The organism is Mongoliimonas terrestris (assembly GCF_001927285.1).
GTDB classification, from domain to species: Bacteria; Pseudomonadota; Alphaproteobacteria; order Rhizobiales; family Pleomorphomonadaceae; genus Chthonobacter; species Chthonobacter terrestris.
On record NZ_MSIG01000001.1, the window covers coordinates 284,258 to 397,655 of the forward strand.

96 protein-coding genes and 3 tRNA genes (2 of these 99 cut by a window edge) are annotated in these 113,398 nt (G+C 71.6%); 59 read left to right on the forward strand and 40 right to left on the reverse strand.

Annotated elements, in window-relative coordinates; genetic code table 11:
- The 4 genes from BUQ68_RS01155 to BUQ68_RS01170 form a co-directional block, all read left to right on the forward strand.
- Positions 1–1,526, forward strand: partial view of an ABC transporter substrate-binding protein gene (locus BUQ68_RS01155; protein WP_075214337.1) — the 3' portion only. Its footprint begins 88 nt before the window's first position; the window shows 1,526 of its 1,614 coding nt (coding positions 89–1,614); its start codon lies beyond the left edge, outside the window; its stop codon occupies positions 1,524–1,526.
- A 135-nt stretch (positions 1,527–1,661) separates the two neighbouring features.
- On the forward strand, positions 1,662–2,675 hold the full coding sequence (locus tag BUQ68_RS01160) for an ABC transporter permease (protein ID WP_075214098.1): 1,014 nt from the start codon (positions 1,662–1,664) through the stop codon (positions 2,673–2,675).
- Positions 2,672–3,601: an ABC transporter permease gene (locus BUQ68_RS01165; protein WP_075214099.1), complete on the forward strand. Its 930-nt coding sequence runs from the start codon at positions 2,672–2,674 to the stop codon at positions 3,599–3,601. Before BUQ68_RS01160 ends, BUQ68_RS01165 begins: the two co-directional genes overlap by 4 nt.
- An 11-nt stretch (positions 3,602–3,612) precedes the next feature.
- Positions 3,613–5,292, forward strand: coding sequence for a dipeptide ABC transporter ATP-binding protein (locus BUQ68_RS01170; protein ID WP_075214100.1), 1,680 nt, complete (start codon positions 3,613–3,615; stop codon positions 5,290–5,292).
- A 78-nt stretch (positions 5,293–5,370) separates the two neighbouring features.
- Here BUQ68_RS01170 and BUQ68_RS01175 read toward each other — a convergent pair whose 3' ends face one another.
- The 4 genes from BUQ68_RS01175 to BUQ68_RS01190 all read right to left on the reverse strand — a co-directional run bounded on the left by BUQ68_RS01175 (position 5,371) and on the right by BUQ68_RS01190 (position 9,208).
- Positions 5,371–7,647: a xanthine dehydrogenase family protein molybdopterin-binding subunit gene (locus BUQ68_RS01175; RefSeq protein WP_075214101.1), complete on the reverse strand. Its 2,277-nt coding sequence runs from the start codon at positions 7,645–7,647 to the stop codon at positions 5,371–5,373.
- 103 nt (positions 7,648–7,750) lie between these two features.
- Positions 7,751–8,206 carry a (2Fe-2S)-binding protein gene (locus tag BUQ68_RS01180; protein ID WP_075214102.1) on the reverse strand — a complete coding sequence of 152 codons (456 nt, stop codon included), beginning with the start codon at positions 8,204–8,206 and terminating at the stop codon, positions 7,751–7,753.
- A gap of 84 nt (positions 8,207–8,290) precedes the next feature.
- The gene (locus BUQ68_RS01185) at positions 8,291–8,704 is read right to left on the reverse strand and encodes a hypothetical protein (RefSeq protein WP_075214103.1); all 414 of its coding nucleotides are present in this window, start codon (positions 8,702–8,704) and stop codon (positions 8,291–8,293) included.
- Positions 8,705–8,995: 291 nt separating this feature from the next.
- Positions 8,996–9,208: a hypothetical protein gene (locus BUQ68_RS01190; RefSeq protein WP_139315118.1), complete on the reverse strand. Its 213-nt coding sequence runs from the start codon at positions 9,206–9,208 to the stop codon at positions 8,996–8,998.
- Between the two features lie 574 nt (positions 9,209–9,782).
- Between BUQ68_RS01190 and rplU the strand changes: the two genes are divergently transcribed.
- The 6 genes from rplU to proB all read left to right on the forward strand — a co-directional run bounded on the left by rplU (position 9,783) and on the right by proB (position 14,435).
- On the forward strand, positions 9,783–10,097 hold the full coding sequence (gene rplU, locus BUQ68_RS01195; protein WP_075214105.1) for a 50S ribosomal protein L21: 315 nt from the start codon (positions 9,783–9,785) through the stop codon (positions 10,095–10,097).
- 131 nt (positions 10,098–10,228) lie between these two features.
- Positions 10,229–10,498 (forward strand): 50S ribosomal protein L27, encoded by a 270-nt coding sequence (gene rpmA, locus BUQ68_RS01200; RefSeq protein WP_075214106.1) that lies wholly within the window; start codon positions 10,229–10,231, stop codon positions 10,496–10,498.
- A gap of 132 nt (positions 10,499–10,630) precedes the next feature.
- Positions 10,631–11,287, forward strand: coding sequence for a GNAT family N-acetyltransferase (locus BUQ68_RS01205; RefSeq protein ID WP_083656068.1), 657 nt, complete (start codon positions 10,631–10,633; stop codon positions 11,285–11,287).
- A 136-nt stretch (positions 11,288–11,423) separates the two neighbouring features.
- On the forward strand, positions 11,424–12,047 hold the full coding sequence (locus tag BUQ68_RS01210; RefSeq protein WP_075214107.1) for a GNAT family N-acetyltransferase: 624 nt from the start codon (positions 11,424–11,426) through the stop codon (positions 12,045–12,047).
- Between the two features lie 118 nt (positions 12,048–12,165).
- The gene (gene obgE, locus BUQ68_RS01215; RefSeq protein ID WP_075214108.1) at positions 12,166–13,209 is read left to right on the forward strand and encodes a GTPase ObgE; all 1,044 of its coding nucleotides are present in this window, start codon (positions 12,166–12,168) and stop codon (positions 13,207–13,209) included.
- Between the two features lie 101 nt (positions 13,210–13,310).
- A complete protein-coding gene (gene proB / locus BUQ68_RS01220) occupies positions 13,311–14,435 on the forward strand; it encodes a glutamate 5-kinase (RefSeq protein WP_075214109.1) in 1,125 nt (374 codons plus the stop codon).
- Here the strand turns inward: proB and BUQ68_RS01225 are convergent.
- Together BUQ68_RS01225 and BUQ68_RS01230 are read right to left on the reverse strand one after the other, a co-directional pair.
- On the reverse strand, positions 14,419–15,378 hold the full coding sequence (locus BUQ68_RS01225; RefSeq protein ID WP_075214110.1) for a LytTR family DNA-binding domain-containing protein: 960 nt from the start codon (positions 15,376–15,378) through the stop codon (positions 14,419–14,421). The two genes, proB and BUQ68_RS01225, sit on opposite strands and share 17 nt — an antisense overlap.
- A complete protein-coding gene (locus tag BUQ68_RS01230; protein ID WP_139315119.1) occupies positions 15,375–16,214 on the reverse strand; it encodes a hypothetical protein in 840 nt (279 codons plus the stop codon). The genes BUQ68_RS01225 and BUQ68_RS01230 overlap by 4 nt, the downstream gene beginning before the upstream one ends.
- Positions 16,215–16,485: 271 nt before the next feature.
- Here BUQ68_RS01230 and BUQ68_RS01235 point away from each other — a divergent pair, with 271 nt between their 5' ends.
- The 11 genes from BUQ68_RS01235 to BUQ68_RS01285 all read left to right on the forward strand — a co-directional run bounded on the left by BUQ68_RS01235 (position 16,486) and on the right by BUQ68_RS01285 (position 26,898).
- A complete protein-coding gene (locus BUQ68_RS01235; RefSeq protein ID WP_075214112.1) occupies positions 16,486–17,763 on the forward strand; it encodes a glutamate-5-semialdehyde dehydrogenase in 1,278 nt (425 codons plus the stop codon).
- A gap of 8 nt (positions 17,764–17,771) precedes the next feature.
- A complete protein-coding gene (locus BUQ68_RS01240; protein WP_083656071.1) occupies positions 17,772–18,467 on the forward strand; it encodes a nicotinate-nucleotide adenylyltransferase in 696 nt (231 codons plus the stop codon).
- Positions 18,468–18,652: 185 nt separating this feature from the next.
- Positions 18,653–19,084 carry a ribosome silencing factor gene (gene rsfS / locus BUQ68_RS01245; protein ID WP_075214113.1) on the forward strand — a complete coding sequence of 144 codons (432 nt, stop codon included), beginning with the start codon at positions 18,653–18,655 and terminating at the stop codon, positions 19,082–19,084.
- 157 nt (positions 19,085–19,241) lie between these two features.
- Positions 19,242–19,724 (forward strand): 23S rRNA (pseudouridine(1915)-N(3))-methyltransferase RlmH, encoded by a 483-nt coding sequence (gene rlmH / locus BUQ68_RS01250; RefSeq protein ID WP_075214114.1) that lies wholly within the window; start codon positions 19,242–19,244, stop codon positions 19,722–19,724.
- Positions 19,725–19,828: 104 nt separating this feature from the next.
- Positions 19,829–21,298 (forward strand): murein hydrolase activator EnvC family protein, encoded by a 1,470-nt coding sequence (locus BUQ68_RS01255; protein WP_083656073.1) that lies wholly within the window; start codon positions 19,829–19,831, stop codon positions 21,296–21,298.
- Entirely contained in the window at positions 21,295–22,635 is a 1,341-nt protein-coding gene (locus BUQ68_RS01260; protein ID WP_175577705.1) for a S41 family peptidase, read from the forward strand. The genes BUQ68_RS01255 and BUQ68_RS01260 overlap by 4 nt, the downstream gene beginning before the upstream one ends.
- Before the next feature lie 327 nt (positions 22,636–22,962).
- A complete protein-coding gene (locus BUQ68_RS01265; RefSeq protein WP_075214115.1) occupies positions 22,963–24,111 on the forward strand; it encodes a divergent polysaccharide deacetylase family protein in 1,149 nt (382 codons plus the stop codon).
- Between the two features lie 85 nt (positions 24,112–24,196).
- On the forward strand, positions 24,197–24,697 hold the full coding sequence (locus tag BUQ68_RS01270; protein ID WP_075214116.1) for an RNA pyrophosphohydrolase: 501 nt from the start codon (positions 24,197–24,199) through the stop codon (positions 24,695–24,697).
- A 79-nt stretch (positions 24,698–24,776) separates the two neighbouring features.
- A complete protein-coding gene (locus tag BUQ68_RS01275) occupies positions 24,777–25,331 on the forward strand; it encodes an RNA pyrophosphohydrolase (protein ID WP_075214117.1) in 555 nt (184 codons plus the stop codon).
- Entirely contained in the window at positions 25,331–25,735 is a 405-nt protein-coding gene (locus tag BUQ68_RS01280) for a hypothetical protein (protein ID WP_075214118.1), read from the forward strand. Before BUQ68_RS01275 ends, BUQ68_RS01280 begins: the two co-directional genes overlap by 1 nt.
- A 224-nt stretch (positions 25,736–25,959) precedes the next feature.
- Positions 25,960–26,898: a hypothetical protein gene (locus tag BUQ68_RS01285; RefSeq protein WP_139315120.1), complete on the forward strand. Its 939-nt coding sequence runs from the start codon at positions 25,960–25,962 to the stop codon at positions 26,896–26,898.
- 116 nt (positions 26,899–27,014) lie between these two features.
- On the opposite strand, the gene BUQ68_RS01290 is transcribed toward BUQ68_RS01285, so the two are convergent.
- From BUQ68_RS01290 to BUQ68_RS01315, 6 genes are all read right to left on the reverse strand, one after another.
- Positions 27,015–27,416, reverse strand: a complete 402-nt coding sequence (locus tag BUQ68_RS01290; protein WP_075214120.1) for a F0F1 ATP synthase subunit epsilon — start codon at positions 27,414–27,416, stop codon at positions 27,015–27,017.
- Between the two features lie 118 nt (positions 27,417–27,534).
- Positions 27,535–28,974: a F0F1 ATP synthase subunit beta gene (atpD, locus tag BUQ68_RS01295; protein ID WP_075214121.1), complete on the reverse strand. Its 1,440-nt coding sequence runs from the start codon at positions 28,972–28,974 to the stop codon at positions 27,535–27,537.
- A gap of 32 nt (positions 28,975–29,006) precedes the next feature.
- Positions 29,007–29,885: a F0F1 ATP synthase subunit gamma gene (locus BUQ68_RS01300; RefSeq protein WP_075214122.1), complete on the reverse strand. Its 879-nt coding sequence runs from the start codon at positions 29,883–29,885 to the stop codon at positions 29,007–29,009.
- A 97-nt stretch (positions 29,886–29,982) separates the two neighbouring features.
- Entirely contained in the window at positions 29,983–31,512 is a 1,530-nt protein-coding gene (gene atpA / locus BUQ68_RS01305; protein ID WP_075214123.1) for a F0F1 ATP synthase subunit alpha, read from the reverse strand.
- On the reverse strand, positions 31,512–32,072 hold the full coding sequence (locus BUQ68_RS01310; protein WP_075214124.1) for a F0F1 ATP synthase subunit delta: 561 nt from the start codon (positions 32,070–32,072) through the stop codon (positions 31,512–31,514). The genes atpA and BUQ68_RS01310 overlap by 1 nt, the downstream gene beginning before the upstream one ends.
- A 285-nt stretch (positions 32,073–32,357) precedes the next feature.
- A complete protein-coding gene (locus BUQ68_RS01315; RefSeq protein WP_083656075.1) occupies positions 32,358–34,610 on the reverse strand; it encodes a primosomal protein N' in 2,253 nt (750 codons plus the stop codon).
- A 211-nt stretch (positions 34,611–34,821) separates the two neighbouring features.
- Here BUQ68_RS01315 and pdxY point away from each other — a divergent pair, with 211 nt between their 5' ends.
- The 5 genes from pdxY (at position 34,822) to BUQ68_RS01340 (ending at position 39,733) form a co-directional block, all read left to right on the forward strand.
- Complete coding sequence (pdxY, locus tag BUQ68_RS01320) at positions 34,822–35,709, forward strand: pyridoxal kinase (RefSeq protein ID WP_075214125.1); 888 nt, start codon at positions 34,822–34,824, stop codon at positions 35,707–35,709.
- Complete coding sequence (locus tag BUQ68_RS01325; protein ID WP_075214126.1) at positions 35,706–36,434, forward strand: DUF429 domain-containing protein; 729 nt, start codon at positions 35,706–35,708, stop codon at positions 36,432–36,434. The genes pdxY and BUQ68_RS01325 overlap by 4 nt, the downstream gene beginning before the upstream one ends.
- 103 nt (positions 36,435–36,537) lie before the next feature.
- The gene (locus BUQ68_RS01330) at positions 36,538–37,245 is read left to right on the forward strand and encodes a carbonic anhydrase (protein WP_075214127.1); all 708 of its coding nucleotides are present in this window, start codon (positions 36,538–36,540) and stop codon (positions 37,243–37,245) included.
- Between the two features lie 252 nt (positions 37,246–37,497).
- Positions 37,498–38,610 (forward strand): 3-isopropylmalate dehydrogenase, encoded by a 1,113-nt coding sequence (gene leuB, locus BUQ68_RS01335; RefSeq protein ID WP_075214128.1) that lies wholly within the window; start codon positions 37,498–37,500, stop codon positions 38,608–38,610.
- Between the two features lie 283 nt (positions 38,611–38,893).
- Positions 38,894–39,733 carry an exodeoxyribonuclease III gene (locus BUQ68_RS01340; protein WP_075214129.1) on the forward strand — a complete coding sequence of 280 codons (840 nt, stop codon included), beginning with the start codon at positions 38,894–38,896 and terminating at the stop codon, positions 39,731–39,733.
- Between the two features lie 361 nt (positions 39,734–40,094).
- Here BUQ68_RS01340 and BUQ68_RS01345 read toward each other — a convergent pair whose 3' ends face one another.
- Both BUQ68_RS01345 and BUQ68_RS01350 read right to left on the reverse strand, forming a co-directional pair.
- On the reverse strand, positions 40,095–40,562 hold the full coding sequence (locus tag BUQ68_RS01345) for a cyclic nucleotide-binding domain-containing protein (RefSeq protein ID WP_075214130.1): 468 nt from the start codon (positions 40,560–40,562) through the stop codon (positions 40,095–40,097).
- 58 nt (positions 40,563–40,620) lie between these two features.
- Positions 40,621–41,304, reverse strand: a complete 684-nt coding sequence (locus BUQ68_RS01350) for a response regulator transcription factor (RefSeq protein WP_075214131.1) — start codon at positions 41,302–41,304, stop codon at positions 40,621–40,623.
- Between the two features lie 122 nt (positions 41,305–41,426).
- On the opposite strand from BUQ68_RS01350, the gene BUQ68_RS01355 reads away from it, so the two are divergent.
- Entirely contained in the window at positions 41,427–42,008 is a 582-nt protein-coding gene (locus tag BUQ68_RS01355) for a L,D-transpeptidase family protein (protein WP_083656077.1), read from the forward strand.
- Positions 42,009–42,031: 23 nt separating this feature from the next.
- On the opposite strand, the gene BUQ68_RS01360 is transcribed toward BUQ68_RS01355, so the two are convergent.
- Positions 42,032–43,273 carry a ubiquinone biosynthesis hydroxylase gene (locus BUQ68_RS01360; protein WP_075214344.1) on the reverse strand — a complete coding sequence of 414 codons (1,242 nt, stop codon included), beginning with the start codon at positions 43,271–43,273 and terminating at the stop codon, positions 42,032–42,034.
- A gap of 302 nt (positions 43,274–43,575) precedes the next feature.
- On the opposite strand from BUQ68_RS01360, the gene tesB reads away from it, so the two are divergent.
- The 7 genes from tesB (at position 43,576) to BUQ68_RS01395 (ending at position 52,645) form a co-directional block, all read left to right on the forward strand.
- Positions 43,576–44,433, forward strand: coding sequence for an acyl-CoA thioesterase II (gene tesB, locus BUQ68_RS01365; protein WP_075214132.1), 858 nt, complete (start codon positions 43,576–43,578; stop codon positions 44,431–44,433).
- A 299-nt stretch (positions 44,434–44,732) separates the two neighbouring features.
- The gene (locus tag BUQ68_RS01370) at positions 44,733–45,071 is read left to right on the forward strand and encodes a P-II family nitrogen regulator (RefSeq protein ID WP_075214133.1); all 339 of its coding nucleotides are present in this window, start codon (positions 44,733–44,735) and stop codon (positions 45,069–45,071) included.
- 51 nt (positions 45,072–45,122) lie between these two features.
- Positions 45,123–46,529 (forward strand): ammonium transporter, encoded by a 1,407-nt coding sequence (locus BUQ68_RS01375; RefSeq protein ID WP_075214134.1) that lies wholly within the window; start codon positions 45,123–45,125, stop codon positions 46,527–46,529.
- 477 nt (positions 46,530–47,006) lie between these two features.
- Positions 47,007–47,345, forward strand: coding sequence for a P-II family nitrogen regulator (locus BUQ68_RS01380; RefSeq protein ID WP_075214135.1), 339 nt, complete (start codon positions 47,007–47,009; stop codon positions 47,343–47,345).
- Positions 47,346–47,615: 270 nt separating this feature from the next.
- Entirely contained in the window at positions 47,616–48,809 is a 1,194-nt protein-coding gene (locus BUQ68_RS01385; RefSeq protein WP_075214136.1) for an aminotransferase class I/II-fold pyridoxal phosphate-dependent enzyme, read from the forward strand.
- A complete protein-coding gene (locus BUQ68_RS01390) occupies positions 48,806–51,712 on the forward strand; it encodes an FtsK/SpoIIIE family DNA translocase (RefSeq protein ID WP_245293127.1) in 2,907 nt (968 codons plus the stop codon). Before BUQ68_RS01385 ends, BUQ68_RS01390 begins: the two co-directional genes overlap by 4 nt.
- Positions 51,713–52,000: 288 nt before the next feature.
- Positions 52,001–52,645 (forward strand): LolA family protein, encoded by a 645-nt coding sequence (locus BUQ68_RS01395; protein ID WP_075214137.1) that lies wholly within the window; start codon positions 52,001–52,003, stop codon positions 52,643–52,645.
- Between the two features lie 123 nt (positions 52,646–52,768).
- Here the strand turns inward: BUQ68_RS01395 and BUQ68_RS01400 are convergent, their stop codons facing one another.
- Positions 52,769–54,544 (reverse strand): sensor histidine kinase, encoded by a 1,776-nt coding sequence (locus BUQ68_RS01400; RefSeq protein WP_139315121.1) that lies wholly within the window; start codon positions 54,542–54,544, stop codon positions 52,769–52,771.
- 240 nt (positions 54,545–54,784) lie between these two features.
- Here BUQ68_RS01400 and treZ point away from each other — a divergent pair, with 240 nt between their 5' ends.
- Both treZ and BUQ68_RS01410 read left to right on the forward strand, forming a co-directional pair.
- Positions 54,785–56,611, forward strand: coding sequence for a malto-oligosyltrehalose trehalohydrolase (treZ, locus tag BUQ68_RS01405; RefSeq protein WP_075214139.1), 1,827 nt, complete (start codon positions 54,785–54,787; stop codon positions 56,609–56,611).
- Between the two features lie 108 nt (positions 56,612–56,719).
- Positions 56,720–58,321: an alpha-amylase family glycosyl hydrolase gene (locus BUQ68_RS01410; RefSeq protein ID WP_075214140.1), complete on the forward strand. Its 1,602-nt coding sequence runs from the start codon at positions 56,720–56,722 to the stop codon at positions 58,319–58,321.
- Positions 58,322–58,391: 70 nt separating this feature from the next.
- Here BUQ68_RS01410 and BUQ68_RS01415 read toward each other — a convergent pair whose 3' ends face one another.
- On the reverse strand, positions 58,392–58,919 hold the full coding sequence (locus tag BUQ68_RS01415) for a hypothetical protein (RefSeq protein ID WP_075214141.1): 528 nt from the start codon (positions 58,917–58,919) through the stop codon (positions 58,392–58,394).
- A gap of 636 nt (positions 58,920–59,555) precedes the next feature.
- Between BUQ68_RS01415 and BUQ68_RS01420 the strand changes: the two genes are divergently transcribed.
- Positions 59,556–61,760 carry an EAL domain-containing response regulator gene (locus tag BUQ68_RS01420; RefSeq protein WP_075214142.1) on the forward strand — a complete coding sequence of 735 codons (2,205 nt, stop codon included), beginning with the start codon at positions 59,556–59,558 and terminating at the stop codon, positions 61,758–61,760.
- A complete protein-coding gene (locus tag BUQ68_RS01425) occupies positions 61,757–63,937 on the forward strand; it encodes an ATP-binding protein (RefSeq protein WP_075214143.1) in 2,181 nt (726 codons plus the stop codon). Before BUQ68_RS01420 ends, BUQ68_RS01425 begins: the two co-directional genes overlap by 4 nt.
- A 123-nt stretch (positions 63,938–64,060) precedes the next feature.
- On the opposite strand, the gene BUQ68_RS01430 is transcribed toward BUQ68_RS01425, so the two are convergent.
- On the reverse strand, positions 64,061–65,185 hold the full coding sequence (locus BUQ68_RS01430) for a crotonase/enoyl-CoA hydratase family protein (protein WP_083656079.1): 1,125 nt from the start codon (positions 65,183–65,185) through the stop codon (positions 64,061–64,063).
- Between the two features lie 482 nt (positions 65,186–65,667).
- On the opposite strand from BUQ68_RS01430, the gene BUQ68_RS01435 reads away from it, so the two are divergent.
- A complete protein-coding gene (locus BUQ68_RS01435; protein ID WP_075214144.1) occupies positions 65,668–69,009 on the forward strand; it encodes an error-prone DNA polymerase in 3,342 nt (1,113 codons plus the stop codon).
- Positions 69,010–69,060: 51 nt separating this feature from the next.
- Here the strand turns inward: BUQ68_RS01435 and BUQ68_RS01440 are convergent, their stop codons facing one another.
- On the reverse strand, positions 69,061–69,267 hold the full coding sequence (locus tag BUQ68_RS01440; RefSeq protein ID WP_075214145.1) for a YegP family protein: 207 nt from the start codon (positions 69,265–69,267) through the stop codon (positions 69,061–69,063).
- A 293-nt stretch (positions 69,268–69,560) separates the two neighbouring features.
- Here BUQ68_RS01440 and BUQ68_RS01445 point away from each other — a divergent pair, with 293 nt between their 5' ends.
- A complete protein-coding gene (locus BUQ68_RS01445) occupies positions 69,561–70,145 on the forward strand; it encodes a septation protein A (protein WP_095407250.1) in 585 nt (194 codons plus the stop codon).
- Between the two features lie 290 nt (positions 70,146–70,435).
- On the opposite strand, the gene BUQ68_RS01450 is transcribed toward BUQ68_RS01445, so the two are convergent.
- The 3 genes from BUQ68_RS01450 to BUQ68_RS24415 form a co-directional block, all read right to left on the reverse strand.
- A complete protein-coding gene (locus tag BUQ68_RS01450; RefSeq protein ID WP_075214147.1) occupies positions 70,436–70,903 on the reverse strand; it encodes a GNAT family protein in 468 nt (155 codons plus the stop codon).
- Between the two features lie 219 nt (positions 70,904–71,122).
- Complete coding sequence (gene leuC, locus BUQ68_RS01455) at positions 71,123–72,532, reverse strand: 3-isopropylmalate dehydratase large subunit (protein WP_075214148.1); 1,410 nt, start codon at positions 72,530–72,532, stop codon at positions 71,123–71,125.
- 105 nt (positions 72,533–72,637) lie between these two features.
- Positions 72,638–72,766, reverse strand: coding sequence for a hypothetical protein (locus BUQ68_RS24415; protein ID WP_280949691.1), 129 nt, complete (start codon positions 72,764–72,766; stop codon positions 72,638–72,640).
- Positions 72,767–72,853: 87 nt separating this feature from the next.
- Between BUQ68_RS24415 and BUQ68_RS01460 the strand changes: the two genes are divergently transcribed.
- Positions 72,854–73,219 (forward strand): Uma2 family endonuclease, encoded by a 366-nt coding sequence (locus BUQ68_RS01460; protein WP_083656081.1) that lies wholly within the window; start codon positions 72,854–72,856, stop codon positions 73,217–73,219.
- Between the two features lie 6 nt (positions 73,220–73,225).
- Positions 73,226–73,423, forward strand: coding sequence for a hypothetical protein (locus BUQ68_RS01465; protein WP_075214150.1), 198 nt, complete (start codon positions 73,226–73,228; stop codon positions 73,421–73,423).
- Here the strand turns inward: BUQ68_RS01465 and BUQ68_RS01470 are convergent.
- The 8 genes from BUQ68_RS01470 to BUQ68_RS01505 all read right to left on the reverse strand — a co-directional run bounded on the left by BUQ68_RS01470 (position 73,420) and on the right by BUQ68_RS01505 (position 80,311).
- Positions 73,420–74,262: a class I SAM-dependent methyltransferase gene (locus tag BUQ68_RS01470; RefSeq protein ID WP_075214151.1), complete on the reverse strand. Its 843-nt coding sequence runs from the start codon at positions 74,260–74,262 to the stop codon at positions 73,420–73,422. The two genes, BUQ68_RS01465 and BUQ68_RS01470, sit on opposite strands and share 4 nt — an antisense overlap.
- 109 nt (positions 74,263–74,371) lie before the next feature.
- Positions 74,372–74,803 (reverse strand): 50S ribosomal protein L19, encoded by a 432-nt coding sequence (rplS, locus tag BUQ68_RS01475; RefSeq protein ID WP_075214152.1) that lies wholly within the window; start codon positions 74,801–74,803, stop codon positions 74,372–74,374.
- A gap of 211 nt (positions 74,804–75,014) precedes the next feature.
- Positions 75,015–75,746, reverse strand: coding sequence for a tRNA (guanosine(37)-N1)-methyltransferase TrmD (gene trmD, locus BUQ68_RS01480; RefSeq protein WP_075214153.1), 732 nt, complete (start codon positions 75,744–75,746; stop codon positions 75,015–75,017).
- On the reverse strand, positions 75,743–76,318 hold the full coding sequence (gene rimM, locus BUQ68_RS01485) for a ribosome maturation factor RimM (protein ID WP_245293128.1): 576 nt from the start codon (positions 76,316–76,318) through the stop codon (positions 75,743–75,745). Before rimM ends, trmD begins: the two co-directional genes overlap by 4 nt.
- A complete protein-coding gene (locus BUQ68_RS01490) occupies positions 76,315–76,905 on the reverse strand; it encodes an NYN domain-containing protein (protein WP_075214155.1) in 591 nt (196 codons plus the stop codon). Before BUQ68_RS01490 ends, rimM begins: the two co-directional genes overlap by 4 nt.
- Before the next feature lie 110 nt (positions 76,906–77,015).
- The gene (gene rpsP / locus BUQ68_RS01495; RefSeq protein WP_075214156.1) at positions 77,016–77,372 is read right to left on the reverse strand and encodes a 30S ribosomal protein S16; all 357 of its coding nucleotides are present in this window, start codon (positions 77,370–77,372) and stop codon (positions 77,016–77,018) included.
- A gap of 89 nt (positions 77,373–77,461) precedes the next feature.
- Positions 77,462–79,009: a signal recognition particle protein gene (gene ffh / locus BUQ68_RS01500; protein WP_075214157.1), complete on the reverse strand. Its 1,548-nt coding sequence runs from the start codon at positions 79,007–79,009 to the stop codon at positions 77,462–77,464.
- Between the two features lie 249 nt (positions 79,010–79,258).
- Positions 79,259–80,311 carry a helix-turn-helix transcriptional regulator gene (locus BUQ68_RS01505; RefSeq protein ID WP_075214158.1) on the reverse strand — a complete coding sequence of 351 codons (1,053 nt, stop codon included), beginning with the start codon at positions 80,309–80,311 and terminating at the stop codon, positions 79,259–79,261.
- Positions 80,312–80,709: 398 nt separating this feature from the next.
- Between BUQ68_RS01505 and BUQ68_RS01510 the strand changes: the two genes are divergently transcribed.
- From BUQ68_RS01510 to BUQ68_RS01540, 7 genes are all read left to right on the forward strand, one after another.
- A complete protein-coding gene (locus tag BUQ68_RS01510) occupies positions 80,710–81,810 on the forward strand; it encodes a helix-turn-helix transcriptional regulator (protein ID WP_075214159.1) in 1,101 nt (366 codons plus the stop codon).
- Between the two features lie 162 nt (positions 81,811–81,972).
- A complete protein-coding gene (gene dapF / locus BUQ68_RS01515; RefSeq protein WP_075214160.1) occupies positions 81,973–82,833 on the forward strand; it encodes a diaminopimelate epimerase in 861 nt (286 codons plus the stop codon).
- 123 nt (positions 82,834–82,956) lie between these two features.
- A complete protein-coding gene (mtaB, locus tag BUQ68_RS01520) occupies positions 82,957–84,213 on the forward strand; it encodes a tRNA (N(6)-L-threonylcarbamoyladenosine(37)-C(2))-methylthiotransferase MtaB (protein WP_075214161.1) in 1,257 nt (418 codons plus the stop codon).
- 106 nt (positions 84,214–84,319) lie between these two features.
- Positions 84,320–85,615 carry a signal recognition particle-docking protein FtsY gene (gene ftsY / locus BUQ68_RS01525; protein ID WP_075214162.1) on the forward strand — a complete coding sequence of 432 codons (1,296 nt, stop codon included), beginning with the start codon at positions 84,320–84,322 and terminating at the stop codon, positions 85,613–85,615.
- Positions 85,616–85,783: 168 nt separating this feature from the next.
- Positions 85,784–89,095 carry a transglutaminase family protein gene (locus BUQ68_RS01530; RefSeq protein WP_075214163.1) on the forward strand — a complete coding sequence of 1,104 codons (3,312 nt, stop codon included), beginning with the start codon at positions 85,784–85,786 and terminating at the stop codon, positions 89,093–89,095.
- A 193-nt stretch (positions 89,096–89,288) separates the two neighbouring features.
- Positions 89,289–91,823, forward strand: a complete 2,535-nt coding sequence (locus tag BUQ68_RS01535) for a circularly permuted type 2 ATP-grasp protein (protein ID WP_095407252.1) — start codon at positions 89,289–89,291, stop codon at positions 91,821–91,823.
- 71 nt (positions 91,824–91,894) lie between these two features.
- Complete coding sequence (locus BUQ68_RS01540; RefSeq protein WP_075214164.1) at positions 91,895–92,899, forward strand: transglutaminase family protein; 1,005 nt, start codon at positions 91,895–91,897, stop codon at positions 92,897–92,899.
- A 42-nt stretch (positions 92,900–92,941) separates the two neighbouring features.
- Here the strand turns inward: BUQ68_RS01540 and BUQ68_RS01545 are convergent, their stop codons facing one another.
- Together BUQ68_RS01545 and tsaD are read right to left on the reverse strand one after the other, a co-directional pair.
- On the reverse strand, positions 92,942–93,922 hold the full coding sequence (locus BUQ68_RS01545) for an NAD(P)H-dependent glycerol-3-phosphate dehydrogenase (protein WP_075214165.1): 981 nt from the start codon (positions 93,920–93,922) through the stop codon (positions 92,942–92,944).
- 131 nt (positions 93,923–94,053) lie between these two features.
- The gene (tsaD, locus tag BUQ68_RS01550; RefSeq protein ID WP_075214166.1) at positions 94,054–95,199 is read right to left on the reverse strand and encodes a tRNA (adenosine(37)-N6)-threonylcarbamoyltransferase complex transferase subunit TsaD; all 1,146 of its coding nucleotides are present in this window, start codon (positions 95,197–95,199) and stop codon (positions 94,054–94,056) included.
- 120 nt (positions 95,200–95,319) lie between these two features.
- Here tsaD and hemC point away from each other — a divergent pair, with 120 nt between their 5' ends.
- The 6 genes from hemC (at position 95,320) to BUQ68_RS01580 (ending at position 102,760) form a co-directional block, all read left to right on the forward strand.
- Positions 95,320–96,261 (forward strand): hydroxymethylbilane synthase, encoded by a 942-nt coding sequence (gene hemC, locus BUQ68_RS01555; RefSeq protein WP_075214167.1) that lies wholly within the window; start codon positions 95,320–95,322, stop codon positions 96,259–96,261.
- A gap of 6 nt (positions 96,262–96,267) precedes the next feature.
- Positions 96,268–99,123 carry a uroporphyrinogen-III synthase gene (locus tag BUQ68_RS01560; protein ID WP_075214168.1) on the forward strand — a complete coding sequence of 952 codons (2,856 nt, stop codon included), beginning with the start codon at positions 96,268–96,270 and terminating at the stop codon, positions 99,121–99,123.
- Positions 99,124–99,142: 19 nt separating this feature from the next.
- A complete protein-coding gene (locus BUQ68_RS01565; RefSeq protein WP_075214169.1) occupies positions 99,143–100,948 on the forward strand; it encodes a heme biosynthesis protein HemY in 1,806 nt (601 codons plus the stop codon).
- A gap of 154 nt (positions 100,949–101,102) precedes the next feature.
- Positions 101,103–101,178, forward strand: a tRNA-Thr gene (locus tag BUQ68_RS01570).
- Positions 101,179–101,446: 268 nt separating this feature from the next.
- Positions 101,447–101,905 (forward strand): tellurite resistance TerB family protein, encoded by a 459-nt coding sequence (locus BUQ68_RS01575; protein ID WP_075214170.1) that lies wholly within the window; start codon positions 101,447–101,449, stop codon positions 101,903–101,905.
- Positions 101,906–101,992: 87 nt separating this feature from the next.
- Positions 101,993–102,760, forward strand: a complete 768-nt coding sequence (locus BUQ68_RS01580; RefSeq protein WP_075214348.1) for a glutamine amidotransferase — start codon at positions 101,993–101,995, stop codon at positions 102,758–102,760.
- A 421-nt stretch (positions 102,761–103,181) separates the two neighbouring features.
- Here the strand turns inward: BUQ68_RS01580 and BUQ68_RS01585 are convergent.
- Positions 103,182–103,257: transfer RNA gene (locus BUQ68_RS01585), tRNA-Ala, on the reverse strand.
- Between the two features lie 170 nt (positions 103,258–103,427).
- Between BUQ68_RS01585 and BUQ68_RS01590 the strand changes: the two genes are divergently transcribed.
- Complete coding sequence (locus tag BUQ68_RS01590) at positions 103,428–103,721, forward strand: YggT family protein (protein WP_075214171.1); 294 nt, start codon at positions 103,428–103,430, stop codon at positions 103,719–103,721.
- The gene (locus BUQ68_RS01595; RefSeq protein WP_075214349.1) at positions 103,718–104,059 is read left to right on the forward strand and encodes a DUF167 family protein; all 342 of its coding nucleotides are present in this window, start codon (positions 103,718–103,720) and stop codon (positions 104,057–104,059) included. The genes BUQ68_RS01590 and BUQ68_RS01595 overlap by 4 nt, the downstream gene beginning before the upstream one ends.
- Positions 104,060–104,171: 112 nt before the next feature.
- Here BUQ68_RS01595 and BUQ68_RS01600 read toward each other — a convergent pair whose 3' ends face one another.
- The 4 genes from BUQ68_RS01600 to BUQ68_RS01615 all read right to left on the reverse strand — a co-directional run bounded on the left by BUQ68_RS01600 (position 104,172) and on the right by BUQ68_RS01615 (position 106,903).
- Positions 104,172–104,387 carry a Trm112 family protein gene (locus tag BUQ68_RS01600; protein WP_075214172.1) on the reverse strand — a complete coding sequence of 72 codons (216 nt, stop codon included), beginning with the start codon at positions 104,385–104,387 and terminating at the stop codon, positions 104,172–104,174.
- 11 nt (positions 104,388–104,398) lie between these two features.
- Positions 104,399–105,079: an LON peptidase substrate-binding domain-containing protein gene (locus tag BUQ68_RS01605; protein ID WP_342586973.1), complete on the reverse strand. Its 681-nt coding sequence runs from the start codon at positions 105,077–105,079 to the stop codon at positions 104,399–104,401.
- 204 nt (positions 105,080–105,283) lie between these two features.
- Positions 105,284–106,222, reverse strand: coding sequence for a thioredoxin (gene trxA, locus BUQ68_RS01610; RefSeq protein WP_083656085.1), 939 nt, complete (start codon positions 106,220–106,222; stop codon positions 105,284–105,286).
- A 171-nt stretch (positions 106,223–106,393) separates the two neighbouring features.
- Entirely contained in the window at positions 106,394–106,903 is a 510-nt protein-coding gene (locus BUQ68_RS01615; RefSeq protein WP_075214173.1) for a prolyl-tRNA synthetase associated domain-containing protein, read from the reverse strand.
- Between the two features lie 230 nt (positions 106,904–107,133).
- Here BUQ68_RS01615 and BUQ68_RS01620 point away from each other — a divergent pair.
- Positions 107,134–107,208, forward strand: a tRNA-Gly gene (locus tag BUQ68_RS01620).
- A gap of 126 nt (positions 107,209–107,334) precedes the next feature.
- On the opposite strand, the gene BUQ68_RS01625 is transcribed toward BUQ68_RS01620, so the two are convergent.
- The 3 genes from BUQ68_RS01625 to BUQ68_RS22725 form a co-directional block, all read right to left on the reverse strand.
- Positions 107,335–108,648, reverse strand: coding sequence for an NtaA/DmoA family FMN-dependent monooxygenase (locus BUQ68_RS01625; protein ID WP_075214174.1), 1,314 nt, complete (start codon positions 108,646–108,648; stop codon positions 107,335–107,337).
- Between the two features lie 168 nt (positions 108,649–108,816).
- Positions 108,817–110,490, reverse strand: coding sequence for a methyl-accepting chemotaxis protein (locus BUQ68_RS01630; RefSeq protein WP_075214175.1), 1,674 nt, complete (start codon positions 110,488–110,490; stop codon positions 108,817–108,819).
- A gap of 227 nt (positions 110,491–110,717) precedes the next feature.
- Positions 110,718–111,839: a LacI family DNA-binding transcriptional regulator gene (locus tag BUQ68_RS22725; protein ID WP_095407254.1), complete on the reverse strand. Its 1,122-nt coding sequence runs from the start codon at positions 111,837–111,839 to the stop codon at positions 110,718–110,720.
- Positions 111,840–112,414: 575 nt separating this feature from the next.
- On the opposite strand from BUQ68_RS22725, the gene BUQ68_RS01645 reads away from it, so the two are divergent.
- Positions 112,415–113,398: the 5' portion of an ABC transporter substrate-binding protein gene (locus tag BUQ68_RS01645; RefSeq protein ID WP_075214176.1), read on the forward strand. 246 nt of this gene lie beyond the right edge of the window; 984 of the gene's 1,230 nt are visible here — the first part of the coding sequence; its start codon is at positions 112,415–112,417; the stop codon falls past the right edge of the window.

Below are 113,398 nucleotides of genomic sequence, written 5' to 3' on the forward strand. Positions count from 1 at the left end.
CGCGGAGCGAAACGCTGCTCTTCGTGTCGGAGAACGGCCCCAACAACCTGGACATCCATGGCGTCGGCACCAACCGGCCGGGCTACGAGGCGTCGTGGAACTGCTACGACCGGCTGATGTCCTACGGGGTCAAGACCCTGCCGGACGGCTCGCTCAGCTATGACAAGGACACCCTGGTCCCCGAGATGGCGACCGAGTGGACCGTGGCGGCCGACGCCATCACCTTCAAGCTCCGCCAGGACGCCGTCTTCCACGACGGCACGCCGGTGACCGCCCACGACGTGAAATGGTCGTTCGACCGCGCCGTCACCGTCGGCGGTTTCCCGACCTTCCAGATGAAGGCGGGCTCGCTGATGGAGCCGGGCCAGTTCGAGGTGGTCGACGACTTCACCTTCAAGGTGAAGATCCTGCGCCCGGACAGCCTGCTGATGCCGGACCTCGCGGTGATCGTGCCGGCCATCTTCAATTCCAAGCTGGTCAAGGCCAACGCCACCGAGGCGGATCCGTGGGGCCTGGAATACACCAAGAACACCCCGGCCGGGTCGGGCGCCTTCAAGGTGGAGAAGTGGACCCCCGGCACCGAGGTGGTCTACGTGCGCAACGAAGACTGGAAGTGCGGGCCGCTGCCGCAGCTGAAGAAGGTGATCTGGCGCACCATCCCGTCGGCCGGCAACCGGCGCGCGCTGATCGAGCGCGGCGACGTGGACCTGTCCTTCGACCTGCCCGCCAAGGACGTGCTGGAGATGGCCAAGGCCGGCAAGGTGAAGGTGGCGTCGACGCCGATCAGCAACGGCATGTGGTCGGTGGAGCTGAACGTCACGCAGCCGCCGTTCGACAACAAGCTGGTGCGCCAGGCGATCGCCTACGCGCTGCCCTACGGCAAGATCATGGACGCGGTGATGTACGGCCGCGCCAAGCCGCTCTACGGCGCGGCCTCCAACGTCGCCGACAGCATGGAGTGGCCGCGCCCGACCGCCTACACCACCGACGTGGAGAAGGCCAAGGCGCTGCTCGCCGAGGCCGGCTACGCGGACGGCTTCGAGACGGTGATCTCGTTCGACCTCGGGCAGGCGCTGATCAGCGAGCCGACCGCCGTCCTGGTCCAGGAGAGCCTGGCGGCGATCGGCATCCGGTCCACCATCAACAAGGTGCCGGGCGCCAACTGGCGCGGCGAGATCGCCAAGAAGACCATGCCCTTCATGATCAACTTCTTCTCCGGCTGGCTCGACTATCCGGAATACTTCTTCTTCTGGTGCTACCACGGCCAGAACGCCGTCTTCAACACGATGAGCTACCAGAACCCCGACCTCGACGCGATCATCGATGCGGCCCGGGCGGCGGCGGCGGCCGGCGACACCGCCACTTACGAGACGAAGATCAAGGAGATGATCACCCTCGGCTACGAGGAGGTGCCGCGCATCCCCCTGTTCCAGCCGTCGCTGGAGGTGGCCATGCAGCCGACGATCGACGGCTACACCTACTGGTTCCATCGCCAGCTCGACTATCGCGGCCTGAAGAAGGCCTGATCCGAAGCCTAGAGCGCTCATCGATCAAGTCATGCACCTTGATCGGAGACTGCTCTCGAGGAGGGCGCCCGGCGCCCTCCTCGAGCCCGTGCATCCGCCCGCCGCCCGTCCCTTTCCGATCGAAGGCTTCCGCCGATGCTGCGCCATCTCGGCCAGAGGCTGCTGACCACCATCCCGACCCTCGTCGGCGTGGTCGTCGTCACCTTCCTGCTCACCCGCATCCTGCCCGGCGACCCCGCCGCCTTCTTCGCCGGCCCGACCGCCGACCCGGCCGCCGTGGAGCAGATCCGCGTCACGCTCGGCCTCGACAAGTCGCTGCCGGAGCAGTTCGTCGCCTATGTGGGCGACCTCCTCGTCGGCGATCTCGGCGTCGCGCTCTCCACCGGCCAGCCGGTGGTCGCCGAGATCGCCGCCCGGCTGCCGGCGTCGGCGGAGCTGACCCTCTTCGGGCTCATCCTCTCGGTCGCCGTCGCCGTGCCGCTCGGCATCCTGGCGGCCGTCCGCCAGGGCTCCTGGATCGACCATCTCTGCCGGCTCCTGACCACCGCCGGCGTGTCGCTGCCGGTCTTCTTCACCGGCCTCCTCTTTGTCTACGTCTTCTACTTCCTGCTCGGGGTGGCGCCGGCGCCGCTCGGGCGCATCGACCTCTTCGCAAGCCCCCCGCCGCACGTGACCGGCTTCTACCTGATCGACAGCCTGATCGCCGGCGACCTGGAGACCTTCCGGGCGAGCTTCGCCCAGCTCATCCTCCCCGGCATCACCCTGGCGCTGTTCGCCCTGGCGCCCATCGCCCGGATGACGCGCGCGTCCATGCTCTCGGTGCTCTCGTCGGAGTTCATCCGCACGGCGCGGGCGAGCGGCCTTGCGCCCGGCACGGTGATCGTCCGCTACGCCTTCCGCAACGCCATGCTGCCGGTGATCACCACCCTCGGCATGGTGTTCTCCTTCCTCCTCGGCGCCAACGTGCTGGTGGAAAAGGTGTTCGCCTGGCCGGGCATCGGCTCGTTCGCCGTGGAGGCGCTGATCCAGTCGGACTATGCGCCGGTGCAGGGCTTCGTCCTCACCATGGCGATCCTCTACGTCCTCCTCAACCTCCTGATCGACCTTCTCTACGGCCTGATCGACCCGCGCATGAGGATCGAAGGATGAAGACCCTCGACACCGCATCGGATACGACCGGCGCCGCATCCAGCCTGCCGGCGGCTGCGCCGCGCCAGCGCCCGTCGGGCTTCAAGGCCGGGCTCTCCCACCTCGGCCACGTGGCCGGCGAGAACCCGGTGACCGGCTTCGCCTTCGCGCTCTTCGCCCTCATCGTGTTGACGGCGCTGTTCGGCCCGATGCTGGCGCCCTACGACCCGCTCGCCACCGACACGGCGGCGGCCCTGCAGCCCCCGTCGGCGCTGCACTGGTTCGGAACCGACCAGGTCGGCCGGGACATCTTCAGCCGGGTGCTGGTGGCAACAAGGCTCGACCTCACCATCGCGGTCGCCTCGGTGGCGCTCGTCTTCGTCATGGGCGGGCTCGTCGGCATCGCGGCCGGCTACTACGGCGGCTGGACCGACCGGATCGTCGGACGCATCAGCGACACCATCATGGCCTTCCCGCTGTTCGTGCTCGCCATGGGCATCGTGGCGGCCCTCGGCAACACGGTGACCAACATCGTCATAGCCACCGCCATCGTGAACTTCCCGCTCTACCAGCGGATCGCCCGGGCGGAGGCGAACGTGCGCCGCAACGCCGGCTTCGTGCAGGCCGCCCGGCTCACCGGCAACAGCGAGGCGCGGATCCTTTTGACGCAGATCCTGCCCAACATCATGCCCATCATGATGGTGCAGATGTCGCTGACCATGGGCTACGCCATCCTCAACGCCGCCGGCCTCTCCTTCATCGGCCTCGGCGTCACCCCGCCCACCGCCGAGTGGGGCATCATGGTGGCCGAGGGCGCGGCCTTCATCATCTCCGGCGAATGGTGGATCGCCCTCTTCCCGGGCCTTGCGCTGATGATCGCCGTCTTCTGCTTCAACCTCGTCGGCGACGGTCTGCGCGACCTCATCGATCCCCAGCGGCGCACCTGAGGACCCGGCCCATGTCCACGCTCCTCGACGTCAAGGACCTCACGGTCGAATTCGCCACCCGCCGCGGCACCGTGGAGGCGGTGCGGCAGGTGTCGCTCAAGATCGCCAAGGGCGAGACGGTCGGCATCGTCGGCGAGTCCGGCTCCGGCAAGTCGGTCACCTCCTACGCGGTGATGCGCATCCTCGACCGGGCCGGCCGGATCGCCGCCGGCACGGTCACCTACGGCGGCGTCGACCTCTCGGCGGCCGGCGAGCGGCAGATGCGGGAGATCCGCGGGCGGGAGATCTCCATGATCTTCCAGAACCCGCGGCTCGCCCTCAATCCGATCCGCAAGGTCGGCGTGCAACTGGAGGACGTGCTGCGCACCCACGCCCTCGCCGGCACCGACGACGCCCGCGACAAGGCGCTGGATCTTCTTCGTCAGGTACGCATCGCCCGGCCGGAGGAGCGCTACCACGCCTATCCGTTCGAGCTCTCCGGCGGCATGTGCCAGCGCATCGTCTTCGCCCTCGCTCTTGCCTGCCGGCCGCAGCTCCTGATCGCCGACGAACCGACCACGGGCCTCGACGTGACGACGCAGAAGGCCGTGATGGACCTCGTGGTCGACCTGACCCGCGAGCGCGGCATGTCGACCGTCCTCATCACCCACGACCTCGGCCTTGCGGCCACCTATTGCGACCGGGTTGTGGTGATGCAGAAGGGCGAGGTGGTGGAGGAGGCGGCCTCGGCGGCCATCTTCAAGGCGCCGGCCCATCCCTACACCCGCAAGCTGATGCGGGCGACGCCGCGGCCCGGCATCGGCCTGCGCGATCTCCTGCCGGAGGCGCCCGCCGGCACGCCGACGCGGCCGCCGGCGCCCGCCGCGGGCGACGTGCTCCTCAAGGTGGAGGGCCTCGTCAAGACCTACCCGCGCCAGGGCGGCAACCCGCTCGCCCGCCTTCTCGGCCGGGGCGGCGCCGCGCCCGAGCCGTTCCGGGCGGTGGACGGCCTCAGCCTGGAGATCCGGCGCGGCGAGAGCCTCGGCCTCGTCGGCGAATCCGGCTGCGGCAAGTCCACCACGTCGATGATGATCATGCGCCTGCTCGACCCGACGGCGGGCAAAATCACCCTCGGCGGCGACGACATCGGCGCCATCCCGGCCAAGGCCTTCGCCCGCACGGCGCACCGGCGGCGGGTGCAGATGGTGTTCCAGGACCCGACCGACAGCCTCAACCCGCGCTTCACCGCCGAGCGGGCCATCGCCGACCCGATCCTGCGCCTGGAGGGCGGGCTCGACCGGGACGCGGTCCGGGCGCGCTGCGAGAGCCTCGCCACCCAGGTGGGCCTGCCGCTCGACCTCCTGGACCGCTTCCCGCACCAGCTCTCCGGCGGCCAGAAGGCCCGCGTCGGCATCGCCCGGGCGATCGCGCTCCGCCCCGACCTGGTGATCCTCGACGAGCCGACGGCGGCACTCGACGTCTCCGTCCAGGCGGTGGTGCTCAACCTTCTCGACGACCTGAAGGCCGAGCTCGGCATGAGCTATCTCTTCGTCAGCCACGATCTCCACGTGGTCCGGCTGCTCTGCGACCGGGTGATGGTGATGCGCGCCGGTCAGGTGGTGGAGGAAGGCACCGCCGCGGCGGTGCTGGAGGATCCCCAGGCCGCCTATACCCGCGAGCTGATCGCCGCCATTCCGCATCCGCCGGTCTGACGACGGGCACGGGCTTCCACCGGGCACCCCGCCGCCGCAACGGGCGGCGGGGGCTGGTTGGCGCGATGGCCGCTTGCCTCAGGCCGGGACCTTGCCGCGGGTCACCGGCGCGCGGGTGTCGCGCTCGGTGAGGTCCACCTCGCCGAGCGGCAGCTTGCGGATCCGCCGGCCGGTGGCGGCGAAGACGGCGTTGACGAGGGCGGGCGCCGCCGACACCGTGCCGGTCTCGCCGATGCCGCCCGGGTCCTCCTCGCTCTCGATCAGGTGCACCTCGATGGGCGGGGTCTCGTTGATGCGCATCTGGGTGTAGGTGTCGAAGTTGGTCTGCTCGACGGCGCCGTTCTGGAACGAGATGCCGTTGTAGAGCGCCGCCGACAGGCCGAAGATGAGGCCGCCCTCTACCTGCGCCTTCACGGTGTCCGGGTTGATCACGTGGCCGCAGTCGACCGCCGCCACCACCCGGTTCAGCCGGATCGCCCCGTCGTCGCCGACCGCCACCTCCACGACCGCCGCGACGAAGCTGCCGAAGGCGCCGTGCAGCGAGACGCCCCGCCCGGTGCCGGGCGGTAGGGATTCGCCCCAGTTGGCGCGGGTGGCGGCGAGGCGGAGGGCGGCGGCGGCGCGCGGCTTCTCCTTCAGGAGCGCCATCCGGTAGTCGACCGGGTCCTCGCCGGCGGCGGCGGCGAGTTCGTCCATGAAGCTCTCCACCACGAAGACGTTGTGGGTCGGCCCGACGCCCCGCCACCAGGTGACCGGCAGCGGCGGGTCCTTGCGCACCCAGTCCACCAGGAGGTTGGGGAAGGCGTAGGGCGTGTCCGCCGCCCCCTCGATGGCGTCGCTGTCGATGGTGCCTTCCGGCAGGCCGTCCGGCAGGTAGGCGCCGAGCACGGACCCGCCGGTGATGCGGTCCATGAAGGCGACCGGCCGGCCCGCCTCGTCGAGGCCGGCGGAGATCCGGTCGTAGTAGGCCGGACGGTAGAGGTCCTGGGTGATGTCCTCCTCGCGCGACCAGACGATCTTCACCGGATAGCGCAGCTGCTTTCCGATCAGCGCCGCCTGCTCGATGCTGTCGGCCACCAGCCGGCGGCCGAAGCCGCCGCCGAGGAGATGGTTGTGCAGGCGCACCTTCTCCGGCGCCATGCCGAGCCGGGCCGCGGCGACCTTTTGGGCCGCCGTCGGCACCTGGGTGCCGACCCAGATGTCGCAGCCCTCGTCGGTGACGTGGATGGTGGTGTTGATCGGCTCCAGCGCCGCGTGGGCGAGGAAGGGCAGCTCGTAGACCGCCTCCACCGTCCGCGCCGCGCCCGCCATGGCGGCCTCGGGGTCGCCCTCGCGCCGGCCGAGGATGGGCGTGCCGGTTTCCGAGGCGGTCTTCAGGTCGGCGAAGAGGGTGGCGGTGTCGAGGGCGGCGTTCTCTCCGGGATCCCACTCGACCTGGAGCGCCTTGAGACCGGTGAGCGCCGCAAAATAGTGATCGCCGACGACCGCGACCGCGTTTTCGAGCCGCACCACGTCGACCACGCCGGGCACCGCCCGGGCTTGGCTGTCGTCCACGCTCTTCAGCGTGCCGCCGCGTGTCGGCGAGGCCATCACGGTGGCGACCTTCATGCCGTCCACCTTCACGTCGATGCCGAACACCGCCGTGCCGTTGACCTTGGAGCCGGATTCCACCCGGTGCGCGGGGGTGCCGATCAGGCGCCACTCGGCCTTCGGCTTCAGCGGCACGTCCTGTGGCACCGGCTGGCGCGACGCGTCCTCGACGATCTCCCCATAGGCGAGGCTGCGGCCGCTCGCCGGGTCGATGACCCGGCCCCGCTCGGCCCGGAGGGTCTCGGCCGCCACCTGCAGGCGCTCGGCCGCCGCTTTGATCAGCATCATCCGGGCGGCGGCGCCGGCCTGGCGGAGCGGCACGAAGGCACCCCGGATGGACGTGGACCCGCCGGTGGTCTGCGACTGCAGGATGGGCTGGCGATAGAGTTCCTCGTTCGGCGGTGCCGCCAGGACCGTCACCTGGTCGAGCCCGACTTCCAGCTCCTCGGCGATCAGCATGGCCTCCGCCGTGTAGATGCCCTGGCCCATCTCCACGTTGGGCGCGATGATCTGGATGGCGCCGTCGGTGCCGATGCGGATGAAGCCGCCGGGCGCGAAGCCCCGGAAGGCGTCGCCGGTGTCGATGGTGCCGTCGCCGATGGCCCTGAGACTGGGCTCCTCGCCGGCCGCGTGCGCCTTGCGGCGACCGAACGCCAGGAAGGCCAGCATCATGCCGCCGCCCGTGAGCGCCTGACGGCGCGAGATGGCCGCGCTCCGGACCGGGTCCAGGAGCGCGAAGGTGGGGGTGGTCTTCTCGGTGGTCATGCGCGGGAAACCTTCTCTTGCCTGGCTCGTGACGCTCGGATGCGGCCGACCTTCAGGGGCGCGTCGGCCGGACCGGCCGGCGCCCGTGCGGGCTTGCCGGGTGTCACGCTTCGGCGGCGGACTTGATGGCGGCGCGGATGCGCGGGTAGGTGCCGCAGCGGCAGATGTTGCCCGCCATGGCGTCGTCGATGTCCGCGTCGGTCGGCTTCGGCGTCGCCCGGAGGAGGGCCGTCGCCTGCATGATCTGGCCGGACTGGCAGTAGCCGCACTGGACGACTTCGAGGTCGAGCCAGGCGTTCTGGATCTTCTCCCCTTCCGGGCTGCCGCCGACCGCCTCGATGGTGGTGATCTCCGCGCTCCCCACGGTGCCGATCGGGGTGACGCACGACCGGATCGCCTCCCCGTCGAGATGGACCGTGCAGGCGCCGCACTGGGCGATGCCGCAGCCGAACTTGGTGCCGGTCAGGCCGACCACGTCGCGGAGCACCCAGAGGAGCGGCATGTCCTCCGGAACGTCCACCTGGCGCGCCGTTCCGTTGATCTTGAGGTCGAACTTCATCGTGTGCGGTCCTTCGTCAGGGCGTGTCGGGCTGGCGGGACGGATCCGGCCGGCGGCGGCGGCGCCGGCCGGTTCAGGAAAGGGTCAGCGGGGCAGGATGAGGGCGCAGTCGCCGTCCGCCCCGGCGGCTGCGGTGGACCCGTCGGCGGACTGCCAGGCGGAGGAGCTCGCGGTGTCGTCGAGCGTCTCGGCCGCGACGCCGGCCCCGGCGCCTGGCGCGGCGACGGTGCCGCCGGCGAGGTCGGGAGACGGGTTGGCGACCGGGGAGTCGGCGAGATGGTCCTGCGCGGTCGCGCCGAGATCCGGCCGTTCGCCTGCGGTCGCCCCGGTGGCGGGGCTCACCACGCGGCACGGTTCGCTCGGCGCCGTGCCGGCGGCGGCCGGCTGGCCGGGCGCCCCTTGCGTGGTGGGCGCGGCGGACGTTTCTGCGAACGCGGCGCCGGGGCCGAGGAGAAGGATGGCGACGGCCGCCACCGCGAAGGGAGCACCTGCGGACATGACAAAATCCCGAAAAAATGTGGGCCGCGCGGCAAGGGCGGCCGGGCGGCGCCGGCGTGCCGCGGGCGATCGCGCCGGACGGCCTGGACCTCAGCCAAACACGCCACCGGCGGCTCCGTTCCATCGGGCCTGGGTCTCTGACGTCGGGAAAAGTCGGCGCGGACGCGCCGCGGAAGGCGCGCCTCCCGGCGGGGGCGTCAGCCGATCGGCGGCGGCGAGCCACGGTGACGGGCGGTCACGCGCCGGACGGCGGGGATCCATCAACCCGCCGTCGGGCAGGCGGCGAGCCGCTCAGTGGACCGTGTCGGAGGTGTTGACGGGACGGGCGATCGGCACGTCCACGATCTTGCGCCCGCTTTCGACCCCGCGGGCCGAGGCCTTCACCGCGTGCAGGAGAAAGGCCGCAAAGACGAAGGGCAAGACCACGGCAAGGAACATCAACCCGAGCGTCAGGCGGGCGGTGACGACGACCATTGTCATCGGAATGACGAACAATTGCGTCACGACGCACGTTCCTTCCCAGCCCGCCCGGGAGAGCCCGGAGAAGCCATCGTGACCGGTACGGCCGGTCCTATCATGGCGGGTCTTGCATGTTATGACCACTCTTGCCGACCCCAGACAAGGCCCCTCGTCCGCAATCGCCGTTATTTAGGTGAACGGACGGTGCAGCGACGCGTCGAGACAGGGCCGGAGTCGCTTTTCCGCCACAGGGGCCGCCGGGACGGGGCGGGACGTCCGTGTGGCGCGTTGACTTGGCGCCGATCGTGCGTGTACAACCCTGCCCTCGTGGGAAAAGGCCCGAACACGGCCTTGTCCTCGCAGTCCGAGGCTCTCGGAGATCTTCCCCGCCAGCGCGGCCCCCGCATTCGGGACGGCGTTGAACGGGAAGCGGGCGCCCGGCGGTTCACCGCCGGTCTGAGCAGATCGCCAACAAGATCCGCCTTTTGCCCCTCCTGCCAAGTCCGCGCCTCCGTTTGACGGCGGTGCGGCGCCACAGGGCGCGTCGATACCCACGGGGATGACCGAAAGCCGGGCCCTGACCCGGCCAATAAACCAATGAAGAAGGACTGGTTCGACCATGTTCGCAGTGATCAAGACCGGCGGCAAGCAGTACAAGGTCGCCGAGAACGACGTTCTGAAGATCGAGAAGCTGGAGGCCGAGGCCGGCTCCACGATCACCTTCGGCGAGGTGCTGATGGTGTCGGGCGAGGCCGGGGTCAATGTGGGCGCGCCCGTCGTGGCCGGCGCCAGCGTGACCGCCGAGGTGGTCGAGCAGACCCGCGGCCCGAAGGTGATCTCGTTCAAGAAGCGTCGCCGGCAGAATTCCAAGCGCAAGCGCGGCCATCGTCAGCTGCTGACGGTGGTCCGGATCACCGGCATCACCGCCGCCTGATTTCGCTTCGCAACCGGGTGCGGCCGTCAGCGGCCGCGTCCGACCCACACCGGATCCCAACGCGCCCCCCCCGCGTTCCCGAGCCGAGACGGCTCCGCACGGCGGGCGCAAACAGACTGAAGGAGTGACCCATGGCTCACAAGAAAGCTGGCGGCTCGTCCCGCAACGGCCGCGACTCGGCCGGCCGACGCCTCGGCGTGAAGAAGTTTGGCGGCGAAGCCGTCGTACCGGGCAACATCATTTTGCGCCAACGCGGCACGAAGTGGCATCCGGGCCAGAATGTCGGCCTCGGCGTCGATCACACGATCTTCGCGCTTACCGAAGGCAAGGTGTCCTTCGCCACCAAGTCGAACGGCCGCGTGTACGTGTCCGTTCTCCCGATGACGGCAGCCGCAGAGTAAGCCGGATGGTCTACAGCGGCCTGCCGGCGTCCCACGGACCCGGCGGAACGCTCCGAATGTGTCGAGAGCTCCGCGAGGGGAGGTGGGCCGCCACCTCCCCTTTCTGCATCTTTCGACACGAAGGACCAGACCATGTCCAGACCCGACGACAGCGGACGTGACGACCGAGAGAGCATAGTCGGCGAGGCCGGCGAACGGGCGCTCGTCCGCCCCTTCCATGGCCTCGTGATCGAGACCCGCCGGCTGGTCCTCCGGGCCCCGACGGCGATCGACGCGCCGGCGATCGCCGAGATCGCCGACAACCCGCATATCGCCCAGAACCTGACCAGCCTGCCGCACCCCTACCGGACCGACGACGCCATCGCCTGGGCGGGCGACGCGACGGAGGACGGCGAGCAGAAGCACCTGATCTGCCTGAAGCGCGCCGACGGCCGGCACACGCCGGTGGGCGCCATCAGCCTGGACCACCGGCGGGGCGCGCGGCTGCCGACGCTCGGCTACTGGATTGGCGAGGCCTGGTGGGACCGGGGCTTTGCCACCGAGGCGGCCCACGCGGTGATCGACTATGCCTTCCTGCACCAGGGGCACGCGCGGCTGTCGGTGTCCTGCCGGGTGACCAACAACGCCTCCCGCCGGGTGATCGAGAAATGCGGCTTCCAGATGGTGGCCCAGGAGCTCGGCCACTCCACCTTCTTCCAGGCGGTGGTGCCGGTGGACCGGTTCCAGCTGGACCGGCGCACCTGGGACAGCCTGAGGCGCTGGGAACCGCTCCGGCTGGCGGCCGTCTGACGGAAGATCGGCGGGAGCGACGTATCGGACGCGCGTTTTGGCTTTCGCCCGAAAGGTTTTTGGCGTCATGATGAAGGAAAGAAGCGGCCGGCGCCTGCCCTGGCGCAGGCCGCCCGCCGGCGGGAGGACGGCAGGCATGGACATCGGGAGCCTGAGCGGGTTCAACCTGCGCCGGCGCGGCGCCCTTCAGCCCACCCTCCGGACGCCGCGGCTCGCGCTGCGACCCGTCATGCGCGACGATGCGGCCGTGTTCGCGCGCCACCTGTCGGACCTGGAGGTCACGCGCTGGCTGGCCCGGGTGCCGCATCCCTATCGGCTGGCCGACGCCCTGGCGTTCACCGACCACGTGCGCCACGCGTCCCTCGTCGGGTCGGCCGTGACGCTGGCCTTGGTGCCCGAGCCGGCCCTTCGGCCGGATCCGGCCGCCGGCGGCGATGCCGAGGCGGTCGGGGTGGTGGCCCTGCACGGGCTCGACGGTACGCCGGAGTTCGGCTACTGGCTTGCCAAACCCTACTGGGGCCAGGGCCTGATGACCGAGGCGGTGGCGGCCGCGCTCGCCTGGATCCACGGCACGCTGCAGGTCCGCACGGTCACGAGCGGCGCCTTCGTCGGCAACGAGGCCTCGCTTGCCATCCAGGCCCGGTTCGGCTTCCGGACCGTCGGCCGCAGCCGGCGGGAGTGCCAGGCCCTCGGCCGCGACCTGGAGCATATCGACACCCGGCTCGACTGGGCGGCCTACCGGGCCGCCGTCGGGCCCTGAAGCGTTCGGCGATGCCGGGCGCGGACTTGAAACCCGCGGCCCGACGGCCGGATGTGAAACCCGCGGCATCGCCGCCTGGAACGAAGAGCGGCCCACGGGGCCGGCAGAGACGACAGACATGAAATTCCTGGACCAGGCGAAGGTCTACGTGCGATCCGGCGACGGCGGTGCCGGCGCGGTGTCCTTCCGCCGCGAGAAATTCATCGAGTTCGGCGGCCCGGACGGCGGCGACGGCGGCCGCGGCGGCGACGTGTGGGTGGAGTGCGTCGACGGCCTCAACACCCTCATCGACTATCGCTACGCCCAGCACTTCAAGGCCAAGACCGGCGTCCACGGCATGGGCCGCAACCGCCACGGCGCCAAGGGCGGCGACGTGACGCTGAAGGTGCCGAAGGGCACCGAGATCCTGGAGGAGGACGGCGAGACGCTGATCGCGGACCTGACCGAGGTCGGCGAGCGCCTGCTGCTCGCCAAGGGCGGCAACGGCGGCTTCGGCAACGCCTACTTCAAGACGTCGAGCAACCAGGCGCCGCGCCGCGCCAACCCGGGCCTGCCGGGCGAGGAGCGCTGGATCTGGCTGCGCCTGAAGCTGATCGCCGACGCCGGGCTGGTCGGGCTGCCGAACGCCGGCAAGTCCACCTTCCTCGCCCGCACCACATCGGCCAAGCCGAAGATCGCGGACTATCCGTTCACCACGCTCCACCCCGGCCTCGGGGTCGTGCGGGTCGGCAACCGCGAATTCGTGCTCGCCGACATCCCCGGCCTGATCGAGGGTGCCCACGAAGGCACCGGCCTCGGCGACCGCTTCCTCGGCCACGTGGAGCGCTGCGGCGTGCTCCTCCACCTGATCGACGCCACCGGCGACGATGTGGCGGAGGCCTATCGGGTGGTGCGCGGCGAGCTGGAGGCCTACGGCAACGGCCTCGACGAGAAGCCGGAGATCGTCGCCCTCTCCAAGGTGGACGCGCTTTCGCCGGATCTCCTCAAGGGCCGGATCAAGGCGCTGAAGAAGGCGATCGGCCGGGAGCCGATGACCCTCTCCGCCGCCAGCGGCGAAGGGGTGGACGACGCGCTCCGGGTGATCTGGCGTACCGTCGACAAGGGCCGGCGCGCGGTCGACGACATGTCGCCGGTCGGCAAGGCGGAGACCTGGGAGCCATGACGGCGGCAGCGGGGACGACGGCAACGGGGACGGCGGTGGCGGAGACGGCATGGGTGGACGGGCCCGCCGACGCGGCCGGGGCCATCGGATCGAGCGCCCCGATGGGCGGCGCGCTCGCGCCCTATCGCCGGGTGGTGGTGAAGATCGGCTCCGCCCTCCTGGTGGAGGGCCGGTCCGGCGTCCTGAAGCGGGCCTGGATGGAGAGCATCGCCGACGACGTGGCGCGGCTCGCCGCGGGCGGGGCGGACGTGCTGCTCGTCTCCTCCGGCGCCATCGCCATGGGCCGCGGCGTGCTCGGCCTGCCGAAGGGCAAGCTGAAGCTGGAGGAGAGCCAGGCGGCGGCCGCGGTCGGCCAGATCGCGCTCGCGCGCGCCTGGAGCGAGGTTCTGGCGGCGCGCGGGCTGACCGCCGGGCAGGTCCTCCTCACCCTCGGCGACACGGAGGAGCGGCGGCGCTATCTCAACGCCCGCGCCACCATCGGCACCCTCTTGAAGATGAAGGCGGTGCCGGTCATCAACGAGAACGACACGGTGGCCACCACCGAGATCCGCTATGGCGACAACGACCGGCTGGGCGCCCGGGTGGCCGCCATGATGGGCGCCGACCTCCTCGTGCTCCTCTCCGACATCGACGGGCTCTACACCGCCCCCCCAGCCCTCGACCCCGAGGCGCGGCACCTGCCGGTGGTGGACCGCATCACCCCGGAGATCGAGGCGATGGCCGGAGCGGCCGGATCGGAGCTCTCCCGCGGCGGCATGAAGACCAAGATCGAGGCCGGCAAGATCGCCACCGTGGCCGGCACCCGCATGATCATCGCCTCGGGCAAGATCGACGGGCCGCTGTCGGCGGTCGACGGCGGCGGGCCGCACACGCTCTTCCTCGCCGAGGCCAATCCGGTGACGGCCCGCAAGGCCTGGATCGCCGGCCACCTGGAGCCGCGCGGCACGGTCGCGGTCGACGACGGCGCGGTCCGGGCGCTCCGGTCCGGCAAGAGCCTGCTGCCGGCCGGCGTGACGCGGATCACCGGCCGGTTCGAGCGTGGCGACGCCGTCCGGGTGCTGGACGCCGCCGGGCTGGAGATCGCGCGCGGCCTCGTCGCCTATGACGCGGCTGACGCCGAGCGGATCCGCGGCCGCAACTCCTCGGCCATCGAGGAGATCCTCGGCGTTCCCGGCCGCAGCGAGATGATCCACCGCGACGATCTGGTGCTCACGGGCGAGGGCTGATCGGCGCCGGTTTGCCACCATCGGGGGCCGCGCCGACACGTTCGGCGGCGGCCAGCGCGTCCGGGTCCGCCGGCTTACTTGACGGCTTCGTCGCCTGTCTCATCGCCTGCCTCAGGGCGGATCGGCGGCTTCGGCTGACCGGAAGGTTCGGCCCGTCGATCATTGTGCACACCGTCCGGCCGTCGCGGGTGACGACCGCGTCCACGTGATCGAGCGAGATCCAGTGCGAGCGGTGCACCTGGATGCCGTTGGCGTGGGACAAGAGATCCAGCGCCCGGCCGAAAGGGAAGAGGATCAGCGTGTTTCCACGCGTCGTGTAGACCCTGAGATAGTGGAGTTCGGCGGAGAGCGCGATGATCTCCCACCCGAGCCGCCGCGGGATCCTGGCCCGGAACGCGGCGACGTCGTCGGAGGCGGCAAGCCCGTCCGGTCGGTCGTCGGCATCTGTGGGTCGGGTTGCCGCGACCGTCATGAGGCTCGGCGCGTTGATGAGCCCCCAAACGAGGACGAAGGGAACGACGAGCACGGCGAACTCCGCCCCGGCCCGCACGACGATGGGCAGGGCCACCGGATCGACGGAGCCGGCCGCCCCGAACAGGCGGTCGATCAGAAGTGCCAGCGGCGTGAAGACGAGCGATCCGACGACCGCCGTCAGCGTGGTCTGCGCGAGGCCCGGCAGCGCGCCGATCCGGCGCACCCGCGCGAGCCGGACCTGGACGAAGGCCAAGAGCGCCAGCGCCGGGACCACATGGGCGGCCCAGAACACCATGGCGTTCAGCGTGCCGAGCCCGTCGGAAGCGCTCGGGCCGATCCAGGTCAGCGCCAGCGTCAAGCCGGCGCAGTGGAGCGCGAGGCGCAGGCCCCAGCCGATCCGTGCCGGCTCCGGGGTCCCGTCCGCGGGGCGCGTGTCGCCGCCGGGTCCTGCGGGCGCGATGCCGGTCATGCGCTGATCAGGGGGACGCCCTGGAGGGCCTGGAGAAACACGAGGACGGTGAGGATCGCGTAAAGGACGGCGACGATCCACGTGGTCCGGGCCGGCAGGGCGAAGCGGTCGACCAGGATGCCGGCGACCGGCAGGACCTGCATCGCGTGGAGCGCCAGGAAGTGGGCAGGCCTCAGATCGCCGACCTCCATGGACCGGCCGAGGACGGGAACGCGCGGCCCGCCCTCGGTAGGCACGCCGATGTAGCGCCCGTCGTTGCCGGCCAGCTCGCCGGCGACCCAGCTCGTGAGCACGACGGTGAGGCCGAACCCGAGGCCGAGGCCGAGGCGAAGGCCCGGCGCAAACCGCGCGCCCCGGTCGAGCCAACCGGCGATACCCACGACGGCGATCGCCACCATCAAAATCGTCGCCCCGAGCCCCATCAGGCCGTACATCATCTCATGGAAGGCGGACGAACCGTTGAAGTGGGACGCCTCCTGGCGGGCGGCCTGCGCGGCGATATAGGCCATCTCGAAGGCAAAGGCGGCGGCCGATCCGGCTGCGGCGAGAAGGAGGACGAGGCCGGTGCGGACCGGCTGCGACAGGCGCTCCGTCACGAGCGCCAAGGTGGCGAAGAGAAGGGCGAAGGACACGGCGAACTTGAACGGCTTCAGCCAGATCGCCTCGGCGCCGATCCGCCGATCGTCGAGGACGAGCATGCCGAAGATCAGCACGGTCATGCCGACCGCCGCGACCGTCATCCGCCAGAACCACGACGCCGTGTCCTGGCCGGTGGAAAGGCCGATGGGACCGGCGGCCATCCTGATGCCCTCGATTCCCTGTTGGATCCTGCTCATCCGACGTCTCCTTCGGTCGTGGAGGGCCGATCACCGCATGGTCGGGGCCGCCTCGCCAGCCGATCTGCACGAAACGACAGGCGGTCCGCACGAACGGCCATGCCGGCCGGCGTCGCCGGGCGTGCGGTACCAAGCGCAGGGATACGGACTTGCCGCCCGGCCGGATCCTGCGGGCTCGACATCCGGGCCGTTTCCGTGGAAGTGTCCCGCCTCGCGCGGATCCCGACGCCGACAACCGAATTGCCGCTCCGGGCGGCCGAGTGACTTCATCATGCTGCACACAGCCGATCCCGACATCCCCGCCCTGATGGCCGACATCGGCCGGCGCGCCCGTGCGGCCGCCCGCCGGCTTGCGATCGCCACGGGCGCGGAGAAGAGCGCCGCGCTTGCCGCCATGGCGGCCTCCGTGCGCGGCCATGTGGCCGAGATTCTTGCCGCCAACGCCATCGACGTGGCAGCCATGAAGGCCAACGGCCAGACGGCCGCCTTCCTGGACCGCGGCACGCTCAACGAGGCGCGCGTCGGCGCCATCGCCGACGCCCTGGAGGCGATCGCCGGCCTGCCGAATCCGGTCGGCCGGGTGCTCGCCGCCTGGACGCGGCCGAACGGCCTTGCCATCGAGCGAGTGGCGACGCCGCTCGGTGTGATCGGCATCATCTTCGAGAGCCGGCCGAACGTGACGGCTGACGCTGGGGCGCTGGCGCTGATGGCCGGCAACGCGGCGATTCTGCGCTGCGGGTCGGACAGTTTCGCCTCGTCCACGGCGCTCCTCACCGCCATGCAGGACGGCCTTGCGGCCGCCGGCCTGCCGGAGGACGCCATCCAGCTCGTGCCGACAAAGGACCGGGCCGCCGTCGGCGCCATGCTGACCGGGCTCGACGGGGCGATCGACGTGATCGTGCCGCGCGGCGGCAAGAGCCTCGTCGCCCGGGTGCAGGCGGAGGCGCGCGTGCCGGTGTTCGCCCACTTGGAGGGGATCTGCCATCTCTACGTGGACAAGGCGGCGGACCTTGAGATGGCGGTCGCCATCGCGGTCAACGCCAAGATGCGGCGGACCGGCATCTGCGGCTCGGCCGAGACCCTGCTGGTGGACCGCGCGGTCGCCTCGACCCACCTGGTGCCCATCCTCGACGCCCTCGCCGCCGCCGGATGCGCCATCCGCGGCAGCGACGCGGTCAGGGCGCTCTGGCCCGCCGCGACGGCCGCCACCGAGACCGACTGGTCGACCGAATACCTGGACGCCATCCTGTCGGTGCGGCTCGTCGACGGGGTGGACGCGGCGATCGAGCACATCGAGACCCATGGCTCGCACCACACCGAATCGATCGTGACCGACGATGCCGAGACGGCCGAGCGCTTCATGAACCGGATCGACAGCGCCATCGTGATGCACAACGCCTCAACCCAGTTCGCCGACGGCGGCGAGTTCGGCATGGGGGCCGAGATCGGGATCGCCACCGGCAAGATGCACGCCCGGGGGCCGGTCGGCGTGGAGCAGCTGACGAGCTTCAAGTACCGGGTGCGCGGTACGGGCCAGCTGCGCCCGTGAGCGGACGCATGTCCGCCCGTCCGCGCATGCCGGCGACCGTGCCGGGCATGGCGATCGGCCTCTTCGGCGGCTCGTTCGACCCGCCCCATGCCGGGCACCGGCACGCCAGCCTGACCGCGCTCCGCCGCCTGGGGCTCGACCGGATCTGGTGGCTGGTGACGCCCGGCAACCCGCTGAAGGACACCGGCCGGCTGCCGACGATCACCGCCCGCATGGCCGAGGCCGCCCGGCTCGCCGACCATCCGCAGGTGGCGGTGACCGACCTGGAGGCGCGCCTCGGCACCCGCTACACGGTCGACCTCGTGGAAAAGCTGGTGCGGATCCGGCCGGATCTCCGCTTCGTGCTGCTCATCGGGGCGGACAACTGGGCCACTTTCCACCGCTGGGGCGGCTGGCGCCGCATCGCCGCGCTGATGCCGATCGCCGTGGTGGACCGGCCCGGCACCACACTGAAGGCCCTTTCGTCGCCGGCGGCCAAGGCCTTCGCGGGCGCCCGCCTGCCGGAGCGGCGGGCCTCCGCGCTCGCCGGATCGAGCCCGCCGGCCTGGGTGTTCCTGACCGGGCACCGGGTGCCGCTCTCCTCCACCTTGCTCCGGCGCGCCCGCGCCCGCACGTCCACCAGCCGGCCAGCCGGCGCGGCGGGCAAGGATGCCCCGGCGCCCGCCGACGGCCTTGCGACGGGTGCGCGTGGAGCCCTGTCTTGAAATTTTCTTGGTTCAACCCCTATTCTATGGCTTGTGCGATCGGGATCGCACAAGGGTCGCGGCACGGGTCCGGGACTTCACCGGATTCCGACCGTGCCATGTGGCGATGTGCCACCTGTGGCTAGGTCCATGACACACCGTCGTTCGACTTGGTTCGACACGATCGAAAGGTACACCCCCTGAGCATGACACTCTCTTCCGAGGGCGCGGGGCTCCGCGCGCCTCAGGCTCCGGCGTTGACCGCCTCTCCGGCGGCAGCGCCGACCGACGGAACCCCGGCCGGTCTTCTCGAAACGGTTCTGGCCAGTCTCGAGAACGCCAAGGCGGAAGAACTGGTGGCGATCGACATCGTCGGCAAGTCGCCCATCGCGGACCACATGGTGGTCTGCTCCGGTCGATCGCACCGGCACGTCGGCGCCATCGCCGACCATCTCCTCAAGGACATCAAGGACGCCGGCTTCGGCACGGCCTCGGTGGAAGGCATGACGGCCTGCGACTGGGTGCTGATCGACACCGGCGACGTGATCGTCCACGTGTTCCGCCCGGAGGTCCGCCAGTTCTACAATCTGGAAAAGATGTGGGCGGCGGACGCGACCCCGGTGCGCATCCACGGCTGAGGATCGGCCCGAACCGGTGCCGGACCGCCCCCCGGGCGGCCTCGGTCCGGCGCGTGCGGTGTGACGCGTGCGGTGTGACGCGCGCGGTTCGGCGCGCGGTTCGGCAATGGGCGGCGACCATCGGTGATGGCCGCCGACGAAAGGTGACCCGAGGCTCATGCGCATCGCCATCCATGCGGTCGGCCGGCTGAAGGCCGGGCCGGAGCGCGACCTCGCGGACCGCTATCTGGACCGGGCGGGCAAGAGCGGCCGCGCCCTCGGCGTCTCGGCCGTCACCGTCCGGGAGGTCGCGGAAAGCCGCGCCGCGCGCGCCGACGCCCGCAAGGACGAGGAGGCGGCGGCCCTCCTCGCCGACCTGCCGGACGGCGCGCTGGTTCTCGCCTTCGACGAACGCGGGGAGGCGATCGACAGCGGGCGCTTCGCCGCCCTCCTCGACGGCGCCCGCGGACGGGCGGTGCCGGCGGCGGTCTTCCTGATCGGCGGGGCGGACGGGCACGGACCGGCGGCGCTCGCCCGGGCCGACCACCGGATCGCCTTCGGCCGCCTCACAGTTCCGCACCAGATCGTCCGCATTCTCGCCGCGGAGCAGATCTATAGAGCGCTCACCATCCTGTCGGGGCACCCCTATCACCGGGCCTGACGAGACCCGGAAGGGGTATCGTCCGGTTCGGCTTGGAACTAGTGTCGGCCCGATCGTCTCCTCCCCGTGCCCCATGGCACGCCGCCCGAGTTCTCCTGCTGCCGATGCGGTCCGACCGTTTCTCCTGCCTCCTGCCGATCGGGTGCGTGCTGGCCGTCGTTCTCGGCGGCACCGCCGGCCCGGCGGGCGCGCAGGCGCAGCCGGCTGGCGCCAGGGAGGCGGGCGCCGGAGAGGCGGGTTCGGGGAACGCGGGCGCTCCCCTGCCCTATGCCGATCCGGGCGCGGCGGGGAGCCTCGTAGGCGGCACCGGCGGGCTCGGCGACACGGAGATCGCCGTGCCCTCCGCCACCCTGGCGTCGGACCCGAAGGATCCGGCCGTGATCGAGGCGGAGCGGACCCTGCGCGGCGCCGAACTGGAGGCGATCCGGCGCGACCTGGACCTCACCGCCGGCCGCCAGGCGGAGATCGCGGCGGAGATCGCCCGGATCGCGGACGACAGCGCCGCTCTCGACCGCGACCTGATGGAGACGGCCGCGCGGGTGCAGGACCTGGAGAGCGCCGTCTCGGCCGCCGAGGGCCGGCTGTCGGGCTTGGCGGATCAGGCCGCGCTGGTGCGCACCAGCCTCGACGGACGCAAGGCGATCCTCGCCGACGTGCTCGCCGCCGCCCAGCGGATCGGCCGCCGGCCGCCGCCGGCGCTGGTGGTGAAGCCAGAGGACGCGGTGGGCGCGGTCCGGTCGGCCATCCTGCTCGGGGCCGTCCTGCCGGAGGTGCGGGTGGAGGCGGAGGCCCTCGCGGCGGATCTCGCCACGCTGGTGGACGTGAAGCGCCGCGCCGAGGACGAGCGCGACCGCCTGCGCCAGGACGCCGGCCGCTTCGTGGAGGCGCAGAAGCGGCTGGAACTGCTTCTCGCCGAAAAGCGGTCCCAGCGCGCCGAACGGGCGGCCGCGCTGGTGGCGGAGGCCGCCAAGGCCGAGGCGCTCGCCGAAAAGGCAAAGTCTCTCGAAGAGTTGATCGGCAGCATGGAGCGGGATCTCACCTCCGTCCGGGAGGCGGCCCGCCAGGCGGCGGAGGCGGCGCGGCGGGAGCGCCCGGCGCCGAGCGACACCGGCCGGCTGCAGCCGGCGATCGCCTTCCAGGACGCCAAAGGCCGGCTGATGCTGCCGGTCCGCGGCGTCACCGTCCAGGATTTCGGCGCGGACAACGGGCTCGGCGGGACAGCCGCCGGCCTCTCCGTCGCCACGCGGGCAGGGGCACGGGTCACCGCCCCGGCGGATGGATGGGTCGTCTATGTGGGATCGTTCCGCAGTTACGGCCAACTCTTGATCCTTAACGCCGGCGGCGGATATCATGTGGTACTTGCTGGCATGGAAAGGATCGACGTGGAACTCGGTCAGTTCGTTTTGACCGGTGAACCCGTCGGGGTGATGGGCAGCCAGCGGCTTGCGAGTGCAACGGTACCGGATGTGAGCCTTTCACAGCCTGTGCTCTATATCGAGTTTCGCAAGGATGGCGCTTCGATCGACCCGACTCCATGGTGGGTCGCGTCGCAGGATCGGAAGGTTCGCGGATGATCAGGAAACTCTCGCTTCTCGCGGCCGGCGCCTGCCTTGGCGCCGCCGTCACCGTCGTCACAGGAACCGGCCAGCTGCCGGGTCTGGGAACCGCGATCGCGGCCAGTGCCGACACCTATCGCCAGCTCAATCTCTTCGGCGACGTGTTCGAGCGCATCCGCGCCGACTACGTGGAGGAACCGGACGAGGCGGCGCTGGTGGAGTCTGCCATCAACGGCATGCTCACTTCCCTCGACCCGCATTCGAGCTACATGAGCCCGAAGTCCTTCCAGGACATGCAGGTGCAGACCCGCGGCGAGTTCGGCGGGCTCGGCATCGAGGTCACCATGGAGGAGGGCGCGGTCAAGGTGGTCACGCCGATCGACGAGACCCCGGCCGCCCGCGCGGGCGTCATGGCCGGCGACCTCATCGTCGGGCTCGACGGCGAACAGGTGCAGGGCATGACCCTGCAGCAGGCCGTGGAGAAGATGCGCGGCCCGGTGAACACGCCGATCACCCTGCAGATCCAGCGGGCCGGATCCGACAAGCAGATCGAGATCAAGGTCGTGCGCGACGTGATCCGCATCCAGTCGGTGCGCTCGCGCGTCGAGGGCGACGTGGGCTATGTGCGCGTGACCCAGTTCACCGAGCAGACCTTCGAGGGCCTGAAGACGGCCGTCGACAAGATCCGCAAGGACGTGGGCGACGACACGCTGAAGGGCTTCGTCATCGACCTGCGCAACAACCCCGGCGGCCTTCTCGACCAGGCGATCGCGGTCTCCGACGCCTTCCTGGACAAGGGGGAGATCGTCTCCACCCGCGGCCGGCATGAGAACGAGACCCGGCGCTACTCAGCCCGCAGCGGCGACCTGACCGGCGGCAAGCCGATCATCGTCCTCGTCAACGGCGGTTCGGCGTCCGCGTCCGAGATCGTCGGCGGCGCCCTGCAGGACCACCGCCGCGCCACCATCGTGGGCACCCGGTCGTTCGGCAAGGGCTCCGTCCAGACCATCATCCCGCTCGGCGCCAACGGGGCGATCCGTCTGACGACGGCGCGCTACTACACGCCGTCGGGCACCTCCATCCAGGCCAAGGGCATCACCCCGGACATCGAGGTGCTGCAGGAGCTGCCGGAGGAGCTGAAGGACCAGGTCACCGAGACCAAGGGCGAAGCGAGCCTTCGCGGCCACCTCAACGCCGAGGACGGGGCCGAGAAGGAGGAGTCCGGCTCGCAGGCCTACGTGCCGCCGGATCCGAAGGACGACAAGCAGCTGAACTACGCCTACGACCTGTTGCGCGGCCTGCAGGCGAACAGCGCCTTCCCGCCGAGCCAGGCGGCCGCTCCGATCCCGAACTGATCGGCGCACCAGGGTTGACCGAACAAGCGCTCCGCCCGTAAAGGGCGGGGCGCTTTTTTCATGTCCGGTTCGCTGCGGCCCGGCCGGCCGGCGCCAGATCGGACCTGCCCGCGTTGCAGACGTCCCGTGCCAGTCGGGACCGGATAGGCCTGCACCCCTGTTCGGCAGCGCGGTTCGTCAAAGACGCGCTCGTCCCGTGCCGGAGAACGGCGAGGGACGACACATTTACCTTTCATTATCCATTCCGCACGATGGTGAGGCATGCCCCCGCGACGGACCGGACGGTCCGGCCGGCCGCTGATTCGCCCGCAGTCCGATCGGGTTTCGATGAGCGATCTCACCTCACCACTCGGCTACAAGCCGCCGGCCGGAAGCCGAACGGCCCGGCCCGTCGGGCTGATTCTCGCGTCCGTGGTGGTCGCCGTCGCCGCCATGGTGGTTCTCTGGGTCGTCGTGGTGGAGGATCCGCTCGGCGGCCAGCCGGTGGCCATCGCCGCCATCGAGAGGGCGGAGGGACCGGTCCAGCGCGAGGACGTGACGGTGGTCGGCGTGAAATCCGGCTTTGGCGAGATCCTGCCGCAGGTCGGCGAAGAAGCCGAAGACCCGGACGCGGCGATCGACAGCGTCGAGGTGCCGCCCGACGGCATCGTGCCGCCCCGGTCCACCGCCATCCTGACCGCGCCCGATCCGGACCTTGTGGAGGAGACCGCCCTCGGGCCGTTGCCGAAGGTGTCCGTCACCGGGCTCCGGCCGCTCGACGCCTATGCGCGGCCGGTGCCGGGCTTCGTCGGCCAATCGCCCCGCATCGCCCTCGTGGTCGGCGGCCTCGGCCTCAGCCAGACCGGCACCCAGGAGGCGCTCGCCAGCCTGCCGCCCGATATCACGCTGGGCTTCGCGCCCTACGGCTCCAGCTTGGACCGGTGGGTGCAGAAGGCCCGCCAGAACGGCCACGAGCTGCTGCTGCAGCTGCCCATGGAGCCCTACGACTATCCGGACAACGATCCCGGTCCGCACACCCTCCTGACCTCGCTGGACAAGGAGCGGAACCGGGAGCGGCTCCACTGGCTGCTCGGCCGCCTCAGCCTCTATGTGGGCGTGCAGACCTACATGGGTGCCCGTTTCACCGCAGAGACGCCGGCCCTCGAAGCCGTGATGAGCGAACTGGGCACCCGGGGGTTGCTGTTCGTGGACGAGGGCAGCTCGTCGCGGAGCGTGGCGGCCGACGTCGCCAAGACGCGGGCGGTGCCCTTCGCCAAGGCGGACATCCTGATCGACGCGATCCCGTCGGAGTCCGACATCGCCAGCCGCCTCGCCCAGCTGGAACAGATCGCCCGGTCCCGCGGCCTTGCCATCGGCACGGCGAGCGCCCTGCCGGTGACGGTGCGGGAGATCGCCAATTGGGCCCGGACCCTGGAGGCGCGCGGCATCACCCTGGTGCCGATCAGCGCCACGCAGTCCCTCGCCGATCGGCCCTGACGGCGCGGCCATCCGTTGCCGGAGCGATGACAGGGCCGGGCATTCCGGTGCATGCTGCGGCGAGCCATCGAACCGGAGTGCCGTGATGACCGAGCCGGAAGACCTGCCCTATCGCCCGTGCGTCGGCGCGGTCCTGATCAACCGGTCGGGCCTTGTCTGGATCGGCCGGCGGCTGGACGCGGCCGGCGACGGGGACGACGGCTGGCAGCTGCCCCAGGGCGGGATCGACCCCGGCGAGGACATCCTGGCCGCCGCCCGGCGCGAGCTCCACGAGGAGACGAACGTCTCGTCGGCGACGCTGCTGGCGGAGGCGCCGGACTGGTACGCCTACGACCTGCCGCCGGACGTCGGCAAGGAGAAGTTCAAGCGCAAGTGGCGGGGGCAGACCCAGAAGTGGTTCGCCTTCCGGTTCGACGGCGACGAGAGCGAGATCGACATCCACCGGCCCGCCGGCGGCGCCCACAAGCCCGAGTTCGGGCGCTGGCGCTGGGAGGCTCTCGACCGGCTGCCGGCCCTGATCGTGCCCTTCAAGCGGCCGGTCTACGAGAAGGTGGCCGCCGCCTTCGCCCACCTGGTCCGGACGTGAGCGCCGGCAAAGACCCTGCTCCCGATTCCCCGTCCGCGGCGATCCCCGCCCGATCCGACCCGAACCACCGGACCCTTCGATGCCCGAAAGCCTGAAAGCGGAGCCGACCGACGACGCCTGGAAGACCGGCCTGCCCTTCCGGCCGAACGTCGGCATCTGCCTGTTCGGCCCGGGCGGCCACGTGTTCGCCGGCCGCCTCACGCCCAATCCGGACGGATGGCCGGATCCGGAGCGGACGGCGCCCGGCGCCGACTGGTCCATGCCGCAAGGCGGGATCGACCCCGGAGAGGATCTGGAAGGCGCCGCGCGGCGGGAGCTCTGGGAGGAGACCGGCGTCACCAGCGCCACGCTCCTCGCCATCGGCGAGCCGTCCTGGACCTACGACTTTCCGGCCCGCGGCGCACCCGGCCACAAGCTCCACCCGTTCCGCGGCCAGAGGCAGCGCTGGGTGGCGTTCCGGTTCGAGGGCTCGGAAGCGGAGATCCGGGTGGATGCGGCGCACACCGACGAGCCAGCGGAGTTCCTGGAGTGGGGCTGGCGTCCGCTCGCCATGATGCCGTCGATCGGGCTCGTGCACCGGCGTCCGGTCTATGCGGAGGTGGCGGCGCTGTTCGGCCGGTTCGCGGCGGCCTGATGCGGGCGCCGCGCGCCATCGCCCTTGCCGCCGGGCTGGTGCTGCTCCAGGCCCCGGGCGCGATCGGCGCCGAGCGGACCGGCACCACCGCCGCGCCGCTTCTTTCCACCGACGGCACCTGGAGCGCCCGGAAGACGGTGCGCCTGCCGCAAGGGCCGGACGGGACCGTCGCCGCCCTCTCCTGGCTGGTCGCCTATCCGGCGGCCGGACCGGTGGTGGCGGAGATCTGCGTCGGGCGGCGGTGCCTGGAAACCGACCGGCCGGAGGTCTACGACGACCGGCGGCTTGCGGGCATCCCGCTCGGCCCCGTCACCCTCCGCGTCCGTACGGCGGCGCCGGACGGCGGTCCGCGCCTGGTTGCCGGGTTGCCGATCCGAATCAGCGTCACCTTGAAGGCGCCGTGACCCGCTTTCGGGCGGTCCGCCACGGCAAATCGGGACACGGTCGGGCTGGACGGTGGCGGTCCGGCGGACCGGCAGCTTGGCCGTCTGACCCTGCGGACGCGCTCGGTTCTGCGGCGGCTAAGCTCGCTTCAGGCCTTCAACCCGCTTTGCTTGTTTCCAGATTTACCGCATGCGGCTAACATGCATTCAGGGCGTCGGGGGGCACCGCAAGCCCGAGACGACCCTTGGAGCATCAGCCTCAACCCCGCTACCGGTTGCGCGGGGCGACCGCGCCGCCCCGCCTGCCCGTCCGAACCGGCGCCGTTCTCGCCCGCGGCCTTATGGCCGGCACGGCGTCCGGCATGCGGGCGGCCCTTGCCCGCGCCGCACGCGACCCGGGATCGCCGCCCGTGCCCATGCTGCACGCGCGCCTCTTCTTCCGCCGCCGCCTGGTCCTGGCTGTCGATCCCGCCAGCCTCGACCGTCAGCTGGCCGTCAACGTGACCGACGGCACCTGGTGGATCGACCTTGCGGACCGCCTGACGGACGGCGCCGACTGGACCGACGTCATCCACCCGCTGGCGACCTATGAGGCGCACCGGGACATGGTGGCGTTGATCGAGGCGGACCTTCGCTACCGCGACACCACGCTCTATGCAGTCCTCGCCGCCCAGGCGGCCGCCGGCGCGCCGGCGGTCCGCTTCGGCGTGGCGCTCGCCGACCGCGCCCGCATCGATGCCTACTTCGACTATTACGTGGCCCTGGTGCGCAGCATCGAACGGCGGGGGCTGATGCCGCGAAGCGCGCTCCCGCTTCGCAAGGTGCCGCGCGGCGGCGGCGTGCGGCCCTGGTACGAATGGACCGAACGGGATCCGGGCATCGCCATCGGGCCTGACGGAGAGGTCCTGCGCTTTGCCGGCGGGCGGCACCGGACGGCGATCGCCCGGTCGCTGGGCCTGCCGAGCATGCCGGTGGAGCTGCGGCTCGTGCACACCCGCTGGCTCCGCTCCGAGATGGAGCGCACGGGCAAGACGGCGGAGCGGATCCTGCTCGACTGGGCGGCCGAACGGGCCCCGACCGCGGCCCTCCACCGGACGGGCTGGTTCGCCCACCGGGTGGCCGGCGCCCGGTCGGCGGAGACGATCGGCGCCCTCGTGGCCGCGGCCGGGCTGCTGCCGGTCTGACCGCGCGCGAACGACAGGTTTTTCGGCACGGCCCTGCCGGCGGAACGAAAAACCCCGGGCATGGCCCGGGGTTCAGAGACGATGGTGCGGCGCCGACCGGTCGGCCCGGGCAAGACTCAGGCGGCGCGGAGCGCGTCGGCCACGTCGCGCAGCTGGGCAAGCTTCTGCTCGGCGCGCTGGCGGGCGTCCGGGGTCTTGGCGTCCGTCACGTCCTCTTCGGCGTTGCGGATCTCGGCGGCGATCTGGTCCGCCTTGAGGTCGGCGACCGGAACCGCCTTCTCGGCGAGCACCGTCAGACCGGTCGGCGACACGTCGGCGAAGCCGCCGCGGATGAAGATGCGCGTGGTGTCGGATCCGGTCCGCACCGTCACCACTCCGGCCCGGAGCGTGGTGAGGAAGGGCGAATGGTTGGCGAGCACGCCGAAGTCGCCGTCGACTCCCGGCAGGTCCACCTGATCCACCTCGGTGGACAGAACCAGGCGCTCGGGGCTCACCAGTTCGAACTTGAAGGTCGCCATAGGAAAGGCTCTCCCGGAGGCCGCTGTTCAAGAGATCGGGCGGCGACGCCGCCCGTCCGTTCGGATCGAGACCGGACAAGGAGGGTTCGCCCGGCAAAGGCCGGGCGACCGTTCGTCCTCAGGCCGCCTGGGCGGCCATCTTCTGGGCCTTCTCGATCGCGTCCTCGATCGTGCCGACCATGTAGAAGGCGGCTTCCGGCAAGTGGTCGTACTTGCCTTCGACGAGACCCTTGAAGCCCTTGATGGTGTCTTCCAGGGCGACGAGCTTGCCCGGCGATCCGGTGAAGACTTCGGCCACGAAGAAGGGCTGCGACAGGAAGCGCTCGATCTTGCGGGCGCGCGCCACGGCGATCTTGTCCTCTTCGGAAAGCTCGTCCATGCCCAGGATGGCGATGATGTCCTGCAGCGACTTGTAGCGCTGCAGCACTTCCTGGACGCGGCGGGCGACGGCGTAGTGCTCCTCGCCGATGACCTGCGGATCGAGCATGCGCGACGTGGAGTCGAGCGGGTCCACCGCCGGATAGATGCCCTTCTCGGCGATCGAGCGGTTGAGCACCGTCGTGGCGTCCAGATGGGCGAAGGAGGTGGCCGGGGCCGGGTCGGTCAGGTCGTCGGCCGGCACGTAGATGGCCTGCACCGAGGTGATCGAACCCTTGGTGGTGGTGGTGATGCGCTCCTGCATCTGGCCCATGTCGGTGGCGAGCGTCGGCTGATAGCCCACCGCCGACGGGATGCGGCCGAGGAGCGCCGACACTTCCGAACCCGCCTGGGTGAAGCGGAAGATGTTGTCCACGAAGAAGAGCACGTCCTGGCCCTTGTCGCGAAAGTGCTCGGCGATGGTGAGGCCGGTGAGGGCGACGCGGGCGCGGGCGCCCGGCGGCTCGTTCATCTGGCCATAGACGAGGGCGCACTTGGAGCCCTCGGTGGACCCGGCGTTCTCGTGCGGGTCCTTGTTCACGCCGGACTCGATCATCTCGTGGTAGAGATCGTTGCCCTCGCGGGTGCGCTCGCCGACGCCGGCGAACACCGAATAGCCGCCGTGCGCCTTGGCGACGTTGTTGATCAGCTCCTGGATCAGCACCGTCTTGCCAACGCCGGCGCCGCCGAAGAGGCCGATCTTGCCGCCGCGGGCGTAGGGGGCGAGCAGGTCGACCACCTTGATGCCGGTGACGAGGATCTGCGCCTCGGTGGCCTGCTCCACGTAGGACGGGGCCGACTGGTGGATCGCGCGGAGGCTCTCTCCGGTGATCGGGCCGGCTTCGTCCACCGGCTCGCCGATCACGTTCATGATCCGGCCGAGGCAGGCGTCGCCCACCGGCACGGCGATCGGGGCGCCGGTGTCGTGCACCGGCTGGCCGCGCACGAGGCCTTCGGAGATGTCCATGGCGATCGTGCGGACGGTGTTCTCGCCGAGATGCTGCGCCACTTCCAGCACCAGGCGGGTGCCGTTGTTGGTGGTCTCCAGCGCGTTCAGGATCGCCGGCAGATGGTCGTCGAACTTCACGTCGACGACGGCGCCGATGACCTGGGTGATGCGTCCGACCTTCGTGTCAGCCATCGTTTTCGTCCTTGCGTCGATCAGTATGTCGGTCAGAGCGCTTCGGCGCCCGAGATGATTTCGATCAGTTCCTTGGTGATCATGGCCTGCCGCGAGCGGTTGTACTGCAGCGACAGCTTGTTGATCATGTCACCGGCGTTGCGGGTCGCGTTGTCCATGGCGGACATGCGGGCGCCCTGCTCCGACGCGGCGTTCTCAAGGAGCGCGGTGAAGATCTGCACCGCGATCGCGCGCGGCAAGAGCTCCTCCAGGATTTCCGGCTCGCCCGGCTCGTAGTCGTAGAGCGCGCCGGCCGTCGCGGAGCCGGCGGTCGCGTCGACCTCGAAGGGCACGATCTGCTTGGCGGTCGGGATCTGGGCGATCACCGAGCGGAAGCGGGAGTAGAAGAGCGTGCAGACGTCGAACTGGCCGGCCTCGAACATGTCCAGCACCTTCTGCTGGACGCCCGCGGCGACCTCGTAGTTCAGCGTCTTGATGCCGCGCAGCTCGATCCGCTCGATGATGCGGCCGCCGTGGTCGCGGCGAAGAGCGTCGGCGCCCTTCTTGCCCACGGTCAGGATCTTGACCTCCTTGCCCTCGGCGAGGAGACGGTTGATGTGCTCGCGGGCGAGGCGGACGATCTGGCTGTTGAAGCCGCCGCAGAGGCCGCGCTCGGCGGTGCAGACCACCAGGAGGTGCACCTGCGTGCGGCCGGTGCCGATCATCAGGCGCGGCGCGTCGTCCCGGCCGACCGATCCGGCGGCGAGGTTGCCCAGCACCTCGGCCATGCGGTCGGCGAACGGACGGGCGGCCTCGGCGGCCTCCTGGGCGCGGCGCAGCTTCGCCGCGGCGACCATCTGCATCGCCTTGGTGATCTTCTGCGTCGCCTTCACGGAGGCGATGCGGTTCTTCAGATCCTTCAAGCTCGGCATGTCGGCTCCTGCCCCGATCCGTCGGAGGCGGCACGATGTCGGCGAAAGACGGTCCGCCGGGCCCGGATGGGCTCAGCGGACCGGCGTCTTCGGGTGATCAGGCGAAGGTCTTGGCGAAGGCAGCGATGGCGTCCTTCAGCTTCGCCTTGAGGGCGTCGGTGATCTGCTTCTCGGCCCAGATGCCGGACAGGATGTCCGGGTGCTTGTCGCGGAGGAACCGGAGGAGACCCTCCTCGAAGGCGCGCACCTTGCCGACCGGGAGCGGATCCAGGTAGCCGTTCACGCCGGCGAAGATCACCGCCACCTGCTCTTCCGTCTTCAGCGGCGAGAACTGCGGCTGCTTCAGGAGCTCCACGAGGCGGGCGCCGCGGTTGAGCAGCTTCTGCGTGGCGGCGTCCAGGTCGGACCCGAACTGGGCGAAGGCGGCCATCTCGCGATACTGCGCGAGCTCGCCCTTGATGGTGCCGGCCACCTGCTTCATCGCCTTGATCTGGGCGGCGGAGCCGACGCGCGACACCGAGAGGCCGACGTTCACCGCCGGACGGACGCCCTGGTAGAAGAGGTTCGTCTCCAGGAAGATCTGGCCGTCGGTGATGGAGATGACGTTCGTCGGGATGTAGGCCGACACGTCGTTCGCCTGGGTCTCGATGACCGGCAGAGCGGTCAGCGAGCCGAGACCGTTCTCCTTGTTGAGCTTGGCGGCGCGCTCCAGAAGGCGGGAGTGCAGGTAGAACACGTCGCCCGGGTAGGCTTCGCGGCCCGGCGGACGGCGCAGGAGCAGCGACATCTGACGGTAGGCGACGGCCTGCTTGGAGAGGTCGTCGTAGGCGATCAGGGCGTGCATGCCGTTGTCGCGGAAGAACTCGCCGATCGCGCAGCCGGTGAAGGGCGCGATGAACTGCATCGGCGCGGCGTCCGACGCGGTGGCGGCGACCACGATGGAGTAGGGCAGCGCGCCGCTGTCCTCCAGGCGCTTCACGAACTGAGCGACCGTGGAGCGCTTCTGGCCGATGGCCACGTACACGCAGTAGAGCTTCTGGCTCTCGTCCGTGCCCTGGTTCAGCGGCTTCTGGTTGAGGAAGGTGTCCAGGATGATGGCGGTCTTGCCGGTCTGGCGGTCGCCGATCACCAGCTCGCGCTGGCCGCGGCCGATCGGGATCATGGCGTCGATCGCCTTGATGCCGGTCGACATCGGCTCGTGCACGGATTTGCGCGGGATGATGCCCGGCGCCTTCACGTCGACACGGCGGCGCTCGGTGTACTCGATCGGGCCCTTGCCGTCGATCGGGTTGCCGAGGCCGTCGACCACGCGGCCGAGCAGGCCCTTGCCGACCGGCACGTCCACGATGGAGCCGGTCCGCTTGACCGTGTCGCCTTCCTTGATGTCGCGGTCGGCGCCGAAGATCACGACGCCGACGTTGTCGGTCTCAAGATTGAGGGCCATGCCCCGGATGCCGCCCGGGAACTCGACCATCTCGCCCGCCTGGACGTTGTCGAGCCCGTAGACGCGGGCGATGCCGTCACCGACGGACAATACCTGGCCGACCTCGGAGACTTCGGCTTCCTGGCCGAAGTTCTTGATCTGCTCCTTGAGGATTGCGGAAATTTCCGCGGCGCGGATATCCATCAGCCGACCTCTTTCAGTGCGATCTTGAGCTGGTTGAGCTTCGTCTTGAGCGAGGTGTCGATCATGCGGCTGCCAAGCTTCACGACGAGGCCGCCGATGAGCGACGGATCGACGCTCGTGTCGAGAAGAACGGCCTTGCCGGTGATCTCGGCGAGCGCCGCCTTGAGATCCGCCGTCTGGGCGTCGTTCAACGGTTCGGCCGACACCACGGTCGCGGTCCGCTCGCCCCGGTGGGCGGCGTAGAGCGCGCGGTAGGCCTTGAAGATGTCCATCACGGTGAAGAGCCGGCGGTTGCGCGCGGCGAGCTTCACGATGTTGCCGACGTAGCCGCCGATGGCGGCGCGGTCGAGCACGGCCGAAACGGCCCGGAGCTGGTCGTCGGCGGAGAACACCGGCGAGCGCACGAGGCGCACCAGATCCGGGCTCTCGGCCATCAGCGCTTCGAAACGGGCGATGTCCGCCGCAACGGTGTCGAGGCTGCCGCCGTCACGGGCGAGGTCGAAGAGGGCCTGGGCATAGCGCTCAGCCACTCCTGAAGTCGTAGACGCCGTTTCGCTCACGGAAGCTCGATCCCCCTCACGCGCTCCAGGCTCGACGGGATCAACCGGCAAAGCTCTGAAACGACTTGCGAATTTAGGTGGATAAGCGGGGGTTCCTGAACCACCCCCACCCTGAAGTCGGCCCCATCTAGCATATGGGTCCGCCTTCCGCAACTCACCGCGCGGATTCTGAAAATGGCTGATTTCCGCGCTTTTCGCCGCAACCCTGCGAGGGAATGGTCGCGTCCGGACGAAAGGCTGAGGAATTCCGCCGGCTGGATCGTTTTAGGAGGTGGACACCTGCCGTCAGAGGAAGCTCTGCGGGTCGATGTCGACGCCGACATCCACGCCGCCGGTCGCCTTCGGTGCGGCCATCAGCCACGCGCGCATGTAGGCGGAAAGGTCCACGTCGCGCCGCCCGGCGTGGGCGAGCAGCCGGAAGCGGTGGCGGCCCCGCACCAGGGCGAGCGGTGCGTCCGCCGGCCCGAGGATCTCCACCGCCGGGTCGACCGGCGCGGCGCGGGCGAGTGCCCGGGCGTGGTCCTCGGCCCGTTCCCGGTCTGCGCCGGAGACGATCACGGCGGCGAGCCGCCCGAACGGCGGCATGCGGGCGATCTGCCGCTCCTCGAGCTCGGTGCGGTAGAAGCGCTCCGCGTCGCCGGACACGAGGGCGCGGATCACCGGGCTCTCCGGCGCATAGGTCTGCAGGACGCCGATCCCGTGGCCCTGGACGCGGCCGGCGCGGCCGGTCACCTGGGCGAGGAGCTGGAAGGTGCGCTCCGCCGCCCGCGGGTCGCCGTGGGCGAGGCCGAGATCCGCGTCCACCACGCCGACCAGGGTCAGCCGCGGGAAGGTGTGGCCCTTCGCCACCAGCTGGGTGCCGATCACGATGTCGCAGTCGCCCTTGGCCACCGCCTCCAGCTCGGCCCGCAGCCGCTGCACGCCGCCGGCGATGTCGGAGGAGAGCACGATGGTGCGCCGGTCCGGCAGCACCGCCTGCACCTCCTCGGCGATGCGCTCCACGCCCGGGCCGCAGGCGACGAGGGCGTCCAGGGTGCCGCAGCTCGGGCAGGCGTCCGGCCGCGGCTCCATGTGGCCGCAGTGATGGCATGCGAGCCGGCCGCGGAAGCGGTGGTCGACCAGCCACGTGGAGCAGTTCGGGCACTGAAAGCGATGGCCGCACGACCGGCAGAGCGTCAGCGGCGCGTAGCCGCGTCGATTGAGAAAGAGAAGCGCCTGCTCGCCGCGCTCGAAGGTCTGCCGCATGGCCGCGACGAGGCCGGGCGCCAGGAAGCGGCCGCGCTCCGGCCCGGCCTTGCGCATGTCGATCGCCAGCACCTCCGGCAGCGCCTGGCCGGTGGCGCGCGCCGGCAGCACGAGGTGGCCGTAGCGGCCGCGCTCGGCGTTGACGCGGCTTTCCAGCGACGGCGTCGCGGAGGCGAGGACGACGGCGGCGTCCTCCAGCCGGCCGCGGACGACCGCCATGTCGCGGGCATGGTAGGTCGCCCATTCCTCCTGCTTGTAGGCGGGGTCGTGCTCCTCGTCGACGACGATGAGGCCGAGGTCGGAGAAGGGCAGGAAGAGCGCCGAGCGGGCGCCGACCACCACCTTCACCCGCCCCTCCGCGACCCCGCGCCAGGCCCGGGCACGCGCCTTCGGGCCGACCTCCGAATGCCATTCGGCCGGCAGCGAGCCGAACCGTTCGGCGAAGCGCTGCAGGAAGGCCTTGGTGAGAGCGATCTCCGGCACCAGGATCAGCGCCTGCCGGCCCTTCCGCACACATTCGGCGACGGCCTCCAGGTAGACCTCCGTCTTGCCCGATCCGGTGACGCCGTCGAGGAGCGTCACGCTCGCGCCGGCGCCGATGCGCGCAACGAGCGCGGCGGCCGCGGCCGCCTGGTCGGCGGTCAGGCGCGGCGGCGCGAAGTCCGGCTCCGGCGCCCGCACCGGCGGCCCGGCCGGCAGCGCCACATCGACGAGGGTGCCGGCGGCGAGGAGGCCGTCGACCACGGAGAGGGAGACGCCGGCGGTGGCGGCGAGCCCGGTGCGGGTCCAGGCCATGCCGTCGTTCTCGTCGAGGAGGGCGAGCACCCGGCGGCGCGCGGGCGTCAGCCGGTCGGGCGCCGCGCCGCTCCTTGCCACGCCCCGGACGGGGGCCTCCGGCTCCAGCGCCTCCGGGGCGCGGAGTGCCATGCGGAGCACCATGCCGCGCGGGGTCAGGGTGTAGCGGGCGACCCAGTCGACGAGGGTGAGAAGCGCGGGCTTCAAGGGCGGGGCGTCGAACACGGTCTCGATCGGCCGCAGCCGGTTCGACGTGGCCGAGAGGGTCGGCGCCTCGTCGGTGACGACGCCGAGCACCTGGCGCGGCCCGAGCGGCACCCGCACGATGGAGCCCGGTCCGACGGCGACGCCGGCCGGCACCTTGTAGCTGTAGCTGTCGTCGAGGGCGACGGGGGTGAGCACCTGCACCACACGCTCCCGCCCTTCGGCGGGCGCCGGCTCCCCGGCGGCGGGCCCGAACAGGTCGTGGATGGTGGCGGGCGCGTCGCGTCGGGTCATGGCTTCATTGGTCGGGGGTGGTCATCGTGTGGGGGGCGGCGGGCGCCGCTTTCCTCGCACGGGGAGCTGGGATATGGGATGGAGGCCGACCCCACCCTAGACCGGACGCGGTCCGGTCGCGAGGGCCGACCGCGCGCCGTCCCCCATGGTCGCGCGCCGACCGCCCGCTGCCCGCACCCCGCTGCCCGAACCCTGGATCGAGCCCGCCCGCATGACCTCCGCCGCCGTCCTGGTCGTCTCCTCCCACGTGGTCCGCGGGTCCGTCGGCGCCAGGAGCGCCTTCGTGCTGGAACGGCTCGGCCATCGGGTGTGGTCGCTGCCGACGGTGATCCTGCCGTGGCACCCGGGCCACGGACGCGCGCACCGCGTGCCCGTGCCGGCAGAGGATTTCAAGGCGCTTGCCGCCGATCTTGCCCGCGCGCCCTGGCTCGGCGAGGTGGGCGCCGTGGTGTCGGGCTATCTCGCCGATCCCGCCCAGGCGACCGCCATCGCCGATCTGGTGGCGGCCGTCAAGGCGCGGAACCCGGACGCCCTCTACCTCTGCGATCCCATTCTGGGCGACGACGGCGGCCTCTATGTCCGCGAGGACGTGGCGGCGGCGCAGCGCGACGTGCTGATGCCGGTCGCCGATCTTGCGACGCCGAACCGATTCGAGCTCGGCTGGCTGACCGGCCGCCCCGTGGACAGCCTGCCGGCGGTCGCCGACGCGGCCCGCACGCTTTCGCCGAAAAAGGTGGTGGTGACGTCGGCGCCGGCGATGATGCGCGGCAAGATCGCGAGCGCCCTCGTCACCGCCCGCGACATGGTGGTGGCGGAAACGCCGATGATCGAGCGGGCGCCGTCCGGCACCGGCGATCTCTTCGGCGCGCTCCTCGTCTCGCGCCTCCTGGAAGGCCGGCCGGACGAGCAGGCGCTGGCGAGCGCGGTGGCGGGCACGTTCGAGCTGGTCGCCCGCAGCGTCAAGGCCGGCTCCGACGAACTGGACCTCGCCCTCCACCAGGACAGCCTGGTGCGGCCGATGGCGCTCGTGGACACCCGCCGCTTCGGCGGCCCCGCCGCGCGCAGGCGCCCCGCCCCGAAGCCGGACGCCATCCCGTGACGCGCGTCGCCGGCGTTGACGGCTGCCCGGGCGGCTGGATCGCCGTCGTCCTCGATCTGGCCGATCCGGCCGGCGCGTCGGTCCGCGTCGAGGCCCGGTTCGCCAGCCTCATCGACGGCCCGGACGCGCCGGATGTTGTCGCGGTCGACATGCCGATCGGCCTTCCGGCGACGGTCGGCCTCGGCGGCCGGCCGGCGGAGCGGGCGGTTCGCGGCATGCTGGGGCCGCGCCAGTCGAGCATCTTCTCCGTGCCGTCGCGGGCGGCGGTGATGGAGGGCGACTATGCGGCCGCGTCCGCGGCGGCGCTCGCCACGTCCGATCCGCCGCGGCGCATCTCCAAGCAGGCCTTCCACCTCTTCCCGAAGATCCGCGAGATCGACGCCCTCATGCGGGCCGATCCGGCCCGTGCGGCGCGGGTGTTCGAGACCCATCCGGAGGTCGCCTTCACGGTGCTGAACGGCGGCCGGCCCATGACCCTGCCGAAGAAGGTGAAGGGCAGCCCGAACCCGCCCGGCCTTGCCGAGCGCCGCGCCTTTCTCACGGCCCGCGGCCTGCCGGCCGCGCTCCTCGACGCCCGGCCGCCGCGCGGCGCCGCGGCCGACGACCTTCTCGACGCGGCCGTCTCGGCGCTGGTGGCGGCGCGCCTTGCAACGGGCAGAGCGGTGGCGCATCCGGCCGAGCCGGTGTTCGACGACCACGGCCTCCGGATCGCCATCTGGGCGTGAGCGGCGCCGATCGGCACTCTTGTGCGCCGCCGTCCGAGGGGCTAGGGAGGAGCGTCCCCCGTCGGTTCCACCCTGTCTCGTCAGTCTTCCGGAAGGACCGCCGATGTCGACCGAAACCAGCCCTCCGCCCGCGCGCCCGCCGCTGCCCGACCATTTCCCGGACCGCCTGGTCTCCGGCTACAAGGCCTTCCGCGCCGGCCGCTACCCGACGGAGGAGGAGCGCTACCGCCGGCTCGGCGACCTCGGCCAGAAGCCGGAGATCATGATGATCGGCTGCTGCGACAGCCGCGTCTCGCCGGAGGTGATCTTCGACACCGGGCCGGGCGAGATCTTCGTCGTCCGCAACGTTGCCAACCTGGTGCCGCCCTACACGCCCGACGGCGAACTGCACGGCACCTCCGCGGCGCTGGAGTTCGCCGTGGTGGCGCTCAAGGTGCGGCATATCGTGGTGATGGGCCACGGCCGCTGCGGCGGCATCGGGGCGGCGCTCGCCGAGGGCGGTGATCCGCTCACCCCCGGCGACTTCATCGGCAAGTGGATGTCGCTGATGGACGAGCCCGCCAACCGGGTGCGCTGCGACCACACCATCCCGCACGGCCAGAAACAGCGCGCGCTGGAGCACGAGGCGGTGCGCGTCTCGGTGCGCAACCTGATGAGCTTTCCCTGCGTCCAGACCCGGACGGCCAAAGGGTCGCTCCGCCTGCACGGGGCCTGGTTCGACGTCTCCGAAGGCGCGCTCCACGTGCTCGACCCGAAGACCGGCGCCTTCCGGGTGGTCGACGAGGGCGACAGCCCGTTCGCCTGCACCTGAGACGAGGTTTGCAGGGGCCCGACCCGTCGGGACAACGGAAACACGGGCGAGCCCGAACGGGCGTCGGCCGGTCGGGCCGGAACGCTCTCCAAAGGGCCGACGAGGCCAGCCTTGGAAGAGCCGGGCATGAGGCGGATCGCCCGCCGGCCGGCGGCGGCGCTTGATCGCGGGCCGTCGCTTCTCTATTGCGTCTGAACGAGGCCGCGCCACCGGGCGCGGCGGCATTTTTTCCTTCACGAGGGATCACGATCCATGGCGACCCACAGCCTCTTCCTCCTGCCCGGCGACGGCATCGGGCCCGAGATCATGGCCGAGGTGAAGGGGCTGATCGATCTTCTCGGCGCCAAGGGGCTCGCCCACTTCGCCACCGACGAGGGCCTCGTGGGCGGCGCCGCCTATGACGCCCACGGAGCGGCCATCTCGGAGGCCGACATGGCCAAGGCGCTCGCCGCCGACGCGGTGCTGTTCGGCGCCGTCGGCGGCCCCAAGTGGGACGGCGTTCCCTACGCGGTGCGGCCGGAGGCCGGGCTCCTGCGCCTTCGCAAGGACCTCGGCCTCTTCGCCAACCTGCGCCCGGCCATCTGCTACCCGGCCCTTGCCGAGGCCTCCAGCCTGAAGCGCGAGGTGGTCGAGGGGCTCGACATCCTGATCGTCCGCGAGCTCACCGGCGGCGTCTATTTCGGCGAGCCGAAGGAGATCGTGACCCTGGAGGACGGGCAGAAGCGCGCGGTCGACACCCAGCTCTACACCACCTCGGAGATCGAGCGCATCGCCCGGGTCGCCTTCGATCTTGCCCGCACCCGCGGCAGCAAGGTGGCGTCGGCGGAAAAGCGCAACGTCATGAAGTCCGGCGTGCTCTGGAACCAGGTGGTGACGGCGGTCGGCAAGGCCGAATACCCGGACGTGGCGCTGGAGCACGTGCTCGCCGACAACTGCGCCATGCAGCTCGTCCGATGGCCCAAGCAGTATGACGTGATCGTCTGCGACAACCTCTTCGGCGACATCCTCTCCGACGTGGCCGCCATGCTCACCGGCTCGCTCGGCATGCTGCCGTCCGCCTCCCTCGGCGCGCCGGATCCGGCGACGGGCAAGCGCAAGGCGCTCTACGAGCCCGTGCACGGGTCCGCCCCGGACATCGCCGGCCAGGGCATCGCCAACCCGATCGCCATGATCGCGTCCTTCGCCATGGCGCTGCGCTATTCGTTCGGCCTGGTGGCGCTCTCCGACACCCTCGACAAGGCGATCGCGGCGGTGCTGGAAAAGGGCCTGCGCACCCGCGACATCGGCGGCGAGGGCGCGACCCTGGTCTCCACGCGGGAGATGGGCGCCGCCATCCGGAGCGAGTTCGAGGCGCTCCTCGGCTGACGACGGCACGGCGCGGAGCCCTCACGAAAATGTCAAGCCGGCTGTTCTTGGCGCCGCCGCGGGCGGACTTATTTCTTTTTCAGGCGGGCCCGTCCGTACTCGGTAGTGCCCCCCGTCTCGCCGTGGACGGCCCGCTCCGCTGGAGATCCCTCCCAGCGAAAGCGTCTGCCAGGACGCCGCGCCCAGTCTCCCCCGGGACTGGGCGCACTTTCCTTGGTGCTTCCGCCCCCCTCTCCCCTGTCGACGCGTCCAGGCGCCGCGTTCCGTCCGCCGGACGCCGTCGATGACGGCCGTTCCACCCTCGGCCGGCGCGACCGCGCTCAGCGTCGCGACCTGGAACATCAACTCGGTGCGCATGCGCCAGGGCATCGTCACGCGCTTCCTGGAGACCGAGGCCCCGGACGTGCTCTGCCTGCAGGAGACCAAGTGCGGCGACGGACAGTTCCCGACCGCCGCCTTCCGGCGGATCGGCTACGACCACATGGCGCTGAACGGCGGCAAGGGCGGCTGGCACGGAGTGGCCATCGTCTCCCGCCTGCCGCTCGCCGACATCGCCAACCGGTCCTTCTGCGGCAAGGGCGATCCGCGCCACGTGACCGCCACCGTGCTCGTCGGCGGCCACCGGGTGCGGCTGCACAACTTCTATGTCCCGGCCGGCGGCGACGAGCCGGATGGGACGGTGAACCCCAAGTTCGCCCACAAGATGGATTTCCTCGCTGAAATGGCCGCCTGGCTGCCGCACGCCCAGGCCGACGGCGCCACCCTGGTGGTCGGCGATCTCAACGTGGCGCCCTACGAGACCGACGTCTGGTCGCACAAGGCCCTCATCAAGGTGGTCAGCCACACCCCGGAGGAGTGCGCCGCCCTGGAGAAGGCGCGCATCGACGGCGGCTGGGTGGACCTCACCCGCCGGTTCGTGCCCATGGACGAGCGGATCTACACCTGGTGGAGCTACCGGGCGAAGGACTGGCGCGCCGCCGACAAGGGCCGCCGCCTGGACCACGTGTGGGCGACGCCGGACCTCGCCGACCGGGCGCTCGCCGTGCGCATCCTGAAGGACGCCCGCGACTGGCCGCGTCCGTCCGACCACGTGCCCGTGGTGGCGCACTTCGCCCTGCCCTAGCGGATCGGCAGCGTGGCGGGTCTGGAGGCGGACGGCGTCTCGGACCAAGGCCGAACGGGCCCCGGCCGGGCGAGCCGGAACGCACCAGCGATCGGGACGTCATGCTGCCAACGCCCCTACCGGCCACCCCCTCGTCAGGGTCCGCGCATGCGGACCACCCACGCTTTTTTGTCGGGCAACGGCGCGTGGCGGAACGCGTGGGTGGTCCGGTTGAACCGGACCATGGCGAGGGGGAGGGTGTGGGACCGTCGGTGGGAGCCCGGCCGCCTGAGGATTGTTGGTGGCCCCGCTCCCGCCACCCCGATCGCCATGGGTGGCGGTGCGTGACGGTGCGACAAGGCCGAATGGGACGCGCCGGGTGTCAGAGGTCGTCGAGGGCGTCGAGCCGATCGCGGACCGCCTGGAGCGCGGCCGACGTTTCCGCCAGCCGCGCGGCGATGCGGACCTTCAGGCCCTCGGCGATCTCCGGATACTCCTGCAACATGCGGCGAAACAGCACGCGGCGGATCTGGATGGTGGAGACGGGTCCCACCGCCACGGCGGTGACCGGCCGGACGCCGTCCACGATCAGCGCCATCTCGCCGATCAGGGTGCCGGGGCCGACGGTCTCCAGCGGTGCGCCGTCCGGGTCGTCGGCGTCATGGAGGGCGACGTCGCCGGATGCGACCACGAAGCCGGAATCGGCCCGGTCGCCGGCGGCGAACAGGCGCTGGCCGTCGCGGAAGGTGCGGTTCTCGGCCGAAAACGCGAGCAGGCGAAGCTTGTCCTCGGTGAACTCGGCGAGGAAGGGCAGCTCTTGCAGGAGTCTGACGTCGCTCTCGAGGCTCATCCGTTTTCCGTCACCCCATCCGCCGCTTGGGTTCGGCCCGCGGCCACCCTGGCGGCCGTCACGGCACCAGCTTGTAGCCGCCGCCTTCGGTGACGAGCAACTGCGCGTTCGACGGATCCTTCTCGATCTTCTGCCGGAGGCGGTAGATGTGCGTCTCCAGCGTGTGCGTGGTGATCCCCGCGTTGTAGCCCCACACCTCGTGGAGGAGCACGTCGCGGGTGATGACCTTCTCGCCGGCCCGGTAGAGATACTTCAGGATCGAGGTCTCCTTCTCGGTCAGCCGCACCTTGCCGCCCTTGCCGTCGACCAGGAGCTTGGCGCTCGGCCGGAAGGTGTAGGGCCCGATGGTGAAGACGGCCTCCTCCGACTGCTCGTGCTGGCGCAACTGGGCGCGCAGCCGGGCGAGGAGCACGGCGAACTTGAAGGGCTTCGTCACATAGTCGTTGGCGCCGGCCTCCAGACCGAGGATCTGGTCCGAATCGCTGTCGTGCCCGGTCAGCATAATGATCGGGCTGGCAAAGCCGCTCTTGCGGAGGATCTTGACCGCCTCGCGGCCGTCCATGTCCGGCAGGCCCACGTCCATCAGGACGAGATCCACATGGGCGGCCCGGGCCGCCTGGACGCCCTTGGTGGCCGTTTCCGCCTCGAGCGGTTCGAACTCCTCGTAGAGCGACAGTTGCTCCACGAGGGCTTCTCGGAGGTCCGCGTCGTCGTCGACGATCAGGATCTTGCGGGCGGTCATCAGGAAACTCTCGCAAAGGGGACGGTCGAGGGCGGGGGCCACTTGGAAAATGCGGCCATCGGAATACGCTATCGTGCGCGAAAAGAAGGATTTTCGATAGAGGGTCAAGTCTGTTGCACGGAATGCACGCAAAGGTGAAACGACGGGACGGTCTGATCACGCATCTCAGCGTCCGCGTGATCGGCGCAGCGGCCCGCCGGGGACGGCTGGAGGGCGGCGGGCTTTCGCTGCCGTGCACCCTCGGCCGGTCGGGCCTTTCGGCCCGCAAGCGCGAAGGCGACGGGGCGACGCCGCGTGGCCGGCTGGCGCTCCTTCACGGCTTCTATCGCCCGGACGTCCACCGGATCCGGCCGAGGACGGCGCTGCCCTTGCGGGCGCTGCGACCCGACGACGGGTGGGGCGACGATCCGGCGGACCGCAACTACAACCGCCCCGTCCGCCGGCCCTATCCGGCAAGCCACGAGGCGCTCTGGCGCGCGGACGGGCTCTACGACCTGGTGCTCGTGCTCGACTGGAACCTGACGCCGCGCGCCCGCGGTCGGGGCAGCGCCATCTTCCTGCATCTCTCCCGCCCGGATGGCGGACCGACCGCGGGCTGCGTCGCCGTCTCGCCGGCCCACATGCGCCGCCTCATCGCCCGGCTGGCGCCCGGCGCCGTGGTGGCGATCGAAGAAAAGCCCCGGCCGGCCCGGCCGTGGACATAGACGAAACGTGGCGCATGGGCCGCTCAGATCGGTGCCCCGGTGAGAAGGCGCGGCAGGCCGCGGCCCGAGCCCGCAGCCTCGCCGATGAAATAGCGCTTCAGCCGCGGCAGCCGGTCGACCAGACCGAGGCCCACGTCGCGGGCGATTCGCACGGGCGCGAGATCGTTGGAAAACAAGCGGTTGAGCACGTCGGTGACGGCCGCCATCTGAAAGGTGTCGAACCGGCGCCAGCGCTCGTAGGTCTCCAGCGTGTCGAGGGCGCCGGGATCGCCGCCGATGCGCAGGGTCTCGGCCAGCACCTCGGCAAGCGCCGCCACGTCGCGGAAACCGAGGTTCAGGCCCTGGCCGGCGATCGGATGGATGCCGTGGGCGGCGTCGCCGACGAGGGCGAAGCGCGGCTTGACGAAGTCGCGGGCAAGCGTGAGGCCGAGCGGATAGGCCGTCCGCGGCCCTTCCACCCGCACCGCGCCCAGGTGATGGCCGAGGCGGCGGACGAGCTCGACCTCGAACACAAGGTCGTCGCCCCGCACCAGCCGGTCGGCCACGTCGGTGCGTTCGGTCCAGACCAGGGACGAGCGGTTGCCGGTGAGCGGCAAGGTGGCAAACGGGCCGGAGGGCAGGAAGTGCTCCTCGGCGCGGCCGTCGTGCGGGCGCTCGTGGGCGATGGTGGTGACGATGCCGGACTGGCCGTAGGACCAGGTGCTGGTGCGAATACCGGCGAAGGCGCGCAGGCGCGAGCGCACCCCGTCGGCTGCCACCAGGAGCCGCGTCCGGAGCTGCGCGCCGGAGCCGAGCGAGACCGTAACCCCTTCCGATTCCACCTGAAAATCCACCACCCGGTCGGGCGCCAGCACGGTGACGCCGCGGGCGACCGCCCGCTCGGCGATGGCCGCCACCATGCGGCCGTTCGGCACCATGTGGGCGAACGGCTCGCCCGCCTCGGTGCGGCCGTCGAAGGTGAGGAAGACCGGGCGGACCACGTCGTCGAGACGGCTGTCGGTCACCACCATGTCGACGATCGGCTGGGCGTGCGGGGCGAGCGCGGCCCAGACGCCGAGCGTCTCCAGCATCCGCCGGGCCGCCGCCGCGATGGCCGAAGCCCTTGGATCGCCAGCCGATTCCGCCGGCGGCCGCAGGTCCACCACGCTTACGCGGACGCCCGGGACGGCGTCGGCGAGGGCGAGCGCCAGCGACAGGCCCACGTAGCCGCCGCCGGCGATCACCACGTCGGCTGTCCTGGCGGCGGGCGTCTGGAGATGAGCGATGCGTCCTTCGGTCGTCACGTCGATCCACCCTTCCCTGCCGGCGCGGCTCGCCCCGATCCGCTTCGAACCGATCTGATATGAAGCCCGTGTAGCGGCTTTTGTAGGCGCTTTGTAGCGCCTGAAAGGCACCGCCGGCCACTCTTGTAGCCTGTCATGGAGCACATGTAGCGGCGACCGGGCGCCGGGCCAGACCGGCCCCGCGTTTCGCAGTCCCCTTGACGTAAAGGTAAAGCCGCCGTCTGATGGCGAACCGACCGTTCGCCGCCCCGGCGGCGCGACCACCCCCCGCGGAGCAGCCGTCCATGTCGCCCGTCGAAGACCTGTTGTCCACCCTCGACCTGGAGGTGCTGGAGCGCAACCTCTACCGCGGCGTCTCGCCCAAGGTCGGGTGGCAGCGGGTGTTCGGCGGACAGGTCATCGCCCAGGCGCTGGTGGCGGCCCAGCGCACGGTGGAGGCGGCGCGGCCGGTGCATTCGCTGCACGGGTACTTCCTGCTGCCGGGCGATCCCAAAGTGCCGATCGTCTACGAGGTGGACCGGATCCGCGACGGCGGGTCGTTCACCACCAGGCGCGTGGTGGCGATCCAGCACGGCAAGGCCATCTTCGCCATGTCGGCCTCCTTCCAGATCGAGGAGGAGGGCTTCGCCCACCAGATCCCCATGCCGGACGTGCCGCGCCCGGAGGACCTGCCCTCCGACGCGGACTTCGCCGCCGCCATCGCCCGCTACGCGCCGGACCCGGTGAAGCGCTATTTCGAGCGGCCGCGGCCGCTGACCCTGCGCCCGGTGGACATGGCCCGCTATTTCGGCAAGCCGCCGACCGACCCGCGCCAGTCGATCTGGGTGCGCACCAACGGTTCGCTGCCGGACGACCCGTCGGTGCACCGGGCGGTGCTGGCCTACCTCTCCGACATGACCCTCCTCGACACCGCCCTCGTGGTGCACGGCCGCTCGGTGTTCGACCCGGGCCTGCAGGTGGCGAGCCTCGACCACGCCATGTGGTTCCACCGCCAGCCGCGGGCCGACGGCTGGATGCTCTACGCCCAGGACAGCCCGTCCACCTCGGGGGCGCGCGGATTCACCCGCGGCTCCCTGTTCGACCCGGACGGACGGCTGCTCGCCTCGGTTGCCCAAGAAGGACTCATCCGGGCCCGCGCCTGAACGCTTGCACGAACATTGGGCAGTCACTTTCCAGGCATATGCATACGAAGCGGGCAATGTCACCGTTTCGCCGTTCTTTTTTTAGTCATTCGCCTCTTTCCGAGTCGCCGTTTGGGCGATCTCCGTCCGGAAAGGCTCGGTTTTCCGCGCCGCACAGCGCCTTCGATCATCTGGCACGAAGCTTGATTACGTGTCGGCTCGTCTGACACGCGTTCGTCCGGCGGCGGGACCCCGGGGTCGGTCGACCCTGCCGCCCGGCGAGCGTCGCGGGCCGGACGCAAAGATCGAGAAGGACATCCATGAAGATCGTCTTGGCCATCATCAAGCCGTTCAAGCTGGACGAGGTGCGCGATGCCCTCACGGCGCTCGGCGTGCACGGGCTCACGGTCACCGAGGTGAAGGGCTATGGCCGCCAGAAGGGCCATACCGAGATCTACCGCGGGGCCGAATACGCCGTCAGCTTCCTGCCCAAGCTCAAGCTCGAGGTGGCCGTGGCGTCGGATCAGGCCGACAAGGTGGTGGAGGCGATCGCCGCCGCCGCCAAGACCGGCCAGATCGGCGACGGCAAGATCTTCGTCTACCCGATCGAACAAGCGGTGCGGATCCGCACCGGCGAGACCGACACGGAAGCGCTGTGACCTGCTCGCACGTCACCCCCTGCTCGCATGTCACCCCATGAGAGGAAGTCGATGAAGAATCTCAAGACCCTTCTCGCAGCCGCACCGATGGTGGTGCTCGCTGCGACTGCCGTGTTCGCGCAGGATGCCGCAGCGCCGGCGGCCGACGCAGCGGCCGCGGCCGCCCCGGCCGCGCCCGTCCCCGACAAGGGCGACACCACCTGGATGCTCCTGTCCACCATCCTGGTCATCCTGATGACCCTGCCGGGCCTGGCGCTCTTCTACGGCGGTCTCGTTCGGGCGAAGAACATCCTGTCGATCCTGATGCAGGTCTTCATCGGCTTCTCGCTGATCTCCATCCTGTGGGTCGTCTACGGCTACTCCATCGCCTTCACCGGCCCGGGCACGGCCGAGGAGGTCACGGCGCTCTCGCCCTTCTTCGGCGGGCTCTCCAAGGCCTTCCTGTCGGGCGTGAAGCTCGACTCGCTGGCCGAGACCTTCACCCAGGGCGTGTTCATCCCCGAACTCACCTTCGTGATCTTCCAGCTCACCTTCGCGGGCATCACGCCGGCCCTCATCATCGGCGCCACCGCCGAGCGCATGAAGTTCTCGGCCGTGCTGTTCTTCCTGGTGCTGTGGTTCACCTTCTCCTACCTGCCGATGGCCCACATGGTCTGGTGGTGGGGTGGCCCGAGCGCGCCCGACGCGCCGACCGGCTACCTGTTCGCGGCCGGTGCCTATGACTTCGCCGGCGGCACCGTGGTGCACATCAACGCGGGCATCGCCGCCCTCGTGGCCGCCATCATGGTCGGCCCGCGCGTCGGCTACGGCAAGGAGAACATGGCGCCGCACAACCTCGTGTGGACCGTGATCGGCGCCAGCCTGCTCTGGGTCGGCTGGTTCGGCTTCAACGCCGGCTCCAACCTCGAGGCCAACGGCCTGACCGCCCAGGCGATGCTCAACACCATCGTGGCGACCGCCGCGGCGGCGCTGGCCTGGACCTTCGTGGAATGGCTGACCCGCGGTCATCCGAGCGCGCTCGGCGCGGCTTCGGGCGCCGTCGCCGGCCTTGTCGCGGTGACGCCTGCGGCCGGCTTCGCCGGTGCCGGCGGGGCGATCTTCATCGGTGTCGTGTCCGGTGTGGTCTGCCTCTGGGCGGTGGTCTGGCTGAAGGCCAAGCTGAAGTACGACGACAGCCTCGACGTGTTCGGCGTCCATGGCGTCGGCGGCATCGTGGGTGCCATCCTGACCGGCGTCGTCGCCTCGGAGTCGCTCGGCGGCTTCCCGCTCGCCGGCTACGAGATGGGCACGCAGGTCTGGAACCAGATCCATGCGGTGCTGGTCTGCGTCATCTGGTCCACGGTCGTCTCGGTGGTGTCGCTCCTGATCGTCAAGTCGGTGATCGGGCTGCGGGTGCCGGAAGCGGCCGAGCGCGAAGGCCTCGACGTCACCACCCACGGGGAGCGCGCCTACAACTGATCGACCCTCGAACCGACAGGGGGGCGGCGTCCGCGAGGCGCCGCCCCCTTTTTTTTTCGCTGAAGGCTCTGTGTCCCGCCGCCCGCCCCGGTTCTCAGGCCGGCCGGCGGGGTCAGCCGACCGCCCCTCGGCCGCGTCCGGCGACCGATCGAAGGCTCCGCCCCGGCGCCGGATCACCGGCCCGCAACCGGGCCTCTGCAACGCCCGATCGGCCCCTGAACGCCGCCGTTGTCCGTCCCTGCTGAAAATTGAGGCGTTCGGACGCTGCCCGGACCCGGAAAAATCGGACGGGCGCCGGTTGCGGGATGACGGGGATGCCGTCAAAATCGATTTGTGTTTGAACAGGCAACGGATCTGCCGCGACCGGCGCCCCGACGTTCGGGCCGACGGCCCCGCCGCACCCCCGCACCGCAACGTCCGAACCCAAGTCGTCCGACCGGCGGGCCGGTCAGCATCCCCGTGTCCAGGAGGAAGCGCATGAAGATCGTGATGGCCATCATCAAGCCGTTCAAGCTCGACGAAGTTCGCGACGCGCTGACCGCCGTCGGCGTCCATGGCCTCACCGTCACCGAGGTCAAGGGATATGGCCGTCAGAAGGGCCATACGGAGATCTATCGCGGCGCCGAATACGCGGTCAGCTTCCTGCCGAAGCTGAAGGTGGAAGTGGCGGTGTCCAGCGACCAGGTCGACACGGTGGTGGACGCCATCTCGGCCGCCGCCAAGACCGGCCAGATCGGCGACGGCAAGGTGTTCGTCTACAGCATCGACCAAGCCTTGCGCATCCGCACCGGCGAGACCGCCGACGAGGCGCTCTGAGCCCATCCGCGCCGACACGGATCCATCGGAAGGGCCGCCCACGGGTGGCCCTTTCGGTTTTGCGCGCGGTCTCACCGGCACGGGCCGCCGTCCCCGGTGGCACCCGCACGCGGCGGGGCGTCGGGTCGACAGGGAGGCGGCGCGGGCGGGCCGGTTAAACGCCGGTTAACCACGCGGTTGCTAGGGTCTGACGGCGCGCCCGCGGCCCCGAGGCCATGCCGGCTCAAAAGGGGCCGCGCCCAACCCGGCAGCCGGAGTCCGTTCGCGTCCATGTCCCGACCGATCCCGATCGCCTCGCCGTTCCAGCGGCTCGCCGCGCTTCTTGACGGAGAGACGCCGGGACTGTCACCGATCGACATGACGATCGGCGAACCGCGCCACAAGGTGCCGGATTTCGTCGGTCCGGTGCTGGCCGGCGCGCTCGCAGACTTCGGCCGCTACCCGCCGATCCGCGGCACCAATGCCTTCCGGAGCGCCGTCGCCGACTGGTTGGACCGACGCTACGGCCTTCAAACCCCGATCGACCGGGAGACCGGCGTGCTGCCGCTGAACGGCTCCCGCGAGGGCCTGTTTTTTGCCGCGATCGAAGCCGTGAAGCGGCGCGGCGCCGTCGGCGGGCGCACCCTGGTGCTTCTGCCCAACCCCTTCTACCAGGTCTATGCCGCCGCCGCCGAGGCGGCGGGCGCCGAAGCCGTGCTGCTGCCGGCCGGGCCGGATACCGGCTTCCTGCCGGACCTTGCCGCCGTCGAACCGGCGCTCCTGGAGCGGACCGCGGCGCTCTTCTTCGCCTCCCCGGCCAATCCGCAAGGGGCGGTCGCCAGCCTCGACGGCTGGGTCGGGCTGATCGGGCTCGCCCGCCGGCACGGCTTCATGCTTTTTGCCGACGAGTGCTACTCGGAGATCTGGCGCGGCGCGCCGCCGCCGGGTGTGCTGGAGGCCGCCGACCGGATGGGCGACGGGTATGGGGCGGTGGTGTCGTTCAACTCGCTTTCCAAGCGGTCCAACCTGCCGGGCCTTCGCTGCGGTTTTGCGGCCGGCGATGCGGACTTCCTCGCCGGCTGGGCCGCCTTCCGCAACGTGGCCGCCCCGCAGGTGCCGCTGCCGGTGCAGGCGGTGGCCGTGGCGGCCTTCGCCGACGAGGCGCACGTGGTGGAGAACCGCCGGCTCTACGACCTGAAGTTCGCCGCCGCCGAGGCCCGGCTCGGCCCCCTGTTCGGGGCGGTGACGCCGCCCGGCGGCTTCTTCCTCTGGCTCGACGTCGCGCGATTCGGCGGCGGCGAGGCAGTGGCGGCGCGGCTCTGGCGGGAGGCGGGCGTGAAGAGCCTGCCCGGCGCCTATCTCGCCGCCGACACCGGGCCGGCCGGCGGCAACCCGGGGGCGGACTATCTGAGATTGGCGATGGTCGAGGCGCCGGACCGCACCGATGCGGCCCTGGCGCGGATCACGGGAGTTCTGACGCGATGAGTGGCATTGAGGCGCGGCGCGGCGCGGCCGTGATGGCGGCCGGACACGGCGAGCGGGTCCGCTCCGGACGGCGCGACCTGGAGGGCGCGCGCGCCGCCACCAATCGGCGCGCGCCGGTGGCCGACACGCGGCACGGGCTCGACGAGAGCCCGCTGCGGCGGGCGGTGCGGCGCAATCTCTCGGCGGCGGCGGGCCTTGCCCTTCTCGGCGGCCTGGCGGTGCTGGCGGCGGCGCTGGTGACCTGGTCGGTGGACGACCCGAGCTGGAGCCATTCCACAGACCAGGTGCCGAAGAACCTCTTCGGCGCCCCGGGCGCCGTGGTGGCCGACCTCGTCATGCAGCTGATCGGCGCCACCGCGGCGGTCTTCCTGGCGCCCGTCGCCATCTGGGCGGTGCAGCTCCTGACCGGCCGGCGGGTGGAGATCGCCCGCAGCCGCTGGACCGCCTGGATCGCCGCCATCTTCGCCGGCGCGGCCTTCATGAGCGCCCTGCCGCCGACCGCAGGCTGGCCGCTGCCGACGGGCCTCGGCGGGGCCATCGGCGACCTGGTGCTGCAGGTGCCGGCCGCCTTCACCGGCGGCGTTCTCACCGACAGCAACCGGCTCGTCTGCATGATCCTGTTCGGGCCGCTGACCGTCGCCCTCATGGTGTTCGCCGCCGGCTATCCGCGGAGTGCCGACGACGATCTCGGCATGCCCGTCGACGAGGACGACCTGGACGAGCCGGAGGGGCGCCTGCAGGCGTTCGCGGGCGCGCTGGCGCACGGCTTCTTCATGGCCCGGTCGACCGTCGCCCGCCGCTTCGGGCGCAAGACCGTGCTCGCCTATCCGGGCGACGACGACGGCTGGGAGATCGCCGAGGACGCGGACGTCCCGGCGGCGCCGCGCGCCGCGCCCCGTTCCGCGGTCCGGGCGGCAAGCCGGCTCTCCCGCCTCATCAAGGGCCTGACCGAGCCTAAGGATGGCCTCGACGACCTGGTGCCGGCCGAGAAGACGGCGGCGGCCGGCGACGAGCCGCCGTTCGACGACGACGAGCCGGACGCCCGCTTCGCCCCCGACGACCGGCTGATGAGCCGGGTCGGCCTCGCGCCGCGGGTCGACCGGCGGGACGGCCCGGAGGCGGACGACGGGGACGACGAGGACGAGGGGTTCGAGCCGCCGCGGCCGGTCGCCATGGCGCCCGCCCGCGCGGCCGGGCCGGCGCCGGCGCGGGGCGCGGGAATCCAGGTGCCGCTCCGCGGTCCGGCCGCGCGCATCGCCGGCGGCCAGCCGGCGGCGGAGCCGCGCGCCGCCGGCCGGGTGCAGCCGCCCGCCGCGCCGCCCCAGCCCGGGCGCGCCAACGGCCCGCAGCAGCTCTCCCTCCTCGATGGCTACGAGTTCCCGCCGCTGAGCCTCCTCTCCGAGGCGCGGCCGACCGGCACGCCGGTGAAGATCTCCGCCGACGCCCTGGAGCAGAACGCCCGCCTGCTGGAGGGCGTGCTGGAAGACTTCGGCGTCAAGGGCGAGATCATCAACGTGCGCCCCGGCCCGGTGGTGACGCTCTACGAGCTGGAGCCGGCGCCCGGCATCAAGTCGAGCCGGGTGATCGGCCTTGCGGACGACATCGCCCGGTCGATGAGCGCCGTGGCGGCGCGCGTCGCGGTGATCCCGGGCAAGAACGCCATCGGCATCGAGCTGCCCAACCAGCGGCGCGAGACGGTGTACCTGCGCGAACTCGTCGGGGCCCAGGACTTCGAGAAGTCGAAGGCGCGCCTCGCGCTCGCCCTCGGAAAGACCATCGGCGGCGAGCCGGTGATCGTGGATCTCGCCCGCACGCCGCACATGCTGGTGGCCGGCACGACCGGCTCGGGCAAGTCGGTGTCGATCAACACCATGATCCTGTCGCTCCTCTACCGGCTGACCCCGGACGAGTGCCGGCTCATCATGATCGACCCGAAGATGCTGGAGCTCTCCGTCTACGACGGCATTCCGCACCTGCTGTCGCCGGTGGTGACGGATCCGCGCAAGGCCGTGGTGGCCCTGAAGTGGACGGTCCGGGAAATGGAGGACCGCTACAAGAAGATGTCCAAGCTCGGCGTGCGCAACATCGAGGGCTTCAACGCCCGGGTGGCGCAAGCGCAGGAAAAGGGCGAGACGATCGCCCGCACGGTGCAGACCGGCTTCGACCGGGAGACCGGCGAGCCGGTGTTCGAGACCGAGCAGATGGACCTCAAGCCGCTGCCCTTCATCGTCGTCATCATCGACGAGATGGCGGACCTGATGATGGTGGCCGGCAAGGAGATCGAGGGCACCGTGCAGCGGCTCGCCCAGATGGCGCGCGCCGCCGGCATCCACGTCATCATGGCGACCCAGCGCCCGTCGGTGGACGTCATCACCGGCACCATCAAGGCCAACTTCCCGACCCGGATCTCCTTCCAGGTCACCTCCAAGATCGACAGCCGCACCATCCTCGGCGAGCAGGGCGCCGAGCAGCTGCTCGGCCAGGGCGACATGCTCTACATGGCCGGCGGCGGCCGCATCCAGCGCGTGCACGGGCCGTTCGTCAGCGACGGCGAGGTGGAGGCGATCGTCGCCCACCTGAAGAGCCAGGGCGCGCCGGACTATCTGGAGGCGATCACCGAGGACGAGGACGGCGACGGGCCGGCGGCCGGCGAGGCGGGCGGCGAGAGCTGGCCGAACGGCATGTCCGACGGCGAGGGCGCCGACCTCTACGACCAGGCGGTGGCGGTGGTGCTGCGGGACAAGAAGGCCTCCACCTCCTACATCCAGCGCCGGCTCGGCATCGGCTACAACCGCGCCGCCTCGCTGATCGAGCGCATGGAGAAGGAGGGCATCGTCGGCCCGTCCAACCACGCGGGCAAGCGGGAGATCCTGGTGGGCGGCGGCGGCGACGACGAGGAATAGAAGTCGGCGGGGGCGGCGGCGGCGAGGCATGGGTCGGGCGCCGGCCCCGAGGGAGCCGGACGGCCGAGGCGACGCCAAGACCATTTCCCGCGTTTCCGGACGGCGAACCGGCTTCCACTTCGCCTGGAAACGCTCTAGGCCGGATCGAACGAGCTTTCGCCACGTTCCCTCCCTACATGACGGACGGACGCGCCGGCGCCGCCACCGGCGCCCGTCCGTTCCCCCGGCGGTCAGGGTTCCGCGCCCGGCCGGGACACATCTGGAACCGAGACGCTGGATAACCGACCGATGACCTTCGCCGCCGCCCGCCGCGCCCTTCTCGCCGTCACGGTGTCCGTGGCCGCCGCCCTTCTGCCACCGGCCGGCCCGGCCATGGCCGCGCCGGAGCTCGGCGCCATGACGCCCGAGCAGCGGGCGACCCTCGATGCCGTGAACACCTACTTCAGCTCGATCCAGACGCTGGAGGGCAAGTTCGTCCAGACCGGTCCGGACGGCGGCCAGACCACCGGCTATTTCGTGATCGACCGGCCGGGCAAGCTGCGCTTCCGCTACTATCCGCCGGCCAAGCTCGACATCATCGCCGACGGCAAGACCGTCGCCATCGACGACAAGGCGCTCGGCGAGCAGACGCTGCTGCTCCTCTCCGAGACCCCGCTCCGCTTCCTGGTCGCGGAGAACATCGACCTCACCCGCGAGGCGGTGGTGCGCCAGGTGACGGCCGACAGCGACCTCATCACCGTGGTGATGGAGGACACCGGCGTCTATGCGGCCGGGCGGCTGACGCTGATCTTCGACGCCCGCACCATCGAGCTGAAGCAGTGGACGGTGACCGACGCCCAGGGCCTCGACACCACCGTGGCGCTCTACGAGGTGAAGTCCGGCACCGAGACGAACCCGAAGTGGTTCGAGATCCAGTACAGCAAGTACCGCTGAGGCACTCTCCCGGCGAAAGGGAAGCGGCCTCCCGTACCCGGCTCATGAAGGTCGGGTCAGTCCGACCTTCATGAGCGGTACGGCCTCGCCGGCCGACGCCCGTTCGGGCTTGCCAGCTTGGTATCAACCGGGCGTGTCGCCCGCGGTTGCCGGCGCGGCGCCGCGCCGGCCGTCGCCGGCCGGCCGGTCGGGCCGCTCGCCCTCGTCCGGGATGACCATGTCGAAGCAGGCGCCGTCGTCCGACGAGACGGCGAGCCGCCCGCCCACCTTTTGCACGAAGCCGTCCACCAGCGTCATGCCGAGCCCGCCTGTCGTCTCTCCCGCCGGCGGCAGGCCCGTGCCGTCGTCGCGGATGCGCAGGTGGAGCCCGCCGGCCACGCGCTCGAAACGGACCTCCACCGTGCCGGTCGCCCGCCCGGCGAAGGCGTGCTTGGCGGCGTTGGTGACGAGTTCGTTGATGATCAGCCCGAGCGGCACCGCCACGTCCGGCCGCACCGGGACGGGCTCGGCCGACAGGGTGACGGTCACGGCCGGCGTGCCCGGCAGCGTCTCCTCGATGGCGGCGACGATGTCGGCCGCATAGGCGGCGAAATCGACGAGCCCCAGACGTTCGGACCGGTAGAGCGCCGCGTGCAGCCCGGCGATGGTGGCGATCCGGTTGCGCGCCCGGTCCAGCTGGTCGCGCACGCGCGGGTCGCCGGCGGCCCGCGCCTGAAGGAGGAGCAGGCTGGAGATCATCTGGAGATTGTTCTTCACCCGGTGGTTCATCTCCAGGAAAAGCGCCTCGGTCTGGCGCAGCGCGTCCTCCCGGGCAAGGTCCGCCGTCTTGCGGCCGGACACGTCGCTGACGAGGACCGCGAAGCGATCGCCGTCGATCCGGTAGGCGTAGACCTCCAGCCAGGCCCGGAAGGTGTTGGACCAGCCTTCCATCCGTTCCGGCTCGCCGGTCGCCACCACCCGGTCCACGAAGGCCAGCCATTCCGGGCTGACGCCGCCGAGAAGATCGGCGAGCCGGCGGCCGGCGACCGCCGCCGGGGTGCGGCCGAGCAGCCGGGCGGCGGCCGGATTGGCGTCGATGAGGCGGCAGTCGGCGGGGTGGCCGTCGTCCGCGCGGACGATCTCGCCGACGATGAAGCCCTCCGTCATCGCGTCGAAAAGGCGCCCGGTGCGGGCCCGGCTCTCGGCGAGCGCGTGCTCGGCCTCCATCCGCTCGGTGATGTCGATGTCGAGCCCGTCGATGCGGACGGCCTTGCCGGCCCCGTCGCGGCGGACCTCCGCGCGGGTGGTGATCCAGCGGACCACGCCGTCGGGTCGCTGGAGGCGAAAGATCGCCTCCAGGCCGTCCCGGCCCGCGCGCGCCTGGGCGAACAGGTGCCGATAGGCAGGCCGGTCCGCCGGGTCGATCAAGGCCTCCATGGCGGCCCGGCTCGGTGTGAACCCGGCCGGATCGAGCCCGAGAAGCGCGTAGAGGTTGGCCGACCAGTGCAGGCGGTCGGTCGGCAGATCCAGGTGCCATTCGCCCACCCGCGCCGTCCGGTGCAGGAGGGCGAGGCGCGCGTCGCTCGCCTCCAGCCGCCGCAACGCCCACTGCAGCCGGTGCGCCACCAGCACCATCAGGCCGCCGGTGACGACGAACAGGCAGACGTTGAGGACGATGGCCGACGCGGACTGGCCTATGCCGGCGACGAAGAGCGCGCCCGCCAGCGTGCTGACCAGGAGGGCGGTGATGCCGGCGCCGGTCGTCCAGAGGAGGGTGGCGAGGAGGACGGCCGGGTAGAAGAAGGCGAACGGGACGACCGCCGGGTCGAACAGGCCGACGATCGCCCGCAAAAGCGCGGCCACGCCCGCAAGACCGGCGGCACCGAGGTGGTGTTTCAAGGACGTGGCGACAACGCTCACCGGTCCGGCCTCTGTGGTCGCCGCCGCGACGACCTCCGGAAAAGCCTACGCAACAGCCACTTGGACCGAAAGATGTCAATTTCTCGGACTAAACCTCGGCCGTCTCGGGGGTGGGAAAGCGCCGGAACCCCGGTGAGGGTGGTTTGTTCTCCGTCGCGCCCGGTGGACTATCCTGGACGGGCGGGCGTTCGCCCAAGGCCTGCGGCCAGGAAATATCCTGCGGCCAGGAAGGAGAGGGGCATGACCACCATCGGGGCGACGCTCGGCGCGGACGGACGGGCGGACTTCCGGATCTACGCGCCGGACCACCGGACGGCCGTGCTCGTGCTCGAAGACGGCGAGACGCCGATGACGGACGAGGGGAACGGCTGGTTCTCCGCCTCGATGCCCGGCCGGCGGGCGGGCGAGCGCTACGGCTTCCGGCTCGGCGACGACCCGGCCGTCCTGCCGGATCTCGCCTCCCGCCACCAGCCGGACGGGCCGCACGGGCGAAGCGCCCTCCTCGACCACGGCGCCTTCCGGTGGACCGACGGGGACTGGCGCGGCGTGCCGCTGTCCGACGCGGTGATCAGCGAGATCCACATCGGCACCTTCACGCCGGAAGGCACCTTTGCGGCGGCGGCGGACCGGCTGCCGCTCCTCGCCGAGGTCGGCATCACCGTCATCGAGGTGATGCCGCTGAACGACTTTCCCGGCCGGTTCGGCTGGGGCTACGACGGGGTCGGCTGGTTCGCGCCGGTCGGGATCCACGGCACGCCGGACGACCTGAAGCGCTTCGTCGACCGGGCGCACGGCCTCGGCCTCGCGGTCATCCTCGACGTGGTCTACAACCACCTCGGCCCGGACGGGCAGTATCACCGGCGCTACGCGGCGGGCCACTTCTCCACCCGCTACAAGAACGAATGGGGCGACCCGCTGAACTTCGACGACGAAGGATCGGCCGGCATGCGGGCGTTGGTGGTGGAGAGCGCGGCCGCGTGGATCCGCGACTATCATGTCGACGGGCTGCGGTTCGACGCGACCCAGCAGATCTTCGACGCGAGCCCCGTCCACGTGGTGGCCGAGGCGGCTGCCGCCTGCCGGGCGGCGGCACCCGGCCGGCACCTCATCCTGCTGGCGGAGAACACGCCGCAGGACGTGACGGTGCTGGAGCCGGGTGACGCGGGGGGCCAGGGCCTCGACGCGCTCTGGAACGAGGACTTCCAGCGGGCGGCGCGGATCGCCGTCACCGGCGAGCGCGACGCCTACTATTCGGACCTGGCCGGGTCGCCGGGCGAACTGGTGGCGGCGCTCCGCTGGGGCTTCCTCTACCACGGGCAGCGGTCCGCCTGGGACAAGGCCCCGCGCGGCACCAACGCCTTCCACGTGCCGCTCCACCGGTTCATCGCCTTCCTGGAGAACCACGACCAGGTGGCGAACGCCCGGCGCGGCGACCGGCTCGCCCGGATCGGCGATCCGGCCATGCTGGCAGCTGTGACGACGCTGCTGCTCCTCGGCCCGCAGACGCCCATGCTGTTCCAGGGCCAGGAGTTCGGATCGAGCCGCCCGTTCGTGTTCTTCTGCGACCACCGGGGCGACCTCGCCGACGCGGTGCGGAAAGGCCGGAAGGGCTTTCTCGACCAGTTTCCCGCCGTCCGCCATGGCGCCATTCCGGACCCCTCTGCCGAGGCGACCTATCGGGCCTGCGGGCTCGACTGGGGCGAGCGGGACCGCAACGGCGCCCTGCTGGCGCTCCACCGGGACCTCCTGGCGCTGCGGCGCGACGATCCGGTGTTCACCGCGCCCGACACCGCGATCCACGTGGCGAGCCCGATGGCGGACCTTGCGGTGATGCGCTGGTTCGGCGCCGGCGGGGCCGGGGACCGGCTGCTCCTCCTCAACGCCGGTCCGGGCCGGATCCTGGAGACGCTGGCGGAGCCCTTGTCGGCGCCGCGACCGGGCCGGCCGTGGCGGATGATCTTTTCCAGTGACGACGACGTTTATGGAGGGCGGGGCTCGGCGCCGGCGATCGACCCGGACGGCGTCTGGTCGCTGCCGGGGCGGAGCGCCGTGGTGATGGCGTCCTGACGCCGCGCGGCGGCGTTTCACTGGCCGCAACGTGGCGAGGCGCCATCCGCCGGGACCGGGCGTCGCGCCGCCGGGCCCCGATCGAGGCCAACGCAACGGGAGAACGTGATGACGACCGCCCCATGGTGGACACACGGCACCATCTACCAGATCTATCCGCGGTCCTTTCAGGACAGCGACGGCGACGGCGTCGGCGACCTTGAGGGCATCCGCCGCCGGCTCGACCACCTGGAGGACCTCGGCGTCGACGCGCTCTGGCTGTCGCCGATCTTCGTTTCGCCCATGCGGGACTTCGGCTACGACATCGCCGACTACCGGGCCGTCGACCCGGTGTTCGGCCGGATGGAGGACCTGGAGGCGCTGCTGCGGGACGCCCACGCGCGCGGCCTGAGGGTCATCCTCGACCTCGTGCCGAACCACACCTCGGACCAGCACGCCTGGTTCAAGGACAGCCGGTCGTCCCGCCAGGCGGCCAAGCGCGACTGGTACATCTGGCGCGACCCGGCACCGGACGGCGGGCCGCCCAACAACTGGCTGTCGGAGTTCGGCGGCAGCGCCTGGGCGTTCGACGAAGCGACCGGCCAGTATTACTACCACGCCTTCCTGGAGAGCCAGCCGGACCTCAACTGGCGCAATCCGGCGGTGTGCGAGGCGATCACCGACGTGATGCGCTTCTGGCTCGACAAGGGGGTCGACGGCTTCCGCATCGACGTGCTCTGGCACCTGATGAAGGACGAGAGCTTCCGGGACAACCCGGTGAACCCGCACTGGCGGGAGGGCGGCCCACCGACCGACCGGCTGGTGAAGCTCTACACCACCGACCTGCCGGAGATGGAGACGGTGATCCGGCGCCTCCGCGAGACCGTGGAGCCCTATGGCGACCGGGTGCTGATCGGCGAGATCTACCTGCCGACCGAACGGCTGATGCGCTACTACGGCACCGAGAACGACGGCGTGCACCTGCCGTTCAACTTCGCCCTGATCGACGCGGCCTGGGACGCCCGGCACATCCACCGCATGATCGAGGACTACGAACAGGCGCTGCCGCCGGGCGGCTGGCCCAACTGGGTGACCGGCAACCACGACAAGCCGCGCATCGCCACCCGGATCGGACCGGCGCAGGCGCGGGTGGCGGCGGTGCTGCTCTTGACGCTGCGCGGCACGCCGACGATCTACTACGGCGAGGAGATCGGCATGGAGCACGCGGTCTTCGACGACGCCACCGCGCTCGATCCGTTCGCCCGCCAGGTGCCGGGCTTCGGCCTTGGCCGCGACGGGGCGCGCACGCCCATGCAGTGGGAGCCGGGCCCGAACGCGGGCTTCGGCGCCGGCACGCCCTGGCTGCCGGTGAGCCGCACGGACGAGGCCGCGACGGTGGCGGGCCAGCGCGACGATCCGGCCTCCATGCTGTCGCTCTACCGCCGTCTCCTGGCGCTCCGGCGCACCCGCAAGGCCTTCACCGAGGGGCGCTACCAAGGGCTCGCCGCGGAAGGCGGCCTGCTGCTCTACCTGCGGGAGGCGGGCGACGAACGCTTCCTGGTCGCCCTCAACCTCGGCGCGGTGCCGGTGTCGGTGAGCCTCACCGGCCCGGTCTCGGCCGGCCGGATCGTGCTCTCCGCCAAGCCCGGCCGCGAGGACGAGGCGATCGCCGGATCGCTGACGATCGACGGCGACGACGCCCTCGTGGTGGCGCTCGACCCCGCCGGCTGACGGCGGGGCGCCGCGGATCGCCGCCGGCCGGGGAGGACCCGGCGGGCCGTGGCCGGCGGCGCCGTCGCGGTCAGGCGCCGGACGGGCGGTTCGGCCGACCGGCGCCGGGCGATGCGGTGTCGGACGGGCGCGCCGATCCGCCGGTGCCGCTGGCGGCGGACGACCCGGCGGAGCCGGCGGCGGTCGATCCCGAGCCGCTGGCGCCGGACGACCCGGTGCCGCTCGCGGCGGACGATCCGGAGGAGCGGACGGCGGCGGGCGAGCCGGCCGGGGCGGCCGGCATGGTGTCGCGCGCCCCGGTTCCGGGCGGAGGCCCGAAGCGGGCCGCGTAGTCCTTGGCGCTGACCACCTGCCAGCGGCCGTCGCCGGTCTCCGGCGCGCGGCCGTTCAGCCCCATCCAGGCGAGGGTGCCGCCGGCCGCGGCCCCGAGGAGGCCGAACAGGCCGCCGCGGCGGAGCCCCCAGTGGACCAGGAGGCCGCCGCCGAAGACGGCGGCCATGCGTTCGGTGCGGTCGAGCGGCGCCCCGCCGGAGGACGACGCGGACCGGGTGGGGGACGACGCGTCGCCGCCGGGGCGCGCGGTGGGATCGGATGCCATGATGGGTGTCTCCCGCTCTGCCGGGCCCGCACGAAGCACCGGGCCGGTCGCGGACAAAATCCGCCCGCGCGGACAGAACCCGCCCATCCCCCCGAGGTTCCGGTGTGGTTCCGGTGTGGGTTCCGGGGCGATACCGGGCGAGGGGAGCGCCGGCGCGGCCTCCGGTCGGACCGCGGCGATCCGGATGCGCGCCGCATGCGGAGCTTTTCCTGATATTTCAGGCACAAGCTGCGTGAAATTGCCGAACCATACGCAGTTCTTCCGCCGTGCCGGCGTCCGGATCATCCGTTCTGGGCATGACATCCGGCTCGATCTTCACGTTCAGTACCGGGCGTTCAAGTTGTTTTTCAATGACGACGTCCCGAGCGGTGAATTCTACACGGCCGTCGTGCCGACGCGTGACTGGGAACGGTCGAGTCAACCGGTTCATCTATAAAAGAAATTAACCTGTCGCTGCCACCCTGCCCGTCTTGGTTGGTCTCCTCGTCGGCATGCCGCCCCGCGCGGTGCGGCCCTTGGAGACCCCACGGGCGGTCCTCAAGCGTCCGCCCGCCCGACGGAGCCGGCATCCGCGCCGGCCCCGGTTGGCCGACCGGGCCCGCCCGGGTGAGGGCGAGAAGGACGAGAAGGTACGCCATGACGACCATCGTCATCGTCGATGACCAGATCACCAACCAGAAGATCTTCGCCAAGATGGCGGCCACCATCGAGCCGGGCGTGGCGGTGGTGACGTTCGGCGACGCGCGCGAGGCGCTGGCCTACGTGACCGCCAACGTGCCGGACCTGGTGGTGACCGACTACGAGATGCCGCACACCAACGGCGCCGACTTCATCGGCCGCATGCGCGCCGTGCCGGACCTTGCCGACGTGCCGGTGATCGTCGTCACGGTGTTCGAGGAACGCTCCTTCCGCCTCGCCGCCCTCGACGCGGGCGCCACCGACTTCCTGCAGAGCCCGGTGGACCGGCGCGAGTTCGCCGCCCGCGCCCGCAACCTTCTGAAGCTGCGCCGCCAGCAGCAGGAGCTGGAGACCCGCGCCGTCACGCTGGAGAAGCGCCTGCACGAGAGCGAGCGCACCCTGGAGCGGGCGATCCGCGATTCCAGCGAGCGGCTGGCCCAGGTGATCGACACCGTGCCCGCCATGGTGAGCGCCACCGACCGGTTCGGCCGGCTGCTCTTCATGAACGGCTTCCAGGCCCGCCTGATCGGCGTCGACCCGGACGCGGTCGCCGGCCGCCGGCTGACCGAGATCCACGGCGAGGAGAAGGGCGAGCGCGCCGCCGCCCTCGACCGCATGGTAATGGGCAAGGGCGAGGCGATCCGCAACCTGGAGGAGGAGGTGATCGACGCGGACGGCATCCGCCGCTGGTTCCTGACCTCCAAGTCGCCGCTCCGCGACGCTTTCGACCGCATCGCCGGGGTGGTGACCTCGTCGCTGGAGATCACCGAGCGCAAGGCGACGGAGACCCACCTCCACTACATCGCCCACCACGACCCGCTGACCGGGCTGCCGAACCGCACCGCCCTCACGGCGCGGCTGCGCCTGGAGGTGGCCCGCGCCCGGCGCGGCGAGCGCACCTTCGCGCTCCACCTGATCGACCTCGACCAGTTCAAGGGCGTCAACGACGTGCTCGGCCACCCGGTGGGGGATTCCCTGCTCGGCCTGGTGGCGGACCGGCTGCGCGGCCTGGAGGGCGAGGCCTGCGTGGTCTCGCGCCTCGGCGGCGACGAGTTCGCCGTCCTGCAGACGAACATCGCCCACATGGACGCGGCCGCCGACCTCGGCCGGACCATCTGCGCGCTGATCGGCCAGCCTTTCCGCATCAACGAGACGCCGATCAGCACCTCGGCGAGCGTCGGCATCGCGGTCTTCCCGCACGACGGCACGGACTACGAGGAGCTGTTCCGCAACGCGGACCTCGCCATGTACCGGGCCAAGGGCTCCGGCGGCGGCCGCTACTGCTTCTACGCCTCCGACATGTCGCTGATCGTCCGCCAGTCGGCGGTGCTCGACCAGGCGCTGCGCGACGCCCTGGAGCGCGACGAGTTCCGGCTCTACTACCAGCCGCAGGTGGACGCCCGGACGAACGCCATCGTGGGCGCCGAGGCGCTGATCCGCTGGCAGCGGCCGGACGGGCGCATCGAGACGCCGGTGAGCTTCCTGCGCCGCGCGGAGGAGAACGGCATGATGCTGCCGATCTCCGCCTTCGTGATGCGCGAGGCCTGCCGCCAGGCGGCCGAATGGCGGCGCATGGGCCTGCCGCCCCTGCGCATGAGCATCAACGTCTCGCCGGTGCAGTTCCAGGGCCGCAGCCTGCCCCTGCAGATCGCCTCGCTGATCGGGGAGACCGGCATCGACCCGCGCCTTCTCGACCTGGAGCTCACCGAAACCACGGTGATGGACGACCTGGAGGCGGTGGCCGAGCAGCTGTCGGAGATCCGCCAGCTCGGCGTCACCATCTCGATCGACGACTTCGGCACCGGCTTCTCCTCGCTCGCCTATGTGAAGCGCTTCCCGGCGGACCGGCTGAAGATCGACCAGTCCTTCGTGCGCGACCTGATCGACGATCCGAGCGACGCCGCCATCGTGCGGGCGATCGTCAACCTCGGCCACAGCCTCGGCATGACCGTGGTGGCCGAGGGGGTGGAGACGGAGGCCCAGGCCGAGCGGCTGCGCGAGGAGCGCTGCGACGAGCTGCAGGGCTACCACTTCGGCCGTCCGGTGCCGCCGGACGCCTTCACGGCCCTGTTCGGCCGGGCTTCCACGGCCCGGGAAGGGGCCGGCGGGACCGGCGCGGCCCGGGGAGGAAGCGGCGCGGCCTTCGGGGGGACCGGCCGATGACCACTGCCCGGCTTCGGTCGCTCCGGTCGCTGTCGGTCGGCCTCGGCCGCATCCGCCGCCGGCTGCGCCAGCGGCCGGACAGCGAGCACGAGATGACGCTGAACCGGCTGGCCTTCGCCGGCCTGGTGGTCGGCTGGCTCGGCGCCGGCACGGCGCTCGGCAACGCCGGCGCGGCCGCCATGCTGGACCAGACCGCCTGGGTGTTCGCGGTCTATTTCGCCGTCGCCATCGGCATCTTCGTCCACATCCTCGCCCTGCCCGCCGTGTCGGTGGCCCGGCGCCTGTTCGCCATGGTGGCGGACTTCACCATGATCTCGGTCGCCGCGACCGCGGGCGGCGACGCCAGCGGCTTCTTCTATCCGCTCTACCTCTGGACCGTGTTCGGCAACGGCTTCCGCTTCGGCATCCCCTACCTGCACGCCTCCATGATCATCGCCCTCGTGGGGCTCGTCACGGCCCTGGAGGAGACCGGCTACTGGCTGGAGCACGTGGGCATGACGATCGGCATGCTGGCCGGGCTCGTCATCCTGCCGCTCTACGCCGGCGTGCTGATCCGCAAGCTGCAGGAGGCCAAACGGGCCGCCGAGGCGGCGAGCCAGGCCAAGAGCCTGTTCCTCGCCAGCGTCGGCCACGAGCTGCGCACGCCGCTGAACGCGGTGATCGGCCTCTCCGACCTCCTCGGCCGGGAGCAGCTCACCCGCTCGCAGGCCGAGATGGTGGACACGATCGCCGCGTCGGGCCGCTCGCTCCTCTCGCTCATCAACGCGCTCCTCGACTTCTCGCGCCTGGAAGCCGGGCGGATGCCGTCGACCCTCTCCCACTTCGCGCTCGCCGAGATGGTGGGCCGCGTCGGCGCCATGCTCCGGGTGGAAGCCGAGCGCAAGGGGCTGACCTTCGACGTGGACATCGCCCCGGACGTGCCGGCCTATCTTTCCGCCGACGAGCGCCACATCGAGGAGGTGTTGATCAATCTTGCCGCCAACGCGGTGAAGTTCACCGCGGAAGGCCGGGTGGCGATCACGGTGGAGCGCGTCGACGAGACGGCGGACGCCGCCCGCGCGCGGCTGCGCTTTTCGGTTTCGGACACCGGCATCGGCATCGCGCCGGAAGCCCAGGAGCGGGTGTTCGAGCGCTTCACCCAGGCGGACGAGACCATCATCGACCGCTTCGGCGGCACCGGCCTCGGCCTTGCGATCTGCCGCCAGCTGGTGGACCTGATGGGCGGCCGGATCGGGCTCGTCAGCGCGCTCGGGCGCGGCAGCACCTTCTTCTTCGAGCTCGACGTGACGGTCGCCGCGGCAGCGGCGGCCACCGCGGCCACCGCCATGCCGGACCTGCCGGAGCTGCCCTCGCTCGCCGTTCTGGTGGCGGAGGACAACCGCACCAACCAGATGGTGATCTGCAAGATGCTGGAGGCCGCCGGCCACCGGCCGACCACCGCCGACGACGGCGAGATGGCGCTGACCTATCTGCGCGAGCAGACCTTCGACGTGGTGCTGATGGACGTCAACATGCCGGTGCTGAACGGCATCGAGGCGACCAAGCTGTGGCGCTTCATGTCGCTCGGCCGGCCGCGCATCCCGATCGTGGCGCTGACCGCCGACGCCACCCCGGAGGCGCGTGCCCGCTGCCTGGACGCCGGCATGGACGCCTGCGCCACCAAGCCGATCGACGGCCGCCGGCTGATCGAGGTGATCGCCTCGGTGCTGCCGGCGCTTGCGGTGCCGCGCGCCGCCGACGCGCCGGATGCCGCCGGGCCCATCGACGTGTTGGAGGACATGGTGGCGACGGCGGCGCGGGTGCCGCTCGGCCGTCCGCTGGACGAGAGCAAGCTCGACGACCTGGAGCGGCTGGGCGGCACGGAGTTCGTGACCGACCTTGCCCGCGAGTTCATCCGCGAGGCCGAGCGGCTGGTCGGCGACCTCGGCGACGCGGTCGCCCGCGACGACGTCTACGCCTTCCGGGCGCTCGCCCATGCGCTGCGCAGCGCCGCCGCCAACGTGGGCGCGGAGGGCCTGTTCGAGCTCTGCCTCTCCTGGCGGGAGATGGACGCGGGGACGCTTGCCCGCGACGGGGAGCGCCACGTGCGCACCCTGGAGAGCGTGTTCGCCGACGCCCGGAGCGCCCTGGAGGCCCATGTGCGGGCGTTCGGCGCCCGCGACTGGGTGGCCTCCTGACGATGGCCTCCTGACGGTGGGCGCCCGTCGGTCCCGGCGCGTTTCGGGCCGACCGGCCGCCGCCCGTTCGGGCCTGCCTGCGCCCGGTGGGTCCCGACAGGTCGGGACGCACCGGGCTCGGTATCAGCCGGCGCCCGTCTCCTTGTGCAGCCGGCGGCTCTGGGCCATCTGCAGGTGCTCCATGCGGCGGAGATCCGCCTGGGGCAGGCGCATGGCGGTGTCGACCCAAAGGTCCGTGACGTCGCGCAGCTCCGACAGGGACAAGGGGTTCACCCGCTGGCGCACCTGGAACAGGGTGCGCCGGACCGCGTGGCTCTGCCGCTCGGCCAGATAGGCCGACACCGCGTGCGCGCCAGTGCCTTCGTCCACCACCTGGTCGACGATGCCCATGTCGTGCATCTCGTCGGCGGAAAAGATCCGGCCGGAGAAGATCATGCGCTCCGCCCGCGCGGCGTCCAGGCGCCGGGCGAGGAAGGAATAGGCGCCCATGCCGGGGAAGCTGTTGAAGAGGATTTCCGGCAATCCCAGCTTCACCTGCCGCTCGGCGATGATCACGTTGCAGCAGAGCGCGCCTTCCAGCCCGCCGCCGAGCGCGTCGCCCTCCAGAAGGCCGACCGTCACCACCCCGGAATCGAAGCCGATGGCGATGTGGTAGACCGCGTCCACGCAGTCGAAGGCGTAGCGGCGCACCGCGTCCCGGTCGCCCGCCCGGATCGCCCGGGTGAGGAAGGCGAGGTCGCCGCCCATGTTGTAGATGCCGGGAATGCGCGAGCCTTGCACGTAGTAGCGGATGTGCGGGTCCTCGTGCGGTCCCTGCGAGGCGGCGAGCGCCTGGATGGAGCGGTGCAGCACGATGAGTTCGCGCACCATGCTGGGCGTGAAGCTCGGCGGTCCGTTCGGCCGCATGTGGCACCAGAGGGCGCGGGTGTTGGGGTCGAGCCGGACGTCGAGCTCGCGCCACGAGCGGTTGAGGAAGCCGAGCAGTTCCTTGGACGTGCCGCCCTGGGAGCCAGGGGGCGCGGGCGTGTCCGCCGCCGGAGCGGGGATGGACGTGGCCGGTGTGGCGGCCTGGGGAGGAGCAGGTTGGGGAGCCGCTGTCGGGGACGCGGCAGTCTGGGGCGCGGCGGGTTGGGACGCGGCGGCGGTCGGCGCAGTGGCGCGATGCGGCGCGGACGCGCGCGGCGCATCCGCCGGGGATCGGTCGGCGGTCGGGTCGTGGGTCTTGGGGATCGTGCTCGCGTCGGTCATGCGGGCTCTCCGTTGCGCTCCGGGGAGGGGCGGAGCATGCAAGCGTCAAGGCGGTTGGCTCGGTCCTGGAGCGCTCCGGAGGCAATCCTGAGGCACGCGTTTAGGTTTTGTTAAGGCTAATCTTCCGCCCCGGCTCCGAATGGTTAATGACAATGCCACTTGTGAAGCCCCGGTCGGTAGTTTCACCGTCCGGGTCACGCGGGTCATCAACCGCAATTGCGTCATGGTCGGAGACGACAGGCCGGGCTTTCGTGTGCAGCGCGGCACGAACGAACACCGGGCGGGCGCCAGGGTTCCGCATCGGCAGGGCAAGGAAGCCGGACCCTCGGCCCCTGTCGCCTGAAAGCCACACCCCGGTTCGCGCCCGCCCGCCGCCCGTCGCCCCGCCGACCACCGGGCGCGTCCCGCGGCGCTTGACTCCCCACGCCCCCTCTGGAATTCCTGGTGCGAACAAAGAAAGAACATTGGAGACCGCTCCCGCCATGGCCTATGCCGAACTGGTCGCCGCCTCCAACTTCTCCTTCCTGCGCGGCGCCTCCCATCCGGAGGAGCTGGCGGAGGCGGCGGCCGCGCTCGGCCTGACGGCGTTCGCCGTCACCGACCGCAACAGCTTCGCCGGCGTGGTCCGCGCCCACCAGGCCGCCAAGGACCACGGCGTGCGCTTCGTGCCCGGCACCCGGCTGGTGTTTTCCGACGAGACGCCCGACATCGCCGCCTGGCCCATGGACCGGGCCGCCTACGGCCGGCTCTGCCGGCTGCTCAGCCTCGGCAAGCGGCGGACCGACAAGGGCGCGTGCCGGCTCGGGCTCGACGATCTCATGGCCTTTGCGGACGGCAGCCATCTCGCCGTGCTGCCGCCCGACCAGCTGGACGCGGACGCCCTCGCCCGGCTCGCCGCCACCTTGCGGCGGCTGCAGGCGGAGGCGCCGGGCCGGGTGCGGCTTGCGGCCTCCTACCGGCACGACGGCGCGGACCGGCGCCGGATCGCCCGCCTCGCCCGGATCGCCCGGGAGGCGGGGGTGCCGGCGATGGCGGTCGGCGACGTGCTCTACCACCACCCGGACCGGCGCAGCCTGCAGGACGTGATCACCTGCATCCGCGAGCACACCACGCTGGCCGAGGCGGGCCGGCGGCTGGAGCGGAACGCGGAGCGGCACATGCGCGGCGAGGCGGCCGTGCGCCGGCTCTTCGCCGACCTGCCGGAGGCGGTGGACGAGACCGCGCGGGTCGCGGCCGACCTCGCCTTCTCGCTCGACGAACTGCGCTACGACTATCCGGAGGAGCCGACCGAGGGCCACCCCTCCCCCCAGGCGGCGCTGGAGGCCTTCACCCTGGAAGGAGCGGCCCGGCGCTATCCGGCCGGCATCCCGGAGACGGTGCGGGCCGCCCTTGCGCACGAGTTCGCCATCATCGGCCAGCTCGGCTACGCGCCCTACTTCCTCACCGTGCACGACATCGTGCGCTTCGCCCGCTCGCGCGGCATCCTCTGCCAGGGCCGCGGCTCGGCGGCCAACTCTGCGGTCTGCTTCTGCCTCGGCGTCACCGAGGTGGACCCGGCGCGCGGCGACCTCCTGTTCGAGCGCTTCATCTCGCCGGAGCGGCGCGAGCCGCCGGACATCGACGTGGACTTCGAGCACGAGCGCCGCGAGGAGGTGATCCAGTACATCTACGCCAAGTACGGCCGCGAGCGGGCGGGGCTGGCCGCCACGGTGATCTCCTACCGGGCGCGCTCGGCGATCCGCGAGGTGGGCAAGGCCTTCGGCCTCTCCGCCGACGTGGTGGGGGCGCTCGCCGGCCAGATCTGGGGCTGGTCGCAGGCCTCGCTCAGGAGCGAGGACGCCCGCCGCGCCGGCCTCGACCCGACCGACCGCACGGTGATGGAGGCGGTGCGCCACGCCAAGGCGCTCACCGGCTTTCCCCGCCACCTCTCCCAGCACGTGGGCGGTTTCGTCATCACCCGCAGCCGGCTCGACGAGGTGGTGCCGATCGAGAACGCCGCCATGGAGGACCGCACGGTCATCGAGTGGGACAAGGACGACCTCGACCTCCTCGGCATCCTGAAGATCGACGTGCTCGCCCTCGGCATGCTGTCCTGCGTGCGGAAGGCCTTCGACATGCTGGCCCGCCACTACGGCCGGCCGCTCTCCATCGCCACCATCCCGGCGGAGGACCCGGCCGTCTACGACATGCTGTGCCGGGCGGACAGCGTCGGCGTCTTCCAGGTGGAGAGCCGGGCGCAGATGACCATGCTGCCGCGGCTTCGCCCGCGCACCTTCTACGACCTCGTCATCGAGGTGGCGATCGTGCGCCCCGGCCCGATCCAGGGCGACATGGTGCACCCGTATCTGCGCCGCCGGCAGGGGCTGGAGCCGGTGACCTTCCCGAAACCCGAACTGGAGGCCGTGCTCGGCAAGACCATGGGCGTGCCGCTCTTCCAGGAGCAGGCCATGCGCATCGCCATCGTGGCGGCCGGCTTCACGCCCGCGGAGGCCGACAAGCTGCGGCGCGCCATGGCGACCTTCCGCAAGGTCGGCACCATCGGGACGTTTCAGCAGAAGATGATCGACGGCATGGCGGCGCGCGGCTACGACCGCGCCTTCGCCGAGCGCTGCTTCCGCCAGATCGAGGGCTTCGGCGAATACGGCTTCCCGGAGAGCCACGCGGCGAGCTTCGCCCTCCTCGTCTACGCCTCGTCCTGGCTGAAGTGCCATTATCCGGACGTGTTCTGCGCCGCCCTCCTCAACGCCCAGCCCATGGGCTTCTACGCCCCTGCCCAGATCGTCCGCGACGCGGAGGACCACGGGGTGGAGGTGCGCCCCGTCGACGTGAACCGCTCCGACTGGGACGCCAGCCTGGAGCACGGCGCCCACGCGGCCGAGCGGCTGCACCCGCGCCACCGGGAGATGCGGCCGATGGTCTGGTCGAGCCACGCGGTGCGGCTCGGCCTTCGCCAGGTGAAGGGCGTGCGGGAGGCGGACATGCACCTTCTCGTGGAGCGGCGCGGCGCCGGTTACGACAGCGTGCGCGACGTGTGGCTGCGCACCGGCCTTGCCCGCGCGGTGATCGAACGGCTCGCCGACGCGGACGCCTTCCGCTCCGTCGGCCTCGACCGGCGGGCGGCGCTCTGGGCGGCGCGCGGCCTCGGCCGCACCGGCGACGAGGAGACGCTGCCGCTCTTCCTGGCCGCCGGCGGCGCCGGACCGAAGCGCGAGCCCGACGTGCACCTGCCGCCGATGCCGCTCGGCGAGCACGTGGTCAACGACTACCGCTTCCTCGCCCTCTCGCTGAAGGCCCATCCGGTGCACTTCATCCGCCCGGACCTCGACGCCCTGAAGGTGGAGCGCACCGCCCGCCTCGCCGTGCTGGCGCCGGGGCGCACGGTGACGGTGGCCGGCCTGGTGCTGGTGCGCCAGCGGCCCGGTTCGGCCAAGGGGGTGATCTTCATGACCGTGGAGGACGAGACCGGCGTCGCCAACCTGATCGTCTGGCCGAAGGTGTTCGAGGCCTTCCGTGGCGTCGTGATCGGCGCGCGCCTGGTGCGCGCCACCGGCCGGCTGCAGCGGGAGGCGGGGGTGACCCACCTGGTGGTGGAGCGCGTCGTCGACGAGACGCCGCGTCTCGCCAGCCTCACCGGCGGCCTCGACGGCCTCGACGCCCTCGCCCGCGCCGACGAGGTGAAGCGCCCGGTGGCGGAGGGCCGCGACGACAAGCCGAGGCCGCGCCTCGTCCATCTGGTGAAGGAGACGCCGGAGGTCGCCGACGACCTGAAGCGCCTCGCCGCCGGCGCCGCCCGGGTGATGCCGAAAGGGCGGAACTTCCAGTGAGACCCGGCTCGGGACGGTCGGACCCGTCCGACCGTCACGCCGGCCAACCGCTCAGGCGACGTCCGTCACATCCTCGGCCGACCAGACCGGCACCTCGGCGGAGCCCTTCATGATCTCGATGGCGCGCGCGCAATCCCGCTTGGCCACATAGCCCTCGCTGCTCATGCCGATGGTCTTGCCGTTCGACGCCTCGAAGCTCCACCGCCACTGGCCGGCCTTGTCCTTGTAGAGCCGATAGGATGGATAGGACCGCTTCATCTCTCGCCCTCCCGTACCGCGCCCGCCGCCGGCTTCCCGCCGCTTTCCCCACACCCGGCGGCCGCTTTCCGCTGCCCGCACCGGATTTGGGAACACGCTGTCGGCGACGCGCATCCTCAAAAATCTCGTTTAGAACATGAAAAGAGTCAAACCGCCGGATCCTCACGCGGCCACCCCGGAGAGCGGGCGAAATCGCCCCTTGCGGCCGCCTCCTGTCGCGCCGCCCATTGTTCCCTTCGCCGCGACGGACTAGATGGAAGCAGCAGATGCGGCGGAGAGGGATCCTCGAGGCGATGGACTTTGAAAAAGGCGCGAACGATCCGGCCACGCGGACCGAAAACCCGCTCGTGAAGCTGGCCCTGGAGCTCGGGCCTCTCGGCGTCTTCTTCTTCGCCAATTCGCGCTTCGACATCTTCGTCGCCACCGGGGCCTTCATGGTGGCGATGCTCGTGTCGCTCGCCGTCTCCTGGAGCCTCACCCGGCGGCTCGCCGTGATGCCGGTGGTCACCGGCGTGGTGGTGCTGGTGTTCGGCACGCTGACGCTGGTGCTGCACGACGAGACCTTCATCAAGATGAAGCCCACCATCGTCAACGGCCTGTTCGCCGCCGTGCTGCTCGGCGGGCTCCTGTTCGGCAAGGCGCTGCTCGGCTACGTGTTCGACGGCGCCTTCCGGCTCGACGCCGAAGGGTGGCGCAAGCTGACGCTGCGCTGGGGCCTCTTCTTCATCGTGCTCGCCGTCATCAACGAGGTGGTCTGGCGCACCCAGACGACCGACTTCTGGGTCGCCTTCAAGGTCTGGGGCATCATGCCCCTCACCCTCGTCTTCTCCGCCCTCCAACTGCCGCTCCTGACGCGCCACAGCCTGGACAAGACGTGAGGGTGGGTTGCGGGGGGTGGATGGCGAGCGGCGCCGGGCGGTAAGCGCGGGGATCCGGCGTACCGGCACACGCACCCATCGTCCCACCCTCATCCCTCGTCATGGTCCGGTTCAGCCGGACCACCCACGCATTCCGTCATGCGCCGCCGCCGGATGAGAAAGCGTGGGTGGTCCGCCTTCGCGGACCATGACGATCGGGGGCGGGGATCGGTGCGTTGGTGCGGAAGCTGGGAATGCATGGTGCCATGGGGGACAGCCTCGCACTGCCGGTCCTTCCCCCCTCGCCCTCTTCAGGCCAGCGGGTCGATGACGATCTCGTAGAGCCGTTCGCCGGACGGGCGGGCCATGGCGTCGGCCAGCACCGTGTCGGGCAGGCCGGTGGCGGCCGGATCGACCGGTTTCGGGACCACCCAGGAAAGGCGCGCCCAGCCGCGGCTCTGGCCCTCGGTCACCAGGGCCTCCACCAGCCGCCGGTCGACCGCGCCGAGACCGGCGGGTTCCGCAAAGAGCACCTCGATGAGGCCGAAGCGCAGGCCCGAGACCGGGTCGGGCAAGTCGAAGAAGACCGCGAAGCCCACCAGCCGGTCGCCCATGAATGCCCCGACCACCTGGGCGAGCGGATCGCAAAGGAGCAGTTCGGCGAAATAGGTGTCCGGCCGGCGCGGCGCCCCGCGCTTGACCGCCTGGGCGTTGGCGGCGATCAGCGGCGCCAGCGCGCGGGCATCCGAAAGGCCGAGGATTCGCACCGTGACGGTCATGGTCGCCCACCCGGTTGGCCGCGGTCCGGCCGGCGACCCCGACGGCCGTGGCGCCGACGGGTCCGGCCCTGACGGAAACGGCCGGCCGCGCCGGACGCGGTCGACCGTTCTGGTGTTCTGGACGCCGGAGCGGCCGGTCGTCAACCCGGCCGAAAGCCCAAGGCCGCCTGCGGCGCCCCGACGTTGCCCATCCTGGGGACGCCCTGGCGACGGACCGCCTCAGGCGAAGGTGCGGATGTCGACGAAATGGCCCGCGATCGCCGCCGCCGCCGCCATGGCGGGCGAAACGAGATGGGTGCGGCCCTTGAAACCCTGGCGGCCCTCGAAGTTGCGGTTCGAGGTGGACGCGCAGCGCTCGCCCGGCTTCAGCTTGTCGGCATTCATGGCAAGGCACATGGAGCAGCCCGGCTCGCGCCACTCGAAGCCGGCGGCCAGGAAGATCTTGTCCAGCCCCTCGGCCTCCGCCTGCAGCTTCACGAGGCCGGAGCCCGGCACCACCATGGCGGACACGGTGTCGGCCACCTTGCGGCCCTCGACCACCTTGGCGGCGGCCCGCAGGTCCTCGATGCGGCCGTTGGTGCAGGAGCCGATGAAGACCTTGTCGATGGCGATGTCGGTGATCTTCGTGCCGGGCTTCAGGCCCATGTAGTCGAGCGCGCGCCACTTGGAGGTGCGCTTGTTGGCGTCCTCGATGTCGTCCGGGTTCGGCACCACGCCGGTGACCGAGACCACGTCCTCCGGGGAGGAGCCCCAGGAGACGATCGGCGGCAGGGCGGCGGCGTCGAGCCGCACCTCCCGGTCGAAATGGGCGCCTTCGTCGGAATAGAGCGTCTGCCAGTAGGCGAGCGCCCGGTCCCACGCCTCGCCCGTGGGCGCGCGCGGCTTGTCCTTGATGTAGGCCCAGGTCTTCTCGTCCGGCGCGATCAGGCCGGCGCGGGCGCCGCCCTCGATCGACATGTTGCAGACGGTCATCCGGCCTTCCATGGAGAGCGCCCGGATCGCCTCGCCGGCATACTCCATCACGTAGCCGGTGCCGCCGGCGGTGCCGATCTCGCCGATGATGGCGAGGATGATGTCCTTGGCGGTCACGCCGTCGGGCAGCTGCCCGTCGACGGTGATCCGCATGTTCTTGGCCTTCTTCTGGATCAGCGTCTGGGTGGCGAGCACGTGCTCCACCTCCGAGGTGCCGATGCCGTGGGCGAGCGCCCCGAAGGCCCCGTGGGTGGAGGTGTGGCTGTCGCCGCACACGATGGTCATGCCCGGGAGCGTGAAGCCCTGCTCCGGGCCGACCACATGAACGATGCCCTGGCGCACGTCGCGCTCGTTGTAGTACTCGACGCCAAATTCCTTGGCGTTGATGGCGAGCTGCTCCACCTGTTCGCGGCTCTCCGGGTCGTCGATGCCCTGGCTGCGGTCGGTGGTCGGCACGTTGTGGTCGACGACGGCGAGCGTCTTCTGCGGCTGGTGCACCGGCCGGCCGGAGACGCGCAGCCCTTCGAACGCCTGCGGGCTGGTGACTTCGTGCACCAGGTGGCGGTCGATGTAGAGGAGGGCGGTGCCGTCCGGCTGCTGGTCGACCACGTGGTCGTCCCAGATCTTGTCGTAGAGGGTGCGCGGCTTGGTGGTCATGGCGAGCGCTTTCAGGAGAGGGGAAGTGCGAAAAGGGCCTCGACGCAGCGGGTGCCCTTCGGGGACGGAGACATGCGACCGGCCGGCGCGCCGCGCCGGCTCCGATCAGCCCCGAAGTCGACCGGCGGAAGCGATCAGGCGGGCGAAGAAGCGCCACGGCAGCCGCACGTGGTCGTGCACGGGGGTATAGTCCTCCGTGGTGGGCAGCACGACTCGGGCGAGCGATCTCCTCATGGGCTGTCATATACGGAAAGCCGGGGAAAACGGCAACTGCGGTCTTGTGCTAGACTGGCGGCGTGACGGTCGGGCGCGGGGGCCACGATGGCGGACCAGGCGATGCAGCGCATGTCGGTGGACGATTTCCTGGCGTGGGAAGCGCGCCAGGAGCCGAACTACGAGCTGGTGGACGGCCAGCCGGTGATGATGACCGGCGGCACCGCGGCGCACGACATCTTGCGTGGCAGCGTGAACATCGCCTTCCGCCAGGCGCTGCGCGGTCGCCCGTGCCGCGCCCACCTGGATCTGAAGGTGGTCTGCCCGAGCGGCAACGTCCGCTATCCGGACGCCCAGATCGACTGCGGGCCGACGACGCCAGGCGATGTGGCGGCGCATGGGCCGGTCGTCGTGGTGGAGGTGGTGTCGCCGTCGTCCCAGGTCACCGACTATATCGCGAAGGTGCGGAACTAAGGGACCGTGCGGTCCATCACGACCTATCTGATCGTGCGCCAGGACATCGAGGAGGTGACCGTGCTCCGCCGCGAGGGCGAGCGGCTGGAGCTCTCGGAGGTGCACGAGGCGGCGGACGCGGTGATCCACCTGCCGGAGGCCGGTATCGCGGTGACGCTCGCGGACATCTACGCGGACGAAACAGGGGCCGCGACGGAGGGCTAGAGCGGCTTCTCCGCCGTCAGGGAGAAGCTCAGCGGGAAGCGCACGGCGCCGTCCGCCAGCCGGAAGGTGAAGACCCGGCCGTCGTCGTCCCGGTCGGCCGGCACCATGGACGGATAGAGGCGGTAGGGCAGCGTCTCGTGCTCGTCGAGCCGGGTCAGGCGAAGGCCGGCGGCGAGGAGACCGGTGACGATGGCCGAGAGCGGGTGGATCCACTCGTAGTTCCGGGTGCGGGCGATCGGCCGCGGGTCCCCGGTGTAGCTGGTGCTCTCGTCGCTGGCGATCGGCGCGCCCTCGGGCGTCAGCCAGTCGAAACGGGGGACGAGCCGGCCGTCGACCTCGTCGAGCACCAGGGCGGACGGGTGCGTTTCGGCGAGGAAGAGCCGGCCGCCCGGCTTCAGGAGCGACGCCGCGACGGCCGCCCAGCGGGCGATGTCGGGCAGCCAGTTGATCGCCCCCCAGGTCACGTAGACGAGGTCGAAGGCGCCGTCGAGCGCCGCGCGGGCGGCATAGACGTCGGCCTCCACGAAGGCGACGTCGGGCCGGCCGGCCCGGGCCGCGAACCCGCGCGCGGCCGCGACCGCTTCCGCCGAGAAGTCGAGGCCGACCGGATGGGCGCCGAGATGGGCGAGCGACAGGGTGTCGAGGCCGATGTGGCATTGCAGGTGCGCGACCCGCAAGCCCCGCACGTCGCCGATGCCGGCGACATCCACCGGGTGGAGGCTGGAGCGGCCGGCGAGCACCGCCGCGATGCCGTACATGCCGCCCTGGTCGGTGGCGTGGAGGACGGCGCGGTCGTCCCAGTTCGCCCGGTTGGCGGCGCGATAGACATCCTCCGACATCACGACCTCTCCTCACCGATGCGGTCTCGCCCGTGCGGACGACCGGTTTGAAACGAAACGAGCGGCCTTGCGGCCGCCCGAGACAAAAAGACAGGAAAGCGCCGGCCGCTCACTCGGCGGCGTCGGCCGCCACCTTGGTCGGGCCGGACCGGGCGGCCTCGTTGAGCTTGCGGGCGCGGGCGTTGGTAGCCTCGAAGATGCGGGCCGACTTGCCGCGCAGATTGCGCAGATAGTAGAGCTTCGCCCGGCGCACCTTGCCGCGGCGGACCACGTCGACGCTGTCGATCAGCGGCGAGTAGACCGGGAAGACGCGCTCGACGCCCTCGCCGTAGGAGATCTTGCGGACGGTGAAGCTCTCGTTGAGGCCGCCGCCGCTCTTGGCGATCACGACGCCCTCGTAGGCCTGCACGCGGCTGCGGGTGCCTTCGACCACCTTCACGTTGACCCGGACGGTGTCGCCCGCGGAGAACGCCGGAAGCTTGCGCTGCTTCTCGATGACGGCCATCTGCTCGGCTTCGAGCTCGAGGATGATGTTGCTCATCGGATGTCCAATGCCTTTTCGTTGAAGTCGAACGACCAGAGCGTCCACACGATCGTCTGATGCGACGGGGGCGTATTCGTCGTTCTTGGCTGTGCTTGGAATGACGGATGCGGGCTCATACACCAATGGACGCGGCTTGTCGACAGCGGGCGGCCGAAATTGCGGCGGTGCGGGGCACGCCGTACCGGCCCGCACCGCGACGAGCCGGGCGTCAGTCCGCCCGGCCGAGAAGGTCCGGACGCCGCTCGCGCGTCACCCGCTCGGCCTCGTCGCGGCGCCAGCGGGCGATCCGCGCATGATCGCCGGAAAGGAGGACCGGCGGGATGGGCTCGCCCTCGAACACCGCCGGCTTGGTGTATTGCGGATGCTCCAGGAGCCCGGATTCGAAGCTCTCCGTCTCGCCGGACGCCTCGTTGCCCATGACGCCCGGCAGGAGGCGGACGACCGCGTCGAGGAGCACCAGCGCGGCAATCTCGCCGCCGGAGAGCACGTAGTCGCCGATCGACACCTCCTCCAGCGACCGGCGGCGGACCAGCCGGTCGTCGACGCCCTCGAAGCGGCCACAGAGGATGACGACACCCGGCCCGGCGGCGAGCGCCCGCACGCGGGCCTGCGTCAACGGGCGGCCGCGCGGCGACATCAGGAGCCGGGGCCGGGGGTCGTCGGCGGGGGCAGTCGCATCGAGGGCGGCGGCCAGAATGTCGGCGCGCATCACCATGCCGGGGCCGCCGCCGGCCGGCGTGTCGTCCACGTGGCGGTGCCGGTCGGTGGCGAAGGCGCGGATCTGGACCGCTTCGAGGCCCCAGCGCCCGCCGGCGAGCGCCCGGCCGGCGAGACTGGCGCCGAGCGGCCCGGGGAACATCTCCGGATAGAGCGTGAGCACGCTCGCCCGGAAGGCCGGAGCGCCCGGGGGGGCACCGGGATCGGGAGCGGCGTCGGTCATGGCTGGTCGATGCCGTCGGGACCGTCCGGCGCCGCATCGGCCGCGGCGTTCGCATCGTCGAGAAGACCGGCGGGCGGATCGACGAGCACGCGCCGCGCCGTCAGGTCGACGGTCGGGACGACGGCCTTGGAGAACGGCAGGTAGATGCTCCTGAGACCGGGGCGGGCCACCTCCAAAAGGTCGTCGGCGCCGAAATTGGCGACCGCCACCACCGAGCCGATCGGGGTGCCGTCGACCGAGACCACGTCCAGGCCGACCAGATCGGCGTGGTAGAACTCGTCCTCGTCGTCGGGCTCCGGCAGGGCGGCGCGATCGACATAGAGCTTCGTGCGGGTGAGCCGTTCGGCGGCGGTGCGGTCGGGAACGCCTTCGAAGCGGACGACCAGCATGTCGTCCTTCAAGGGGCGCAGGGCCGTCACCACATAGCGCCGCCCGCGATCGTCCACGAGCGGGCCGTAGTCGGCGATCGCCTGGGGATCGGCGGTGAACGCCTTGACGCGCACCTCGCCGCGCACGCCGTGGGCGGCGCCGATCTCGGCGAGAAGGACGGCGTTGGTGGGGGTATCAGTCAAAGATTTGGCCATGGCACCTGCCGAACATAATCGACGTGCCAAGTCAATTCCGGAGCTGGCCTGTGTCCGGGTACGACCGCAAGGACAGTCCGCAAGCCTGCGATGCGAGCGTACTTCAGAGCCGGTACGCAGTCGGTATCGCCAGACATCAGAACGATGCGCGTTGCCGCCTTCGTCTCGCAGAATTTTGCGACGTCCAGCCCGATGCGCATGTCGACGCCCTTCTGCTCAAAGCTCGGCGCGAAATGCTCATCGTCCAATTGATCAGCCGATATGGGCGTCTTTTTCGGGATCCAACCCCGAAACTTCAGGACACCGCGGCGGACGGCAAACAGATCGCGCGATGCAAGGTCCTTCAACCAAGCATCCGACCCCGAGAACTCGAACGGCGCGCCGGAGACAGGAAGCTTCACGGTTCCAGAATAGGGCGCGCAGTCATAGTAGAGGAAACGAAAGGGACGCTCGTCCGGCGCTAAAGCTTTGTGCGCGACCGCGGCGATCAAGGCAGGATTGAACTCCAATCCTGCCTTGATCGCGGCTACGCGAAGATGACCACCGTCGATCAGTACAGCCGTGCTGTCGTCCATTTGTGCGAAACCCCCTCGCGTCGCCGCTCGGGGGTTTCAGATACATGCCCGCCTACGGGCGTAGCGGATATCAACCACAGATGGAGCAGAACGCTCCATCTGTCAAGGAATCACTCCGCGGTCGCGGCGGCCTCGGCCTTCTGGGCGCGCTCGGCGGCGCGTTCCTTCGCCTTGGTGCCGGGCTCGGCCTTCTGCGGGTTGTTGCGGGCCGGGCGGTTGACGAGGCCGGCGACGTCGAGGAAGCGCAGCACCCGGTCGGTCGGCTGGGCGCCATGGGCGAGCCAGTGCTTGGCGCGGTCGAGGTCGAGCTTGACGCGGTCCTCGCTGTCGCGCGGCTTCAACGGGTCGAAGGTGCCGATCTTCTCGATGAAGCGGCCGTCGCGCGGCGAGCGGGCGTCGGCGATGACGATCGAGTAGTGGGGACGCTTCTTGGCGCCGCCGCGGGCGAGACGGATCTTCAGGGACATGCTTGGTCTTCCTTCGTGTGGTCTGGCGTGTGGTCTGGAAACGGAAAGCGGTGTGGAGGTCGTCGGTCGTCGGACCGGAACGACCGGGGTTACTTCTTCTTGGGCCCCTTGCCGGCCCCCGGCAGGCCGGGCATGCGCGGCATGCCGGGAAGGCCGGGCAGCCCGCCGAGGCCAGGGGGGAGACCCGGGGGCAGGCCGGGCGGCATTCCGCCGGCGCCGCCGCCCATCCCCATATCCTTGGCCATCTTCTCAAGGGCGGCCGGGTCCATGCGGGAGAGGTCCGGCATGCCGCCGCCGCCGCCGAACATGGAGCCGAGGGCGCCCATCATGCCGCCCTTCTTCTTGCCCATGGCCTTCATCATGTCGGCCATCTGGCGGTGCAGCTTCAGCACCTTGTTGACGTCGGCGACGTCGGTGCCGGATCCGGCCGCGATGCGCCGGCGCCGCTTGGCGTCGAGGAGGGCGGGCTTGGCGCGCTCCTTCTTGGTCATCGACTGGATGACGGCGATCTGGCGCTTGAGGAAGCGGTCGTCGAGGCCGGCGGCGGCCATCTGGCCCTTCATCTTCCCCATGCCGGGCATGAGGCCCATGATGCCGCCCATGCCGCCGAGCTTCTGCATCTGCTTCAGCTGCTCGGCGAGGTCGTCGAGGTCGAACTCGCCCTTGCCCATGCGGGCGGCCATCTTGGCCGCCTTCTCGGCGTCGATGCCGGCGGCGGCCTTCTCCACCAGGGCGACGATGTCGCCCATGCCGAGGATGCGGTCGGCGACACGGCTCGGGTGGAAGTCCTCCAGCGCGTCGGCCTTCTCGCCGACGCCCATCAGCTTGATCGGCTTGCCGGTGACGGCGCGCATGGAGAGCGCGGCGCCGCCGCGTCCGTCGCCGTCGACGCGGGTGAGCACAATGCCGGTGATGCCGAGCCGCCCGTCGAAGGCGCGCGCGGTGTTCACCGCGTCCTGGCCGGTGAGGGCGTCGGCGACGAGCAGCACCTCGTGCGGCTCGGTCACCCGCTTCACCTCGGCGGCCTCGTCCATCAGGCCCTCGTCCACGGTGACGCGGCCGGCGGTGTCGAGGATCACCACGTCGTAGCCGCCGAGGCGGGCGGCGGTCATCGCGCGGCGGGCGATCTCCACCGCCGACTGGCTCATGACGATCGGCAGGGTGTCGATGCCGTTCTGCTCGCCGAGCACCTTCAGCTGCTCCATGGCGGCCGGGCGGCGGGTGTCGAGGGAGGCCATCAGCACCTTGCGGCGCTCGCGCTCCTTCAGGCGGCGGGCGATCTTGGCGGTCGTGGTGGTCTTGCCGGAGCCCTGCAGGCCGACCATCAGGATCGGCACCGGGGCGGCCGCCTGCAGGTCGATGGGCTTGGCCTCCGAGCCGAGGGTGGCGATGAGCTCGTCGTGGACGATCTTGACGACCATCTGGCCGGGCGTGATCGACTTCACCACCTCGGCGCCGACCGCGCGGGCCTTCACCCGGTCGGTGAAGGACTTCACCACGTCGAGGGCGACGTCGGCCTCCAGGAGCGCCCGGCGCACCTCGCGCATCGCTTCCGACACGTCGGCCTCCGACAGCGCGCCGCGGCGCGTCAGTTTGTCGAAGATGCCGCTGAGGCGATCGGACAGGCTTTCGAACATGGGGTCTCTCTCTCACGAACCGGGCGGGTGCCCGGCTCATGTGGTCCCGATCCGCCGCCGGCCCAAGCCCCCGATCCCCGCCGCGGCGACCGCGACGGCCGCCGGAGCGGCGCCATCACGGCAAGCACGAAGCGCACCCGCGGGCGCACAGCGCTGGCGGATGGGGACCTCCGGGGTCTGGCCCCGGTCGGTGGCTCGGGCGCGGAACGGCCGAGAATGGCGGGTCGTTACCGGCTCGGCGCCTGAAAGTCAAGTCCGCTCGGGCGCCTCAAGCGGGCGCGGCGCCTCCTCCGGCCACGGGCCGGCGGCGCGTGCCAGGGCCGCGGCCCGATGATCGCGCGGCGTGGCGCCGAGGATCCGCCGGAAGGCGCGGTTGAAGGTGGAGAGATCCTTGAAGCCCACCCGGAAGGCCACGTCGGCGACCCGGTCGTCGGCGCCGGGGCGGTCCAGGATGTCCGCCGCCGCGCGCACCCGCACCGCCCTCAGGAGGTCGGAGAAGCTGGTGCCCTGGTCTTCCAGGAGCGCCTGGACGCTGCGCGGCGAGAGGCCGAGGTCGGCCGCGACCGCCTCGATGCCGAGGTCCGGGTCCGCGTGGCGGGACTGGAGGATGATGTGGATGCGGCGCCGGCGCGCGGCCTTGACGCCCGCCCGTTCGGTCTCCGCGGCAAGGTCCGGCCGGAGCACCGCGGCGACGAGGTCGGCCACATGGCGCTCCGCGAGCGGCCCGAGCGCGGCCGAGAGCGCCGGACCGGCGCTCCGCAGATGGTCCAGGTAGCTGCCGAGGAGCGCCAGGCAGGCCCGGTCCGCGCCCCGCAGGGGGCCGGCGCACCGGTCCGGATCGAGACCGCGGAGCACCAGTTCGGCCTTCGGCAGCTTGATGCCGATGAAGGATGCCCGGCCGGGCACGGCGATGCGGCTCGGCCGGCCGGTGCGCAGCACCGCCACTTCGCCGGCCCGCACCGGAACCGCGCCGGCCCCTTCCCCGGCGGTGAAGACGCCGCCGGTGCCGAGGTTGAAGGTCACAGCGTCGTCCGCCTCGGCGGCATGCCAACTGGCCCGGCTCATGCCGAGGGCGCTCGCCTCGTAGGCCGCCACCAGGACGGATCCGGACACCAGGACGTCGACCCGGATGGCGGTCGGCCCGCCGCCGAGCGGCTCCACGTCCACCGGCAGGATGGTCTCGGAGAAGCGTCGGCTGAACCGCTGCACGGAGGCCCGGTCCCCGCGGGCGAGAACGGCCTGCAGGTGCGGGCGGGCGGACCCGGCGGGTGCGGCGACGGCAGGATGGGGAAACGACGACATGACGAGGTCCTGCGGTGCGTGGCCCAAGGGACGGTGCCGGAGCCTCCCGCGACGGGAGAGCCACCTTGACCGGGATGGCCGGTCCCCGCCGAAGCACGGGTCGCGCCAGCCGTTGCAACCGGAGGCGCATTGGTGTCCGGCCAGGCGGGCCGGGTGGCGCACGGCGTCCCCCGCCGGACCGCGGAGGCTGCGCCGTTTGCCCGGAACCCCTGCGTCCCATGCAGAGACGGTCAAAAGCGAGCGTGCTATGTTTCTCGACTGTAACACAGAGCCCGATCCGGGCGAAATCCCGGATCGGGTCGTCGTTATGTCTGCGTCAGGACGTGGATCGAGCGTCGGGTCGCGGTGCGCGGGGTTTTCGCACTGCGCTCGCTCGTCCGCAAACGGGGAGTGGAGCCATGGGTCCGGCAGCGCGCTCTCACACCGAGGACCTCCTGGAAGCGATCTACGACTGCGCGCTCACGCCGGGCGGCTGGGCGCCGGTCCTGAAGCGGCTCTGCGACGTGGTCGGCGCGGAGGCCGCCACGCTGGTGACGCACGAGCAGGCGACCCGCAACGCCATGCCGCCGGAGGGCGCCAGCACGGATCCGAGTCTGGCCCGCGCCTACTGCGAGCGCTACGCCCGGCTGAACCCTCACCTCGGCCAGATCCGCGTGGACCCGCGGGAGGGACGGGTGACCACGAGCCTGACGGCGCTCGATCCGCGCACCTTCCGCCGTTCGCGCTTCTTCGAGGAATGGTGCCAGCCGAGCGGCTTCCACGAGCTTGCCATCGTGGAACTCGCCCGCACGCCCACCCACCTCGGCACCCTCGGCCTCGCCCGGGCGGACGCCGACGGCCCCTACGACCCGGAGGCGCTGGAGACGCTGCGCCGGTTCGCGCCCCACGTCGGCCGCGCGGCCCGGCTCTCCTCCCTCGTCAAAGAGGAGCGCGCCTGCAACGACGCCCTCTCGGCCCTGGTGGAGAAGCTGGCGGTGGCGACGCTTCTCGTCGACAGCGGCGGCCGGCTGGTGCGCGCCAACGCGGCGGGCACCGCGCTGATCGAGGAGGGCCAGGTGGCGACCGTGCGGGAGCGCCGGCTGCGGCTGGTGGACTCCAAGGCGGACGCCGCCGTGCAGCGCGCGCTTGCCAACGGCGGCGTGGTGCCGGCCTATGTGGCGGCGCACGACAGCGGGCGGGTGCCCCGCCTCGTCACCGTGTTGCCGGCCTCCGAGCGCACAGGCGGGCTCGCCGTGGTGCTGATCGGCCGATCGCAGCACCTGCGGGCCGACGGCGACCGGATCATGACCGAGGTCTTCGGCCTCACGGCGGCGGAGAACCGGGTGCTCGGCCTCCTGGTCACGGGCGCCTCGCCGACCGAGGCCGCCGAGCGGCTCGGGCTCTCCATCGCCACCGTGCGCACCCACATCCGCCGGGTGCTGGACAAGACCGGATCGAGCCGGCAGGCCGACCTGATGTGCATCGTCCACCGGGTGGTGCCGCCGCTGCGCGGCGAGTGATACCAAGCGCGTAACGAGCCGGGTACGAGTCCCGCCGCCGGCCGGGGCCGGCGGTTGCATCTTCCGCCCGGCATCAAGACCGCCTACATGTGGGCGAAGGATCGGACGCGGCGTTGGCGCGCGCGGATCCGGGCGTTTTTCTGCAGAAGGTGCCGGCGGCAGATGGGTGATGTTCCCTTCGTCAAGATGAACGGCATCGGCAACGAGATCGTCGTCGTCGATCTGCGCGGCCGCCCCGAGCGGATCGGCCCGGACGCGGCGCGCGCCATCGCGGCCCTGCCGGGCGGCCATTTCGACCAGCTGATGGTGCTGATGACGCCGGTCACCCCGATGACCGACGCCTTCATGCGCATCTTCAACGTGGACGGATCGGAATCCGCCGCCTGCGGCAACGGCACGCGCTGCGTCGCCCGGCTCCTGTTCGAGCGCGAAGGCAAGGCGGCGGTGCTCCTGGAGACCCGCGCCGGGCTTTTGAAGGCGCGCGAGGCCGACGGGCTGGTGACGGTGGACATGGGCACGCCGCGCTTCGCCTGGCAGGATATCCCGCTCGCCGAGCCGTTCGCCGACACTCGCGCCATCGAGCTGCAGATCGGCCCGATCGACGCGCCCATCCTGCATTCGCCGGCGGTCGTCAACGTGGGCAACCCGCACGCGGTCTTCTTCGTCGACGACGTGACGGCCTACGATCTCGGCCGGATCGGGCCCCTGCTGGAGAACCACCCGATCTTTCCGGAGCGGGCGAACATCTCGCTCGCGAAGGTGACGGCGCCGGATGCCCTGATCCTCAAGGTCTGGGAGCGCGGCGCGGGCCTCACCCGGGCCTGCGGGTCGGCGGCCTGCGCGGCCGCGGTCCTTGCCGCCCGCACCCGGCGCACCGGCCGCACTGTGCGGGTGAGCCTGCCGGGCGGCGACCTTGCCATCGCCTGGACGGCGGACGACCGCATCCTGATGACCGGCGCAACGGAATACGAGCACGAGGGCGCGGTGCCGGCCGCCGTGTTCGGCCTCCAGGCGGCGGTCTGATCGTCCCTCTCCAACCGCCCACAAACGGCCGAAAGGGGCGCCCGGTCTCGGGCGGGCTGGCTTTTCCGGCCGGTTTCAGCCATAGACACCGGCCATACCCCCCTCATTGAGGATCGCGATTTCATGGGCATCGAGGTGGTCACCTTCGGCTGCCGGCTGAACACGGCCGAGTCCGAGGTGATGAAGCGACAGGCGGAGGCGGCGGGCCTCACGGACGCCGTGCTGGTGAACACCTGCGCGGTGACCGGCGAGGCCGTGCGCCAGGCCCGCCAGGCGATCCGCCGCGCGCGCCGCGACAACCCGGCCGCCCGCATCGTCGTCACCGGCTGCGCCGCCCAGACCGACCCGGCTTCGTTCGCCGCCATGGCGGAGGTGGACCTCGTCGTCGGCAACACGGAGAAGCTGACCGAGGCCGCCTACCGGGCGCTGCCGGACTTCGGCGTCGGCGCCGAGGAGAAGACCCGCGTCAACGACATCATGAGCGTGAAGGAGACCGCGCTCCATCTCGTGGATGGCCTTGAAGGACGCGCGCGCGCCTTCGTGCAGGTGCAGAACGGCTGCGACCACCGCTGCACCTTCTGCATCATCCCGTTCGGGCGCGGCAACTCCCGTTCGGTGCCCATGGGCGACGTGCTCGACCAGGTGCGCCGGCTGGTGGAGAACGGCTATGCGGAGGTGGTGCTGACCGGCGTCGACCTCACCTCCTACGGGGCCGACCTGCCCGGCCGGCCGCCGCTCGGCCGGCTCGCCCGCACGCTGCTCGCCAAGGTGCCGGAGCTGAAGCGGCTGCGCATCTCGTCGATCGACAGCATCGAGGCGGACGACGACCTGATGCGGGCGATCGCCGAGGAGGAGCGGCTGATGCCGCACATGCACCTGTCGCTGCAGCACGGCGACGACCTGATCCTGAAGCGCATGAAGCGCCGGCACGGCCGCGCCGACGCCATCCGCTTCTGCGACGAGGCCCGGCGGCTGCGCCCCGACATGGTGTTCGGCGCCGACCTGATCGCGGGCTTTCCGACCGAGACCGACGAAATGGCGGAGAACTCCGCCCGCATCGTGGAGGCGTGCGGCCTGACGCACCTCCACGTCTTCCCCTATTCGCCCCGCCCCGGCACGCCGGCCGCTCGCATGCCGCAGCTCGACAAGGCCCTCGTCAAGGCGCGCGCCGCCGCGCTCCGCGCCGTCGGCGAGGCCGCCTTCGCCCGGCATCTGGCCGCCGAGACCGGACGCGTCCGAAAGGTGCTGGTGGAAAAGCCCGGCATCGGCCGCACCGAGCAGTTCACCCTGACGGAGATCGACCGGGGCGCGCCGGGCGAGATCGTGCCGGCGGTGGTGACCGGCCACACCGGCCGGGCCCTCGTCGCCCGCGCCGCCTGACGGCGGGCCGGACGACCGGGAAGGCTCCGGACGGCGCACACGGGGCCTTGCGCGCCGGGCGGCTTCCGGGCGAAACCCAGGCGAACTGAAGAGGACCGCGTAACCCATGGCCGATCCCAAGAAGCCGGGCTTCTTCCGCTCCCTGTTCGGCGGCGGCAAGCCGGACCCGACGCCGGCGGAGGACACGCCCGACGCCCCGGCCGAGGCGCGGCCCGCGGAGACCGCGCCCGCCGGGCCGGCGCCGGCCGGGCCGGTGGCCGGGGAGCCGCTGGAAGTGCCCGAACGGGTGGTCGACGCCCGCCGCGCCGCCGAGGCGCCGCCGACCCGCCTGCCGCTGCCCATCTATGGCGACGCGCCGGAACCCCCGCCGCCCGAGCCCGTCCCGCCCGTGATCGCACCGCCGGCGCCGCCGCCGGTCGCGGCGCTGCCGGCTGCGCCGGCCTCGCAGCCCGCGCCGGTTCCGGCCGCCGAGGCCGGGCCGAAGCGCAGCTGGCTGCAGCGCCTGAAGGAGGGGCTCGGCCGTTCGTCGAACGCCATCGGCGGCGGGATCAAAGCCATCTTCACCAAGCGCAAGCTCGACGACGAGACGCTGGAAGAGCTGGAGAACGTGCTGATCCAGGCCGATCTCGGCGTGAAGACGGCGCTCGCCATCACCGAGCGCCTCGCCGAGGGACGCTACGGCAAGGACGTGGGCGGCGAGGAGGTGAAGGCCATCCTGGCCGACGAGGTGGAGAAGGTGCTGCGGCCCGTGGCCGAGCCCTTCCGCCTGAAGCCGGAGCACCGCCCGCACGTGGTGCTGGTGGTGGGCGTCAACGGCTCCGGCAAGACGACGACGCTCGGCAAGCTCGCCGCCAAGTTCACCGCCGAGGGGAAATCGGTGCTGCTCGCCGCCGGCGACACCTTCCGGGCCGCCGCCGTCGACCAGCTAAAAGTCTGGGGCGCGCGCAGCGGCGTGCCGGTCCTGACCCGGCCGACCGGCTCGGACGCGGCGGGCCTTGCCTTCGACGCAGTGACCGAGGCCCGCGCCAAGGCCCTCGACGTGGTGATGATCGACACCGCCGGCCGGCTGCAGAACAAGGCCGAGCTGATGAACGAGCTGGAGAAAGTGGTGCGGGTCATCCGCAAGGTGGACCCGTCCGCCCCGCACGACGTGCTCCTGGTGCTCGACGCCACCACCGGCCAGAACGCCCTCGGCCAGGTGGAGGTGTTCCAGAGGAGCGCCGGCGTCTCGGGCCTGGTGATGACCAAACTCGACGGCACCGCGCGCGGCGGCATCCTGGTGGCGATCGCCGAGAAATACGGCCTGCCGGTGCATTTCATCGGCGTCGGCGAGGGAATCGACGACCTGGAGCCGTTCAAGGCGCGCGACTTTGCCCGCGCCATCGCGGGCCTGGAGAGCTGACGGCGGACGGATCCGCACCCTTGCAAGGGCGGGCCCGGGGTCGTCCGATCCGGGCCGCCGGGCCACAGAATGCCCTTTTCGTCATCATGCCCAGCGCGCGGGCTTCCGTCCGGCCGGCAAGTGTCGTGTAATGCCGCCCTCCCGAGTAGCTGAAGGCTGCCCTTTGCAATGGCGATCCTGACGAAGCTGACCCACGTCACCCGGTACAGTTACGACAAGCCGGTCTCCCTCGGCCCCCAGGTCGTCCGCCTGCGACCCGCCCCGCACAGCCGCACCAAGGTCCCGGCCTACGCGCTGAAGATCAAGCCGGACGGCCACTTCATCAACTGGCAGCAGGACCCGCACGGCAACTGGCTGGCGCGGCTGGTGTTTCCCGAACCGACGAGCGAGTTCGAAGTGGCCGTGGACCTCCTCGCCGAGATGGCGACGGTCAACCCGTTCGACTTCTTCATCGAGGACTATGCCCAGCACTTCCCCTTCACCTACGCGCCGGACCTTGCCATCGAGCTCGCCCCCTACCTGGTGCGCGAGTCCGAGGGCGACCTGTTCAAGGCCTATCTGGCGGCGGTGCCGCGCAAGCTGACGCCGACGGTGGACTTCCTCGTCGGCGTGAACCAGCGGCTGCAGGAGGAGATCGGCTACGAGATCCGCATGGAGCCGGGCGTGCAGACGCCGGACGAGACGCTCGGCCGGCGCTCCGGGTCCTGCCGGGACAGCGGCTGGCTGCTCGTCCAGCTGCTCCGGCACCTCGGCCTCGCGGCGCGCTTCGTCTCCGGCTACCTGATCCAGCTCACCTCCGACCTGAAGGCCCTCGACGGCCCGGCCGGCACCGCCGTGGACTTCACCGACCTCCACGCCTGGTGCGAGGTCTACATTCCGGGCGCCGGCTGGATCGGCCTCGACCCCACGTCCGGCCTCCTCTGCGGCGAAGGCCACATCCCGCTTGCGGCGACGCCCCACTACATGTCGGCCGCGCCGATCAGCGGCGGCTACGCCGGGGCGCCGGACACCAAGGTGGAGTTCGGCTTCGAGATGGCGGTCGCCCGCATCGACGAGCGGCCCCGGGTGACGCACCCCTTCGCCGAGGAGGCCTGGGACCGGCTGGTCGCCCTCGGCGACCGGGTGGACGCGGACCTGAAGGCGCGCGACGTGCGCCTCACCATGGGCGGCGAGCCCACCTTCGTGTCGATCGACGACTACCAGTCGGCCGAGTGGAACACCGCCGCCGTCGGCCCGACCAAGCGCTGGCGCGCCGACACGCTGATCCGCCGGCTCGCCGACCGCTTCGCGCCCGGCGGCTTCCTGCATTACGGCCAGGGCAAGTGGTATCCGGGCGAGAGCCTGCCGCGCTGGACCTTCTCGCTCTACTGGCGCAAGGACGGCAAGCCGATCTGGCGCAACCTGGACCTCGTGGCGCGGGAGAACCGGCCGACCGGCGTCGGCGCCGAGGACGCCGGGTCGCTCCTCAAGGGCATCGCCCGGCGGCTCATCATCCCGGCGGACTTCGCCATTCCGGCCTACGAGGATCCGGGCCACTGGATCATCAAGGAGCAGGGCCTGCCGGAGAACGTCACCACCGACGACAGCAAGCTGGAGAGCGCGGAGGAGCGCGCCCGCATCGCCCGGGTGTTCGAGCGCGGCCTCGGCGCGCCGACCGGCTACGTGATGCCGATCCAGCGCTGGCAGACCCGCGCGGGCCAGGGCTGGGTGTCGGAGAAGTGGTCGTTCCGCCGCGGCCGGCTCTTCCTCATCCCGGGCGACTCGCCGGTCGGCTACCGGCTGCCCCTCGGCGGCCTTCCCTACGTGCCGCCGGCCGCCTATCCGTACGTCGTCGAACGCGACACCTTCGCGCCCCGCCCGGACCTGCCGGACCCGGAGGCCATGCACCAGGTCTACCGGCGCTCCGACGAGGTGACGCCGGACGATCCGCGCGTGCAGCAGTGGATGACGGGCGCCGGCGCGGTGCGCACCGCCATCGCGGTGGAGCCGCGCGACGGCCGGCTCTGCGTCTTCATGCCGCCGGTGATCGGCGTCGACGACTACCTGGAGCTTCTCGCCGCAGTGGAGAACACCGCCGAGGAGCTCGGCCTGCCGGTGCACATCGAGGGCTATGCGCCGCCGTGGGATCCGCGCATCGGGGTCATCCGGGTGGCGCCGGACCCCGGCGTGATCGAGGTCAACGTGCACCCGGCCGCCTCCTGGCGCGACTGCGTGGAAATCACCACCGGCGTCTACGAGGAGGCGCGGCTCTCCCGGCTCGGCACCGACAAGTTCATGGTCGACGGCCGCCACACCGGCACCGGCGGCGGCAACCACGTGGTGGTGGGCGGCGGCACGCCGGAGGACAGCCCGTTCCTGCGCCGGCCGGACCTTCTGAAGAGCCTGGTGCTCTACTGGCAGCGCCACCCGTCGCTCTCCTACCTCTTCTCCGGCCTCTTCATCGGCCCCACTTCCCAGGCGCCGCGGGTGGACGAGGCCCGGCACGACCAGCTCTACGAGCTGGAGATCGCGCTCGCCCAGGTGCCCCGGCCGGGCGAAGGCTGGGCGCCGCTGCCCTGGCTGGTCGACCGGCTGTTCCGCAACCTCCTCGTCGACGTTTCCGGCAACACCCACCGGTCGGAGATCTGCATCGACAAGCTGTTCTCGCCGGACGGGCCCACCGGCCGGCTCGGCCTCGTGGAGTTCCGCTCCTTCGAGATGCCGCCGGACGCCCGCATGTCGCTCGCCCAGCAGCTGCTCCTCCGGGCGCTGATCGCATGGTTCTGGGACGAGCCGCAGACCGGCGGCTTCACCCGCTGGGGCACCGACCTCCACGACCGCTTCATGCTGGAGCATTTCGTCTGGGCCGACTTCCTGGAGGTGATCGGCGACCTGAAGCGGGCCGGCTATCCCATGGACCCGGTCTGGTTCGACGCCCAGCGCGAGTTCCGCTTCCCCTATTTCGGGACCGTGGAGCGCCAGGGCGTCAGCCTGGAGATCCGCGGCGCCCTGGAACCCTGGCACGTGACCGGCGAGGAAGGGGCGATCGGCGGCACCGTGCGCTATGTGGACAGCTCGGTGGAGCGGGTCCAGGCCAAGGTGACCGGCTTCAACCCGTCCCGCCACGTGCTCGCCTGCAACGGCCGGCGGGTGCCGACGCTGGCGACCGGCCAGAACGGCGGCTTCGTCGGCGGCGTGCGCTTCAAGGCCTGGCACCCGGCGAGCGGCATCCATCCGGTGCTGCCGGTGAACGCGCCACTGACCTTCGACGTGATCGACCAGTGGACCGGCCGCTCGCTCGGCGGCTGCGTCTATCACGTGGCGCACCCGGGCGGGCGCAACTACGACACCTATCCGGTGAACGCCTACGAGGCGGAGGCCCGCCGGCTCGCCCGCTTCCAGGACCACGGCCACTCGGTCGGCTCCATCCAGGCGCCGCCGGAGGAGCGGCCGGGCGCTTTCCCGGCGACGCTCGACCTCCGGCGCCCCGCCTGGATCTGACCGGCGCCGCGCGCCACACCCGGCCGGGCGGCTCGACGAGCTGCCCGGCCGGCGCTGCCCCGCACGATCGGCGGGCCGGGCAGTCGGGACCGACCCGCGCGGAACCGGCGGTGGCGGACTCCACCAAGGTCCAAAAGTTTCTTCCGATCCGATGCCGGGACCGGCTACGCTCGCGCTCTCATCCGGGTCCCTCATGACGCAGAAGCAGAATCCCACGCCCCTCCCCCGCACGCCCGCGCCGGGCAGCGCCCGCGCGCCCTGGCTGAAGGAGATGCTCGCCGCCTACAAGCCGCTCGCTAACGTGTTCGACGAGATGATGCGGCCGGACGGCAGCCTCCGCGAGCCGTGGGGGCGCTTCCTCGACGAACTCGGCGCGCTGAGCCGCAGCCAGCTCGTCGACGCCTTCGCGTCCGCCGACCGGCACCTGAAGGGCTCCGGCGTGTTCTACCGGGTCTACGACGACCCGTCGGGCGGCGAGCGCCCGTGGCCGCTCGCTCCGGTGCCGCTCCTCATCAGCGCGCGCGAGTGGTACGCCATCAAGGAGGGCGTGATCCAGCGCGCGCGCCTTGCCGAGGCCATCCTCGGCGACCTCTACGGCGAGGGCCGGCTGGTGCGCGACGGAGTGCTGCCGGCCGCCGCCGTCTCGGGCAGCCCGGATTATCTGCGCCCGCTCGTCGGCCTGCCGCCCCCCGGAGGGCGGCACCTACACCTCTACGCGGTCGACATCGGCCGCGGCCCGGACGGCGCCTGGTGGGTGCTGTCGGACCGCACCCAGGCGCCGTCCGGCGCCGGCTACGCGGTGGAGAACCGCATCGCCCTCTCCCGCGCCCTGCCGGAGACGGTGCGCTCGCTCAACGTGGAGCGGCTCGCCGCCTTCTTCCAGTCGTTCCGCGACGAGCTCGCCCGGCTGAACGCCCGGGCCGAGGCGCGCGTCGGCCTGCTCACCCCCGGCCCGCTCAACGAGACCTATTTCGAGCACGCGTATCTGGCCCGCTACCTGGGCTTCCTTCTGGTGGAAGGCGGCGACCTCGCCGTCCGCGACGGAGAGGTCTATGTGCGCACCGTCTCCGGCCTGAAGCGGGTGGACGTGTTGTGGCGGCGGCTCGACGGCGACTTCGCCGACCCGTTGGAACTGCGCACCGCCTCGCGCCTCGGCGTGCCGGGCCTCGTGCAGGCGATCCGGGAGGGCGGCGTGACGGTTGCCAACGCGCTCGGCTCCGGCGTGGTGGAGAGCCGCGCCCTGATGGGCTTCATGCCGGCGCTCGCCCGCGCCATCCTCGGCGAGGATCTGATCCTTCCGAACCTCGCCACCTGGTGGTGCGGCCAGCCGCGCGAGCGGGACATCGTGGTGAAGAACCTCGACAGCATGGTGGTGGCGCCGGCCTTCGAGCCGACCATCCCGGGCCTGCCCGGCGTGCGCACCCTCCTCGGCTCCGCGCTGTCGGAGAAGGACCGCGAGACCTTCCTCGCCATCGCGCATCGGCGCGGCATGGACGTGGTGGGCCAGGAGGCGGTGAAGCTCTCCACCATGCCGGTGTGGCAGGACGGCAAGCTGACCCCGCGCCCCTTCGTGCTCCGCCTCTTCCTCGCCGCCGTCGGCACCGACGACTGGGCGGTGATGCCGGGCGGCTTCTGCCGCATCTCCGGCTCCACCGACGCGCGCTTCGTGTCGCTGCAGCAGGGCGCGAGCGCCTCGGACGTGTGGGTGCTGGGCGATGGTCCGGTGGACGAGACCACGACCTTGCTGCCGACGCCCGAGCGGGTGCGCGTGCGCCGGACCACCGGCACCTTGCCGAGCCGGGCGGCCGACAATCTCTTCTGGCTCGCCCGCTACCTGGAGCGCACCGAGGCGACGCTCCGGCTCGTGCGCGCCCTCCTCGGCCGCGTGGCTGAAGGCGGCGTCGGCGCCGACCGGCCGCTGGTGGACCGGCTGGTGCTGCTCCTTCGCCGCATCGGCGCCCTGCCGGAGGGCAGCGAGACGCTGCCGGCCGCCCGGCTCGCCATCGCGGTGCTGACCGACCGGTCGGCCATCGGCGCCCTGCCGCAGACGACCGCCATGGCGCGCGCCGCCGCCGCGGTGATCCGCGACCGGCTGGCGCCCGACACCTTCCAGACCGTGACCGACATCGCCGCCCGCTTCGAGGACGCCGGCGACCGGCCGATGACCCCCGGCCAGGCCTTCGATCTGGCCAGCGACGCGCTCCGCCTGCTCGCCGCCTATTCGGGACTGGCGGCGGAGAACATGAACCGGCTGATCGGCTGGCGGTTCCTGGAGCTCGGCCGGCGCATCGAGCGGGCCGTGCACACCGCCCGCTTCGTGCGCCAGTTCGGCGAGGAGAACGCGCCCGCCGGGGCCCTGGAAGTGATGCTGGAGCTCGGCGACAGCCAGATCACCTACCGGTCCCGCTACGTGGTGACCCCCTCGCGGGTGCCGGTGCTCGACCTCCTGGTGCTCGACGGCAACAACCCGCGCTCGGTCGCCTTCCAGGTGCACCGGATGCTCGACTACCTCCAGACGCTGCCCGGCACCACCGTGGACGGCCGGCCGGTGCCGGTGCTCCGGGCCGCCAAGCAGCTCTCCGCCGACCTGGAGACGCTGCCGGTGGAGGAGATGGCGATCGCCCATCTGGACGGGGTCGCCAACGATCTCTTCCGCCTCTCGGAGGGCATTTCCGAGCGCTTCTTCCGCCAGGCCCCGTCCGAGGACCTGCCGGAAGAGCTCGGCTGAGCAACAAGGCGTTCACCGAACGCCGAAGGGTGAACCGGGCGCTCAGGGAGCGCCCAAGGGGGCAGGGATCGATGATCTACGACGTCCGCCAGGTGACCACCTACGACTACGGCTCGGTGATCCCCTTCTCCCGCCACGTGGCGCACCTGACGCCGACGGACCAGCCGGGCCAGACCGTGCTGAAGGCGAGCCTCGGCATCGATCCGGCGCCCGCCGAGCGGGCCGAGGCGACCGACTTCTTCGGCAACCGCATCACCAGCTTCGCCCTCGACCACCCGCACGACCTCCTGGTGGTGGAATTGCGCGCGCGCATCCAGGTGCTGGCGCCCGAACCGCTGCTGCCGAGCCTGACGCCGGCCTTCGAGGCCGTGGCGGATCTGGCGCTCGAAAGCGACGACCTCGGCCCGGACTCGCCGGCCCACTATGTCTTTCCGTCCCGCAAGGTGGACCTCGACGCGGCCATCACCGCCTGGACGGCGAAGAGCTTTCCGCCCGGCCAGCCCGTGCTGGAAGGGGCGAGCGACCTGATGAACCGCATCAAGCGCGACTTCCGCTATGCGCCGGGCAGCACCGACACCTCCACCCGGCCCGACCAGGCCTTCGCCACCCGCCGGGGCGTCTGCCAGGATTTCGCCCACGTGATGATCGCGGGCCTGCGCGGGCTCGGCCTGCCGGCCCGCTATGTGAGCGGCTACCTGCGCACCAACCCGCCGCCGGGCCGGCCGCGCCTGGAAGGAGCGGACGCCACCCACGCCTGGGCGGCGGTCTGGTGCGGGCCGGAAGTGGGCTGGGTCGGCCTCGACCCGACCAACGGCATCCCGGCGGGCGAGGACCACATCGTGCTCGCCCTCGGCCGCGACTACGCGGACGTGTCGCCGCTCCAGGGCATCATCGTGGCTTCCGGCGACCACTCGCTGGAGGTGAAGGTGGACGTGATCCCGGTGCAGCCGCGCGCGATACCGCCGGCTCCGGCCGACCGGCCCGGTCCGGAGCGGGCGGCGGTCGAGAAAGCCGTGGAGCGGGTTCCGGAAAAGGCGACCGACAAGGCGGCAGAGAAGCCGGCGAAGCCCGCCTGACGCGCCGAAGCGGTCGAAGCCGCGCCGCCGATCGGTTGCCGGTCAGATCACGTCCTCGCGCTTCAACGGGCGGCTCAACAGCCGCTCCACCGCGCCGTCCACGGTGATCCGGCCCTCCACCACGTCGGCGACGGCGGTGAGGATCGGGGCCTCGATGCCGAGCGCCACCGCCCGTTCCAGCGCGATCCCGGCGGTGAAGGCCCCTTCGGCGAGCTTGCCGAAGCGCGCCGGGTCCTGCCCCTCGCCGATCGCCACGCCGAGGGCGAAGTTGCGCGACTGGACGGAGCGACAGGTGAGGACGAGGTCGCCGAGGCCGGAGAGCCCCATCAGGGTCTCGCTCTTCGCCCCCCAGGCGGCGGCGAGCCGGCGCATCTCCACGAAGCCGCGGGTGATCACCGCCGCCTCCGCGCTGGCGCCGAGCCGGCGCCCGGCCACCACGCCGGCCGCGATGGCGAACACGTTCTTCAGGGCGCCGCCGAGCTGCACGCCGGTCACGTCGCCGGTCGCGTAGGGCCGGAAGCCCGGCCGGGCGAGACGCCGGGCGAGCGCCTCGGCAAGGACCCGGTCCTCCGCCGCCACGCTGACCGCCGTCGGCAGGCCGGCCGCCACCTCCATGGCGAAGCCCGGCCCGGAGAGCACCGCCACCGGTCCGCGCAGATAGGCGTCGGCGATCACCTCGGCGACGAGGAGCCCGGTGGACCGGTCGATTCCCTTGGCGCAGGAGACCACCACCGTGCCGGGCTTCAGCACCGAAGCGAGCGAGGCCATCAGGGCCTGGGTCGCCTGGGCCGGCACGGCGAGAAGCACCACGTCGACGGCGGCGAGCGCCGCAAGGTCCGTGTCCGCCCGAACGCCCGGCTCCAGGCGGATGCCCGGCAGGTGCGGGGTCTCGTGGCGGGTGTTCACACGCGTTGCGACCAAGGGGTCGCGGCCGACCAGCCGCACGGTCTCGCCGCCCCGCGCCGCCGTCTGGGCCAGCGCCGAACCCCAGGCGCCGGATCCGAGCACACCGATCGTCGTCATCCGTCAGAACACTCCGTCGTGGCGATCGAAGCCCGCATCTCGACCGGACGGGAGCGCCAGGGCGAGACGAAATCGCTTCCGATCGAAGGGCCTGGACGGGCGGTTGCCGCCCGTCGGCCGGATCCCTTCCGTCACACCTTGGCGCCGAGCCGGCCGTGGCCGACCACCGGCGCCGTGTCCCCGTCGAGCGGCCAGCGCGCCCGGGCGGGCGCATCGAGGCCGTCGACGAGGCCGAGGGCGAGCCGTTCCGCGCCCGCCCAGGCGATCATCGCCCCATTGTCCGTGCAGAGCACCGGCGGCGGCACGATCAGTCTCGCGCCCGCCGCGGCGACGAGCGTGCGCAGCCGCGCCGCGATCGCCCGGTTGGCCGCGACGCCGCCGGCCACCACGAGGAGCGGCCCAGTGGGACCGGCGGTTTCGCCGGCCGTGTCGGCCCAGAAGGCGGCGAGCGCCCGGCCGACCCGGTCGGCCACCACGTCGGCGACCGCCGCCTGGAAGGCGGCGCAGAGGTCCGCCACGTCCGTCGGCCCGAGGGGCGCCGCCGCCTGGGCCTCCAGGCGGACGGCCGTCTTCAGGCCGGAGAAGGAGAAGTCCGGCTCCTTGCGGCCGAACATGGGGCGCGGCAGGGCGAAGCGCGCCGGGTCGCCGGCCGCCGCCGCCCGCTCCACCGCCGGGCCCCCCGGATAGCCGAGACCGAGCAGCTTGGCGGTCTTGTCGAAGGCCTCGCCGAGCGCATCGTCGATGGTGGTGCCGATCCGCCGGTAGCGCCCGACCCCGTCGACGCGGACGATCTGGGTGTGCCCGCCGGAGACGAGGAGGAGCAGATAGGGAAAGGCCGCGCCGTCGGTGAGCCGCGCGGTCAACGCATGGCCCTCCAGGTGGTTCACGGCGATCAGCGGCTTGCCGGACGCGAAGGCGAGCGCCTTGGCGGTGGTGAGGCCGACGAGCACGCCGCCGATGAGCCCCGGACCGGCGGTCGCCGCCACCGCGTCCATGGCGGCAAGGCCGACACCCGCTTCGGCGAGCGCCGCCCGCACCACCCCGTCGATCGCCTCCACATGGGCGCGGGCCGCCACCTCCGGCACCACGCCGCCGAAGGCCGCGTGCGCCTCGATCTGCGACAGCACCACGTTGGAGAGGATGCGGCCGCGCCCGGCGGCGTCGCGCGCCACCACGGCGGCGGCGGTCTCGTCGCAGCTCGTCTCCAGGCCGAGCACCAGGGTCTCGGCGGCCGCGGGGTCCGGCGGATGGCCGGCGGGGGTGGACTGCAGGATCATGGCCTTCGGACGCTTCCCGGTCGGGTGCCGTGCGAGAGGACGTCTTTCGTTTGCGCCGCGTCCGGCGTATACCGGCCAACGCGTCGCCCGCCCCGCCCCCTATCATCTGGACGCCCGCCCGTGCAATCAAATCCCGTCCGCATCGGCACCCGCGGCAGCCCGCTCGCGCTCGCCCAGGCCCATGAAGTCCGCGAACGGCTGACGACGGCGCTCGGGCCGGACGCGCCGGCCTTCGAGATCGTGGTGATCAAGACGTCCGGCGACCGCATCCTCGACCGGCCGCTCGCCGAGGTGGGCGGCAAAGGCCTCTTCACCAAGGAGATCGAGGAGGCGCTGATCGACGGCTCGATCGATCTCGCCGTCCACTCCTCCAAGGACATGCCGACGGCGCTGCCCGACGGCCTGGTGCTCGACCACTTCCTGCCGCGCGAGGACGTGCGCGACGTGTTCGTGTCGACCCGCCACCGCAGCCTCGCGGACCTGCCGGAGGGCGCCGTGATCGGCACCGCGTCGCTTCGCCGGCAGGCGCTGGTGCGGCGGATGCGGCCGGACCTTCAGGTCGTCACCTACCGGGGCAACGTGCAGTCGCGCCTCGCCAAGCTGGAGGCGGGCGTGGTGGACGCCACGCTGCTCGCCCTCGCCGGGCTCAACCGCATGGGCATGCAGGGGGTCGCCACCGAGGTGCTGCCGCTCGACGGCTTTCCGCCCGCCGTCGGCCAGGGCGCCATCGGCATCGAGAGCCGGGCCGGCGACGGGCGGATCCACGCGCTGCTCGCCGCCATCCACGATCCGCACACCGGCGTCTGCCTCGTCGCCGAGCGCGCGCTTCTCGCCGCCCTCGACGGCTCGTGCCGCACGCCGATCGCCGGCCACGCCACCTTGTCGGCAGACGGCGGCACCCTGGCGCTCTACGGTCTCATCCTGACGCCGGACGGCGTGAGTGCCCACGACGGCCACGTGACCGGCCGCCCGGGCGACGCGGCGGCCCTCGGCGCCGGGCTCGGGGCGCGGCTGAAGGCGCTCGGCGGGCCGGACTTCTTCGCCGACGTGCCGGGAGCCTGACACCCCATGCGGGTCCTGGTGCTCAGACCGGAGCCGCAGGCGAGCCGCACGGTCCGCGCGCTTCAAGATCTCGGCATCGCGGCCGAGGCGGCGCCGCTCCTGACCATCGTGCCGGAGCCGGGCGCCCTGGCGGCGATCGGCCCGGCGCCGATCCAGGCGCTTTTGATGTCGAGCCCCGCCGCCGCCGACGTGGTGGCCGGGGCGGATGCCGGCATGCTGGCGCGGGCGACGCCGGTGGTGGCGGTCGGCAGCCGGACGGCTGAAGCGGCCCGCGCCGCGGGCTTCGCGTCGGTGACGGATGCGGACGGTGACGCCGACGCGCTGGTGGCGGCCGTGCGGCAGCGCTGCCGGCCGGAGGCCGGGCGGCTCGTGCTTCTGGCCGGGCGCGACCGCGCCGGCGGGATCGACGACCGGCTCGCCGCGGACGGCTTCGTGGTGGACGTGGTGGAGGTCTACCGGGCCGAACAGGCCGACCGGTTCGACCCGGAAACGGCCCGCAGCCTCGCCGCCGGAACCGTCGACGGGGCGATTGTCGCCTCGGCCCGAACCGCCGAGGCGCTGCTGCGTTGCTGGACGTCGGCAAAATTCCAGGTGCCGGCGGCACGACCGGCGATCATCGCCCTGTCGGCTGCCGTCGCGGCGCCGATCCGGGACGTTTTCGCCCACCTCGTCGTGGCGGAGCGACCCGACGGCGAAAGTCTCATCAAGGCCGCGGTTGCGCTTCGCGACCGGGTCGAAAACAATGGCGCGGGCTCGGGGCCCCAAGACCAAGCATTCAACGCGACGCCGAACGGGCCGTCGCGGGACCAGACGGAGGAACGGACGGCCATGGCATCCGAGACCGACGACAAGAAATCCGGGCCGGGCGGCCCTGGCACGTTCGATCCGAAGGACCGGCGGAAGGGCAAGCCGACCACGCTCGACCTGAAGGCGACCGAGGTGGCGACGCCACCCGGCGCGTCCGACGCCCCCGGCGCCCCGGCGGGCCCGAGCCCGAGCCCGGCCACCGGAGCGGGCCCGTCGTCCGGGACGAGCCCCGCGGCCGGAAGCGCCCCGGCTGGAAGCGGCACGACGGTGGGCACGGCCTCGACCGGCGCGACGGCAACCGGCCCCGCACCCATCGGCCCGGCCTCGACCGGCCCGGCTTCGGCCGGATCCACATCGGCCGGATCCACATCGACCGGATCCACCGCGGCCGGCGGCCCGGCCGCAGGCTCGACCGCCGGTGCTTCGGGCGCCAAGGCGGCGACCGCCACCGCGGGCAAGGACGACGCCGTGAAGAGCCCATCCACTCCGACCTCCCCTACTTCCTCCCCATCGCCCGCCGCCTCGCCGACGGGTGGGTCGACGACCAGCGCTTCGGCGGCCGGCACGAAGACCGGCACCGCGGCCGCGGGGTCGTCCGGACCTTCCGGCCTCGGATCCACGACCGGCCCATCCCGCGGCACCGACGCGCCGGTGGCCGCCGCGATGCCGCCCCGGACGCCCGAACGGCGCTCCGGCGGCCTCGGCGCCTTCGCGGCGGCCCTTCTCGGCGGCGTGGTGACGCTCGCCGGCGGCGCCGGCCTTCTGGCGAGCGGCGTGCTCGACCCCTATCTCGGCCGCGGCACCGACCCGGCCGCCCTTTCGTCGCTGCAGACGCGCATCGCCGAGCTCGACAGCCAGCTCGCCGCCGCCCGCAGCGCGCCCGCCACCGATCCGGCCGTCGCCGAGCGTCTCGCCGCCCTGGAGACCAGCGTCGGCGGCCTGCCGTCCGGCTCCGATCCGGCGATCGCCACGCTCCAGGGCGAGGTGGCGGCTCTCCGGGAGGCGATCGACGGGCTCGCGCCGGTGCGCGACGACGTGGCCCGCCTCGGCGAGCAGCTCTCCGCCGTCGACGCACGCGCCATCCCGGCCGACCCGACCGCCCGGCTCGACGAACTCGCCGCCGCCGTCGAGGCGCTGCGGTCCGGCGCGGAAGGCCAGCGCGACACCCTGCAGCGGCTGAACGCCGCCGCCGCCCGACCGGTGGTGGACCCGGCGCGGGTGGACGCGCTGCAGACCGAGCTCGACGGGCTCGGCCAGCGGCTCGCCGCGCTCGACACCACGCTCGGCCAGCGGCTCGGGTCGCTGGAGGGCACCGTCACCCAGCGGCTCGGCACCCTCAACAGCTCGGTCGGCGAGCTGAAGGGCCAGCTCGACGGCGCCGTCCGGGACCTCACCGGCCGCGTCGACACGGCGGCAGCGGACCTTCGCGGCGAGGTGGAGAGCAGCGTCTCGGGCCTCCGCGAGACGGTCGACCCGCTGACCGGCCGCATCGAGAGCCTGGAGACCACGCTCGCCAACCAGCCGGACGCCGCCAGCGTGGCGGCCCTGTCGCTCGCCGTGACGACGCTCGCCTCCAAGGTGACGTCGGGCGAACCCTTCGCCACCGACCTCGCGGTCATCCGCCAGACCGGCACTGAGCTGCCGGACCTCGGCCCGCTGGAGGCGCACGCGGAGACAGGCGTCGCCACCACGTCGGAGCTCGTCAACGGCTTCCCGGTGGACCGCATCCTCGACGCCCGCCCGATGGACCCGAACGTCGGCGTCTGGGACCGGGTGGTGGACGGCGCCAAGTCGCTGGTCAACTACCGGGAGGCGGGCGAGACCGCGACCGACCCCTTGTCGGCCCCACTCGACGCCACCCAGGCCGCCCTCAACGGCGGCGATCTCGCCGGCGCGGCGGCGGCCTACGAGGGCCTGCCCGACTGGGCCAAGACCGCCTCCGCCGACTGGAAGAGCCGCCTCGACGCCCGCGTCGCGGTGGATAGCGCCGTCGCGGCGCTCGCCGACCAGACCATGAGCCGCCTGCAGCCGCAGGCGACCCAGACCGCAGATTGAGAGAGGGAAGGGCACGCTCATGATTCGTGTTCTCATCGGCATCGCGGTCCTGTTCGGCGCCGTGTTCCTGCTGGACTGGCTCGGCGGCGTGCCGATCCAGGTGGCGATCAACTGGCCGGGCGGCGCGATGGCGCCGCCGCTTCGCGTGGTGGTCGTCTCACTCCTGGTGTTCGCGCTCGTCGCGATCGTCCTCTGGAAGGTGATCGCCGGCGTTGTCCACACGCCGAACGCGGTGCGCGGCTTCTTCCGCGCCCGGCGGCGCGACCGCGGCTACCAGGCGCTCTCCCGCGGCATGATTGCGGTCGGCTCCGGCGACACCCGCCTTGCCCATCGCTACGCGGGCGAGGCCGGCAAGCTGATCGCCCGCGAGCCGCTGGTGCTGCTCCTTGAGGCGCAGACCGCCCAGCTGGAAGGCCGGCGCGACGATGCCCGCGCGGCCTTCACCCGCATGCTGGACGACCCGGAGACCCAGCTTCTCGGCCTGCGCGGCCTCTTCATCGAGGCCAACCGCAACGGCGAGCCGGAAGCGGCCCGCCACTATGCGAGCGAGGCCCAGCGCATCGCCCCCGGCGTGCCCTGGGCCGCCACGGCGGTGATGGAATACCAGTCCGGCGAGCACGACTGGGGCGCCGCCCTCGCCACGCTGGAGCAGAGCGCCAGCGCCCGCCTCGTGGAGAAGTCCGAGTCCCGGCGCCTGCGCGCCGTGCTCCTCACCGCCCGCGCCCTCGACGTGGAGGACGCCGAGCCGGAGAAGGCGCGCGGCTTCGCCCTGGAGGCCCATCGCCTGGCGCCGGACTTCGTGCCGGCCGCCACCACGGCCGCCCGGGTGCTCACGCGCCTCGGCGACACGCGCAAGGCCGCCCGGGTGGTGGAGACCACCTGGAAGCTCAGCCCGCACCCGGATCTCGCCGACGCCTATCTGCGCGTCCGCCCCGGCGACAGCGGCCAGGACCGGCTGAAGCGGGCCCGCACCCTTGCCGGCCTGCGCTCCCACCATCCGGAGGGCGCCGTCACCGTCGCCCGCGCGGCGCTCGACGTGCGCGACTTCCCGCTTGCCCGCGAGCAGCTGGCCCGGGCGCTCCGCCAGGCGCCGACCCAGCGCATCTGCCTGATGATGGCGGAACTGGAGGAGGCCGAGCACGGCGATCGGGGCCGCGTCCGCGAGTGGCTGTCCCGCGCCGTCAGGGCGCCGCGCGACGAGGCCTGGACCGCCGACGGCGTGGTGGCCGACAGCTGGCAGCCGATCTCGCCGGTGACCGGCCGCCTCGACGCCTTCGAGTGGCGCGTGCCGGTCTCCAGCGACAGCGGCGCCACGGAGCTGGACGGTTCCGACCTTGCCGAGCGCGCCGCCCTGCCGCTGGAGACGCCCGCCCTGCCGATCCCGCCCGGCGACGACCCGACACCGACCCCGCCGGCCTCGCGCGACCGCAAGCCGGAGCCGGAACCGGCTCCGATGCCGGCCGCCGCGGTGGAACCGGCCGCCAGCCCGGCGCCGGCGCCTCAGGCTCCGGCCGCCGCCGTCGCGACCGCCCCGGCCGCGGCGTCCCCGAAGACCGACGGCGTCAAGCCGGCGCCAACCCCCGCCGCGGCGCCGGTCTACTTCTCGCTGACCCCCTCGGCCAATCCGGGCGGTCCCTTGCCGACGCGGCTGCCGCTGCCGATCTACGGCCCCGCCGACGGCGGGCGCGCGGCGGCGCGGCCGGCGGCCAACGGCGACAAGGGCCGGATGACCGAATATCCGCTGCCGTTCCGGCCGGACGATCCGGGCCCGGCGGAGGATGTGGAGACGCCGAAGCCCCGCGTCCGGACCGGCGTGTTCGGCTGACGGCCCCGGGCGGCCGCGACGGGCCGCAACCGGCCGCGACGATCTCCGCTTGAAATCGGAAAGCGTTGCGGCTATCAACCGCCCGAAGTCGCCGGTTCGCCGGGGGCTCGGTCCGGGCCCGTCGTTCAAGGACGGACACGCCCGAAAGGCCGGCGCCGCAGTAGCTCAGCTGGTAGAGCACGTCATTCGTAATGATGGGGTCGGGGGTTCGAGTCCCTTCTGCGGCACCACCATCCCTCCGGTAAGACCGATCATCGGCAGGCCAAGGCGCACCGTGGCATTCCCGCCGCTGTCGCGACACGCGGGTCCGGTGCACGGGAACGTGACCCGGCGGCCGCTTGCCGGCGGCGGGCGGCGGCCCGATCTTGAGGGCAACAGCGCCCGCCCGGCAACCGGACCCCTCGGACCCGCCTTGTCCGACCCGGACGGCACCGTTGCGCCGGAACGCAACCGGACGGTCGGGCGTCTACCCTCCATGTCCACCAGGATCCGACGCGCATGTTCGACGCCCTGAAGTCCTTCCTCAACGACCTTGCCGGCCCCCGGCCGGACGACGAGGACGCCATGGACGAGCGGCTCGCGACGGCCGCCCTTCTCGTCCACACCATCGCGGTCGACGGCGACGTGTCGCCCGGCGAGCGCGACCAGCTGCGCCGGGCGCTGACCGCCGCCTACGGTCTCACCCGGGCGGAAACCGACCACCTGATCGACGAGGCCAGGCGCCGCGACCAGGAGGCGGTGGACCTCTACGGCTACACCAGCGTCCTGAAGCGCACGCTCGACCACGAGGGCCGCGAGCGGGTGATCGAGATGATGTGGGAGATCGTCTTCGCCGACGGCGGCGTGCACGAGTTCGAGGACAACATCGTCTGGCGGGTGGCCGAACTGCTCGGCGTCTCCTCCCGCGACCGCATCCGGCTACGCAAGCGCATCGAAGGACGGCTTGCGAACTCCTGACCCGCTGGTGCAAGCTTGACGCCGCGCGGACCGTCTGATGCGGTACGCGGGTCGTTTTTTGGAATCGCCCAGGCTTTGACTTCCGCCCTGCCGCCTTCACCCGACGACCGTCCCTTGGTCCTGATCGTCCTGCATCAGGAGACCTCCAGCCCGGGACGGGTCGCCCACGCCCTGGAACGCCTCGGCTGCCGGCTCGACATCCGTCGGCCCCGGTTCGGCGATCCCTTGCCCGCCACCATGGCGGCGCACGCGGGCGCCATCTATTTCGGCGGCCCGATGAGCGCCAACGACGGCGACGACTACGTCAAGACCGAGATCGACTGGCTTGCTGTCCCTCTCAAGGAGGAGAAGCCCTATCTCGGCATCTGCCTCGGCGCCCAGATGCTGGCCAAGCACCTCGGCGGCCGGGTGGGGCCGCACGCGGCCGGCATGACGGAGATCGGCTACTACGCGCTGACGCCGACCCCGGTCGGCCAGGCCCTCCTCGACTGGCCCGCCCACGTCTACCAATGGCACCGGGAGGGCTTCGACGTGCCGGCGGGCGCCGACCTCCTGGCAAGCGGCGATCTCTTCCCCAACCAGGCGATCCGGGTGGGGCCGAAGGCGTTCGGCATCCAGTTCCACCCGGAACTCACCTTCGCCATGATGAACCGCTGGTGCGTGCGCGCCGCCGACCGGCTGCTCCTGCCCGGTGCCCAGGCCCATTCGGACCACGTGCGCGGCCGTCACATGCACGACGCCCCGATCCGCGACTGGCTGGACCGCTTCCTGGCGCTCTGGCTGGATACGCCGGCCGCCACGGCGACCCCTTCGGCGGACGCGGCGGCGACACCGGCCCCCGCGAACACGGGCTGACGTCCCGAAACGGCACGCCGCCGCAAGGCTTGGCGCAGGATTCCAGCCGCCGGGCGAAACGGAATCACAACCCTTCCATGATGTTCTACGTCTGGCCGACGGAAGTTCTGCGTCGTCGGTCTAGACCGGACTTCGGTGCCGGCCGCTCCCATCTGGTTCTGCGTAGGGAGCGCGGCTGCCGGCCGGCCGACCCGAGGTCGATCGCCGCGCCCGTTCGGCGCGGCGTCCCTTGGTCGCCAGGCGCCGCCCCGCGGCACCCCGCCCCCGCCACGATGATCCGCCTCGCCCAAGCCGCCGCCGGCTCACGCGCCGCACGTGCCACGCACCAGTGCGGCGAAACGAACCGTCGATTCGCCGGGGCTTTCGACGCGGAACGGCTGCGCCGGGGGCGCGGATGATGACTAAGAGAGCTGGGAAATCCTGGTGGAGCCGAGGGGAATCGAACCCCTGACCTCTGCAGTGCGATTGCAGCGCTCTCCCATCTGAGCTACGGCCCCGTCCAGGTGGGCGCATTTAGGGGAGCGGACCCGGTCCTGTCAAGCGCTTCGCCACGCCCGTTTCGGCGCGCCCGAACGGCCCAGCGGCGGCGATCGCACGCTGCGAGGGTTGCGGCGCCGCGACCGGGCGGCTACATCGGAAGAAGCTTCATCTCCAGCGAACGTGGCCCATGCTCGCCATCCTCGACGTCGTTCTGCTCGCCCTCCAGCTCTATACCTATGTGATTGTCGGGGCGGCGATCTTTTCCTGGCTCTATGCCTTCAACGTGGTCAACCCGCGCAACCAGTTCGTCGCCATGATCGGCAACGCGCTCCACCAGATGACCGAGCCGCTGCTCCGGCCGATCCGGCGGCTGCTGCCGTCCATGGGCGGGCTGGACCTGTCGCCGATCGTGCTCCTGCTCGGGATCTTCCTCCTGCAGCAGATCATCGTCCGCTACCTCTACCCGGCCGCCCTGTTCTGAGCGGGCCGACGACCGGCCCGCTCGTCCGGACGGGCGACGCGCTCCACCTCACCGTGCGCCTGACGCCGCGCGGCGGGCGGGACGCGCTCGCCGGATCGGTCACGCTGGCGGACGGGCGGGTGGTGGCGACGGCCCGCGTGCGGGCGGTGCCGGAGGACGGCAAGGCGAATGCCGCGCTCGTCGCCCTGGTGGCGGCGACCGCGGGCGTGCCGCGGGCGTGCGTGAGCCTTGAAAGCGGCGCGACCGCGCGGGTGAAGGGTCTGCGCATCGCGCCCGCCGGCCCGGCCGCCGAAGCGGCCCTTCAGGCCGCCATCACCGGGACCGGATCGCCGGGCTGACCGACCGGGTCGGCAAGCCGATCGATCGGGTCAGCGGTTGGCCGGACCCTTGGCGGCGAGGGAAGACCGGTCAGGTCCGCCCGATCACCGGAACCGAGGAGAACACCCAGCTCTACTCGTCGTCGCCGAGGCTGCGGGCCTCGTCCGGCAGCATGATCGGGATGCCGTCCCGCACCGGATAGGCGAGGCGGGCGGAGCGGGAGATCAGCTCCTGCCGGTCGGAGCGCCATTCCAGCGTGGTCTTGGTCAGCGGGCAGACCAGGATCTCCAGGAGCTTCGGATCGATGGCGCCGGCCTGCCGGTTGCCGAGGGACGGAGGGAGGGACATGGACGGCGTCCTCACTGCAGGTGGGGCGTCTCGCCGCCCTTCTGGCGGGCGAGCGCGACCTCGGTGATGGCCACCAGCGTGTCGGCCCGGGTCTTCAGGTCCGGCGCTTCCAGAAGGGCCTGCTTCTCCGGCGGGCCGAACGGGCTCATCATCGAAAGGGCATTCACCAGGGCCTCCGTCGGGGTCCGGTTCACGCTGTCCCAGTCGGCTTCCAGGTTGTTGGCCTCGAAGAAGGCCTCCAGCGCCTTCAGGAGTGCCGGCCGGTCCACCTCGCCCTCCCCGGCGCGGGCGAGGAAGTCGCCGGCGAAGGGCTCGGCGGCGATCCGCGCCATGCGGAACAGGCGCCCGGAGCGCACCTCCTCCTCCACACGGAAACGGGCGACGCCCGTCAGGGTGATCAGGTAGCGGCCGTCGCCCGATTCGCTGAAGGTGGTGATGCGGCCGGCGCAGCCGACGCCGCAGAGCGTCGGGTCCGTGCCGGGGCGGGTCACGCCCTCGTCGAAGCGCGGCTGCACCATGCCGATCAGCCGGTCCGTCGCCAGGGCGTGGTCCACCATGGCGAGGTAGCGCGGCTCGAAGATGTTGAGCGGCAACTGCCCGCGCGGAAGAAGCAGGGCCCCGCTGAGCGGGAACACCGGGATCTCCCGGGGCAGGTCGTCGGCTCTCTCGTATCGCCCATTGCCGACCATCATGGCGCCGTCGTCGTCCTTCTGTGGTAACCGGTGCGGGCCTCCGCACCCCTTTGCAGCATATAGGTCGCGGCGCGGCGGAGACGAGCCGCCCAGCCCGCGGCAGCGCTAACGGACCGCCGCGGCAGCGCTAACGGACCGCCGCGGCAGCGCTGACAGACCGCCGCGGGGCAACGCCGGCGCCCCGCCGCGACCCCGCACGCCGTCTCAGGCGAACAGCACGGACGAGAGCTTGCGCCGGCCGTAGAGCGTCGCCGGGTCCACCGGTCCCCAGGCCTCGAAGAACTGCACCAGCTGCTTGCGGGCCGCCTCGTCGTTCCAGCCGCGCTCGCGCTTGACGATCTCCACCAGATGGTCGGCGGCCTGCTGGCGCTCGCCGCGGGCGTTGAGCGCCAGGGCCAATTCGAAACGGGCGTCGTTGTCGGTCGGGTGGGTCTCCACCCTGCGGACCAGCTCGGCCATGTCGCCGAGCTTGGCCGCCTGGTCGGCGAGCTCCAGTTCGGCGCGCGCGCCCGCGACGGCGGGATCGGCCTGCTTGGCCGCCGGCACGCGGGAGAGCACCGCACGGGCATCGTCGAGCTGGCCGACGCCGATCAGCGCCCGGGCGAGGCCGCCGAGGGCCGGCGCGCTCTCCGGGTCCTCCTGCAGCACCGCCATGAAGAGTTCGGCCGCCTGCTCGAAGGCCTTCTCGGCGAGCGCGCCGGCGGCCGCCTCCAGGAGCTGCTCCACGTCGCTCGGTCCGACCGGACCGGCCACCCGCTCGATGAACTGCTTCACCTGGCTTTCCGGCAGGGCGCCCATGAAGCCGTCGAGCGGCCGGCCCTGGCTGAAGGCGATCACCGCCGGGATGGACTGGATGCCGAGCTGGCCGGCGATCTGCGGGTGCTCGTCGATGTTCATCTTGACGAGCTTGACGGCGCCGCCGGCCGCCTTGACGACCTTCTCCAGGACGGGGGTGAGCTGCTTGCAGGGGCCGCACCAGGGCGCCCAGAAGTCCACCAGCACCGGCACCTCGCGGGAGGCCTCCAGCACGTCCTTGGCGAAGGTCTGGGTGGTGGTGTCCTTGATGAGATCGCCGGCGGGCTTGGCGGGCGCGGGCGCCGGATCGCCATAGCTGGTGCCGAAGGTGAAGGTGGGTCCGCTCATGGGTGCCATCCGCAATCGTCATGGAAAAGGGGGCCGGCGCGCCCGCACCCGCCCGTGGGTCCTGGCCGTCGGTCGTCGGCCCTTATTTGGCGTGAATCCGGCCGGAAGACAAATGCTCGTCGGCAGAATTCCAGTGCCGGGGCGGTTCGCGCCCCGGTGGCGCGCCGCCGTTCACGCCTCCGCGGCGAGCGGCAGATCCGTGACCAGCGGCGGGTGGCCGGTGGCGGTGAGAAAGCGGATCAGGTCGGCCGGGGCGATCGCCGTGGTGGCGGTGTTGCGGAGCGGGTGGAAGTTCACCGGGTCGAATGCCATCAGAGCCTTCTCCAGCACCACGGTGACGCGGCCTTCGGTGTCGTTGATGGCGCCGAACGGGGTCACCGAGCCCGGCTTCACGCCCCAGACCTCCTCCAGCAGCTCGCCGGAGCCGAACGAGACCCGCCCGGAGCCGCCGATCGCCGTATGGACGGCCTTGAGGTCGAGCCTGGCGTCCTCGCGGGCGGTGATGAGGAAGAGGCGGCTCTTCTTGTCCTTGACGAAGAGGTTCTTGGAATGGCCACCCGGGATGTCGCCGCGAAGGTCCTGGCTCTCCTCCACGGTGAAGAGCGGCGGGTGCTCCACGGTCCGGTGCGGGATGGAGAGGCTGTCCAGATAGGCGAAAAGCGCGTCCGTGGTCGTCGGCATCGGGGTCCTCGGCAGGCATGGCGAAGGGCGTTCGCCCGTCTTCTAATCCGGTTCGGGCGGCAAGGCCAACCGGCCGGACGGGATGGCCGTCGCGCCGGCGTGGGCGCCGCGCCGGTTTTCCGCGGCCTGCCGCGGACCGTCGCGGGGCCTTCACATTCCCTGTTGCAATCGCCTCCGATCTGGTTCATATACGCCTCGCTCCGGCAACGGAGCCCCGGGAAACGGGCGGTGCGGGTGTAGCTCAGGGGTAGAGCACAACCTTGCCAAGGTTGGGGTCGAGGGTTCGAATCCCTTCGCCCGCTCCAGTTTCCTCGATCCAGAAGCCGCGGTTCGCCGCGGCTTTTGTCGTTTTTGGGGTCTGAAACGGCTGCGCCTGCCGGCCGGCGACACGAAGCCGCCGGCCATCCGCGGCACCGGATCGGCACCCCGGCTCAGAACTCCCGCAGCGTGTCGCGCAGCAGGTCGTGGCGGTAGGCGGTGCGGGCGAGGCCGCGCTTCTGCAGGGCCGGCACTAGCCCGTCGGCGATCTCCACCAGATAGCGCCGGCTGACGCGCAGCACTGGCGTGGTGATGAGGAAGCCGTCGCCGCCCACCTCGTCCATCACCGCGCCCATGCGCTCGGCCACCTGGTCGGGCGTGCCGATCAGCTCCACAGACGACACCAGCCCGCCTCCGCCGTCGACCACCAGTTCGCGGAGGGTCTTGCCGCTGCCCCACTGCTGGAACTTGTCGAGGGTGCCGGACTCCCCGTTGGTCACCAGCTTCTCCGGCAGCGGCTTGTCGAGGTCGAAACGGGCGAAGTCGATCTCGGTGATGGCCGAGATGGACGACAGGGTGTCGACGATGAAATGGTCGGCATTGAGCTGGCGGTGATACTTCTCCCGCGCCTCGTTCTCGGTCTCGCCGAGGGTCGGGGTGATGCAGAACAGCACCTTGATGTCGTCCGGATCCCGGTCCACCGCCATCGCGCGGGCGCGGATGTCGTCCCGGAAGGCCTTCATCTCGGCAACGCCGGAGGCGACCGAGATGATGCTGTCGGCGAAACGGGCGGCGAAGTCGCGCCCGCGCGGCGAGGCGCCCGCCTGCACGTAGACCGGCCGGCCCTGGGGCGAGGGCACCGTGTTCAGCGGCCCGCGCACCTGGAAGTGCTTGCCCTTGTGGTCGATGGTGTGGACCTTGGCGGGGTCGGCGTAGACGCCCTTCTCCCGGTCGAGCACCACCGCGTCCGGCTCCCAGCTGGCGAAGAGCTTGTTGACGACCTCCATGTACTCCTCGGCCATCTCGTAGCGCGTCTCGCGGAGCGGCAGCTTGTCCATGCTGAAGTTCTTCGCCGCGAGATCCTCCGCGCTCGTCACGATGTTCCAGCCGAAGCGGCCGCGGGTCAGGCTGTCGATGGTGGAGCACAGGCGGGCGAGCAGGAAGGGCGGGTAGGCCATGGTGGAGAGGGTCGCCACCACGCCGAGCCGCGACGTCGCCATGCCCATGGCGGTGGCGAGCGGTGCCGGGTCGTGCTTCGGCACCATCATGGCGTTCTTCAGCGCGGTGTCGCGGGAGCCGCCATAGGTCTGCGGCACCATGAGCTTGTCCTCGATCATGATGTAGTCGAAGCAGGCCCGCTCCAGCGTCTGCGCCATCTCGATGTAGAAGCGCCCGTCCCACGGGTAGCCGCCCTGGCCGAACGGCTCGCGCCACTCGTCCGGCGTGAAGTTCATGAACCAGGCAAGGTGCATCGGCTTGGCGGCCATCGGCGGCGTCCTCTTCCATCCCGTCGTGCCGCCAGCTAAGCAAGCGCTTAACACTTTCGCAAGTGCGAAACGACGAAGGGCCGAGGCGGGTGTGCCTCGGCCCTTCCGGGGATGGCGCCGGATCTCGAAAGCGGCCGGCCGGCCGGCATTCGGGCCGGCTTCGGGCCGTCAGGCCGCCCGGATCGTGGAGAGGATCTTGGCGACCTCGCCGCGCAGGAGCTCGCTCTGGCGGGCGAGATCGCGCGCCGACGCCAGCACCTCGCCGGACGCCGCGCTGGAGGCCTTGGCGGCGCGGCTCACCGTTTCGATCGCCTCCGACACCTGGGCGGTGCCCTCCGAGGCTTCCTGGACGTTGCGGGCGATCTCCACCGTGGCCGAGCCCTGCTCGCGCACCGCGCCGGCGATCATGGCGGCGATGCCGTTCAGCTCCTTGATGACGCCGGTGATGCCCGAGATGGCGCTGGCCGATTCGCTGGTGGAGGTCTGGATCTCCGCCACCTGGGCGGCGATCTCGTTGGTGGCCTTGCTGGTCTGGGTGGCGAGGTTCTTCACCTCCTGGGCCACCACGGCGAACCCCTTGCCGGCCTCGCCCGCGCGCGCCGCCTCGATGGTGGCGTTGAGGGCGAGGAGGTTGGTCTGCTCGGCGATGGTGGTGATCAGGCCGACGATGTCGCCGATCCGGGTGGCGGCGGTGGAAAGCCGCTGGACCTTGTCGGAGGTCTCCGCCGCGCTCGCCTCCGCCGTGGTGGCGATGCGGGCCGATTCCGACACCTGCCGGCCGATCTCGCCGACCGACGCGGTCAGCTCTTCGGCCGCCGACGCCACGGTCTGCACGTTGGCGGACGCCTCCTCGGACGCGCCGGCCACGGTGACCAGCTGCGAGGAGGTCTGGTCGGACGTCTTGGAGAGCTCGCGCGCGGCCGCTTCCAGCTGGGTGGCGGCGGACGAGACGGTCTGCACCACGCTGCCCACCGCCTGCTCGAATTCGGCCGCCACCTGGGCCATCAGCTGCTTCTTCTGGTCGGCGGCCCTGGCGGCCGCCTCGGCCTGCTCGCCCTTCATCCGCTCGGCGGCCGTCAGCGCCACGTGGAAGCGCTCGGTCGCCTGCCACAGCTGGCCGATCTCGTCGCGGCGCGCCGGGCTGCGGGTGTCGACGGCGAGGTCTCCGTCGGCCATGCGGCGCAGCGTGTCGGTCACCCGCGTCAGCGGCCGGGCCATGGAATAGGTGCCGATCCAGGCCGCGATGCCGACGCCGAGGAGAAGCGCCGCGACGGCGGAGCCGAGGAGCGTTGCCATGGCGGTGGCCTGGGCGGCCTCCTTCTCGGCGCGGAGCGGATCGAGGTTGCTGCGGATGAGGTCGATGTTCTTGGAAAGGCTCGCCTGGAGCGCCTGGCGGTTGGCGCGCACGCTCGGTTCCTTGAGGCGCGCCATGCCGGCGGCCGCCCCTTCGCGGGCGCCGAATTCGGCGAGCTCCATGCGAAGAGCCACATAGGCCTTGGCGTCGGTCGCCACCGCCTCGAAGGTCGCCCTATCCTCCGGCGGCACCACGGCGCGCCAGTCGTCGACCGCCGAGAGGAGCGCGGCCGTGGTCTTGCGGGCCTCCTCCAGGTAGTCGGCCGATTCCTCGGCGTTGCGGGCCGAGGTGATGCCCCGGTTGGCGGCGTTGACGGCGGTGATCGCGCCGATCACCTTCTCCGCGTGATAGGCCCGCTGGGCGTAGCTGTCCAAGGCCAGCATCTGCCGGTCCATGGTCTGGAGAGACGAAAGGCCGATCGCGGCCGTCGCCAGCACCGCCAGGCCCATCACCCCGACGATGGAAAAGATCTTTCCCTGTATTTTCATCAGCCCACCCACCCCGAAACGTTGCTCTCGGATACGACTTTGCGGGGAGGATGCAGTCAGTTCAGTTTATAAGCCCTGAATGTAAGACAATCTCATCGATTGACCGGCCCGGTCCGACACACGGGCGACGGCCGCCAGATCCCGACGTCGTCGGTGCCGAACCGGCGGATCCGACCGGGCCCAAGGGTCAAGCGTGACCCGACGCCGGCCGTCGCGCCGTCGGGCGATCAGCCGGCCGCGTCCGGCAGGCGTGTGGCCGGCGCCGTGCTCTCGGCGGCCCGGAGGCTGGCGGCGAGCACGTGCGGCGTCGGGTCGATCACCGCGCCGCCGATCAGGCGCACGAGGCGGCGCGCCGCCTCGCTCCCCATCTCGCGGCTCGGCTGGCGGATGGTGGTGAGCCGGGGGGCGCAGTAGTCCGCGAAGTCGATGCCGTCGAAGCCCACCACCGAGACCGTTTCCGGCACCCGGACCCCGGCTTCGCCGAGCCGGCGCATGAAGCCGATGGCCATCTCGTCCGACACGGCGACGACGCCGGTCGGGCGGACGGCGGGGTCGAGGCCGAGCCAGGCCTCGGCGCCCCGGACACCCGCCCCGAACGTGTAGTCGCCCTCCACCCGCACCATGGCGGCCGGGTCGAGCCCGGCGGCCGCCACCGCGGCGTTGAAGCCGCGCCAGCGGGCGACCTCGTTGCCGTTGGTCTTCGGGCCGGAGAGGTAGAGCAGCCGCCGGTGGCCGAGACCGACCAGGTGTTCCACCTGCAGCCGGGCGGCGGCGGTGTCGTCGATCATCACCACCGGCACCTGCGGATCGTCGGTCGGCACGCAGACGCCCACCATGGGCAGGGCGGCCATCCCCATGGTGCGGGCACCGTTCCGCGGCACCCGGCCGGAGAGGATGAGCGCGCCGTCGATGTGGCCCGCGAAGGCGAGGTCCACCAGGCGATGCTCCCGGTCGGGCATGTTGTCGAGATCGCCGATGATCATGCCGAATCCGGCCGCCGCCAGCGCCTCGTCGGCGCCGCGCACCACGCCGGCGAAGAAGGGGTTGGCGAGCTTGGCGACCACCACCAGCACCATGTTGGTCCGCCCGGCGCGCAGGTTTCGCGCGGCCGCGTTCGGCGTGTAGCCGAGCTCCCGCACGGCCGCCAGCACCCGGTCGCGCTTGTCGGCGCTCACCGAGTCCGGCCGGGTGAGGGCGCGGCTGACCGTGGCGGTTGAGACGCCCGCCCGCGCCGCCACGTCGGCGATCTTCGGCAGCACGACACGCGACCCGGCCGCGTCCGTCGCCGCCCGGGTCCGCGGACGCGTCGCGGCGGGGCGGTTCGCCTGGGGTTTTGCCGGTGAGCGCATGATCGGCCTCGCGAGGATCCGGTTGAGCGGGCGCGCCTCTGCCGTCGTCGCAAGCCGGCCGATCGCGGATCGAAGCTAGACGCCCGAAGCCCGAAGCCCGAAGCCCGAAGCCCGAAGCCCGAAGCCCGAAGCCCGAAGCCCGAAGCCCGAAGCCCGAAGCCCGAAGCCCGAAGCCCGAAGCCCGAAGCCCGAAGCCCGAAGCCCGAAGCCCGAAGCCCGAAGCCCGAAGCCCGAAGCCCGAAGCCCGAAGCCCGAAGCCCGAAGCCCGAAGCCCGAAGCCCGAAGCCCGAAGCCCGAAGCCCGAAGCCCGAAGCCCGAAGCCCGAAGCCCGAAGCCCGAAGCCCGAAGCCCGAAGCCCGAAGCCCGAAGCCCGAAGCCCGAAGCCCGAAGCCCGAAGCCCGAAGCCCGAAGCCCGAAGCCCGAAGCCCGAAGCCCGAAGCTAGACGCCCCCCTGCGACAACACGTCTTGCCAGAATGCAAGAAACAGCGTATCGTCTGTTTGTAATCGATTACAAGAGCCGTGTCAAGCAGCGGCCACCGATCGAACGGAAACGCATCCAGGGAGAATTCGCACCATGCTGACGCTTGCCAGAACCCTCTTGTCCGGCGCCGCCCTCGCGGCCCTCGTCTCCACCGCCGCGGCCGAACCGAAGGCGGAGGTCATCCACTGGTGGACGAGCGGCGGCGAGAGCGCCGCCGTCAAGGTCTTCGCCGACGCCTTCACCAAGGCCGGCGGCACCTGGGTCGACAGCGCGGTCGCCGGCGGCGAAAACGCCCGCTCGGCCGCCATCAACCGGGTGATCGGCGGCAATCCCCCGACCGCCATGCAGTTCAACACCGGCAAGCAGTTCGACGACATCGTCGCCCAGAGCCTCGTCAACGACGTGGAGGACGTGGCGACCGAGGGCAAGTGGCGCGACTTCCTGCCGAAGCCGCTCCTCGACGCCGTCACCCGCGACGGCAAGATCTACGCCATCCCGGTGAACGTGCACGGCCAGAACTGGATCTTCACCTCCACGAAGGCGTTCGAGACGGCCGGCGTGAAGGCCCCCACCTCGCTCGACGAGCTGGTCCCAGCGCTCGACGCGCTGAAGGCCGCCGGCATCACGCCGATCGCCCATGGCGGCCAGCCCTGGCAGGACGGCATCATGTTCAACGCCCTCCTGCTCGCCAAGGGCGGCCAGGACCTCTACCGCCGCGTCTATGCCGAGAAGGACGCCGAGGCCGTGCGCTCGGACGACTTCCGCGCCGTCGCGGAGCTCTACGGCACCTTGCGCGGCTACGTGGACGCCGGATCGCCCGGCCGCAACTGGAACGACGCCACCGCCATGCTGATCCAGGGCACCGGCGGCGTCCAGTTCATGGGCGACTGGGCCAAGGGCGAGGTGAAGGCCGCGGGCCTCACGCCCGGCAAGGAGGTCGGCTGCTTCATCCCCGGCAACGACTACATGATCGGCGGCGACGTGTTCGTGCTCGCCCGCACCGACGACCCGGACCAGAAGGCCGCCCAGGCGCTGCTCGCCCGCACCATGCTCTCCCCTGAGACCCAGGTGGGCTTC

Coding starts and splice junctions, on each gene's coding strand:
- BUQ68_RS01160 (WP_075214098.1), top strand. CDS start 1,662: ATGCTGCGCCATCTCGGCCAGAGGCTGCTGACCACCATCCCGACCCTC.
- BUQ68_RS01165 (WP_075214099.1), top strand. CDS start 2,672: ATGAAGACCCTCGACACCGCATCGGATACGACCGGCGCCGCATCCAGC.
- BUQ68_RS01170 (WP_075214100.1), top strand. CDS start 3,613: ATGTCCACGCTCCTCGACGTCAAGGACCTCACGGTCGAATTCGCCACC.
- BUQ68_RS01175 (WP_075214101.1), bottom strand. CDS start 7,647: ATGACCACCGAGAAGACCACCCCCACCTTCGCGCTCCTGGACCCGGTC.
- BUQ68_RS01180 (WP_075214102.1), bottom strand. CDS start 8,206: ATGAAGTTCGACCTCAAGATCAACGGAACGGCGCGCCAGGTGGACGTT.
- BUQ68_RS01185 (WP_075214103.1), bottom strand. CDS start 8,704: ATGTCCGCAGGTGCTCCCTTCGCGGTGGCGGCCGTCGCCATCCTTCTC.
- rplU (WP_075214105.1), top strand. CDS start 9,783: ATGTTCGCAGTGATCAAGACCGGCGGCAAGCAGTACAAGGTCGCCGAG.
- rpmA (WP_075214106.1), top strand. CDS start 10,229: ATGGCTCACAAGAAAGCTGGCGGCTCGTCCCGCAACGGCCGCGACTCG.
- BUQ68_RS01205 (WP_083656068.1), top strand. CDS start 10,631: ATGTCCAGACCCGACGACAGCGGACGTGACGACCGAGAGAGCATAGTC.
- BUQ68_RS01210 (WP_075214107.1), top strand. CDS start 11,424: ATGGACATCGGGAGCCTGAGCGGGTTCAACCTGCGCCGGCGCGGCGCC.
- obgE (WP_075214108.1), top strand. CDS start 12,166: ATGAAATTCCTGGACCAGGCGAAGGTCTACGTGCGATCCGGCGACGGC.
- proB (WP_075214109.1), top strand. CDS start 13,311: ATGGGCGGCGCGCTCGCGCCCTATCGCCGGGTGGTGGTGAAGATCGGC.
- BUQ68_RS01225 (WP_075214110.1), bottom strand. CDS start 15,378: ATGACCGGCATCGCGCCCGCAGGACCCGGCGGCGACACGCGCCCCGCG.
- BUQ68_RS01230 (WP_139315119.1), bottom strand. CDS start 16,214: ATGAGCAGGATCCAACAGGGAATCGAGGGCATCAGGATGGCCGCCGGT.
- BUQ68_RS01235 (WP_075214112.1), top strand. CDS start 16,486: ATGCTGCACACAGCCGATCCCGACATCCCCGCCCTGATGGCCGACATC.
- BUQ68_RS01240 (WP_083656071.1), top strand. CDS start 17,772: ATGTCCGCCCGTCCGCGCATGCCGGCGACCGTGCCGGGCATGGCGATC.
- rsfS (WP_075214113.1), top strand. CDS start 18,653: ATGACACTCTCTTCCGAGGGCGCGGGGCTCCGCGCGCCTCAGGCTCCG.
- rlmH (WP_075214114.1), top strand. CDS start 19,242: ATGCGCATCGCCATCCATGCGGTCGGCCGGCTGAAGGCCGGGCCGGAG.
- BUQ68_RS01255 (WP_083656073.1), top strand. CDS start 19,829: ATGCGGTCCGACCGTTTCTCCTGCCTCCTGCCGATCGGGTGCGTGCTG.
- BUQ68_RS01260 (WP_175577705.1), top strand. CDS start 21,295: ATGATCAGGAAACTCTCGCTTCTCGCGGCCGGCGCCTGCCTTGGCGCC.
- BUQ68_RS01265 (WP_075214115.1), top strand. CDS start 22,963: ATGAGCGATCTCACCTCACCACTCGGCTACAAGCCGCCGGCCGGAAGC.
- BUQ68_RS01270 (WP_075214116.1), top strand. CDS start 24,197: ATGACCGAGCCGGAAGACCTGCCCTATCGCCCGTGCGTCGGCGCGGTC.
- BUQ68_RS01275 (WP_075214117.1), top strand. CDS start 24,777: ATGCCCGAAAGCCTGAAAGCGGAGCCGACCGACGACGCCTGGAAGACC.
- BUQ68_RS01280 (WP_075214118.1), top strand. CDS start 25,331: ATGCGGGCGCCGCGCGCCATCGCCCTTGCCGCCGGGCTGGTGCTGCTC.
- BUQ68_RS01290 (WP_075214120.1), bottom strand. CDS start 27,416: ATGGCGACCTTCAAGTTCGAACTGGTGAGCCCCGAGCGCCTGGTTCTG.
- atpD (WP_075214121.1), bottom strand. CDS start 28,974: ATGGCTGACACGAAGGTCGGACGCATCACCCAGGTCATCGGCGCCGTC.
- BUQ68_RS01300 (WP_075214122.1), bottom strand. CDS start 29,885: ATGCCGAGCTTGAAGGATCTGAAGAACCGCATCGCCTCCGTGAAGGCG.
- atpA (WP_075214123.1), bottom strand. CDS start 31,512: ATGGATATCCGCGCCGCGGAAATTTCCGCAATCCTCAAGGAGCAGATC.
- BUQ68_RS01315 (WP_083656075.1), bottom strand. CDS start 34,610: ATGACCCGACGCGACGCGCCCGCCACCATCCACGACCTGTTCGGGCCC.
- pdxY (WP_075214125.1), top strand. CDS start 34,822: ATGACCTCCGCCGCCGTCCTGGTCGTCTCCTCCCACGTGGTCCGCGGG.
- BUQ68_RS01330 (WP_075214127.1), top strand. CDS start 36,538: ATGTCGACCGAAACCAGCCCTCCGCCCGCGCGCCCGCCGCTGCCCGAC.
- leuB (WP_075214128.1), top strand. CDS start 37,498: ATGGCGACCCACAGCCTCTTCCTCCTGCCCGGCGACGGCATCGGGCCC.
- BUQ68_RS01340 (WP_075214129.1), top strand. CDS start 38,894: ATGACGGCCGTTCCACCCTCGGCCGGCGCGACCGCGCTCAGCGTCGCG.
- BUQ68_RS01345 (WP_075214130.1), bottom strand. CDS start 40,562: ATGAGCCTCGAGAGCGACGTCAGACTCCTGCAAGAGCTGCCCTTCCTC.
- BUQ68_RS01350 (WP_075214131.1), bottom strand. CDS start 41,304: ATGACCGCCCGCAAGATCCTGATCGTCGACGACGACGCGGACCTCCGA.
- BUQ68_RS01355 (WP_083656077.1), top strand. CDS start 41,427: ATGCACGCAAAGGTGAAACGACGGGACGGTCTGATCACGCATCTCAGC.
- tesB (WP_075214132.1), top strand. CDS start 43,576: ATGTCGCCCGTCGAAGACCTGTTGTCCACCCTCGACCTGGAGGTGCTG.
- BUQ68_RS01370 (WP_075214133.1), top strand. CDS start 44,733: ATGAAGATCGTCTTGGCCATCATCAAGCCGTTCAAGCTGGACGAGGTG.
- BUQ68_RS01375 (WP_075214134.1), top strand. CDS start 45,123: ATGAAGAATCTCAAGACCCTTCTCGCAGCCGCACCGATGGTGGTGCTC.
- BUQ68_RS01380 (WP_075214135.1), top strand. CDS start 47,007: ATGAAGATCGTGATGGCCATCATCAAGCCGTTCAAGCTCGACGAAGTT.
- BUQ68_RS01385 (WP_075214136.1), top strand. CDS start 47,616: ATGTCCCGACCGATCCCGATCGCCTCGCCGTTCCAGCGGCTCGCCGCG.
- BUQ68_RS01390 (WP_245293127.1), top strand. CDS start 48,806: ATGAGTGGCATTGAGGCGCGGCGCGGCGCGGCCGTGATGGCGGCCGGA.
- BUQ68_RS01395 (WP_075214137.1), top strand. CDS start 52,001: ATGACCTTCGCCGCCGCCCGCCGCGCCCTTCTCGCCGTCACGGTGTCC.
- treZ (WP_075214139.1), top strand. CDS start 54,785: ATGACCACCATCGGGGCGACGCTCGGCGCGGACGGACGGGCGGACTTC.
- BUQ68_RS01410 (WP_075214140.1), top strand. CDS start 56,720: ATGACGACCGCCCCATGGTGGACACACGGCACCATCTACCAGATCTAT.
- BUQ68_RS01415 (WP_075214141.1), bottom strand. CDS start 58,919: ATGGCATCCGATCCCACCGCGCGCCCCGGCGGCGACGCGTCGTCCCCC.
- BUQ68_RS01420 (WP_075214142.1), top strand. CDS start 59,556: ATGACGACCATCGTCATCGTCGATGACCAGATCACCAACCAGAAGATC.
- BUQ68_RS01425 (WP_075214143.1), top strand. CDS start 61,757: ATGACCACTGCCCGGCTTCGGTCGCTCCGGTCGCTGTCGGTCGGCCTC.
- BUQ68_RS01430 (WP_083656079.1), bottom strand. CDS start 65,185: ATGACCGACGCGAGCACGATCCCCAAGACCCACGACCCGACCGCCGAC.
- BUQ68_RS01435 (WP_075214144.1), top strand. CDS start 65,668: ATGGCCTATGCCGAACTGGTCGCCGCCTCCAACTTCTCCTTCCTGCGC.
- BUQ68_RS01440 (WP_075214145.1), bottom strand. CDS start 69,267: ATGAAGCGGTCCTATCCATCCTATCGGCTCTACAAGGACAAGGCCGGC.
- BUQ68_RS01445 (WP_095407250.1), top strand. CDS start 69,561: ATGGACTTTGAAAAAGGCGCGAACGATCCGGCCACGCGGACCGAAAAC.
- BUQ68_RS01450 (WP_075214147.1), bottom strand. CDS start 70,903: ATGACCGTCACGGTGCGAATCCTCGGCCTTTCGGATGCCCGCGCGCTG.
- leuC (WP_075214148.1), bottom strand. CDS start 72,532: ATGACCACCAAGCCGCGCACCCTCTACGACAAGATCTGGGACGACCAC.
- BUQ68_RS24415 (WP_280949691.1), bottom strand. CDS start 72,766: ATGAGGAGATCGCTCGCCCGAGTCGTGCTGCCCACCACGGAGGACTAT.
- BUQ68_RS01460 (WP_083656081.1), top strand. CDS start 72,854: ATGGCGGACCAGGCGATGCAGCGCATGTCGGTGGACGATTTCCTGGCG.
- BUQ68_RS01470 (WP_075214151.1), bottom strand. CDS start 74,262: ATGTCGGAGGATGTCTATCGCGCCGCCAACCGGGCGAACTGGGACGAC.
- rplS (WP_075214152.1), bottom strand. CDS start 74,803: ATGAGCAACATCATCCTCGAGCTCGAAGCCGAGCAGATGGCCGTCATC.
- trmD (WP_075214153.1), bottom strand. CDS start 75,746: ATGACCGACGCCGCTCCCGATCCCGGTGCCCCCCCGGGCGCTCCGGCC.
- BUQ68_RS01490 (WP_075214155.1), bottom strand. CDS start 76,905: ATGGACGACAGCACGGCTGTACTGATCGACGGTGGTCATCTTCGCGTA.
- rpsP (WP_075214156.1), bottom strand. CDS start 77,372: ATGTCCCTGAAGATCCGTCTCGCCCGCGGCGGCGCCAAGAAGCGTCCC.
- ffh (WP_075214157.1), bottom strand. CDS start 79,009: ATGTTCGAAAGCCTGTCCGATCGCCTCAGCGGCATCTTCGACAAACTG.
- BUQ68_RS01505 (WP_075214158.1), bottom strand. CDS start 80,311: ATGTCGTCGTTTCCCCATCCTGCCGTCGCCGCACCCGCCGGGTCCGCC.
- BUQ68_RS01510 (WP_075214159.1), top strand. CDS start 80,710: ATGGGTCCGGCAGCGCGCTCTCACACCGAGGACCTCCTGGAAGCGATC.
- dapF (WP_075214160.1), top strand. CDS start 81,973: ATGGGTGATGTTCCCTTCGTCAAGATGAACGGCATCGGCAACGAGATC.
- mtaB (WP_075214161.1), top strand. CDS start 82,957: ATGGGCATCGAGGTGGTCACCTTCGGCTGCCGGCTGAACACGGCCGAG.
- ftsY (WP_075214162.1), top strand. CDS start 84,320: ATGGCCGATCCCAAGAAGCCGGGCTTCTTCCGCTCCCTGTTCGGCGGC.
- BUQ68_RS01530 (WP_075214163.1), top strand. CDS start 85,784: ATGGCGATCCTGACGAAGCTGACCCACGTCACCCGGTACAGTTACGAC.
- BUQ68_RS01535 (WP_095407252.1), top strand. CDS start 89,289: ATGACGCAGAAGCAGAATCCCACGCCCCTCCCCCGCACGCCCGCGCCG.
- BUQ68_RS01540 (WP_075214164.1), top strand. CDS start 91,895: ATGATCTACGACGTCCGCCAGGTGACCACCTACGACTACGGCTCGGTG.
- BUQ68_RS01545 (WP_075214165.1), bottom strand. CDS start 93,922: ATGACGACGATCGGTGTGCTCGGATCCGGCGCCTGGGGTTCGGCGCTG.
- tsaD (WP_075214166.1), bottom strand. CDS start 95,199: ATGATCCTGCAGTCCACCCCCGCCGGCCATCCGCCGGACCCCGCGGCC.
- BUQ68_RS01560 (WP_075214168.1), top strand. CDS start 96,268: ATGCGGGTCCTGGTGCTCAGACCGGAGCCGCAGGCGAGCCGCACGGTC.
- BUQ68_RS01565 (WP_075214169.1), top strand. CDS start 99,143: ATGATTCGTGTTCTCATCGGCATCGCGGTCCTGTTCGGCGCCGTGTTC.
- BUQ68_RS01575 (WP_075214170.1), top strand. CDS start 101,447: ATGTTCGACGCCCTGAAGTCCTTCCTCAACGACCTTGCCGGCCCCCGG.
- BUQ68_RS01590 (WP_075214171.1), top strand. CDS start 103,428: ATGCTCGCCATCCTCGACGTCGTTCTGCTCGCCCTCCAGCTCTATACC.
- BUQ68_RS01600 (WP_075214172.1), bottom strand. CDS start 104,387: ATGTCCCTCCCTCCGTCCCTCGGCAACCGGCAGGCCGGCGCCATCGAT.
- BUQ68_RS01605 (WP_342586973.1), bottom strand. CDS start 105,079: ATGATGGTCGGCAATGGGCGATACGAGAGAGCCGACGACCTGCCCCGG.
- trxA (WP_083656085.1), bottom strand. CDS start 106,222: ATGAGCGGACCCACCTTCACCTTCGGCACCAGCTATGGCGATCCGGCG.
- BUQ68_RS01615 (WP_075214173.1), bottom strand. CDS start 106,903: ATGCCGACGACCACGGACGCGCTTTTCGCCTATCTGGACAGCCTCTCC.
- BUQ68_RS01625 (WP_075214174.1), bottom strand. CDS start 108,648: ATGGCCGCCAAGCCGATGCACCTTGCCTGGTTCATGAACTTCACGCCG.
- BUQ68_RS01630 (WP_075214175.1), bottom strand. CDS start 110,490: ATGAAAATACAGGGAAAGATCTTTTCCATCGTCGGGGTGATGGGCCTG.
- BUQ68_RS22725 (WP_095407254.1), bottom strand. CDS start 111,839: ATGCGCTCACCGGCAAAACCCCAGGCGAACCGCCCCGCCGCGACGCGT.